Annotated in this window: 99 protein-coding genes, 1 tRNA gene, 1 pseudogene and 1 riboswitch (2 of these 102 running past the window's edge); of the genes and pseudogenes, 45 read left to right on the forward strand and 56 right to left on the reverse strand. The window is 71.3% G+C overall.

The window, feature by feature from the left end; genetic code table 11:
- The 5 genes from AC4BGB_RS06355 to dapA form a co-directional block, all read right to left on the reverse strand.
- Positions 1-974, reverse strand: partial view of a helix-turn-helix domain-containing protein gene (locus tag AC4BGB_RS06355; protein ID WP_490545782.1) — the 5' portion only. It extends 805 nt beyond the left edge of the window; only the first 974 of its 1,779 coding nucleotides appear in the window; it begins with the start codon at positions 972-974; the stop codon falls past the left edge of the window.
- Positions 974-3,583 (reverse strand): FtsK/SpoIIIE family DNA translocase, encoded by a 2,610-nt coding sequence (locus AC4BGB_RS06360; protein WP_490545784.1) that lies wholly within the window; start codon positions 3,581-3,583, stop codon positions 974-976. The genes AC4BGB_RS06355 and AC4BGB_RS06360 overlap by 1 nt, the downstream gene beginning before the upstream one ends.
- Before the next feature lie 107 nt (positions 3,584-3,690).
- Entirely contained in the window at positions 3,691-5,442 is a 1,752-nt protein-coding gene (locus AC4BGB_RS06365; protein ID WP_490545786.1) for an ATP-binding protein, read from the reverse strand.
- A 239-nt stretch (positions 5,443-5,681) separates the two neighbouring features.
- Positions 5,682-7,373, reverse strand: a complete 1,692-nt coding sequence (locus tag AC4BGB_RS06370; protein ID WP_490545788.1) for a ribonuclease J — start codon at positions 7,371-7,373, stop codon at positions 5,682-5,684.
- Positions 7,370-8,263, reverse strand: coding sequence for a 4-hydroxy-tetrahydrodipicolinate synthase (gene dapA, locus AC4BGB_RS06375; RefSeq protein WP_490545789.1), 894 nt, complete (start codon positions 8,261-8,263; stop codon positions 7,370-7,372). The genes AC4BGB_RS06370 and dapA overlap by 4 nt, the downstream gene beginning before the upstream one ends.
- Positions 8,264-8,340: 77 nt before the next feature.
- Between dapA and AC4BGB_RS06380 the strand changes: the two genes are divergently transcribed.
- Positions 8,341-8,913 (forward strand): NINE protein, encoded by a 573-nt coding sequence (locus tag AC4BGB_RS06380; RefSeq protein WP_490545790.1) that lies wholly within the window; start codon positions 8,341-8,343, stop codon positions 8,911-8,913.
- Positions 8,914-8,969: 56 nt separating this feature from the next.
- Here the strand turns inward: AC4BGB_RS06380 and AC4BGB_RS06385 are convergent, their stop codons facing one another.
- From AC4BGB_RS06385 to AC4BGB_RS06395, 3 genes are read right to left on the reverse strand one after another with little or no spacing between them, the layout of a single operon-like run.
- A complete protein-coding gene (locus tag AC4BGB_RS06385; RefSeq protein WP_490545792.1) occupies positions 8,970-9,896 on the reverse strand; it encodes an LLM class F420-dependent oxidoreductase in 927 nt (308 codons plus the stop codon).
- A 23-nt stretch (positions 9,897-9,919) separates the two neighbouring features.
- The gene (locus AC4BGB_RS06390) at positions 9,920-10,447 is read right to left on the reverse strand and encodes a dihydrofolate reductase (RefSeq protein WP_490545793.1); all 528 of its coding nucleotides are present in this window, start codon (positions 10,445-10,447) and stop codon (positions 9,920-9,922) included.
- On the reverse strand, positions 10,444-11,250 hold the full coding sequence (locus tag AC4BGB_RS06395) for a thymidylate synthase (RefSeq protein ID WP_490545795.1): 807 nt from the start codon (positions 11,248-11,250) through the stop codon (positions 10,444-10,446). The genes AC4BGB_RS06390 and AC4BGB_RS06395 overlap by 4 nt, the downstream gene beginning before the upstream one ends.
- Here AC4BGB_RS06395 and AC4BGB_RS06400 point away from each other — a divergent pair.
- Genes AC4BGB_RS06400 through AC4BGB_RS06415 form a run of 4 tightly spaced genes read left to right on the forward strand, consistent with a single transcriptional unit; the run spans position 11,249 to position 13,764 of the window.
- Complete coding sequence (locus AC4BGB_RS06400; protein ID WP_490545797.1) at positions 11,249-12,124, forward strand: hypothetical protein; 876 nt, start codon at positions 11,249-11,251, stop codon at positions 12,122-12,124. The genes AC4BGB_RS06395 and AC4BGB_RS06400 overlap by 2 nt on opposite strands.
- 23 nt (positions 12,125-12,147) lie before the next feature.
- Positions 12,148-12,708: a GNAT family N-acetyltransferase gene (locus AC4BGB_RS06405; RefSeq protein WP_490545798.1), complete on the forward strand. Its 561-nt coding sequence runs from the start codon at positions 12,148-12,150 to the stop codon at positions 12,706-12,708.
- Positions 12,709-12,730: 22 nt separating this feature from the next.
- A complete protein-coding gene (locus tag AC4BGB_RS06410) occupies positions 12,731-13,459 on the forward strand; it encodes an AzlC family ABC transporter permease (protein WP_490545800.1) in 729 nt (242 codons plus the stop codon).
- Positions 13,456-13,764: an AzlD domain-containing protein gene (locus tag AC4BGB_RS06415; protein WP_490545802.1), complete on the forward strand. Its 309-nt coding sequence runs from the start codon at positions 13,456-13,458 to the stop codon at positions 13,762-13,764. The genes AC4BGB_RS06410 and AC4BGB_RS06415 overlap by 4 nt, the downstream gene beginning before the upstream one ends.
- A 5-nt stretch (positions 13,765-13,769) precedes the next feature.
- On the opposite strand, the gene AC4BGB_RS06420 is transcribed toward AC4BGB_RS06415, so the two are convergent.
- Positions 13,770-15,056, reverse strand: a complete 1,287-nt coding sequence (locus tag AC4BGB_RS06420) for a thymidine phosphorylase (protein ID WP_490545803.1) — start codon at positions 15,054-15,056, stop codon at positions 13,770-13,772.
- 98 nt (positions 15,057-15,154) lie between these two features.
- On the opposite strand from AC4BGB_RS06420, the gene AC4BGB_RS06425 reads away from it, so the two are divergent.
- Positions 15,155-16,510 carry an MFS transporter gene (locus AC4BGB_RS06425; RefSeq protein WP_490545805.1) on the forward strand — a complete coding sequence of 452 codons (1,356 nt, stop codon included), beginning with the start codon at positions 15,155-15,157 and terminating at the stop codon, positions 16,508-16,510.
- Here AC4BGB_RS06425 and AC4BGB_RS06430 read toward each other — a convergent pair.
- The 12 genes from AC4BGB_RS06430 to AC4BGB_RS06485 all read right to left on the reverse strand — a co-directional run bounded on the left by AC4BGB_RS06430 (position 16,491) and on the right by AC4BGB_RS06485 (position 31,276).
- Positions 16,491-17,654, reverse strand: a complete 1,164-nt coding sequence (locus AC4BGB_RS06430; RefSeq protein ID WP_490545807.1) for a cytochrome P450 — start codon at positions 17,652-17,654, stop codon at positions 16,491-16,493. The genes AC4BGB_RS06425 and AC4BGB_RS06430 overlap by 20 nt on opposite strands.
- Positions 17,626-18,039, reverse strand: coding sequence for a cytidine deaminase (locus AC4BGB_RS06435; protein WP_490545808.1), 414 nt, complete (start codon positions 18,037-18,039; stop codon positions 17,626-17,628). Before AC4BGB_RS06435 ends, AC4BGB_RS06430 begins: the two co-directional genes overlap by 29 nt.
- Entirely contained in the window at positions 18,036-19,295 is a 1,260-nt protein-coding gene (locus tag AC4BGB_RS06440) for an ABC transporter permease (RefSeq protein ID WP_490545809.1), read from the reverse strand. The genes AC4BGB_RS06435 and AC4BGB_RS06440 overlap by 4 nt, the downstream gene beginning before the upstream one ends.
- Positions 19,292-20,395, reverse strand: coding sequence for an ABC transporter permease (locus tag AC4BGB_RS06445; RefSeq protein ID WP_490545810.1), 1,104 nt, complete (start codon positions 20,393-20,395; stop codon positions 19,292-19,294). The genes AC4BGB_RS06440 and AC4BGB_RS06445 overlap by 4 nt, the downstream gene beginning before the upstream one ends.
- The gene (locus tag AC4BGB_RS06450; protein ID WP_490545811.1) at positions 20,392-21,921 is read right to left on the reverse strand and encodes an ABC transporter ATP-binding protein; all 1,530 of its coding nucleotides are present in this window, start codon (positions 21,919-21,921) and stop codon (positions 20,392-20,394) included. Before AC4BGB_RS06450 ends, AC4BGB_RS06445 begins: the two co-directional genes overlap by 4 nt.
- Before the next feature lie 96 nt (positions 21,922-22,017).
- Positions 22,018-23,121, reverse strand: coding sequence for a BMP family lipoprotein (locus AC4BGB_RS06455; RefSeq protein ID WP_490545812.1), 1,104 nt, complete (start codon positions 23,119-23,121; stop codon positions 22,018-22,020).
- Between the two features lie 103 nt (positions 23,122-23,224).
- Positions 23,225-24,430, reverse strand: coding sequence for an amidohydrolase (locus AC4BGB_RS06460; RefSeq protein WP_490545813.1), 1,206 nt, complete (start codon positions 24,428-24,430; stop codon positions 23,225-23,227).
- A gap of 35 nt (positions 24,431-24,465) precedes the next feature.
- On the reverse strand, positions 24,466-25,545 hold the full coding sequence (locus AC4BGB_RS06465) for a hypothetical protein (RefSeq protein ID WP_490545815.1): 1,080 nt from the start codon (positions 25,543-25,545) through the stop codon (positions 24,466-24,468).
- A gap of 8 nt (positions 25,546-25,553) precedes the next feature.
- On the reverse strand, positions 25,554-26,165 hold the full coding sequence (locus tag AC4BGB_RS06470; protein WP_490545817.1) for a hypothetical protein: 612 nt from the start codon (positions 26,163-26,165) through the stop codon (positions 25,554-25,556).
- Positions 26,166-26,224: 59 nt separating this feature from the next.
- Entirely contained in the window at positions 26,225-27,241 is a 1,017-nt protein-coding gene (gene meaB, locus AC4BGB_RS06475; RefSeq protein WP_490545818.1) for a methylmalonyl Co-A mutase-associated GTPase MeaB, read from the reverse strand.
- A gap of 10 nt (positions 27,242-27,251) precedes the next feature.
- Positions 27,252-29,477, reverse strand: a complete 2,226-nt coding sequence (gene scpA, locus AC4BGB_RS06480; protein WP_490545820.1) for a methylmalonyl-CoA mutase — start codon at positions 29,475-29,477, stop codon at positions 27,252-27,254.
- Positions 29,474-31,276, reverse strand: coding sequence for a methylmalonyl-CoA mutase family protein (locus AC4BGB_RS06485; RefSeq protein WP_490545822.1), 1,803 nt, complete (start codon positions 31,274-31,276; stop codon positions 29,474-29,476). Before AC4BGB_RS06485 ends, scpA begins: the two co-directional genes overlap by 4 nt.
- A 117-nt stretch (positions 31,277-31,393) precedes the next feature.
- Between AC4BGB_RS06485 and AC4BGB_RS06490 the strand changes: the two genes are divergently transcribed.
- The 6 genes from AC4BGB_RS06490 to AC4BGB_RS06515 all read left to right on the forward strand — a co-directional run bounded on the left by AC4BGB_RS06490 (position 31,394) and on the right by AC4BGB_RS06515 (position 38,173).
- Positions 31,394-31,969: a GNAT family N-acetyltransferase gene (locus tag AC4BGB_RS06490; RefSeq protein ID WP_490545824.1), complete on the forward strand. Its 576-nt coding sequence runs from the start codon at positions 31,394-31,396 to the stop codon at positions 31,967-31,969.
- A gap of 203 nt (positions 31,970-32,172) precedes the next feature.
- On the forward strand, positions 32,173-33,330 hold the full coding sequence (locus tag AC4BGB_RS06495; protein ID WP_490546793.1) for a SpoIIE family protein phosphatase: 1,158 nt from the start codon (positions 32,173-32,175) through the stop codon (positions 33,328-33,330).
- 110 nt (positions 33,331-33,440) lie between these two features.
- Entirely contained in the window at positions 33,441-34,142 is a 702-nt protein-coding gene (locus AC4BGB_RS06500; RefSeq protein WP_490545825.1) for a succinate dehydrogenase cytochrome b subunit, read from the forward strand.
- 12 nt (positions 34,143-34,154) lie between these two features.
- The gene (locus AC4BGB_RS06505) at positions 34,155-36,215 is read left to right on the forward strand and encodes a fumarate reductase/succinate dehydrogenase flavoprotein subunit (RefSeq protein ID WP_490545827.1); all 2,061 of its coding nucleotides are present in this window, start codon (positions 34,155-34,157) and stop codon (positions 36,213-36,215) included.
- Positions 36,212-36,955, forward strand: coding sequence for a succinate dehydrogenase/fumarate reductase iron-sulfur subunit (locus AC4BGB_RS06510; RefSeq protein WP_490545829.1), 744 nt, complete (start codon positions 36,212-36,214; stop codon positions 36,953-36,955). Before AC4BGB_RS06505 ends, AC4BGB_RS06510 begins: the two co-directional genes overlap by 4 nt.
- A 69-nt stretch (positions 36,956-37,024) precedes the next feature.
- A complete protein-coding gene (locus tag AC4BGB_RS06515) occupies positions 37,025-38,173 on the forward strand; it encodes a CAP domain-containing protein (RefSeq protein ID WP_490545831.1) in 1,149 nt (382 codons plus the stop codon).
- Between the two features lie 54 nt (positions 38,174-38,227).
- Here AC4BGB_RS06515 and AC4BGB_RS06520 read toward each other — a convergent pair whose 3' ends face one another.
- Positions 38,228-38,740, reverse strand: coding sequence for a 2'-5' RNA ligase family protein (locus AC4BGB_RS06520; protein ID WP_490545833.1), 513 nt, complete (start codon positions 38,738-38,740; stop codon positions 38,228-38,230).
- Between the two features lie 9 nt (positions 38,741-38,749).
- Positions 38,750-39,787 (reverse strand): tryptophan--tRNA ligase, encoded by a 1,038-nt coding sequence (trpS, locus tag AC4BGB_RS06525; RefSeq protein ID WP_490545835.1) that lies wholly within the window; start codon positions 39,785-39,787, stop codon positions 38,750-38,752.
- 18 nt (positions 39,788-39,805) lie between these two features.
- Here trpS and AC4BGB_RS06530 point away from each other — a divergent pair, with 18 nt between their 5' ends.
- Complete coding sequence (locus AC4BGB_RS06530) at positions 39,806-40,951, forward strand: GNAT family N-acetyltransferase (RefSeq protein WP_490545837.1); 1,146 nt, start codon at positions 39,806-39,808, stop codon at positions 40,949-40,951.
- Here AC4BGB_RS06530 and AC4BGB_RS06535 read toward each other — a convergent pair.
- Both AC4BGB_RS06535 and AC4BGB_RS06540 read right to left on the reverse strand, forming a co-directional pair.
- Positions 40,948-42,207 carry an MFS transporter gene (locus tag AC4BGB_RS06535; protein WP_490545839.1) on the reverse strand — a complete coding sequence of 420 codons (1,260 nt, stop codon included), beginning with the start codon at positions 42,205-42,207 and terminating at the stop codon, positions 40,948-40,950. The genes AC4BGB_RS06530 and AC4BGB_RS06535 overlap by 4 nt on opposite strands.
- A 66-nt stretch (positions 42,208-42,273) precedes the next feature.
- Positions 42,274-44,508 carry an NADP-dependent isocitrate dehydrogenase gene (locus AC4BGB_RS06540; RefSeq protein WP_490545840.1) on the reverse strand — a complete coding sequence of 745 codons (2,235 nt, stop codon included), beginning with the start codon at positions 44,506-44,508 and terminating at the stop codon, positions 42,274-42,276.
- Between the two features lie 165 nt (positions 44,509-44,673).
- Between AC4BGB_RS06540 and AC4BGB_RS06545 the strand changes: the two genes are divergently transcribed.
- From AC4BGB_RS06545 to AC4BGB_RS06570, 6 genes are all read left to right on the forward strand, one after another.
- Complete coding sequence (locus tag AC4BGB_RS06545; protein ID WP_490545842.1) at positions 44,674-45,192, forward strand: PadR family transcriptional regulator; 519 nt, start codon at positions 44,674-44,676, stop codon at positions 45,190-45,192.
- 8 nt (positions 45,193-45,200) lie between these two features.
- The gene (locus AC4BGB_RS06550; protein WP_490545844.1) at positions 45,201-45,887 is read left to right on the forward strand and encodes an ABC transporter ATP-binding protein; all 687 of its coding nucleotides are present in this window, start codon (positions 45,201-45,203) and stop codon (positions 45,885-45,887) included.
- Positions 45,884-47,755 (forward strand): hypothetical protein, encoded by a 1,872-nt coding sequence (locus AC4BGB_RS06555; protein WP_490545846.1) that lies wholly within the window; start codon positions 45,884-45,886, stop codon positions 47,753-47,755. The genes AC4BGB_RS06550 and AC4BGB_RS06555 overlap by 4 nt, the downstream gene beginning before the upstream one ends.
- A gap of 99 nt (positions 47,756-47,854) precedes the next feature.
- On the forward strand, positions 47,855-48,847 hold the full coding sequence (locus AC4BGB_RS06560) for a malate dehydrogenase (RefSeq protein ID WP_490545848.1): 993 nt from the start codon (positions 47,855-47,857) through the stop codon (positions 48,845-48,847).
- Between the two features lie 26 nt (positions 48,848-48,873).
- Positions 48,874-49,848: a nucleoside hydrolase gene (locus tag AC4BGB_RS06565; protein WP_490545850.1), complete on the forward strand. Its 975-nt coding sequence runs from the start codon at positions 48,874-48,876 to the stop codon at positions 49,846-49,848.
- A 22-nt stretch (positions 49,849-49,870) separates the two neighbouring features.
- Entirely contained in the window at positions 49,871-50,704 is an 834-nt protein-coding gene (locus AC4BGB_RS06570) for a ribokinase (RefSeq protein WP_490545851.1), read from the forward strand.
- Between the two features lie 44 nt (positions 50,705-50,748).
- Here AC4BGB_RS06570 and AC4BGB_RS06575 read toward each other — a convergent pair whose 3' ends face one another.
- The 5 genes from AC4BGB_RS06575 to AC4BGB_RS06595 form a co-directional block, all read right to left on the reverse strand.
- A complete protein-coding gene (locus AC4BGB_RS06575) occupies positions 50,749-51,048 on the reverse strand; it encodes a DUF3017 domain-containing protein (RefSeq protein WP_490545852.1) in 300 nt (99 codons plus the stop codon).
- Entirely contained in the window at positions 51,045-51,938 is an 894-nt protein-coding gene (locus AC4BGB_RS06580) for a bifunctional methylenetetrahydrofolate dehydrogenase/methenyltetrahydrofolate cyclohydrolase (RefSeq protein WP_490545853.1), read from the reverse strand. Before AC4BGB_RS06580 ends, AC4BGB_RS06575 begins: the two co-directional genes overlap by 4 nt.
- A 195-nt stretch (positions 51,939-52,133) precedes the next feature.
- Positions 52,134-53,732, reverse strand: a complete 1,599-nt coding sequence (gene purH, locus AC4BGB_RS06585; RefSeq protein WP_490545855.1) for a bifunctional phosphoribosylaminoimidazolecarboxamide formyltransferase/IMP cyclohydrolase — start codon at positions 53,730-53,732, stop codon at positions 52,134-52,136.
- Positions 53,729-54,340 carry a phosphoribosylglycinamide formyltransferase gene (purN, locus tag AC4BGB_RS06590; RefSeq protein WP_490545856.1) on the reverse strand — a complete coding sequence of 204 codons (612 nt, stop codon included), beginning with the start codon at positions 54,338-54,340 and terminating at the stop codon, positions 53,729-53,731. Before purN ends, purH begins: the two co-directional genes overlap by 4 nt.
- Positions 54,341-54,362: 22 nt before the next feature.
- Positions 54,363-55,646: a cell division protein PerM gene (locus AC4BGB_RS06595; protein WP_490545858.1), complete on the reverse strand. Its 1,284-nt coding sequence runs from the start codon at positions 55,644-55,646 to the stop codon at positions 54,363-54,365.
- A 65-nt stretch (positions 55,647-55,711) separates the two neighbouring features.
- Between AC4BGB_RS06595 and AC4BGB_RS06600 the strand changes: the two genes are divergently transcribed.
- Together AC4BGB_RS06600 and kynU are read left to right on the forward strand one after the other, a co-directional pair.
- Positions 55,712-57,523 carry a hypothetical protein gene (locus AC4BGB_RS06600; RefSeq protein WP_490545860.1) on the forward strand — a complete coding sequence of 604 codons (1,812 nt, stop codon included), beginning with the start codon at positions 55,712-55,714 and terminating at the stop codon, positions 57,521-57,523.
- Positions 57,520-58,689 (forward strand): kynureninase, encoded by a 1,170-nt coding sequence (gene kynU / locus AC4BGB_RS06605; protein ID WP_490545862.1) that lies wholly within the window; start codon positions 57,520-57,522, stop codon positions 58,687-58,689. The genes AC4BGB_RS06600 and kynU overlap by 4 nt, the downstream gene beginning before the upstream one ends.
- A 165-nt stretch (positions 58,690-58,854) precedes the next feature.
- Here kynU and sucD read toward each other — a convergent pair whose 3' ends face one another.
- Both sucD and sucC read right to left on the reverse strand, forming a co-directional pair.
- Entirely contained in the window at positions 58,855-59,766 is a 912-nt protein-coding gene (gene sucD, locus AC4BGB_RS06610; RefSeq protein WP_490545864.1) for a succinate--CoA ligase subunit alpha, read from the reverse strand.
- 4 nt (positions 59,767-59,770) lie between these two features.
- The gene (sucC, locus tag AC4BGB_RS06615; protein WP_490545865.1) at positions 59,771-60,958 is read right to left on the reverse strand and encodes an ADP-forming succinate--CoA ligase subunit beta; all 1,188 of its coding nucleotides are present in this window, start codon (positions 60,956-60,958) and stop codon (positions 59,771-59,773) included.
- A 238-nt stretch (positions 60,959-61,196) separates the two neighbouring features.
- Here sucC and AC4BGB_RS06620 point away from each other — a divergent pair, with 238 nt between their 5' ends.
- On the forward strand, positions 61,197-63,353 hold the full coding sequence (locus AC4BGB_RS06620) for an alpha/beta fold hydrolase (RefSeq protein WP_490545867.1): 2,157 nt from the start codon (positions 61,197-61,199) through the stop codon (positions 63,351-63,353).
- Between the two features lie 22 nt (positions 63,354-63,375).
- On the opposite strand, the gene AC4BGB_RS06625 is transcribed toward AC4BGB_RS06620, so the two are convergent.
- Positions 63,376-63,762: a cobalamin B12-binding domain-containing protein gene (locus tag AC4BGB_RS06625; protein ID WP_490545869.1), complete on the reverse strand. Its 387-nt coding sequence runs from the start codon at positions 63,760-63,762 to the stop codon at positions 63,376-63,378.
- Between the two features lie 233 nt (positions 63,763-63,995).
- Here AC4BGB_RS06625 and AC4BGB_RS06630 point away from each other — a divergent pair, with 233 nt between their 5' ends.
- Positions 63,996-64,796 (forward strand): M23 family metallopeptidase, encoded by an 801-nt coding sequence (locus AC4BGB_RS06630; RefSeq protein WP_490545871.1) that lies wholly within the window; start codon positions 63,996-63,998, stop codon positions 64,794-64,796.
- Positions 64,797-64,845: 49 nt separating this feature from the next.
- Here the strand turns inward: AC4BGB_RS06630 and pcrA are convergent, their stop codons facing one another.
- From pcrA to selA, 3 genes are all read right to left on the reverse strand, one after another.
- Entirely contained in the window at positions 64,846-67,368 is a 2,523-nt protein-coding gene (gene pcrA, locus AC4BGB_RS06635; RefSeq protein WP_490545873.1) for a DNA helicase PcrA, read from the reverse strand.
- 81 nt (positions 67,369-67,449) lie between these two features.
- The gene (locus AC4BGB_RS06640; RefSeq protein ID WP_490545875.1) at positions 67,450-69,258 is read right to left on the reverse strand and encodes a SelB domain-containing protein; all 1,809 of its coding nucleotides are present in this window, start codon (positions 69,256-69,258) and stop codon (positions 67,450-67,452) included.
- Positions 69,258-70,577 carry an L-seryl-tRNA(Sec) selenium transferase gene (gene selA, locus AC4BGB_RS06645; RefSeq protein WP_490545877.1) on the reverse strand — a complete coding sequence of 440 codons (1,320 nt, stop codon included), beginning with the start codon at positions 70,575-70,577 and terminating at the stop codon, positions 69,258-69,260. Before selA ends, AC4BGB_RS06640 begins: the two co-directional genes overlap by 1 nt.
- Before the next feature lie 111 nt (positions 70,578-70,688).
- On the opposite strand from selA, the gene AC4BGB_RS06650 reads away from it, so the two are divergent.
- Positions 70,689-71,279, forward strand: coding sequence for a hypothetical protein (locus AC4BGB_RS06650; protein ID WP_490545879.1), 591 nt, complete (start codon positions 70,689-70,691; stop codon positions 71,277-71,279).
- 4 nt (positions 71,280-71,283) lie between these two features.
- On the opposite strand, the gene AC4BGB_RS06655 is transcribed toward AC4BGB_RS06650, so the two are convergent.
- A tRNA-Sec gene (locus AC4BGB_RS06655) sits at positions 71,284-71,378 on the reverse strand.
- A gap of 64 nt (positions 71,379-71,442) precedes the next feature.
- Here AC4BGB_RS06655 and selD point away from each other — a divergent pair.
- The 5 genes and pseudogenes from selD (at position 71,443) to nrfD (ending at position 78,076) form a co-directional block, all read left to right on the forward strand.
- Positions 71,443-72,468 carry a selenide, water dikinase SelD gene (selD, locus tag AC4BGB_RS06660; RefSeq protein ID WP_490545880.1) on the forward strand — a complete coding sequence of 342 codons (1,026 nt, stop codon included), beginning with the start codon at positions 71,443-71,445 and terminating at the stop codon, positions 72,466-72,468.
- A gap of 60 nt (positions 72,469-72,528) precedes the next feature.
- Positions 72,529-73,188, forward strand: coding sequence for a hypothetical protein (locus AC4BGB_RS06665; RefSeq protein WP_490545881.1), 660 nt, complete (start codon positions 72,529-72,531; stop codon positions 73,186-73,188).
- 12 nt (positions 73,189-73,200) lie between these two features.
- Positions 73,201-75,957 (forward strand): annotated as a pseudogene (gene fdh / locus AC4BGB_RS06670) (formate dehydrogenase); the annotation flags it as partial.
- Complete coding sequence (locus AC4BGB_RS06675) at positions 75,957-76,967, forward strand: 4Fe-4S dicluster domain-containing protein (protein ID WP_490545883.1); 1,011 nt, start codon at positions 75,957-75,959, stop codon at positions 76,965-76,967. The pseudogene fdh and the gene AC4BGB_RS06675, both read left to right, overlap by 1 nt.
- Positions 76,964-78,076, forward strand: coding sequence for an NrfD/PsrC family molybdoenzyme membrane anchor subunit (gene nrfD, locus AC4BGB_RS06680; RefSeq protein WP_490545885.1), 1,113 nt, complete (start codon positions 76,964-76,966; stop codon positions 78,074-78,076). The genes AC4BGB_RS06675 and nrfD overlap by 4 nt, the downstream gene beginning before the upstream one ends.
- A gap of 16 nt (positions 78,077-78,092) precedes the next feature.
- Here nrfD and AC4BGB_RS06685 read toward each other — a convergent pair whose 3' ends face one another.
- From AC4BGB_RS06685 to rocD, 9 genes are all read right to left on the reverse strand, one after another.
- A complete protein-coding gene (locus AC4BGB_RS06685; protein ID WP_490545887.1) occupies positions 78,093-79,199 on the reverse strand; it encodes an MBL fold metallo-hydrolase in 1,107 nt (368 codons plus the stop codon).
- A 321-nt stretch (positions 79,200-79,520) separates the two neighbouring features.
- Positions 79,521-80,861 carry a threonine/serine exporter family protein gene (locus AC4BGB_RS06690; RefSeq protein WP_490545888.1) on the reverse strand — a complete coding sequence of 447 codons (1,341 nt, stop codon included), beginning with the start codon at positions 80,859-80,861 and terminating at the stop codon, positions 79,521-79,523.
- Positions 80,862-80,947: 86 nt separating this feature from the next.
- Positions 80,948-81,553 (reverse strand): response regulator, encoded by a 606-nt coding sequence (locus AC4BGB_RS06695; protein WP_490545890.1) that lies wholly within the window; start codon positions 81,551-81,553, stop codon positions 80,948-80,950.
- Positions 81,550-82,710 (reverse strand): sensor histidine kinase, encoded by a 1,161-nt coding sequence (locus AC4BGB_RS06700; RefSeq protein ID WP_490545891.1) that lies wholly within the window; start codon positions 82,708-82,710, stop codon positions 81,550-81,552. Before AC4BGB_RS06700 ends, AC4BGB_RS06695 begins: the two co-directional genes overlap by 4 nt.
- A 104-nt stretch (positions 82,711-82,814) precedes the next feature.
- Positions 82,815-83,594: an ABC transporter permease gene (locus AC4BGB_RS06705; protein ID WP_490545892.1), complete on the reverse strand. Its 780-nt coding sequence runs from the start codon at positions 83,592-83,594 to the stop codon at positions 82,815-82,817.
- Positions 83,591-84,625, reverse strand: a complete 1,035-nt coding sequence (locus AC4BGB_RS06710; protein WP_490545893.1) for an ABC transporter ATP-binding protein — start codon at positions 84,623-84,625, stop codon at positions 83,591-83,593. The genes AC4BGB_RS06705 and AC4BGB_RS06710 overlap by 4 nt, the downstream gene beginning before the upstream one ends.
- 45 nt (positions 84,626-84,670) lie before the next feature.
- The gene (locus AC4BGB_RS06715) at positions 84,671-85,273 is read right to left on the reverse strand and encodes a nuclease-related domain-containing protein (protein ID WP_490545895.1); all 603 of its coding nucleotides are present in this window, start codon (positions 85,271-85,273) and stop codon (positions 84,671-84,673) included.
- 73 nt (positions 85,274-85,346) lie between these two features.
- The gene (malQ, locus tag AC4BGB_RS06720; RefSeq protein WP_490545897.1) at positions 85,347-86,852 is read right to left on the reverse strand and encodes a 4-alpha-glucanotransferase; all 1,506 of its coding nucleotides are present in this window, start codon (positions 86,850-86,852) and stop codon (positions 85,347-85,349) included.
- The gene (gene rocD / locus AC4BGB_RS06725; RefSeq protein WP_490545899.1) at positions 86,845-88,089 is read right to left on the reverse strand and encodes an ornithine--oxo-acid transaminase; all 1,245 of its coding nucleotides are present in this window, start codon (positions 88,087-88,089) and stop codon (positions 86,845-86,847) included. The genes malQ and rocD overlap by 8 nt, the downstream gene beginning before the upstream one ends.
- Positions 88,090-88,301: 212 nt before the next feature.
- A riboswitch (cyclic di-AMP (ydaO/yuaA leader) is annotated at positions 88,302-88,449 on the forward strand.
- Positions 88,450-88,453: 4 nt separating this feature from the next.
- Here rocD and AC4BGB_RS06730 point away from each other — a divergent pair.
- From AC4BGB_RS06730 to AC4BGB_RS06765, 8 genes are all read left to right on the forward strand, one after another.
- Positions 88,454-88,795: a transglycosylase family protein gene (locus AC4BGB_RS06730; RefSeq protein WP_490545900.1), complete on the forward strand. Its 342-nt coding sequence runs from the start codon at positions 88,454-88,456 to the stop codon at positions 88,793-88,795.
- 89 nt (positions 88,796-88,884) lie between these two features.
- The gene (locus AC4BGB_RS06735) at positions 88,885-89,208 is read left to right on the forward strand and encodes a PadR family transcriptional regulator (RefSeq protein WP_490545902.1); all 324 of its coding nucleotides are present in this window, start codon (positions 88,885-88,887) and stop codon (positions 89,206-89,208) included.
- A 5-nt stretch (positions 89,209-89,213) separates the two neighbouring features.
- Positions 89,214-90,206 carry a permease prefix domain 1-containing protein gene (locus AC4BGB_RS06740; RefSeq protein ID WP_490545904.1) on the forward strand — a complete coding sequence of 331 codons (993 nt, stop codon included), beginning with the start codon at positions 89,214-89,216 and terminating at the stop codon, positions 90,204-90,206.
- A gap of 83 nt (positions 90,207-90,289) precedes the next feature.
- Positions 90,290-90,862, forward strand: a complete 573-nt coding sequence (locus AC4BGB_RS06745) for a dihydrofolate reductase family protein (RefSeq protein WP_490545905.1) — start codon at positions 90,290-90,292, stop codon at positions 90,860-90,862.
- 128 nt (positions 90,863-90,990) lie between these two features.
- Positions 90,991-92,415 (forward strand): (Fe-S)-binding protein, encoded by a 1,425-nt coding sequence (locus tag AC4BGB_RS06750; protein ID WP_490545907.1) that lies wholly within the window; start codon positions 90,991-90,993, stop codon positions 92,413-92,415.
- Positions 92,412-93,923, forward strand: coding sequence for an FAD-binding oxidoreductase (locus AC4BGB_RS06755; RefSeq protein ID WP_490545909.1), 1,512 nt, complete (start codon positions 92,412-92,414; stop codon positions 93,921-93,923). Before AC4BGB_RS06750 ends, AC4BGB_RS06755 begins: the two co-directional genes overlap by 4 nt.
- Positions 93,920-94,237, forward strand: a complete 318-nt coding sequence (locus tag AC4BGB_RS06760; RefSeq protein WP_490545910.1) for a hypothetical protein — start codon at positions 93,920-93,922, stop codon at positions 94,235-94,237. The genes AC4BGB_RS06755 and AC4BGB_RS06760 overlap by 4 nt, the downstream gene beginning before the upstream one ends.
- 81 nt (positions 94,238-94,318) lie before the next feature.
- The gene (locus AC4BGB_RS06765) at positions 94,319-95,368 is read left to right on the forward strand and encodes an LLM class flavin-dependent oxidoreductase (RefSeq protein ID WP_490545911.1); all 1,050 of its coding nucleotides are present in this window, start codon (positions 94,319-94,321) and stop codon (positions 95,366-95,368) included.
- A gap of 18 nt (positions 95,369-95,386) precedes the next feature.
- On the opposite strand, the gene AC4BGB_RS06770 is transcribed toward AC4BGB_RS06765, so the two are convergent.
- The gene (locus tag AC4BGB_RS06770; RefSeq protein ID WP_490545912.1) at positions 95,387-97,147 is read right to left on the reverse strand and encodes an N-acyl-D-amino-acid deacylase family protein; all 1,761 of its coding nucleotides are present in this window, start codon (positions 97,145-97,147) and stop codon (positions 95,387-95,389) included.
- A gap of 88 nt (positions 97,148-97,235) precedes the next feature.
- On the opposite strand from AC4BGB_RS06770, the gene AC4BGB_RS06775 reads away from it, so the two are divergent.
- From AC4BGB_RS06775 to AC4BGB_RS06785, 3 genes are all read left to right on the forward strand, one after another.
- Positions 97,236-97,925, forward strand: coding sequence for a hypothetical protein (locus AC4BGB_RS06775; RefSeq protein ID WP_490545914.1), 690 nt, complete (start codon positions 97,236-97,238; stop codon positions 97,923-97,925).
- Between the two features lie 94 nt (positions 97,926-98,019).
- Positions 98,020-98,622: a DUF2975 domain-containing protein gene (locus AC4BGB_RS06780; protein ID WP_490545916.1), complete on the forward strand. Its 603-nt coding sequence runs from the start codon at positions 98,020-98,022 to the stop codon at positions 98,620-98,622.
- Positions 98,622-98,846, forward strand: a complete 225-nt coding sequence (locus AC4BGB_RS06785; protein WP_490545918.1) for a helix-turn-helix domain-containing protein — start codon at positions 98,622-98,624, stop codon at positions 98,844-98,846. The genes AC4BGB_RS06780 and AC4BGB_RS06785 overlap by 1 nt, the downstream gene beginning before the upstream one ends.
- Before the next feature lie 6 nt (positions 98,847-98,852).
- On the opposite strand, the gene AC4BGB_RS06790 is transcribed toward AC4BGB_RS06785, so the two are convergent.
- The 3 genes from AC4BGB_RS06790 to AC4BGB_RS06800 are packed head-to-tail and all read right to left on the reverse strand — an operon-like array spanning position 98,853 to position 101,944.
- Positions 98,853-100,334, reverse strand: coding sequence for a tripartite tricarboxylate transporter permease (locus AC4BGB_RS06790; protein WP_490545920.1), 1,482 nt, complete (start codon positions 100,332-100,334; stop codon positions 98,853-98,855).
- A 3-nt stretch (positions 100,335-100,337) separates the two neighbouring features.
- On the reverse strand, positions 100,338-100,913 hold the full coding sequence (locus tag AC4BGB_RS06795; RefSeq protein ID WP_490545922.1) for a tripartite tricarboxylate transporter TctB family protein: 576 nt from the start codon (positions 100,911-100,913) through the stop codon (positions 100,338-100,340).
- Complete coding sequence (locus AC4BGB_RS06800; protein WP_490545924.1) at positions 100,913-101,944, reverse strand: Bug family tripartite tricarboxylate transporter substrate binding protein; 1,032 nt, start codon at positions 101,942-101,944, stop codon at positions 100,913-100,915. Before AC4BGB_RS06800 ends, AC4BGB_RS06795 begins: the two co-directional genes overlap by 1 nt.
- Positions 101,945-102,117: 173 nt before the next feature.
- Between AC4BGB_RS06800 and AC4BGB_RS06805 the strand changes: the two genes are divergently transcribed.
- Entirely contained in the window at positions 102,118-104,256 is a 2,139-nt protein-coding gene (locus tag AC4BGB_RS06805; protein ID WP_490545926.1) for a M14 family metallopeptidase, read from the forward strand.
- 37 nt (positions 104,257-104,293) lie between these two features.
- Here the strand turns inward: AC4BGB_RS06805 and AC4BGB_RS06810 are convergent, their stop codons facing one another.
- The gene (locus AC4BGB_RS06810; RefSeq protein ID WP_490545927.1) at positions 104,294-104,680 is read right to left on the reverse strand and encodes a DUF2695 domain-containing protein; all 387 of its coding nucleotides are present in this window, start codon (positions 104,678-104,680) and stop codon (positions 104,294-104,296) included.
- Positions 104,681-104,759: 79 nt separating this feature from the next.
- On the opposite strand from AC4BGB_RS06810, the gene AC4BGB_RS06815 reads away from it, so the two are divergent.
- On the forward strand, positions 104,760-105,758 hold the full coding sequence (locus tag AC4BGB_RS06815; RefSeq protein ID WP_490545929.1) for a GmrSD restriction endonuclease domain-containing protein: 999 nt from the start codon (positions 104,760-104,762) through the stop codon (positions 105,756-105,758).
- A gap of 26 nt (positions 105,759-105,784) precedes the next feature.
- On the opposite strand, the gene AC4BGB_RS06820 is transcribed toward AC4BGB_RS06815, so the two are convergent.
- The 3 genes from AC4BGB_RS06820 to AC4BGB_RS06830 form a co-directional block, all read right to left on the reverse strand.
- Positions 105,785-107,032: a hypothetical protein gene (locus AC4BGB_RS06820; protein WP_490545931.1), complete on the reverse strand. Its 1,248-nt coding sequence runs from the start codon at positions 107,030-107,032 to the stop codon at positions 105,785-105,787.
- A gap of 139 nt (positions 107,033-107,171) precedes the next feature.
- Positions 107,172-108,434 (reverse strand): DUF222 domain-containing protein, encoded by a 1,263-nt coding sequence (locus AC4BGB_RS06825; RefSeq protein WP_490545933.1) that lies wholly within the window; start codon positions 108,432-108,434, stop codon positions 107,172-107,174.
- 205 nt (positions 108,435-108,639) lie between these two features.
- A complete protein-coding gene (locus AC4BGB_RS06830) occupies positions 108,640-109,233 on the reverse strand; it encodes a cyclodeaminase/cyclohydrolase family protein (RefSeq protein ID WP_490545934.1) in 594 nt (197 codons plus the stop codon).
- 133 nt (positions 109,234-109,366) lie between these two features.
- Here AC4BGB_RS06830 and AC4BGB_RS06835 point away from each other — a divergent pair, with 133 nt between their 5' ends.
- Positions 109,367-109,939 (forward strand): hypothetical protein, encoded by a 573-nt coding sequence (locus AC4BGB_RS06835; protein WP_490545936.1) that lies wholly within the window; start codon positions 109,367-109,369, stop codon positions 109,937-109,939.
- Positions 109,936-110,967, forward strand: a complete 1,032-nt coding sequence (locus AC4BGB_RS06840) for a methylenetetrahydrofolate reductase C-terminal domain-containing protein (protein WP_490545937.1) — start codon at positions 109,936-109,938, stop codon at positions 110,965-110,967. The genes AC4BGB_RS06835 and AC4BGB_RS06840 overlap by 4 nt, the downstream gene beginning before the upstream one ends.
- A gap of 38 nt (positions 110,968-111,005) precedes the next feature.
- Here AC4BGB_RS06840 and AC4BGB_RS06845 read toward each other — a convergent pair whose 3' ends face one another.
- Entirely contained in the window at positions 111,006-112,346 is a 1,341-nt protein-coding gene (locus AC4BGB_RS06845; protein WP_490545939.1) for an FAD-binding oxidoreductase, read from the reverse strand.
- A 132-nt stretch (positions 112,347-112,478) separates the two neighbouring features.
- Between AC4BGB_RS06845 and AC4BGB_RS06850 the strand changes: the two genes are divergently transcribed.
- Positions 112,479-113,096 (forward strand): helix-turn-helix domain-containing protein, encoded by a 618-nt coding sequence (locus AC4BGB_RS06850; protein WP_490545941.1) that lies wholly within the window; start codon positions 112,479-112,481, stop codon positions 113,094-113,096.
- Here AC4BGB_RS06850 and AC4BGB_RS06855 read toward each other — a convergent pair.
- On the reverse strand, positions 113,041-113,375 hold the final stretch of the coding sequence (locus AC4BGB_RS06855; protein ID WP_490545943.1) for an amidohydrolase family protein. 1,024 nt of this gene lie beyond the right edge of the window; 335 of the gene's 1,359 nt are visible here — the last part of the coding sequence; the start codon falls outside the window, past its right edge; it ends in the stop codon at positions 113,041-113,043. The genes AC4BGB_RS06850 and AC4BGB_RS06855 overlap by 56 nt on opposite strands.

A 113,375-nucleotide genomic window follows, 5' to 3' on the forward strand; every position in this document is an offset into this window, starting at 1 on the left:
GCCGGCGGGTCCGGCAGCATCCGCACCGAGTCGAGGACCACCTCGACCCGGGCTGCGGGCCGGGGCTCGCGGGCGGGCGCGACCGGGGTGAACTCCTCCTGCTCCCGGTCGTCCTCCTCGTCCTGGTGCTCATCGGCTGCCGTGTGCGGAGCCTCGGCAGCGGGGTCGGCAACCTCGGCCGCAGCCGGCTCCGGCGTCGTGGTCTCGGGGTCGGCGGTCTGCGCGTCGGTCGGGTCGGCGTCCGCGGTCTCGGCATCCACGGTCTCGGCGTCCACGGACCTGCTGGTTGCGTTCCTGCTCGCCGCGGCACTCTGGACCCGGGCGCGCAGGGTCGCGAAGCGGGCGCGTGCGGAACCGGCCCGCTCGGGGACGCTCTCTGCGTCGGCGACCTCCTCCTCGGCGGGCGCCTCCGGCTCGATCCGGGTGAGCACCAGGACCGGCACGCGGCCGCTGGCCAGGGAGTCGAGGTCAGCGGCGAGGTCGCCGCTGAGCCCGTCGAAGTCCACCTTGGTGGTGCGCGCCAGCGGGAGCACGTAGGCCTGTGCCAGGTCGTTGCGCGGGGTGGCGGTCGCCTCGGTGCCGTCGACGTCGGCCGCAGGCTCCTCGGTCAGGGACTGCCGCAGCAGGGACTCCTCCGCGGTGAGGGTGCGCGGGTGCACCACGACCCGGCCGTCACGCAGCCAGGACTTGGGGGCCTGCACGTCCACGTGCTCGATGTCCTGCCAGCGCAGCCCGCTCCAGGTCTCCCCGCGGCGTACGCGGACGCCCAGCTCGTCGGCGACCATCAGCGGCGCGCGCCCGTCGCGGACGACGAAGAGCTGCAGCAGCGCCACTGCCGCCACCAGCAGGCACCACAGCCAGTCGGTCCAGGCGCTGGTCTGCAACGCACGCGAGAACCACGCGACGGTCATCACCGCGGCGGCCAGTGCCACCAGGGCGGCCAGCCTCGAGTTGTGCCGAACCGAAACGCCCATCACTGCTCTCCCTGGAGGTTCGAGATCACGTCATCGAGGTCGTCGGGCTTGATCATCACGTCGCGTGCCTTGGATCCCTCGCTCGGACCGACGATCCCCCGGCTCTCCAGGATGTCCATCAGCCGGCCGGCCTTCGCGAACCCGACCCGCAGCTTGCGCTGCAGCATCGAGGTCGAGCCGAACTGGGTGGAGACCACCAGCTCGATCGCCTGCACCACCAGCTCCATGTCGTCGCCGATGTCGTCGTCGAGGTCGCGCTTGGCCGCGGCCGGCGCCGTCACGTCGTCGCGGTAGCTCGGCTGGAGCTGGTCCTTGCACTGCTTGACCACGAGCGCGATCTCGGCCTCGGTGACCCAGGACCCCTGGACGCGCACCGCCTTGGAGGTGCCCATCGGCAGGAACAGGCCGTCACCCTGCCCGACCAGCTTCTCCGCACCCGGCTGGTCGAGGATCACGCGGCTGTCGGCCAGCGAGCTGGTCGCGAACGCCAGGCGGGAGGGCACGTTGGCCTTGATCAGGCCGGTGACCACGTCCACGCTGGGGCGCTGGGTCGCGAGGATCAGGTGGATGCCGGCCGCTCGCGCGAGCTGGGTGATCCGGACGATCGAGTCCTCGACGTCACGCGGCGAGACCATCATCAGGTCGGCGAGCTCGTCGACGATCACGCACAGGTAGGGGTACGGCGCGAGCACCCGCTCGCTCCCGGCGGGGACCTCGACCTTCCCGGCGCGGACCGCCTTGTTGAAGTCGTCGACGTGACGGAAGCCGAAGTTCGCCAGGTCGTCGTAGCGCATGTCCATCTCGCGCACGACCCACTGCAGCGCCTCGGCCGCCTTCTTGGGGTTGGTGATGATCGGCGTGATCAGGTGCGGGATGCCCTCGTAGGCGTTCAGCTCGACCCGCTTGGGGTCGACCATGATCATCCGCACCTCGTCGGGCGTGGAGCGCATCAGCAGCGAGGTGATCATCGAGTTGATGAAGCTGGACTTTCCGGAGCCGGTGGCACCGGCGACCAGGAGGTGCGGCATCTTGGCCAGGTTGGCGACCACGAAGCCGCCCTCCACGTCCTTGCCGAGGCCGACCACCATCGGGTGGTGGTCGTTGCGCGCGACGTTGGAGCGGAGCACGTCGCCGAGGGAGACGACCTCCTTGTCGAGGTTCGGGATCTCGATGCCGACCGCGGACTTGCCCGGGATCGGGCTGAGGATCCGCACGTCGGCCGAGGCCACCGCGTAGGAGATGTTCTTCGCGATGCCGGTGATCTTCTCGACCTTCACCGCGGGACCGAGCTCGACGATGTAGCGGGTGACGGTCGGGCCCCGGGTGTAGCCGGTGACCTGGGCGTCGATGTCGAACTCCTCGAGCACCTGGGTCAGGCGCGAGACCACGGCGTCGGACGCCTTCGACCGGGCCTTGTGCACCGAGCCCGGCTTGAGCACCTCGCTGTCGGGCAGCGAGTAGGCGATGTCGCCGGAGAGCGAGAGCTGCTCGACCCGGGCAGGCAGGGGGCTGTGCGGCGGCGGCTCGAGGGCCTCCTTCGCGGCAGGGCCGGCGACCTCCTCCACCGGGCCGGTGAGGTCGAGGTCGATGTCATCGTCCCTGCTCTGGTCGCTGACCGGCTCCTGCTTCTTGCGGCTGCGGCGGCCGAGCTCACGCTTCTCGATGCTCTGCGGGTCGAGCACGGGCGAGTCGTACGCCGGGTCGCCCATCTCGGGGTCGATCTCGTCGTCGACCCGCTTGCGGCGGCCCGCCTTGGACTCCGGCGCCGGGTCGGCCTCCTCCTGGGAGGGGTGGTGGCCCATGATCCGCTCGCTGAGCTCACGGAGCCGGGCGGGGACCTGGTAGACGGGGGTGGCCGTGACCACCAGCAGCCCGAACACAGCCAGCAGCACGAGCAGCGGGACCACCACGTAGGCGGTCTGCAGCAGGTCCATCAGCAGCTTCGAGACGACGAACCCGATGGCTCCGCCCGCCTGCTGCAGCGGCGCGGTGTCGCCGAGCTTGGGGGTCGGCGAACCGTTGGAGATGTGCACGATGCCCAGCAGGCCGAACAGCAGCGCGGTCCAGCCGATCGCCTGGCGGCCGGCGGGTCCGTTGGTCTCGGGGTCGCGCAGGTTGCGCCAGGCGACGAAGCACAGCAGCAGCGGCACGAACCACGCCAGCAGGCCGACCGAGCCGGCCACGACGGTCCGGGTGAACTCCCCGATCCCTCCGGGCAGCTGCCACCAGACCGAGGCTGCGACCACGAGTGCCACCCCGAGGAGGAACAGGCCGGCCCCGTCGCGGCGGTGCTCGGGCTCGAGCTCGCCGGCGGTGTGCCCGATCCGGCGTACGCCGCCTCCGACCGCGTGGGCGAGCGCCAGCCAGCCCGTCATCAGCACCCGCGCGATCGCCATGAAGATCCGGGCGATCGGTCCCGGCCCGTTGCGGACCGCACGCGGCGCGGGCCGCGCCCCCTTCTTGGAGGACGCGGTGGAGCGTGCTGCGGGCTTTCGCCCTGACTTGCTTCCCGTGGACCGGGTTCGCGAGGTCGAGCTCCCCTGCGCCGACTTGCGGGCTGGAGAGCTCTTGCTACGCGACGCCGGCGGGGAAGACGTACGGGTCGCCATGGTGCGAATCTACCCCGAACACCTCATCCGTCCCTTGCGTCACACGCCGCACAGCGACCGGTGTCACTCGAGCCGTCCCGCCCTCCACGGGCGCCGACGGCGGTGTCTCAGCTCGCGGGGCTCTCGCCGAGCAGGGGCAGCCGGAGCCGGAAGGTGCTCCCGACACCGAGCTCGGAGGAGACCTGGATCTCACCGCCGTGCATGTGCGCGACCCGGCGCGAGATCGCCAGCCCCAGGCCCGTGCCGGGGATGGACAACGCCTCGGGGTTGCTGGAGCGGTGGAAGGCCGAGAACAGGTGCACCTGGTCGGCCGCGGAGATGCCCAGCCCGGTGTCGGCGCAGCGAAGCCACGCGTGCCGGTCGTCGCGGCCCACGGCGAGGTCGACGCAGCCACCGGGGCGGCTGTACTTCACCGCGTTGCTGACCAGGTTGTCCACGACCTTGCCCAGGTCGTCGGGGTCGGCGGTGACCATCACCGGCTCGTCGGGGAGCTCGAGGCTCAGCGTGACGCGGCCGCGCTCGGCCTGGAGCGCCATCAGCTCGGCGCTCTCCTCCGCCAGGGTGCGCAGGTCCACCGGCACTCGGACGGTCTCGCGCTTGTCCTGGATCTGGGAGTAGTTCAGGAGGTTCTGCACCAGCCGGTCGAGCCGGTCGGCGTTGCGCGAGATGGCCTCCACGGACCCGATCCCGGTGTCCAGGTCGTCGAGGAGCTCGATGTGGCCCATGATCGAGGTCAGCGGGGTCTTCAGCTCGTGGGAGATCGTGGCGATCAGCTCGCCCTTGTAGCGGTCGAGCTCCTGCAGCTCCCCCACCAGGTGCCGCTCCCGGTCGTAGAGGCGCGCGTTGAGGACCACCCGGCCCAGGGCTCGGCCGACCTCCATCACCGCCTCCTGCTGCTCCTGGGTCCAGGTGCTCAGCATCAGGTCCCGGGTCAGCAGCACGTAGCCCAGCAGCTCGCGGCCCACGGCCACGGGCGCGAACATCAGGCTGTAGCCCTCGTTCTCCTCCACCAGGGCCCGGACCAGGCGACGCTGGTCGTCCTGCAGGCTCTCGTCGAGCTGGCAGGTGTCGCTGGACTCGATCACCACGGGCCGGCCCAGCTCCCAGGCGCGCTTGGCCAGGAGGCTCTTGACCGCCACGAGCTCGCGGCTGGACTCGTGGTCGTCGGGCGGGTACGCCGCGGACTGCTCGACCTGGCCGAGGTCGCCGGAGGGGAAGCACCGGATCCACAGGCGCTCGGTCTGCAGGTGCTTGGCGATCGCCTGGGCGGCCTCGCGCAGGGAGAGGTCGAGCTCCGCGAGCTGGCCGGCCGAGGAGACCGCACGCAGCATGTCGCCCATCCGGACCTGGTCGCCGAGGCGCTCGCGCTGCTGGGCGTTGTACATCGCCAGCCCCGCCTGGACCACGAACATCTCGAGGAGCTCGCGCTCCTCGCGATTGGGGACCCTGTTGCCGGGAGGCAGGTCGACCGACATGTTGCCGAGCAGCTGCCCGGTCGCGGAGTAGAGCGGGGCGTAGAGGGCGTCGAGGGGGTGCCAGGCGTCGGCGCTGGCCCCGGGCTCGAAGTCGGGCACCCACGCGGACTCCTCGAGCGCGTCGGGCATCCGGTCGTGCGGGACGAAGCGGAGCACCCCCCACTCGTCGGCCTGGGCGAACTCGTTGAAGATCGAGGCCACCGGCGTACGCCGCCCGATGATCTGCTCGCGGACCTCCTCCGGACCGGCCACCGTGGTCATCACGAAGGTGTCGCCCTCGAGCCGGGCGATCGCCGCGATGCCGTAGCCGAGCACCTCCACGACCCCGCGCGCGATCTCGTCCAGCACTTCTGACAGGTCCGTCGAAGAGTTGACGCGCAGCATCAGCTCATAGAGTCGGCGGATCCCCTCTGCGCGAGGAGACTCTGTCAATTGCATCGGGCGGGCCCCCGTGGACACAGTTCAGGTGGGACCAGTTGTTTGGTCTCACGCGATTCTAGGGCGATTCGCCCGTTTCCGTCGGTGCTTTATCCCACATGGCGGGTCGGCCGCCCCCTGTCCGGACCCCGGATCGGCTTCTCCGTCCGAAAACCTGTCCCGGAAGGGGGCGTCGGGATCGCCGGCTACGCCTCCAGGACGACAGGGATGATCATCGGCCGGCGACGGAGCCTGCCGCCCACCCAGCGCCCCACGACCCGCCTGACGGTCTGCTGGAGCTGGTAGGCGTCGTTGACCCCCTCGGCCACCGCCTTGTCGAGCGCGGCGATGATCGGGTCCTTGATCTCGTCGAAGGTGGTGTCGTTCTCGGCGAAGCCGCGGGCGTGGATCTCGGGCCCGCTGATCACCTTGCCGGTCTGGGAGTCGATCACCACGATCACCGAGACGAAACCCTCCTCACCGAGGATCCGGCGGTCCTTCAGGGAGCTCTCGGTCAGGTTCCCCACCGAGCTGCCGTCGACGAACACGTAGCCGCAGTCGACCTTGCCGGTGATCTTGGCCTTCCCCTTGACGAGGTCGACCACGACCCCGTCCTCGGCGATGACCACGCGCTCGGGGGCGATGCCGGTGGCCCGGGCGAGCTCGGCGTTGGCCAGCATGTGCCGGATCTCGCCGTGGACCGGCATCACGTTGCGCGGCTTGACGATGTTGTAGCAGTAGAGGAGCTCACCGGCGCTGGCGTGACCACTCACGTGGACCAGCGCGTTGCCCTTGTGCACGACGTTCGCGCCGCCGCGGGCCAGGCCGTTGATCACCCGGTAGACCGCGTTCTCGTTGCCGGGGATCAGCGAGGAGGCCAGCACCACGGTGTCGCCCTTCTCGAGGTTCACGAAGTGGTGGTTGCGCTGGGCGATCCGGGCCAGCGCCGAGAGTGGTTCCCCCTGCGAGCCCGTGGAGAGCAGCACCACCTTCTCCGGCGGCATGTCAGCCGTCGCCTTCGCGTCGATCAGCAGCCCGGGCGGCACCTCGAGGTAGCCCAGGTCACGGGCGATGCCCATGTTGCGCACCATCGAGCGCCCGACGTAGGCGACCTTGCGGCCGTGCTCGGCAGCGGCGTCCATCACCTGCTGGACGCGGTGCACGTGCGAGGCGAAGCAGGCCACGATGATCCGCTTCTCGCTCGTGTGGAAGACCCGGTCCAACACCGGTGCGATGTCCTTCTCCGAGGTGGTGAAGCCCGGCACCTCGGCGTTGGTCGAGTCGGTCAGGAACAGGTCCACGCCCTCCTCGCCCAGGCGCGCGAACGCACGGAGGTCGGTGATCCGGCCGTCGAGCGGCAGCTGGTCCATCTTGAAGTCGCCGGTGTGCAGCACCATGCCGGCAGGCGTGCGGATCGCCACGGCGAGCGCGTCGGGGATCGAGTGGTTGACCGCGACGAACTCGAGGTCGAACGGCCCGAAGCTGATCCGGTCCCCCTCGGAGACGATCGACTGCTGGACGTCCTTGATGCGGTGCTCGCGCAGCTTCGGCCCCAGCAGGGCCAGCGTCAGCTGGGAGCCCACCAGCGGGATGTCGTTGCGCTCACGCAACAGGTAGGGGACGGCACCGATGTGGTCCTCGTGGCCGTGGGTCAGCACGAGCGCGTCCACTGCGTCGAGGCGGCTGCGGATCGCGTCGAAGTCGGGCAGGATCAGGTCGACGCCCGGGTGGTTCTCCTCGGGGAAGAGCACCCCGCAGTCGACGATCAGCAGGCGCCCGTCGTACTCGAAGACGGTCATGTTGCGGCCGACCTCGCCCAGGCCGCCGAGGGCGATGACCCTCAGCCCGCCCTTCGCCAGTGCCGGGGGTGCGGACAGTTCGGGGTGGGGATGGCTCACAGCAGGTTTGCTCCTAGGAGCGCGGCACGCAGGGCCGCGACCTCGTTGTCGTCGAGTGGGACCAGGGGGCCCCGCACGTTGCGGTTCTCGATCACGCCGAGCAGCTGGAGAGCTGCCTTGGCGGTGGTGGCGCCGTAGTTGGGCACGCCCATGACGGCGGCGAAGACCGGCAGCAGCCGGGTGAACGTGTCCAGGGAGGACTCGTGGTCGCCCGCGTCGTACTGCTCGATCACCTGGCGCAGCAGGTCCCCCGCGACGTGGCCGGCCACCGAGACCAGCCCGCAGCCGCCGTGCGCGAGGTAGCCCAGCAGCAGGCCGTCGTCGCCGGCGTAGACGTCGAGACCGAGCTGGCGCAGGACGATCGTGTCAACCGGGTTGCCGGTCGCGTGCTTGACGCTGGTGACGGTCTCCAGCTTCGCGGCGGCCTCGTAGGTCTCCATCGCGATCGCCTGGCCGGTGCGTCCGGGCACGTCGTAGAGCATCACCGGCAGGCTGGTCGCGCGGGCGACCTCGGTGAAGTGGTGCAGGATCCCGGCCGGGCCCGGCTTGTTGTAGTACGGCGCCACCAGCAGCACCGCGTCCACCCCGACCTTCTCGGCCTGGACGGCGAGCTCGACCGAGTGGGAGGTGGAGTTGGTCCCGACCCCGGCGATCACCCGGCCGCGGTCGCCCACGGCGTCCTTGACGGCTCGCAGGATGTCGCCGTCCTCGGGCACCGTGGTCGTGGGCGACTCCCCGGTCGTTCCGCTGACGACCACTCCGTCGTTGCCGTGCCGGATGAGGTGGTCCGCGATCGCACCGGTCCCGTCCAGGTCGACCGCACCGTCGTCGGTGAACGCCGTCGCCATGGCAGTGAGCAGGCGCCCGTAGGGCGCAGCAGGCAGACTCATGTCCACAGGTTATCCGGCGCGGTGAGCCCGCGTGGTGGCGGCGCTCGCTGGCCGCGGTCCGACATATATTCCTCGCCATGAGTGACGACCAGCAGCGGCCCGACCCTGCCCCGCAGTACGGCCAGCCCGACCAGGGCCAGCCCTACGGCCAGCCCGACCAGACCCAGCAGTACGCGCAGCCCGACCAGACCCAGCAGTACGGCCAGCAGTACGGGCAGGGCTCCGGCTACGACCAGGGCTACGGCCAGCAGTACGGCCAGCAGCAGTACGGCCAGGCCCCCGCGGTCAGCGGCGCGTTCATGCTCGCCCACCTCGGCCAGGAGTACGGCCCCTACGGCTTCGAGCAGCTGCGCCAGATGGCGCTGACCGGTCAGCTCAAGAGCGACGCGCAGGTCCGCGAGCAGTCCGCGGGCGGCTGGTTCCCCGCCAGGCAGCTCCCCGGGCTGTTCTCCCACCGCGAGTGGCTGGTCACCGTGCTGCTCTCGTGGTTCCTCGGCATGTTCGGCGTCGACCGGTTCTTCCTCGGCTACACCGGCCTCGGGGTCCTCAAGCTGCTCACGTTCGGCGGCTGCGGCGTGTGGCAGCTGATCGACTTCGTCCTGATCCTGCTCCGCAAGATCCCCGACTCCGAGGGCCGCCCGCTCGCCTAGCCCGGTCTGACCCTCCTAGCCCTCGCCCGGAGTCCTGTCCCAGGTGCTCACGCTGATCACAGCTGGGGCAGGACCTCCGCGGCCACGAGCTCGAGGTGGTCGAGGTCGTCGAGGTCGAGGGTCTGGAGATACATCCGCTGGGCGCCCAGCTCGGCGAACACACCGATCCGGTCGACCACCTCGGCCGGCGTGCCGGCCAGCCCGGTCTCGCGCAGCTCGTCGACGTCGCGGCCGATCGCCTCGGCACGCCGGCGTACGTCGGCATCCGTCGCGCCGCAGCACAGCACCAGGGCGTTGGAGTACACCAGCTCCTCGGGAGCGCGCCCGATCTCCTCGCAGGCGGCCCGCACCCGGGCGAACTGGGCCCGGGTCACCTCCTCCGAGGCGAACGGCAGGTTGAACTCCGCCGCGAACCGGGCCGCGAGGGCCGGCGTACGCCGCTTCCCGGTCCCGCCGATCAGCACCGGCGGGCCGGGCCGCTGCACCGGCTTGGGCAGCGCGGGCGAGTCGGTCAGCGTGTAGTGCTCCCCCGAATGGGAGAACCGGTCGCCCTCCGGAGTGGCCCAGAGACCGGTGATCAGCGCGAGCTGCTCCTCGAACCGGTCGAAGCGCTCGCGCGTGTCGGGGAACGGGATGCCGTAGGCCGCGTGCTCCTCGGCGAACCAGCCGGCGCCGAGGCCGAGCTCCACCCGGCCGCCGCTCATCTGGTCGACCTGGGCGACCTGGATCGCGAGCGGGCCCGGGAACCGGAAGGTCGCCGAGGACATCAGCGTGCCGAGCCGGATCGTGCTGGTCTCTCGAGCGAGGCCGGCCAGCGTCGTCCACGCGTCCGTCGGGCCGGGACCACCGTCCCCGCCCATCGCCAGGTAGTGGTCGGAGCGGAAGAACGCCCCGAAACCGAGGTCCTCGGCTGCTCGTGCGACCCGGAGGAGCTGGTCGTAGGTGGCGCCCTGCTGGGGCTCGGTGAACACACGCAGTTCCATGCGCCCACCGTAGGGGGCGGGTTCTAGAGGGCTCGCTCCAGCCAGCGGATCTCGTAGGGCGGGTCGTTGTCGTGGTGGCGCTCGCGCCGGGTCTCGTGCCACTCCAGCTCGTTGAAGTCCGGGTAGCGGGTGTCGCCGTCCGGCTCGAGGTCGACCTCGGTGAGGACCTGATCGGTGGCCAGGGGCAGCGCGTCGCGGTAGACGCCCGCTCCCCCACCGATGTTCACCACGTCGTCGAGGTCCGCGCCGATCGCGATCGCCTCCTCGACCGATCGCGCGACCAGCACCCCGTCGTACGACCAGTCGGGGTTGCGGGTGACCACGATGCTCTGCCGGTCGGGCAGCGGCTTGCCGATGCCCTCGAAGGTGGTGCGTCCCAGCACCAGGGGGTGACCGACGGTGACGCGCTTGAAGTGGGCGAAGTCCGCCGGGATCCTCCACGGGATGCCGCCGTCGCGGCCGATGACGCCGTTCCTCGCCCGGGCGGCGACCAGCACCACGCGGACCTCGCCGGGCTGCACGGGCTGCCCTGGCTCTGCGGGGCGCGTCATACGGAGATCGGGGCCTTGATGCCCGGGTGGGGGTCGTAGCCCTCGACGGTGATGTGCTCGAGGTCGAAGCCGTCGAGAGCGGTGACCGACGGGTCGAGGTGCAGCGTGGGCAGCGGACGGGGCTCCCGGGTGAGCTGCAGCTCGGCCTGCTCGAGGTGGTTGAGGTAGAGGTGGGCGTCGCCGAAGGTGTGCACGAAGTCGCCGACCTCGAGGCCGGTGACCTGGGCGACCATGTGCGTGAGCAGGGCGTACGACGCGATGTTGAACGGCACGCCGAGGAACACGTCGGCCGATCGCTGGTAGAGCTGGCAGCTGAGCTTCCCGCCGCCCTCCGAGGGCGCGACGTAGAACTGGAACATGGTGTGGCACGGGGCCAGCGCCATCTCCGGGATGTCAGCGACGTTCCACGCCGAGACGATGTGGCGCCGCGAGTCGGGGTTGCTGCGGATCTGCTCCACCACCTGGGCGAGCTGGTCGATGTGCCGACCGTCGGGCGCCGGCCACGAGCGCCACTGGTAGCCGTATATCGGGCCCAGGTCGCCGTTGGCGTCGGCCCACTCGTCCCAGATGCTGATGCCGCGGTCCTGGAGCCACTTCACGTTGGTGTCGCCGCGCATGAACCACAGCAGCTCGCCGAAGACCGAGCGGGTGTGCACCTTCTTGGTGGTCAGCAGCGGGAAGCCCTCGGAGAGGTCGAAGCGCATCTGGTGGCCGAAGACGCTTCGGGTCCCGGTGCCGGTGCGGTCGGACTTCTCGACGCCCTCGTCGAGGATCCGGCGGAGGAGGTCGAGGTAGGCCTGCATGCGGACAACCTACCGCCGCGGGGCACGTGCGAGGCTGGCCGACATGGTGGTCGGACTGGTCGCGGCGTTGCTCGCCGCGCTGCTGTTCGGCGTGGGCGCGGTGATGCAGGCGGTCGCGGCTCGATCCGGCCCGCTGATCTCGGTCCGGACGGGCGTTGTCGCGCTGATCTACGTCGCGGGCTGGCTGCTGCACGCGGTCTCCATCGCGACGGTACCGCTGTACCTCGCCCAGGTGGGCATCTCGACCTCGCTCGCGGTCACCGCCGTGGTCTCGACCCGCGCCCTCGGGGAGCCGTTGGCCACGCGGCACCGGGTCGCGATCGGCGTGCTCGTGGGCGGGTTGGCGCTGCTCGCGGTGGCCTCCGGTCCCGTGGGCAACCACCGGTTCGGTCCGGGCGACATCGGGGTGCTCTACGCCGTGCTGGCCCTGACCCTGCTGCTCTCGGTCGTGGCGCTGCGGCTGCACGGTCCGCGCGCCGGCTATTGGCTGGGGTGCCTGGGCGGGGTCGCCTACGCCGGTTCCCCCGTCGGCACCCGCGCCCTCGTCGACCCCAGCTGGAGCTGGCTCACCCTCGCCCCGGTGCTGAGCATCGGCCTGTTCGGGCTGCTCGGGTTCTGGCTCTACTCGGTGGCGATGCGGCGCACCTCGGTGATCGCCGCCAGCGCCCCGCTCGTGCTGCTGCAGACCGTGCTGCCGGCGCTGGCCGGCGTGCTGGCGCTCGGCGACTCCTTCCGGCCGGGATGGGCGGTCGTCGCCGTGGGCGGGTTCCTGGCGAGCACCGCGGCAGCCCTGGTGCTCAGCGACGCCGAGGCCCGGCTCGACGAGGTCACCGGCCTGCGCGGCGTACGCCCGACCGACCGGCTGGCGGGCTGAGCACCGGTGGTTGGATGGTCACCATGACCAGCGCCGACGTCTCCGCCCGAATCGCCTGGGCCGAGGACGCCCCCGCCATCGCGGCCGTGCAGGTACGCGCCTGGCGTGAGTCGTACGCCGACCTGCTGCCGGCAGAGGTCCTCGCCTCGCTCGACCCCGAGGAGCTCGCCGAGGGCTGGCGCGGCGCACTGGGCCGGCCCGCCGACGCACGCAACCGGGTGCTGGTCTCCCTGGAGCGCAACCTGGTCACCGGCTTCGTGGTCACCAGCCCGGCCGCCGACCCCGACTGCGACCCGATCAGCGTGGGCGAGCTGAGCGACCTCACGGTCGACCCGCACAAGCGGCGCGCCGGCCACGGGTCACGGCTGCTCCAGGCCGGGATCGACACCCTGGTCGCGGACCGGTTCCAGCTCGCGGTGACCTGGCTCCAGGCGGTCGACGACACCACCCGCACCTTCCTGACCAGCGCCGGCTGGGGACCCGACGGCGCCCACCGGACGCTCGACCTGATGGGCGACGGGAGCACCACCGTCAAGCAGGTGCGCCTGCACACCGCCCTGGTCGACCCAGTGGACCCAGTCTGAGCACCCGGCTGGCCAGCAGCCGATGGCACTCGACGTCGCGACGCGCACGATCGTGCGTGACGGCGTCGCGGTCGGTGTCGCGACCGGGGCCTACGGCATCTCGTTCGGCGCCATCTCCGTGGCGAGCGGCCTCGATGTGTGGCAGTCGTGCGCGCTGTCCCTGCTGGTGTTCACCGGCGCCTCCCAGTTCGCCCTCGTCGGCGTCGTGGGATCCGGCGGGAACCCGTTCCTCGGCGCGCTCTCGGGGCTGCTCCTCGGCACCCGGAACACCCTCTACGGGCTGAAGGTCTCGCCGCTGCTGGGCTGGCGCGGCTGGCGGCGGGCGGCCGCGGCGCACGTGCTGATCGACGAGTCCACCGCGATGACCGTGACCCGCACCAGCCGCGAGCACGCCCGGGCCGGGTTCCTCTCGGCCGGTCTGTCGGTGTTCGTGCTGTGGAACCTGGCCACCCTGGTGGGCGCGCTGGCCGGCGACGAGCTCGGCGACCCGCGCCGGTTCGGCCTCGACGCCGCCGTGGGCGGGGCGTTCCTCGGGTTGTTGTGGCCGCGGCTGGCCACCACCCGCAACCGGGTCGCCGCCGCGCTCGGCGCCGCCCTCGCACTGTCCCTAGTCCCGGTGGCCCCGGCCGGGGTGCCGGTGCTGGCGGCGGGGGTGGTCGCCCTCGGCCTGGGCCTGATCGGCCGCGACACCGGTGGGAGCGAGCCCGAGCCCGGTCCCGACCCCGGTCCCGACGCCGGGGGGCGGCCGTGATCTGGGCGGCGGTGTTGGTCTGCGCGGGGGGCTGCTACCTGCTCAAGCTGGCCGGGATGTCGGTGCCCGAGCGCGTGCTGGAGCACCCGGTGCTGCGGCGTACGGCCGACCTGCTCCCGGTCGTGCTGCTGGCGGCGCTGGTCGCCGTACAGGTGTTCGCCACCCCGGCCCCCGAGGGACAGGTCCTCGCGGTCGACGCCCGCCTCGCCGGCCTCGGCGCGGCCCTCGTCGCCCTGCTCCTGCGCGCGCCGTTCATCGTGGTGGTCTTCGTCGCCGCCCTCACCGCGGCACTGCTCCGCTTGTAGCGCGCTCAGCCGATCCGGTCGAGCACGATCGGCCCGGGTTCGTACGCCGACCCGGCGGGCGCGACCTCGTAGCCGCCCTCCAGCGAGGCCAGGGCCCGGTCGAAGCGCTCCGGCTCGTCGGTGTGCAAGGTGAGCAGCGGCTGGCCCTCGGTGACCTGGTCCCCCGGCCTCGCGTGCCACTCCACCCCGGCGCCCGCCTGGACGGAGGCGCCCTGCCTGGCCCGGCCCGCGCCGAGGCGCCAGGCGGCCATGCCGACCGCCATCGCGTCGAGGCGGGTGAGCACCCCGCTCGCGGGGACCGGCACCACGTGGGTCTCCCGGGCCGCGGGCAGCGGCGCGGAGGGGTCGCCGCCCTGCGCGGAGATCATCTGGTTCCAGGTGTCCAGCGCCCTGCCGGAGGCGAGCACCTCGGCCGGGTCCACGTCGTCCACGCCGGCACCGGCGAGCATCTCCCGCGCCAGCGCGACGGTGAGCTCGACGACGTCGGCCGGGCCACCGCCCTGGAGCACGTCGACCGACTCGCGCACCTCGAGGGCATTGCCCGCGGTGAGCCCGAGCGGGGTGGACATGTCGGTGAGCAGCGCGACGGTGTGCACGCCGGCGTCCTGGCCGAGCTCGACCATCGTCGAGGCCAGCTCGCGGGCGCGCTCGAGGTCCTTCATGAACGCACCGGTGCCGACCTTGACGTCCAGCACCAGCGCACCGGTGCCCTCGGCGATCTTCTTGCTCATGATCGAGGAGGCGATCAGCGGGATCGCCTCGACGGTGCCGGTCACGTCGCGCAGCGCGTAGAGCTTCTTGTCGGCCGGCGCCAGCCCGGAGCCGGCGGCGCAGATGACGGCGCCCACCTCCTCGAGCTGGCGCAGCATCGCCTCGTTGGACAGCGCCGCCTCCCAGCCCGGGATCGACTCGAGCTTGTCCAGGGTGCCGCCGGTGTGGCCCAGCCCGCGGCCCGAGAGCTGGGGCACGGCCACGCCGCACGCCGCCACCAGCGGCGCGAGGGGCAGCGTGATCTTGTCGCCGACGCCTCCGGTGGAGTGCTTGTCGGCGGTGGGTCGCGAGAGCGAGGAGAAGTCCATCCGCTCGCCGCTGGCGATCATCGCGTGCGTCCACCGCGAGATCTCCCGACGGCTCATCCCGTTGAGCAGGATCGCCATCGCCAGCGCCGACATCTGCTCGTCGGCCACGTCCCCGCGGGTGTAGGCGTCGACCACCCAGTCGATCTGGCTCTCGCTGAGCTCGCGCCGGTCCCGCTTGGCCGTGATCACCTCGATCGCGTCGTGCGTTGCCACTGCTGCCTCCTAGGCGTCCACCGGCGTACGCCGAGCCCCGAACCTATCGCGGGGAGGTCGGTGCCCGACCCGCCCCGGCCACCCGGCAGGCTGCTCCCATGACGGTCGAGCCGGGGAGCGTGCGCGACGACCTGTTCGGCCCCGGCCAGCGCGCCGTCACGATCGGGATCGTGCTGCTGATCAGCATGGTCGCGTTCGAGAACATGGGCGTCGGCACCGCGATGCCCGCACTCGTGGCGGACCTCGGCTCGGTCTCGTCGTACGCCTGGCCGTTCGTCGCGTTCATCGCGACCAACGTGGTCGGGACCGTCCTCGGTGGCCGGTGGTGCGACGCCCGCGGACCCGCCGCCATGCTGATCGGCGCGCCGGCCGTGTTCGGTCTCGGCCTGCTGGTGGCCGGCACCGCGAGCACGATGGCCCAGCTCCTCGCGGGCCGGGTGCTCCAGGGACTCGGCGCCGGAGCACTCGGAGTCGCGGTCTACGTGCTGATCGCGCTGGTCTACCGCCCGCACGCCCGTCCGGCGGTCTTCGGGCTGACCTCCTCCGCGTGGGTGGTGCCCTCCCTGGTCGGCCCTCCCGTCTCCGCGGTGGTCACCGAGCGGCTCTCCTGGCACTGGGTGTTCCTGGGCCTGCTCCCCCTCGTCGTGCTCGCGGTGGCGCTCGTGGTCCCGGCGTCCCGGGGGCTCGGGGCACCCGCCGAGCCGCCACCCGTGCGGCCCGGCCTGGTCCCCGCCGCGGTCCTCGCAGCGGTGGCCGTGGCCGCGCTGAGCTGGTCGGGCCAGCACACGACGGTCCCCGGCCTGATCGTGGCCCTGGCTGCGATCGCGGCCCTGGTCCCCTCCCTGCGTCGGCTGCTCCCGCCGGGCTCGTTCGCCGCCCGCCCGGGGATCGCCGCCGTGGTGGCCGGCCGCGCCCTGATCGCGGGGGCCTTCTTCACCGCCACCGCCTACCTGCCGCTGATCCTCACCTCCACCCACGGGTGGTCCCTCACCGCCGCCGGCACCCCGCTCATCGTCGGCTCGCTGGGCTGGTCGGCTGCCTCCGCGTGGCAGGCACGGCACCCGCAGCTGTCCCGTCCACGACTGCTGCAGGTGGGGTTCGTCGCCCTCGCGGTCGGGCTCGGCGGGCTGCTGCTCGTGGCTCCGGCGTGGGGGCTGACCTGGCTGGCGCTGCCCACCGTGGGACTGGCGGGCATCGGGATGGGCCTCGGGTTCTCGGCGCTGTCCTTCCTGGTGCTCCAGGAGTCCGGCCCCGGGGAGGTCGGGTTCAACTCCTCCTCGGCCCAGCTCTCCGACCAGCTCTCCCAGGCGGTCTTCGTCGGCCTCGGCGGAGCCCTGCTGGTCGCCTTCGTCACCCCGGCGAGCGCGCTCACGCTGCTGCTCGTCGTGCTGGTGGCGCTGGCGGCGACCGGGGCCGTGGTGGCCCCCCGGACGGTCAGCCCGGGGAACCGCTGACCGTCACCTCGTGGAAGCCGCGCAGCACGAAGGTCCCACGGCTGCGGGGCTCACCGGCCAGGCCCAGGTCGGGGAACCTGGTGAACAGCGCCTCCAGCGACTCCACGAGCTCCATCCGCGCCAGCGGTGCGCCGAGGCAGAAGTGCAGGCCGGCACCGAAGGCGAGGTGCGGGTTCGGGTCGCGCGCCGGGTCGAAGGTGTCGGCGTCCTCGAAGACGGCCGGGTCCCGGTTGGCCGCTCCCAGGAGAGCGGCGATCTGCTGGCCCTCCTCGACCACCACGCCGCCGAGCTCCACCCTCTCGGTGGCCGTGCGCACGAACAGCTGCAGGGCGGAGTCGAAGCGCAGCATCTCCTCGACCGTCAGCGCGGTGTCGGCCGCCGGGCGCAGCCCGCGGGAGAGCAGCGCGACCAGCCCGTTGCCGAAGACGTTGACCGAGGCCTCGTGCCCGGCGTTGAGCAGCAGCACGACCGCGGCGACCAGCTCGTCGTCGCTCAGCCCCGCCGCGAGCAAGTCGGTGGTCAGGTCGTTGCCCGGCTCGGCGCGCCGGCGGGCAAGGTGCTCGCGCACGTGGTCGGCGAACTCGCCTGCCGCGAGCACGGCTGCGTCCACCACGGCGGCCGCCGGGTCGGGCTCGTACATCCGCACGATCGCCTGCGACCACGCCCTGAGCGCGGGCACGTCGGTGACCGAGAGTCCGATCAGCTCGGCGATGACCAGCACGGGCAGCGGCTCGGCGTACTCCCCGATCACGTCGAAGCCGGCCGGGTCCACGTCGTCGAGCAGCGACGCCGCCAGCGACTGCACGCGCGGCCGCAGCCGTTCCACGTGCCCGCGGTTGAACGCGCCGGCCACGGCACGCCGCAAGCGGGTGTGCTCGGGCGGCTCGTTCTCCATCATCTGGTTGCGGTGGAGCAGGTTGAACGGCTCCAGGTAGGCGGCCGGCTCGCGGTCGCGCCAGATCCGTCCCAGCCGGCGGTTGCGCAGCACGGCTCCGGCGGTGGCGTGGGAGAACGTCAGCCAGGCGTTGCTCGGTTCATGCCAGGCCACCTCGTGCAGCTCGCGCTCGGTGGCGAAGTACGGGTACGGGTCCGCGACGAGGTCGGCGGAGCCGAGGTCAAGCGAGGTCGTGGGGACCGAAAGCATCGGGAAGTACCTCATCCATTCGTCGTACACCGGAGACGGTGAGCAGCAGCAGGTCCGGGCCGCCGCTCTCCATCAGCAGCTGCCGGCACCGCCCGCAGGGCATGATCACCTCGTCGAGCCCGTTGACGCACACCGCGTGGGTGAGCCGCCCGCCGCCGGTGACGTGCAGCTGGGAGACCATCCCGCACTCCGCGCACAGGGCGACGCCGTAGGCCGCGTTCTCCACGTTGCAGCCGACCACCACGCGGCCGTCGTCGACGAGCGCTGCGGCGCCGACGCGGTAGCGGGAGTACGGCGCGTAGGCGTGCGTCGCCGCCTCCACCGCGCGGGCCTTGAGGGAGTCCCAGTCGAACTCCTCGCCGAGCTCCTGGCCGACCGCGCTCATCCCGCCGACCCCTTCCGGTAGACGACTCCGTCCGCCGCGGGCATGCGTAGTCGCTGGGAGAAGAACGCCAGCACGAGCAGCGTGGTCAGGTAGGGCGCCATCGTGGTGAACTCGCTGGGCACCACGTCGGTGAGGAGGTACCACGCCAGGAAGACGGCACCGAAGACCAGCGTGGTGACCGCGGAGCGGCGCGAGCCGCGCACCAGCTGGTAGATCGCGAACGCCACGAGCAGCAGCGCCAGCACCAGCAGCAGCGCGTGCACCGACACCGTCCCCTGGCGGAACGGGAGCGCCTGGGTGTAGCCGAACAGCGTCGAGCCCATGAACAGGCCGGTCGGGCGCCAGTTGCCGAAGATCATCGCCGCGAGGCCGATGTAGCCGCGCCCACCGGTCTGTCCGACCTGGAAGCCCGAGGACGACACCAGCGCGAGGTAGGCCCCGCCGAGCCCGGCGAGCCCGCCGGAGATGAGCACCGCGATGAACTTGTAGCGGTAGACGTTGACGCCCAGCGACTCCGCGGCGGCCGGGGCCTCTCCGCAGGAGCGCAGCCGAAGACCGAAGCGGGTGTGCCAGAGCACGTAGATGCTCCCGAAGATCAGCACCAGCCCGAGCAGCGTGAGCACCGAGAGGTTCTTGGTCAGCATCTCCACGACGCTGGCCAGGTCACTGACCAGGAACCAGTGCTTCTCCTCGATGGTGTTCATCGGGTCGGAGATGAAGGAGATGTTGATCCTCGGAGGGGTCGCCAGCGACGGTGACTGGGTCGGGCCTCCTCCGGGGAGCGCGGCGAAGAAGGTCTCGGCCATGAACCCGGTCAGGCCCGCCGCGATGATGTTGATGGCGACGCCGGAGACGATGTGGTCGACGCCGAACACGACCGTGGCCAGGGCGTGCAGCGCCCCGCCGAGGACGCCGAACAGCACCGCGCCCAGCACGCCGGCCACGATGCCGTAGTGGTAGGTGAAGTAGCCGGCTCCGATGGTGCCGACGATCATCATCCCCTCGAGGCCGATGTTGACCACGCCCGCGCGCTCGGCCCACAACCCACCGAGGCCCGCCAGGGCGATCGGCATCGCCGCGGTCAGGGTCACGGTCAGCGTCCCGGACGAGGTCAGCTCGTCGGCGCCGCTGATCACGCGCACCAAGGAGAGCAGGGCGAAGCCGGCGAGGACGTAGAGATAGATCCAGCGTCGGCGCTGCTTCTTCGCCTCCGGGGTCCGGACCGGGGGCAGCGGGGCAGCCGTGGCGGCGCTCATGACACGGGCTCCTTGGGCTTGGCGGTGGTGTCACCGGAGGCCAGCTGCGCGGCGACCGAGGCCTGCTCGTGCCGGACCCGGTAGCGGCGTACGACCTCGTAGGCGATCACCACCGCGATCACGATCACGCCCTGGGTGACGGCCACGATGTCCGGCGACACGCCGACCAGGATGTTGAGCAGGTTGGCCTGCTCGCTGAGGAAGGCGAAGATCAGCGCCCCGAAGGCGATCCCGACAGGGTGGTTGCGACCGAGCAGGGCCACCGCGATGCCGGAGAACCCGATGCCTGCCTGGAACGAGGACCCGTAGTTGTGCGCGTCGCTGAACAGGGTCGGCATCCCGATCAGGCCCGCCACGGCTCCGGAGATCAGCATCGAGATCACGATCATCTTCTTGACGTTCACCCCACTGGCGACGGCCGCGCTCTCCGAGGCGCCGGCGGCCCGCAGGTTGAACCCGAACCGGGTGCGGTTGAGCAGCACCCAGAAGAGCACCCCGACCACCACGGCCAGCAGGGAGAGCCCGAAGAGCTTGGTGGGGCTGTCGCCGAAGATCGTGATGCCGCCGACCCAGCTCTCCTGCTCGATCGTCTTGGTGGAGCGGGAGTTGCCCGTCGTCGACCCGACCTTGCTCAGGCCGTAGGCCACCACCGAGAGCGCGATGGCGTTGAGCATGATCGTGGCGATCACCTCGCTGACGCCGCGCGTCGCGCGCAGCAGGCCGGCGATCCCGGCCCAGAGGGCGCCCGCGAGCATCGCGACCAGGACCGCCACGACGGTGTTCAGCTTGCCGGGCAGCCAGCTCGCGCCGGCGAAGGCCGCCGCGGCGAACGCCGCGACGCGGTACTGGCCCTCCACGCCGATGTTGAACAGGTTCATCCGGAAGCCGATGGCCGCGGCGACGCCGGAGATGTAGAGGATCGCGGAGGCGTTGAGGATGTTCACGATGTTGCGGCCCGCGGGCCAGGTGAGCAGCGTGCTCCAGAAGCCGGGCACGTCGTCCCCGCTGACCAGCAGGACCAGGCTGGAGATCAGGGCCGCGACGACCAGGGCCAGCACGGGGGCGGCCAGCCCCAGTGCCGCTCGCTTGAACAGGCTCATCGGTCCGCCTCTGCTCCGGTCATCGCCGAGCCGAGCTCCTGCGGGGTGACGTCCTGGGGGTCGAAGGTGCCCACGAGCCGGCCGCGCAGTAGCACCTGGATGGTGTCGGAGAGGCCGATCAGCTCGTCGAGGTCCGCGGAGATCAGGAGGACGGCGAGGCCTTCGCGACGTGCGTCCTTGATGTGGCCCCAGATCTGGGCCTGCGCGCCGACGTCGACGCCCCGGGTGGGGTGCGAGGCGATCAGCAGCACCGGGTCGCCACTCATCTCGCGCCCGACGATGAACTTCTGCTGGTTGCCGCCGGAGAGCGCCCGGGCCGTGGTCTCGATGCTGGGGGTGCGGACGTCGTACTGCTCCACGATGCGGGCGGCGTCGGTGCGGGCACCCCGGGGGTTCAGCCACGGCCCCTTCACCGAAGGCTCACGGGTCTGGTGGCCCAGGATGCGGTTCTCCCACAGCGGCGAGTCGAGCAGCAGGCCGTGACGCTGGCGGTCCTCGGGGATGTAGCCGATGCCGGCGGCGCGACGCTCTCCGGTGGACCAGCCGCTGATGTCCTCCTCGCCGAGGCGGACCGTGCCGCTCAGCGGGTGCCGCATGCCGATCAGGGTCTCGACGAGCTCGGTCTGCCCGTTGCCCTCGACTCCGGCGATGCCCAGGACCTCCCCGGCGTGGATGTCGAAGCCGATGTCGGCGAGCTCGGTGCGGCCGTTGGCGTCGCGCAGCTCGATGTCGCGGACCGAGAGCAGGACCCGGTCGGTGACCGTGGACTCCTCGGTGCTGGGTGAGGGGAGCTCGCTGCCGACCATCAGCTCGGCCAGCTTGCGCGAGGACACGTCGGCGGGCTTGACCGACGCCACGGTGGTGCCGCGGCGGATCACCGTGATCTCGTCGGCGACCGCGAGGACCTCGTCGAGCTTGTGCGAGATGAAGATCAGCGTGTGCCCCTGCTCCTTGAGCTGGCGCAGGTTGGCGAACAGCGCGTCGACCTCCTGCGGCACGAGGACGGCGGTGGGCTCGTCGAGGATGATTATCCGCGCGCCCCGGTACAGCACCTTGAGGATCTCCACCCGCTGCCGTTCACCGACACCCAGCGACTCCACCAGCTCGTCGGGGTCGAGGCCGAAGCCGTAGCGCTGCGAGATGGCGAGGATCTCCGCCCGCGCGGCCTCACCGATGCCGTGGAGCTTCTCGGCCCCCAGCGTGACGTTCTCGAGCACGGTCAGGTTGTCGGCCAGCATGAAGTGCTGGAAGACCATCCCGATCCCCTCGGCGATGGCGTCGGCCGGGGTGGAGAAGGTGACCTGCTTACCGTTGACGCTGATGGTGCCGTCGTCGGGCTTCTGCACGCCGTACAGGATCTTCATCAGCGTGGACTTGCCCGCGCCGTTCTCCCCGACCAGGGCGTGGATCGTGCCCGTCTTGATGGTGATGTCGACGTCGTGGTTGGCGATGACGCCGGGGAAGCGCTTGCCGATCCCCCGCAGCTCGATCGCCTCTGCCGTGAGGCTCGAAGCGCTGCTCGACACGGTTCCCTCCCTAGGTGCTGCGCCTGACGCACAGGTGCCCGGGCGACAACCTAGCCTGTCGCCCGGGCCCTGCTTCAACGGTGGTTGCCGGTCAGGTCACTTGACCTTGGCGGGGTCGGTCGGGACGACGATCTCGCCGCTCTTGATCTTCTCCGCGGCGGCGTCGATCTGCTCCGAGACGTCGTCGACGAAGCCACCGGACTTGGAGTAGCCGACACCGTCGATCTTCAGGTCGTAGTTCTTGAAGCCGGGCTGCACGTCCTCGTCAGCGTTCGCCTTGACGTAGTCGAAGACCGCCGTGTCGATGCGCTTGAGCATCGAGGTGAGCATGTGCTTCTTCTGCGACTCGTCGACGGTGAGGTACTGGTCGGAGTCGACGCCGATGGCCCAGTTGCCCTCGCCCGCGGCCTCGACCGCGTCGAAGACACCGAGGCCGGACTTGCCGGCAGCGTGGTAGACGATGTCCGCGCCGGACTCGTACATGGCGGTCGCCGCGTCCTTGCCGCCGGTCGGGTTCTCGTAGCCGGTCTCGCCGTCGTTCGGGTCCTCGGTGAGGTACTGGACGTCGATCTTGATGGCCGGGTCCACGGACTTCACACCCGCGGCGTAGCCGGCCTCGAACTTCTTGATCAGGTCGCCGTGCGTGCCGCCGACGAAGCCGACGTGCTTGGCCTTCGACTTCAGCGCCGCGGCCACACCGACCAGGTAGGAACCCTGCTCCTCGGCGAAGACCAGGTCGGTCAGGTTCGCCAGGGGCTTCTTCGGCAGCGTGGTGCTGTAGCCGTCGATCACCGAGAACTTGGTGTCGGGGTACTCCGCGGCCACGGTGGCGGCAGCAGGCGAGTAGATGAACCCGACCGCGACGATGGGGTTGTAGCCGCCCTCGGCCAGGGTCCGGAGACGCTCGGCGCGAATGGTGTCGTTCTCCTTGGGCGCAGCCTTGGCCTCGGTGCAGGTGGCGCCGAGGTCGTCGACGGCCTTCTCCACGCCCTTGTAGGCGGAGTCGTTGAACGACTGGTCGCCGCGACCGCCGACGTCGTAGGCCAGCCCGATCTTGGGTCCGTCGCCCTTGGCCGCCTTGCAGACGTCGGCAGCGGCCTTGGAACCGCTGTTCCCGGACTCGTTGCCACTGCTGCCACAACCGGCGAGGGTCAGTGCGCTCACCATTGCTACTGCCGCGATCTTGCTGAACCTACGCAAGATGCCTCCTTGATCTTGGTGTGCCTCGGCGGCACGGGATGGCGGCACCATATGCGAGCAGGCCGGGTCGCTCCTACTTGGCGCACACCGAACGGGGGAACCGTTATGCGTCGGTGACCATGGAGTTGAGGGCGGCGGCCGCGAGCACGCCGGCACCGACCGAAATGGCCCGTTCGTCCACGCGCAGGTCTCCCTGGTGCAGGTCGTAGGTGGGTCCACCCGGTGTCCGGGTGCCCAGCCGGGCCATCGCGCCGGGCACGCTCTCGAGGTACCACGCGAAGTCCTCGCCGCCGAGGCTCTGCGAGGTGGCGACGTGTGCACTGGAGCCGAGGACGACGTCGATCGCGCGACCGAGCAGCAGGGTCGAGCGGTGCTCGTTGACCACCGGGGGCACGCCCCGCACGTAGGTGACCACCGCGTCCACGCCGTACGGCTCCACGATCTGGTCGATCGTGTCGCGGATCAGCTTCTCCGCGTCGGCCCAGGCGACCGCGTCGAGCATCCGGACGGTGCCGCCCGCGCGGCCGGTCGCCGGGATCACGTTGACCGCCGAGCCCGACCGCACGATCCCCCACACGACGCTGACGCCGGCACGTGGGTCCAGGCGCCGGGACAGTACGGCGGGCAGCTCGGTGACCAGCTTGCCGAGGGCGAAGGTCAGGTCCTCGGTCAGGTGCGGACGCGAGGTGTGACCGCCCTTCCCGGAGAGGAGCACGTCGAGCGAGTCGGCGGCGCCGGTGAGCGGACCCTCACGCAGGCCCACGGTGCCGACGTCGAGGCCGGGATCGGCATGGAGGCCGAAGATGCGGTCCACCCCGTCGAGGGCACCCGCCTCGATCGACATCAGGGCTCCGCCCGGCATGATCTCCTCGGCCGGCTGGAAGACCAGTCGCACCCTGCCCGGCAGCTCGTCGCGCACAGCGGCCATGGCCAGCCCGGCCCCGAGGAGCGCGGCTGCGTGCACGTCGTGCCCGCAGGCGTGGGCGACCCCGGAGACGGTGCTCCGCCACGGGTCGGAGGTCAGGTCCTCGACCGGCAGGGCATCCAGGTCGGCGCGCAGGGCGACGACGGGACCGGTCCCCGAGCCGATGTCGACGACGAGCCCGTTGCGGGGCAGCGGCCGGGGCACGAGCCCGGCCTCGTCGAGCCGCTTGGCGATCACGGCCGTCGTACGTTCCTCGGCCCACGACAGCTCCGGGTGGGCGTGCAGGTCGCGACGGAACTCGATCAGGGACTCGGACTGGGCCTCGACCCCGTCGAGCACCGTGCGCAGCAGCCTGGACACGTCAGCGTTGGGAGCGGAGGTCACGACGGTCAAGCCTATCGGCCCCCGACGGGCAGCGCTCAGGAGACTCCGCTGACGCGAGACTGGACCTCGATCACCGGGATCTCGGTGACCGCGGACATCGTCTTGGCCTCCAGCTCCCCACCGGGACCGGCGTTGCTGGTCCACGTGGCGCCCCAGCCCGTGGTGGCCTGCACCGGGAACCCGCCCGGGTAGGCGAAGGAGCTGGACGGGAAGACGAGCACGCAAGCCGACGCCGGGTCGACGCCGGGGGCGTAGGCCGTGCGCGCCTGGGCGGCGGTGCAGCCACCGGTCACGACGGGGCTGCTCACGGTCATCCCGCCGGGCCGCGCGGTGACCGTGACGCTGACTCCCGCCGCCTCCGCGGTGACCTCGCGCACCTCGACCGCCGCCGGGTCCCGGGTCCACAGCCAGGTGGGCAGGTTGACCAGCGTCGCGTCGTCGGCCGCGGCGAGGTGGGGGTTCCACTCCAGCGCCGGCTGCTTGAGGTCCATCACCTCGTAGGCGTAGGCGGCCAGGTCCTCGTCGGAGACCGCGGGCGGTGGCTGCTGGCCGGTGGGGAACGCCCGCCAGCTCATCAGCACGGGTCCGAACGGGCCCTCGGCGACCGGGGTTCCGCAGGCCTGGGCGACCTTGCCGGTGTCGGCGGCGTAGTTGTCGTCGCCCGGCTTGCCGCCCACGGCGCCGTCGCGCACCTGGAGGCTGTAGAACGTGAGTTCCTCGCCGTCAGCGGCGCGGCGGATGATGTCCTTGAAGTACGCCTCGGAGGGCATCGCGAGCGTGCCGGTGGCCGCGTGCCCGGTGAGCCAGGGCCGGACCTTCTCGGTGTAGTACTTCTGCACTGCCTCCGGGTCGCTGGTGTCGACCGAGCCCGGGTCGAGCAGGGTGGTGGACAGGTCCTCCCACCAGCACATCGGGGGCGGGCCGGGCACCGAGCCCACGAGCGACTGGCTCACGTCGCCGGACAGGCTGACCTGCACCTTGGCGCCGTAGCCGCCCTCGGTCGCGGTGCCGCCGTTGCCGGCGTACGCGGGCGCGGAGCCCAGCGCCGCCGCGACCAGAGCCGCGACGCCGGCAGCGGCGCCGGCCAGGAACCTGGTGGGACGTCTCGTCGTCATCGCACTCCTCATGCCTGGCACCCGTTCTCCCCCACGACCTCCGCCGACACCACCCGCCAGCTGCCCCCGGCCTTGGCCAGGATGCCGGCGAAGTTGTAGAACGGCGTGGGCTGCTCGGCCGGACGCCCCTCGGCGTCACGGTCGATCGACTTGTTCTCCCCGCAGCTGTTCAGGGTCGCACTGTTGCCCTCGATCTTGATGTCGCTGACGCCGAACTTGGTGTCCCCGACGGTGCGCAGCTTCTTGGCCTTGAGGTGGGCGACGTAGCGCACCACGTCGGTGGCGGCCTTGCCCGCTGCCACCGACCCGAGCGCCGGGTCCACCTCGGCCTGGTGGTAGCTGCTCGAGCGTGCGTCCCAGTAGGCGAACCAGGCCTGCGCGACGGCCTCCTCCTCGGGGGTGGTGGCCTTGACGCTCCCCCGGATGGCCTCGTTGCCCTCGTCGTCGAAGGGGCGGGTGTCCTCACCGCCGGGCTCGTCGGCCGGGGGCTTCTGCGACGTGCTCGGGCCCTCGTCGCTCACCGGCCCCAGGGAGCTCTTGTCCTCCGAGTCCCCGCATCCAGCCAGGGTCAGGGAGAGGCCGAGCACCACGGACAGGGCCGCCAACGGCGTACGGCGCATAGGTCCTCCCCGGTCTGCTAAGCGGTGGAAGCGCATAATAGCGACAAAGCAGGACCGGCTCAGCCACGGTCCGCGTCGTAGGCGGCCACCAGCCGGTCCGCGGCCAGCGGAGCGGTCAGCTCCCCGGCCAGCAACGCGCGGCGTACGTCGTCGCGGATCGCCCGCACCCCCGGCGAGCGGCGCAGCCGCTGCGCGAGCTCGTCGCGCACCAGGGCCCAGGTGAACTCCAGCTGCTGCTCGGCCCGCTTGTCGGCGATCCCCTGCTCCCCCAGCGCCTCACGGTGCGCCAGCACCCGCGACCACACCGTGTCCACGTCGGTGCCGTGCAGGCCGGAGCAGGTGAGCACCGGCGGCACCCAGCCGTCTCCCGAGGAGTGCACCAGCCGCAGCGCGCCGGCCAGCTCCTTGGCCGCGGAGCGCGCCTCTACGGCCCGGTCGCCCTCCTCCCCCGGGTTGGTGCCGGGGTCGGCCTTGTTCACGGCGATCACGTCGGCGATCTCGAGGATCCCCTTCTTGATGCCCTGGAGCTGGTCGCCGGTGCGCGCGATGGTCAGGAACAAGAAGGTGTCCACCATCCCCGCGACCGTCACCTCCGACTGCCCGACGCCCACGGTCTCCACGAGGACGACGTCGTACCCGGCGGCCTCGAGCACCACCATGGCCTGGGTGGTGGCGCGGGCGACGCCACCGAGGGTCCCGGCCGTGGGCGAGGGCCGGATGTAGGCGGCAGGGTTGGCCGCGAGCTCGGGCATCCGGGTCTTGTCGCCGAGCACGGAGCCGCCGGTGCGGGTCGAGGACGGGTCCACCGCCAGCACCCCGACCGTGAGGCCGAGGTCGGCGATCAGGTGCTTGCCGAGGGTCTCGATGAAGGTGGACTTGCCGACACCGGGGACCCCGGAGATCCCCACCCGGATCGCCGGCGACCGCTCGGCACCGACCGGGTCGGTCAGCTCGGTGAGCAGCTCCCTGGCGGCCTGCTGGTGGTCCTGGCGCGCGGACTCCACCAGCGTGATCGCCCGGGAGACCGCCGCTCGCTTCCCCGCCCTGACCCCCTGCACCAGGGCGGCGACGTCCACGGCAGCAGCCTCAGCTGCTCTCGACACCCTCGGTCACCGGCTGGTGGCCCAGCTGGGCGGCGAGCCGCTCCAGCAGGTCGAGGGCGGCCTCGCTGATCACGGTGCCCGGACCGAACACCGCCGCGGCGCCCATCTCCTGGAGCGTCGGGACGTCGTCAGGCGGGATCACGCCACCCACGACGACCATCACGTCCTCGCCACCGAGGTCCGCGAGGGCCTCCTTGAGCGCAGGCACCAGCGTGAGGTGGCCCGCGGCCAGCGAGTTGACGCCGACGATGTGGACGTCGGCGTCGACCGCCTGCTGGGCGACCTCCTCGGGGGTGGAGAACAGCGGGCCCACGTCGACGTCGAAGCCCATGTCGGCGAACGCGGTGACGATGACCTTCTGGCCGCGGTCGTGGCCGTCCTGGCCCATCTTGGCGACCAGGATCCGGGGCCGCCGGCCCTCGTCCTCGGCGAACTTCTCGGTCGCGGCGAGGACCTTCTGCATCGACTCGTTGGTGCCGGACTCGCGCTTGTACACACCCGAGATGGTACGGATCACGGCGCGGTGGCGGCCGTACACCTTCTCGAGCGCCTCGGAGATCTCACCGACCGTGGCCTTGGCGTGCGCGGCCTCCACGGCGAGCGCGAGCAGGTTGCCGTCGAGCGAGCCGTGGACGTGGCCGTCCTCGGCGGAGCGGGTGAGCGCGTTCAGGGTGCGCTCGACCGCCTCGGGGTCGCGCTCCTCGCGCAGCCGCTCGAGCTTGGCGAGCTGCTGGCGGTAGACACTGGCGTTGTCGACCTTCAGCACATCGAGCTTGTCCTCGTCGGCGAGCCGGTAGGTGTTCACCCCGACCAGCTTCTGCGCGCCGGAGTCCAGTCGCGCCTGGGTACGGGCGGCGGCCTCCTCGATACGCATCTTCGGCAGGCCCTCCTCGATGGCCTTGGCCATCCCGCCGGCCTTCTCGACCTCGCTGATGTGCGCCCAGGCGCGCTCGGCGAGGTCGTGGGTGAGCCGCTCCACGTAGTAGGAGCCGGCCCAGGGGTCGATGATCCCGGTGGTCCCGGACTCCTGCTGCAGCAGCAGCTGGGTGTTGCGCGCGATCCGGGCCGAGAAGTCCGTCGGCAGGGCGATCGCCTCGTCGAGGGCGTTGGTGTGCAGCGACTGGGTGTGCCCCTGGGTCGCGGCCATCGCCTCGATGCAGGTCCGCTGCACGTTGTTGAACACGTCCTGGGCGGTGAGCGACCAGCCCGAGGTCTGGCTGTGCGTGCGCAGCGAGAGCGACTTGGCGTTCTGCGGCTCGAACTGGCTCACCAGCCGGGCCCACAGGGCCCGGGCGGCGCGCATCTTGGCGACCTCCATGAAGAAGTTCATCCCGATGGCCCAGAAGAAGCTCAGCCGTGGGGCGAACTGGTCGATCGTGAGCCCCGCCTCCAGCCCCGCGCGGATGTACTCCACGCCGTCGGCGAGGGTGTAGGCGAGCTCGAGGTCGGCCGTCGCCCCGGCCTCCTGGATGTGGTAGCCGGAGATCGAGATCGAGTTGTAGCGCGGCATCTTCTGCGAGGTGTAGCCGAAGATGTCGCTGATGATCCGCATGCTCGGCTGCGGCGGGTAGATGTAGGTGTTGCGGACCATGAACTCCTTGAGGATGTCGTTCTGGATCGTCCCCGTGAGCTGCTCCGGCTTCACCCCCTGCTCCTCGGCCGCGGCGATGTAGAGCGCCAGCACCGGCAGCACCGCACCGTTCATCGTCATGCTGACGCTCATCTCGTCGAGGGGAATGCCCTCGAAGAGCGTGCGGGCGTCGTAGATCGAGTCGATCGCCACGCCGGCCATGCCCACGTCGCCGCGCACCCGCGGGTGGTCGGAGTCGTAGCCGCGGTGGGTCGCGAGGTCGAAGGCGACCGAGAGGCCCTTCTGGCCGGCCGCGAGGTTGCGGCGGTAGAAGGCGTTGGACTCCTCGGCGGTGGAGAACCCGGCGTACTGGCGCACGGTCCACGGCTGGGTGGTGTACATCGTGGGATAGGGACCGCGCAGGAACGGCGCGAGACCGGGGTAGGTGTCCAGCGCGTCGAGGCCCTCGAGGTGCTCGGGACCGTAGACCGGCAGGATGCCGATCCCCTCGGGCGACTCCCAGGCGTCGCCCTGGGTCCGGGCTGAGTCCTGAGCCGGGGCGTCCTGGGCCGGGGCGGTGTCCTGCGCGGCCACCTCGCCGGCGAGCGGCAGGCCGGCGAAGCTCTCGGGGATGCTCATCGCGTCAGCTTCTCTCTGGTGCGGGTCAAGAAGTCGAGCGCGTCGACCCCTGTCGCACACGTGTCGTCGGTGTCCACACCCTCGACGGGCTTGCCCGCCAGGATGACCCAGTCGGCCCCGGCCTCGCGCAGCGCGCTCGCGAGCTCGGCGCCCCACTCGGCGTACGCCTTGTCGTGGCCCACCAGGCAGACCACGGACTGGCCCCCCTCGGGGCCGGTGAAGTCCTCGATCACGGCGGCCACGTCGTCGTGGCGACCGGCGTTGACCACGTCGATGCCACCGGCGGCGAACAGGTTGGTGGCGAAGCTCGCCCGGGCGGTGTGGGCGGCGATGGTGCCCATCGTCGCCAGGAACACCTTGTCGGGGGCGGGCTCGTCACGCAGCGCCTCGAAGGCCGCACCGTAGGCGCGGACCGGCAGCGCCTCCTCGGCGTACGGCGCCCGCTGCGGCAGCGTCTCGTGCAGGTTGGGGAACTCGCTGAGACCGGTGATCGGTCGCTTGCGCTGCGCGATCTGCTGGTCGCGCACGGTGACCACCTCGTCGATGCGCGCCTTCAGGGAGCCGTCCTCGAGGGCGGCGAGCACGCCACCGGCCGACTCGATCCGGCCGAGCTCCTCCCAGCCCGCGACCGCGAGGTCGTCGGTGAGCTTCTCCACCGCGAACGAGCCACCGGCCGGGTCCGCCACCTTGGCCACGTGCGACTCCTCGACCAGCAGGGTCGAGGTGTTCCGGGCGATCCGGCGCGCGAAGGCGTCCGGCAGGCCGAGCCGCGCGTCGAAGGGCAGCACGGTGACCGCGTCGGCCCCGCCCACCCCGGCAGCGAAGGCGGCCACGCAGGTGCGCAGCATGTTCACCCAGGGGTCGTACTTGGTCATCATCGGCCGGGACGTGACCGCGTGCAGCGTCATGTTCCTGCTGGTCGGCGAGGCGCCGCTGAGCTCGAGCATCCGGGCCCAGAGCCGGCGTACGGCACGCAGCTTGGCGATGGTCTCGAACTGCTCGTCGGTCGCGGCGAGCCGGAACTCCACCAGCTGCGCGGCGTCGTCGACCTCGATCCCGGCGGTGGTCAGGACCCGCAGGTAGTGGGCGCCCACGGCCAGCACGTAGCCGAGCTCCTGCACGTCGGACCCGCCCAGGTCGTGCACGGCGGTGCCGTCGACGACGAGCGCCCTGCACCCCAGCCGTCGGGCCAGCGTCGCTGCCTCGGTGACCTGGGAGGCATCGGCACCGGGTACGCCGCGCACGGCCGCACCGACGGGGTCGACGCCGAGGTTCGTCCCGGGGGCCAGGGTGGTGCCCTCGGCCAGGGCGGCGAAGGCCTCTGCCGCGGCGAGGGGGTCGGAGGGTGCGTCGAGGACCACCGGGGCCGCGTCGAGCAGGACTCCCGAGAGCACGGCGGGGAGGTCGGAGACGTCGATGCCGGTGGCGCCGAGCTGGAGCCACAGCGACGTCGCGCCGTTCTCCAGGTCGGTCAGCCCGGCCGCGTGGGCCGCTCCGGCGTCCGGGTCAGCGAGCAGGGCACGGACGTCCCAGCCGTCACCGCGCTCCGGGGGGCGGACGGGCTCGGGGAGGTCGGCGACCAGCGCCGGGGTGCCCAGCGGGGTGACCGCGATCCCGTCGAGCGTGGAGCGGATGAGCGCGGCCCACACGGCGTCGTCGGGGTCGTCGTCACTGAGCCGGCGGGCCTTGCGCAGCACTGCCGCGGCCGCCTGCTCCCACTCGCTGACGTCGTGCTCCTGGCCCTGGGCCAGGGCGAGATGGGAACCGTCGGCCTCGGCCGGCCCGGAAGAGCTGCTCATGGGCGAAGGATACGAACTGCCCTCCCGAACCCACCACCCACTGTGACAATGGCCTCTCCCGACCCGCGCCAACCCGGTCCTCGCGGGCATGACCCGGCCCAGCCTCGCGAGGTGCAGATGACCAGTCGCATGATCAGCGGGGACGGCATCGGACTGCGGCCACCGGTCGCCGCCGACCGCCAGCGCTGGCTCGAGCTGTTGGAGGACCCGGAGCAGACGAGGTTCGCGACGCCCTGCTTCATCAGGCCGCCGAGCTCGGTCCAGGACCTCGATGCGCGGATCGCCCAGGCGACCCGGCAGTTCGCTGCCGGTGAGCCGTCCACCCTCACCGTCGTGGAGGGCGACGACCCGGCGCTGGTGGGGATCGTCGACTGGCGACGGCACGCCCCGGCGCCCCTGCGGGTCTGCGAGATCGGGTACTCCATCCATCCCGATGCCCGTGGGCGCGGTCTGGGCCGCCGGGCGGTGGCGGCCTTCGCCCGGTGGCTGACCCTGGACCGGGACGGTCCCCGCCAGGCGCGGGTCCAGCTCGACCACAGTGTCGAGAACCTCGCCTCGTGCCGGGTCGCGACGGCCGCGGGCCTCGCCGAGGAGGGGATACGCCGGGGCTACCTCCCGCTGCCGGACCCGGCTGCCCCGGGCGGCGTACGGCGCCACGACGTCTGCCTGCACGGCCGCCCGGCCGCCGAGTGAGCCACGGAGTGAGACACCGCCGGCCTCGCGGCTAGACCACTTGTCCTGCTCGGGCGCCGTGCGGCGGTGGGCCGACTACGGTTCTGGCACCGGTCGGAGGAAGGGTCGAGCATGCGCAGGTGGCGAGGCGTCGCAGTGCTGCTGCAACCCGGGGCGAGTCGTGCGCGCCCCCGTCCCCACCAGCCCCCTACCCTCATCCGGTGATGGACGGGCTCCGGCGTTATCTTGTCGACCCCGTGGCCACCTGGCGCACGGGCAGCTCGCAGAGCCAGGCGATGACCTTGGTCGCTCTGCTCGCCGGCGTGGTGCTGTGCTTCGGCGTCTCGATCGTCGAGTACTCGGTGATGCCGTTGACGACGTACTTCATCTGGCTGCTGCTCGGCATGATGCTGCTGCGCTTCGTCCCGCTGATCTTCCTGACCCTGGTCACCGTCAGCGCGGCAGTGGGCGCCGTGCTGCTCCACCCGCCGATGAGCTTGCCGCGGATCACCGGACTGATCACGCTGCTCGTGTGCGTGCTCCTGATCCTGTTCGCCTCCGGCCGTCGCCGGACCGGCCTGCCGGGTCCGGTCAGCGACGCGATGCTCAACGACCTGCGCGACCGGTTGCAGTCCCAGGGCAAGATCCCGGACCTCCCCGAGGGCTGGCGCTCGCACTCGGCGATGATCGCGGCCGACGACGTGGGTTACGGCGGCGACTTCCTGGTGGCGCACTGCAGCGACGAGGCCAGGCAGCTGGAGCTGATCCTGGTCGACGTCACCGGCAAGGGCGTCAAGGCGGCCTCTCGCGCGCTGCAGTTCGGCGGCGCCCTCGGCGGGCTGATCGGAGCGCTCCCGCCCCAGGGGCTCTTCGCCGCCGCCAACGACTTCCTGCTCCGGCAGAACTCCGACGACACGTTCGCCACGGCGGTGCACGTGCTGCTCGACCTCGAGACCGGCAGCTACCAGCTCAGCAGCGCGGGCCACCCGCCGGCGCTGGTGTGGTCCGGCGAGGAGCGCGCCTGGCGGATCGACCCGGCGCGCGGTACCGCCCTGGGGATCGTGCCGCGACCCGAGATGGTGATGAGCAGCGGGAAGCTGCTCCCCGGGGACGCCTTGATGTTCTACACCGACGGGGTGGTGGAGTCGCGGTCCGAGCACCTCGACGTAGGAGTGGCGTGGCTCCAGGACGTCGCCGAGAAGGCGGTGGCCCGCGGGTTCGACGGCGCCGCCGACCGGATCATCGCCAAGGTCTCGCAGGGCAACGACGACCGCGCGCTGCTGATCATCGAGCACCTGCCGGCGACCGGCATGAGCGACGCCGACGCGCCCGCGAGGCGGGTCGCAGCCGGGTCCCAGCCGGGCCGCAACAGCACGGTGTGATGAACACCACCCCCGTTTCGCCCGCCTGAGAGGTCCCTGAAGGCCTCCAGGGGGCGGGTCGGGTCACCCAGTCGCAGCATGCGCGGCTCCGGGGATATACGGTGAACTTCGTGGCAACTGCGACTCTCGTCAAGAACCCCAGGTCGACACGATCGACCATCGCGCTGAAGATCACCATGGCTGCCAGCGGGATCATCTTCCTGCTCTTCGTGCTCGCGCACATGTACGGCAACCTGATGGCGTTCGGTGGGCACGACACCTTCAACGACTACGCCCACCACCTGCGCGAGATCGGTGAGCCGATGCTCCCGCACTCGGGGTTCCTGTGGATCCTGCGCATCGTGCTGATCGTCTCGCTGCTGGTGCACGTCGCTGCCGCCGCCGCGCTGTGGCGCCGCGCCCGCGAGGCCCGGTCCGCGAAGTACGCCGTGAAGAAGAACCGGCACTCGACGCTCAGCTCGCGCACCATGCGCTGGGGCGGGCTCACCTTGCTGGTGTTCATCATCTGGCACCTGCTGAACTTCACGATCGTCAAGATCAACGTCACCGGCGGACCGACCAACGACCCCTACAACCTCTTGGTCGAGTCCTTCGAGACCTGGTGGCTGACCCTGATCTACCTCGTCGCGATGTTCCTCCTCGGCATGCACATCCACCACGGTGTCTGGAGCGCGATGCAGACCCTGGGACTCACCAACCACGCCACCTCCCGCGTCCGGGCCAAGCGGCTCGGCGTGGTGATCGCGGTGATCGTCGCCGGCGGCTTCTCGCTGGTGCCGATCTTCGTCCTGGCCGGCGTCATCACCAAGTAGAGGGACTCCCCCATGAGCGACAACCCCGAGAACGAACTCAGCGCGAACGCGACCGTCGAGGCGAGCGCAGGCTCCCGAGAAGGCAACCAGTCCAGCGACGACGCGGCCGGGTACTACGTCCCCGGTGAGCCGATCGCCGACACCAAGGCACCCAAGGGCCCGATCGAGGAGCGGTGGGACACCCGCCAGTTCGACGCCCGTATCGTCAACCCGGCCAACCGCCGCAAGGTCTCGGTCATCGTCGTGGGCACCGGCCTCGCCGGTGGCGCCGCGGCGGCGACGCTCGGCGAGGCGGGCTACCAGGTCAAGTCCTTCTGCTACCAGGACTCCCCCCGCCGGGCCCACTCGATCGCCGCCCAGGGCGGCATCAACGCCGCGAAGAACTACAAGGGCGACGGCGACTCGGTCTTCCGGCTCTTCTACGACACCATCAAGGGCGGTGACTACCGCTCGCGGGAGTCGAACGTCTACCGGCTCGCCCAGGTGAGCCGCAACATCATCGACCAGTGCGTCGCCCAGGGCGTCCCCTTCGCCCGCGAGTACGGCGGCCTGCTCGACAACCGCTCCTTCGGCGGCGTCCAGGTCTCCCGCACCTTCTACGCCCGCGGCCAGACCGGCCAGCAGCTGCTGCTCGGCGCCTACCAGGCCCTCGAGCGCCAGGTCGCCGCCGGCACCGTGACCACCTACACCCGCCACGAGATGCTCGAGCTGATCGTCGTCGACGGCCGCGCCCGCGGCATCATCGTGCGCGACCTGGTCACCGGCGACGTACAGACCCACCTCGCCGACGTGGTCGTGCTGGCCAACGGCGGCTACGGCAACGTCTTCTTCCTCTCCACCAACGCGATGGGCTCCAACGTCACCGCGAGCTGGCGGGCCCACCGCAAGGGCGCCTACATGGCCAACCCCTGCTACACCCAGATCCACCCGACCTGCATCCCGGTCTCCGGCACCCACCAGTCCAAGCTGACCCTGATGAGCGAGTCGCTGCGCAACGACGGCCGCATCTGGGTGCCCAAGGACGCCAAGGACGCCGACAAGGACCCCCGGGACATCCCCGAGGAGGACCGCGACTACTACCTGGAGCGGATCTACCCCTCCTTCGGCAACCTGGTCCCCCGCGACATCGCCTCGCGACAGGCCAAGAACATGTGCGACGAGGGCCGCGGCGTGGGCCCCGAGGTCGACGGCGTACGACGTGGTGTCTACCTCGACTTCGCCGAGGCCATCGGGCGTCTCGGCCGCAAGGCGATCGAGGACAAGTACGGCAACCTGTTCGACATGTACGCCCAGATCACCGGCGAGGACCCCTACGACTCCCCGATGCGGATCTACCCGGCGGTGCACTACGTGATGGGCGGCCTGTGGGTCGACTACGACCTGCAGTCCACGATCCCCGGCCTGTTCGTCACCGGTGAGGCCAACTTCTCCGACCACGGCGCCAACCGGCTCGGCGCCTCGGCGCTGATGCAGGGCCTGGCCGACGGGTACTTCGTGCTGCCGAACACGGTGCGCGACTACCTCGCCGACAGCCCGTTCGAGAAGATCCCCGAGGACCACCCGGCGGTCGTCGAGGCGCAGGAGGCCGTGCAGGCCCGCGTGAACCACTTCCTGAGCAACAACGGCACCCGCAGCGTCGACTCCTACCACCGCGAGCTCGGCAACATCATGTGGGAGTACTGCGGCATGGAGCGCAGCGAGGACGGCCTGAAGAAGGCCATCGACCTGATCCGCTCGCTGCGCGACGACTTCTGGCGCAACGTGAAGGTGCTCGGCACCGCGGAGGGGCTCAACCAGTCCCTCGAGCGTGCCGGCCGCGTGGCCGACTTCTTCGAGCTCGGTGAGCTGATGTGCATCGACGCCCTGAACCGGCGCGAGTCGTGCGGCGGTCACTTCCGGGCCGAGTCCCAGACCGAGGACGGCGAGGCGCTGCGCCACGACGACGAGTTCGCCTACGTGGCGGCCTGGGAGTGGGGCGGGGCGGCAGCCGACCACGAGATGGGCAAGCCGGTCCTGCACAAGGAGAACCTGACCTATGAGTTCGTCGAGATGAAGCAGCGGAGCTACAAGTGAAACTCACCCTCAAGATCTGGCGTCAGCCCAACGCTGCGGCGCAGGGCGCGATGCACACCTACGAGGTCGACGAGATCTCCGGCGACATGTCGTTCCTCGAGATGCTCGACGTGCTCAACGAGCAGCTCAACGCCGCGGGCGAGGAGCCGGTCGCGTTCGACTCCGACTGCCGCGAGGGCATCTGCGGAATGTGCGGGCTGATGATCAACGGCGAGGCCCACGGCCCCGTCGTCACCACCACCTGCCAGCTGCACATGCGCTCGTTCACCGACGGCGAGACGATCACCATCGAGCCCTGGCGTGCCGACCCCTTCCCGGTGATCCGCGACCTGTGCGTGGACCGCGGGGCCCTGGACCGGATGATCGCCGAGGGCGGCTACATCTCGGTGAACACCGGTGCCGCTCCCGACGCCCACGCCACGCCGGTGCCCAAGGAGAACGCCGACCGGGCGTTCGACATGGCCACCTGCATCGGCTGCGGCGCGTGCGTGGCCGCCTGCCCCAACGGCTCCGCCTCGCTGTTCCTCGGCGCGAAGATCACCCACCTCGGTGAGCTCCCCCAGGGCCAGGCCGAGCGGGACACCCGGGTGGTCAACATGATCGGCCAGCACGACCACGAGGGCTTCGGTGGCTGCACCAACATCGGCGAGTGCACCGCGGCCTGCCCCAAGGGAATTCCCCTCGACGTGATCTCGCAGCTGAACAAGGACCTGCGCACCGCCATTCGACACGGTCACTAATACCCAGGTTCTGCATTATTTGCCCATTTCGGTGCGAAACGGACATTTGGTTATATATGCTCCTTAGTTATGGAGCCCAAGACCCCCGTTCGGGCGCTCGTCACCACCGGCGCCGCGCTGATGATCATGTTCGGAGGGGGCGCTGCCCCCGTCCTTGGCACCGCCTCGGCCGATCTGTCCTCCGGGTCCACCAAGGCGCGGCAGGAGCCGACCCGGCAGGTCAGTGACCAGCCGGCCGTCCAGAAGCAGGCCGTCGAGAAGCAGGGCGTCGAGAAGCAGGGCGACCTGGTCCAGGGCACCGAGGTGCTCGGCCGCAAGAAGAAGAAAAAGAAGCGGTCCGTCCGGATGGCGAGCGTCCAGGTCACGGGGCGCTACTCCCGCGCGGTCAACATCCACAGTGCGGCCGCGGTCAACGCCGCCTACAAGGCACAGTTCGCCTCCGGGCTCAGCGTCCCCACCGACTACACCGGCGACGCGAGCCGGTGCATCCCCGGGACCAGCTCCGCTGCCTCCCGGGCCGCCACCCAGCGGGCACTGAACTTCGTCCGGTCCCTGGCCGGGCTGGCGCCCGTCGCCTTCTCCGCGGACCTGAACAACCGGTCCCAGCTCACCGCGATGATGATGGCCGCCAACGGCCGGCTCAGCCACTCCCCCTCGCGGAACTGGCGGTGCTACACCGGCGCCGGAGCCGCCAACGCCGGACGCGCGAACCTGGTGCTCTCCTACCCCCACCTCACCGCAGCCGGCCTGGTCCGGCTCTACACCACCGACCCCGGCGCCACCAACGGTGCCGTGGGGCACCGTCGCTGGCTGCTGAACCCGTTCGCTACCGCGATGGGCTCGGGCTCCACCAAGGAGGCCAACGCGATCACCGTGATCGGACCGCAGTCGCGGTACCGGCCGAACCCGACCTGGGTGGCCTGGCCGAGCCCCGGCTACTTCCCCAACACCCTGGAGCCCAACGGCCGCTGGTCGCTGTCCTCGGGCAACCGGGCGGCGAACTTCCGCAAGGCCCGGGTGCAGGTCTTCCGCAACGGCCGCCCGGTCCGCACGGTCAAGCTGCGCGTGGAGAACGGGTACGCCCAGCCGACCCTGGTCTGGCACATCCCCGCCAGCCAGGCCAAGTCGGGCAACTTCCGGGTGGTCGTCAAGGGCGTCAAGGTCGGCCGCAAGCGGTTCTCCACGTCGTACGCCGTGAACATGTTCGCCCCGCGCTAGCCCCCACCGGCACCACGACAGAGCAGCACCACGACCAGACCGGCCGGCCCCCGATCAGCCCCCGAGCGGGAACGCCCGGGTGGGGTGCCAGCCGGTCTCGTCGTCGTGGAAGTACATCCACATCTCGTCGACGTCGAAGCTGGCGTCGAACCCGTCGAGGTCGGTGAACGCCTGCTCGAGCCGCTCCGGGGCCAGGTCGTGGGCGACCGTCACGTGCGGGTGGTAGGGGAAGGCCGAGTCGAAGGCCAGCGGCCCCTGACGGACCTGCAGCGCGAGCTGCTCGAACTGGCTGATCCCCTCGACCACCCCGATGAACACCACCGGTGAGATCGGCTCGAAGGTGCCGGTGCCGCGCAGGTGCACCCGGAACGGCAGGCTCGCTGCCGCCACCAGCCCGAGGTGCGTGACCACGTCGTCGAGGTCGTCCGCGGCCACCTCGTGCGGGGGCAGCAACGTGATGTGGGTCGGGATGTGCCGGGCCGCGTCGTCACCGGCGTCGATCCGGTACTGCTGCAGCTCGAGGCCCCACGGTTCGGGCACGGCGACGGAGACTCCGATGGTGGGCACCCGCAGACCCTACCGACGCGGCCAGGGAGCGAAACCGACGCGCTCGTGCACGTCGGCCAGCGTGCGCGAGGCCACCGCTCCCGCGGTCTCCGCGCCGTTGTCGAGCACCCGCTGGAGCTCGGCCCGGTCGTCGAGCAGCTCCAGGGTCCGGTTCCGGAACGGGGTCACGAACTCCACGACCACCTCGGCCAGGTCGCCCTTGAGCGCGCCGTAGCCCTGGCCGTCGTAGGAGGCGACGAGGTCGTCCACGGTGCGGCCGGTCAGCGCCGAGTAGATCGTGAGCAGGTTGGAGACACCGGCCTTCTCCTCGGGGTCGAAACGGATCTCGGACCCAGAGTCGGTCACCGCCGAGCGGATCTTCTTCGCCGAGGACCTGGGCTCGTCGAGCAGGTCGATGATCCCGGCCGCGCTGGAGGCGGACTTCGACATCTTCGCCTCGGGGTGCTGCAGGTCGGTGATCTTCGCGGTGTCCTTAAGGATGTAGGGCTCGGGGACGCGGAAGGTCTTCTTGTAGCGGTGGTTGAACCGCTGCGCGAGGTCGCGGGTCAGCTCGAGGTGCTGGCGCTGGTCCTCCCCCACCGGGACGAACGTCGGCCGGTAGAGCAGGATGTCGGCCGCCTGCAGGATCGGGTAGGTGAACAGGCCCACGGATGCGGTGCCCTCGCCGCCCTTGGCGGACTTGTCCTTGAACTGCGTCATCCGGCGGGCCTCGCCGAAGCCGGTCAGGCACTGCAGCACCCAGCTCAGCTGCGCGTGCTCGGGGACCTGCGACTGCACGAAGATGGCCGAGCGGGCCGGGTCGATGCCCATCGCGATCAGCTGGGCGGCGGCGACGAAGCAGCGCTCACGCAGCTTCTTGGGGTCGTGCTCGAGGGTGATCGCGTGCATGTCGGCGATGAAGAAGAACGCCTCGTGCCCGTCCTGGAGGTCGACCCACTGCCGCAGCGCACCGAGGTAGTTCCCGAAGTGGAACGAGTCGCTGGTGGGCTGGATTCCGGACAGGACGCGTGGGAGCGCCGGCACGTCAGGCGGGGTCTGCTGGGACATGTCTGACATTGTTCCAGCATGGCCGCGGCACACCGCATGGTCCCCACGCTCACCGATGCAGTGGTGACGCTGCGTGCACCGACCGAGGACGACGTCCTCGGGGTCTACGAGCAGTGCCAGGACCCGCAGATGCAGCAGTGGACCTCGATCCCGGTCCCCTACTCACGCGACGATGCCAAGGCGTTCCTGCGCCACGTCATCCCGGGTGGCTGGGAGACCGACCAGGAGTGGGCGTTCGTGGTCGAGGCGGCCGACGACTCGGGCAACGCGCGCTTCTGCGGCACGGTCTCGTTGCGCAACAAGGGCCTCGGACGCGCCGAGATCGCCTACGGCTCCCACCCCTGGGTGCGGGGCCGGGGGGTGATGGAGCGGGCGCTGCGGCTGCTGCTCGAGTGGGGCTTCGCCGAACGCGACCTGCGGACCGTGCTCTGGTTGGCGAACCGGGGCAACTGGGCCTCGCGGCGCCTGGCCTGGCGGGTGGGGTTCAGCTTCGACGGGATGCTGCGGTCCTGGCTGGACGACCGTGACGAGCTCGTCGACACCTGGGCCGGCACCCTGCGCCGCGACGAGCCGATGACCCCCCGCTCGGTCTGGCTGCGCCCTCCCCGGATCACGGGCGGCTCCGTCGTCCTGCGCGCGCCGCAGGACAGCGACCTGGCCCGGACCGTGGAGGCCCTCAACGACCCCGGGCTGCAGCGCTACAGCCAGCGCATGCGCGACCACGCCCCGCATGACGAATCCACTGCCCGGGAGCGCGAGCTGGTCCACGGCGAGGAGGCTGCTGCAGGGTCGCTGCTCGACTGGACGGTCGCGGACCCCGAGTCCGACGCCTTCCTGGGCTCGGTGCTGGTCTACGGGATCGGTCCCGGTGGCGAGGCGGAGATCGGCTACTGGACCCACCCCGACGCCCGGGGGCGTGGCGTGGCAACCGAGGCCTGCCGACTCGCCGTACGCCACGCCTTCGTGGACCAGGAGGACGGCGGGCTCGGCCTGCGCCGGCTGGTGGCCTACGCGTCCGTGGACAACCACGCCTCGCTGCGCGTCCTGGAGCGGAGCGGATTCACCCGGGTCGGCACGGAACGGCGCAGCACCTCGCTGCCGGACGGGAGCCACGTGGACACCGCGGTCTTCGACCAGCTCGCCGGGGAGCTGCGGCCCCTCTAGGCCGTACGGCGGTGCAGGCCGGCCGAGGCGAGCAGGACCGCCAGGCCGGCGACCGAGAGCGCGGCCCCGACCCAGCTGGTCGAGGTGTAGCCGAACCCGGCCGCCACCACGACTCCGCCGAGCCAGGCACCGAGAGCGTTGGCGACGTTGAGCGAGGCGTGGTTCATCGCGGCGCCGATGGTCTGGGCGTCGCCGGCGACCTGCATCAGCCGCATCTGCAGGTTGGTGACCAGCACCGACCCGAAGACCGTGAGCGCGAACGCCGTGAGCAGGCCCGGGATGAACCACTGGGCGGTGACGGTGAACGCCACCAGGGTGCCGGTCATCGCCACGGAGGCGACGAGCAGCGACCGAAAGATCGACCAGTCCGCGAGCCGGCCGCCGAGCGGCGTACCGACGACCATGCCGAGCCCGAGCGCCAGCAGGTAGAGGGGCACGCGGCCCTCGCCGAGGCCGGCCACGTCGGTGACGGTGGGCGCGATGTAGGTGTAGACGGCGAACATGCCACCGAACCCGACGGCGCCGGCCAGCAGGGTGAGCAGCACCTGGGGGTTCTTGAACGCGCGCATCTCGGTGCGCCCGGACGCCTCCCGGTTGGCGGCGACGTGGGGCACCAGCCACAGCACCAGCACCGCGGTCACGACGGCCATGCCCGCCACCATCCAGTACGCCGAGCGCCAGCCCGCCGCCTGGCCCAGCCAGGTCGCCGCGGGAACGCCGGCGAGGTTGGCGAACGCGAGCCCGAGCATCACGCGGCTCACCGCGCGGCCCCGGCGCTCGGGGCTGACCAGGTCCGCGGCGACGAGCGAGGCCACCCCGAAGTAGGCGCCGTGCGGCAGTCCGGCGAAGAACCGGGCCAGCGTGAGCGAGGTGTAGCCGGTGGCGAGAGCGCTCATCGCGTTGCCGACCAGGAAGACCACCATCAGGCCGAGCAACAGCTCGCGGCGCGGCAGCCTGGCCCCGAAGACCGCGATCACGGGGGCACCCACCACCACCCCGATGGCGTACGCCGAGATCACGTGCCCGGCCGTCGGGATCGAGACCCCGACTCCTGCGGCGAGCTGGGGCAGCAGCCCCATCGAGACGAACTCGGCAGTGCCGATGGCGAACCCGCCCATCGCGAGCGCGAGCAGCGCCAGGCCCACCTGGACCGGCGACCCCTGCCGCGCCGCGGCGTGCCGTCGTGCCCGCCGGGAGATGGCGGCGTCCGAGGACAGGTCGGGGCCTTGGCCGAGGGTCTCCGTGGTCGGGGTCACCCCTGCCTCAACGCACACACGCCACCCGGATTCCCGGGTGGCGTGTGTGCGTATGTGGAATGGGTCTCAGTTCAGCGAGGCGAGCAGGTCGTTGAACGTCTTGGAGGGACGCATCACCTGCGAGGCCTTCTCCTCGTCGGGGCGGTAGTAGCCGCCGACGTCGGCCGGCGAGCCCTGGACGGCGATCAGCTCCTCGGCGATCTTCTCCTGCGCCTCGGAGAGCTGCTCCGCGAGCGGGGCGAACGCCTCGGCGAGGGTGGGGTCGTCGGTCTGCTTCGCGATCTCCTGGGCCCAGTAGAGCGCGAGGTAGAAGTGGCTGCCCCGGTTGTCGATCGTGCCCAGCTTGCGGCCCGGCGACCTGTTCTCGTCCAGGAAGGTCCCGGTCGCCCGGTCCAGCGTCTGCCCGAGCACCTTCGCGTGCGCGTTGTCGGTGACCTCGCCGTACTTCACGAAGCTCTCCGCCAGCGCGAGGAACTCACCAAGGCTGTCCCAGCGCAGGTAGTTCTCCTTGAGCAGCTGCTGCACGTGCTTGGGCGCCGAGCCGCCGGCGCCGGTCTCGAACAGGCCGCCGCCGTTGATCAGCGGCACCACCGAGAGCATCTTCGCGCTGGTGCCGAGCTCGAGGATCGGGAACAGGTCGGTGAGGTAGTCGCGCAGCACGTTGCCGGTGACCGAGATGGTGTCCTCGCCCTTGCGGATCCGGTCGATCGAGACCTTGATGGCCTCCTCGGGCTTCTTGATCGAGATGTCGAGGCCCTCGGCGTCACCGACGAGGTCGGCCTGCGGGAGGTACTCGTTGACCTTCGCGATCAGGTTGGCGTCGTGCGCCCGGGTCTCGTCGAGCCAGAAGATCGTCGGGGCGCCGGTGGCGCGGGCGCGGGTGACGGCCAGCTTGACCCAGTCGCGGATCGGGACGTCCTTGGTCTGGCAGGCACGCCAGATGTCGCCGGGCGAGACCTGGTGCTCCATCAGCACGTTGTCGTCCTGGTCGACCACGCGGACGGTGCCGGCCTTGGCGATCTCGAAGGTCTTGTCGTGGCTGCCGTACTCCTCGGCGGCGCGGGCCATCAGGCCGACGTTGGCCACCGAGCCCATCGTGGCGGGGTCGTAGGCGCCGTTCGCGCGGCAGTCGTCGATCACGACCTGGTAGATGCCGGCGTAGCTGCTGTCGGGGATGACGGCCAGGGTGTCGGCCTCCTCGCCCTTCGGGTCCCACATGTGGCCGGAGGTGCGGATCATCGCGGGCATGCTCGCGTCCACGATCACGTCGCTGGGCACGTGCAGGTTGGTGATGCCCTTGCGGTCGTCGACCATCGCCAGCTCGGGGCCCTCGGCGAGGCCCTTCTTGATGGAGTCGAGGATCGCCTGGCCCTTCTCGCCGCCGAGCTTCTCGGCGCCGGAGATGATGCTCGCGAGGCCGTTGCTGGGGTCCAGGCCGGCCTCGAGGAGCACGTCGCCGTGCTCGGCGAACAGCTCGGGCAGGAACGCCTGTACGGCGTGGCCGAAGATGATCGGGTCGGAGACCTTCATCATCGTGGCCTTGAGGTGGATCGAGAACAGCACCTCGTCGGCCTTGGCCTTCGCGATCTGCTCCTTGAGGAACGACTGGAGCGCTGCGGTGTTCATGAACGTGGCGTCGACGACCTCACCGGCCTCGACCGGGATCGACTCCTTGAGCACCTCGGTGCCGTCATCGGTCACGAGCTCGACGCGGAGGGTCCCTTCCTTGTCGATCACCACGGACTTCTCGTTGGAGCGGAAGTCGTCGGAGGTCATGTGCGCGACGTTCGTCTTGGAGTCCGAGCTCCACTCGCCCATCGAGTGCGGGTGCTTGCGGGCGTAGTTCTTCACCGACTCCGGCGCGCGCCGGTCGGAGTTGCCCTCGCGGAGCACCGGGTTCACGGCGCTGCCCTTGACCTTGTCGTAGCGGGCGCGGGCGTCCTTGTCCTCGTCGGACTGCGGGTTGTCGGGGTAGTCGGGGAGCGCGAAGCCCTGCTCCTGGAGCTCGGCGATGGCCGCCTTGAGCTGCGGGATGGAGGCGCTGATGTTGGGCAGCTTGACGATGTTCGCCTCGGGCGTCTTCGCGAGGTCGCCGAGCTCGGCGAGGTCGTCGGAGACCTTCTGGTCCTCGGGAAGCAGGTCGGCGAAGCTCGCCAGGATCCGGGCCGCGAGGGAGATGTCGCGGGTCTGGACCGAGACATCGGCCTTCTCGGCGTACGCCTCGATGATCGGGAGGAACGAGTACGTCGCCAGGAGAGGCGCCTCGTCGGTGTGGGTGTAGATGATGCTCGACTCGGTCACGTGTGACTCCTGATGCGTCTGCTCGGGGATTTATCTTCACGTCAAGATACCGCACGGCCTCGGCGGTCACTGCGTCAGCCAGCCTCTCAGCGCTCGCGCGCAGGCACAACCGCACTTCCGATTTAACTATTCACAATGTGAATACACCGTGTGTATAGTCCGCTCATGAGCACCGCCCCCGCCCTTCTCGCCCTCCTCGAGCCCCGCCCCGCCCACGGGTACACGCTCAAGCAGCTCTACGACCAGCACCTCGCGCCGGCAAAGCCGCTGGCCTTCGGGCAGGTGTACGCGAGCCTGGCCCGGTTCGAACGGCACGGCTGGGCCGACGTCGCGGGTACGGAGTCGGGCGAGGGCCCCGAGCGCAAGCTCTACCGGATCACCGAGGAAGGGGTCGGGATCGTGGACGAGTTCGTCTACAACGCGCAGCCACCACAGGACACGGCGTCCCGCACGCTGCTGAACCGCCTCACGCTCGCGCTGCTCTCCGGGCGCGACGTGAGCCGGGTCATCGACGCGCAGCGTGCGGCCCACGTCGCCCGGATGCGCGAGCTGACCGAGGCACGGCGTACGGCGGACCCCGAGTCGCTGCTCGCGATCACCTACGAGCTCGCCCACCTCGACGCCGACGTGCGCTGGATCGACGAGGCCGCCCAGCGGATGGCAACGCAGGGAAGCGATCGATGAGCCCCCAGATGGACGACCCACACCTGCTCTCCGCCCGCGACCTCGTCGTCCGCTACGGCGAGACCACCGCCCTGGACGGGGCGAGCCTGGCACTGGCGGCGGGCGAGCGGGTCGCACTGATGGGGCCGTCGGGCTCCGGCAAGTCGACCCTGCTGCACTGCCTGGCCGGGGTGGTGCGCCCCGACGAGGGCGCGGTCCACTTCGAGGGCAGCAGGCTCGACACCGTCTCGGAATCCGCACGCTCGGCCAAGCGGCTGCGACGGATGGGGGTGGTCTTCCAGTTCGGGGGCCTCGTCCCTGAGCTCACCCTGGTCGAGAACGTGATGCTGCCCCTCCAGCTGACCGGGACCAGGCGGGCCGACGCGCGCGCCGCCTCCGCCGAGCTGCTCGACCAGCTCGGGATCGGTGACCTCGCGGACCATCGCGCGGGAGCGGTCTCCGGTGGCCAGGCCCAGCGGGCCGCGGTGGCGCGGTCCTTGGTGCACCGGCCAGCCGTCGTGCTCGCCGACGAGCCCACGGGTGCCCTGGACTCCCTCACCTCGGAGACGGTGCTGGACGCGATGGTCTCGCTGACCAGTGCGATCGGGGCGGCCCTGCTCGTGGTCACCCACGACCACGTGGTCGCCTCGCACCTCGACCGGCTGGTGCTGGTGCGCGACGGGCGCGTCCAGGAGCCCGCCGGCGTCGCGCCATGAGGTCGGCGCTCGGCCTGGGCCTGCGGCTGGCCTGGCACGGCAACCGGGCCTCCCGGCTGCGCTCGGTGCTGGTGGCGTTCGCGGCGCTGGTCGGAGCGACGGTGCTGCTCAGCGCGGCCGGGCTCACCGCCGCGGACGTGGCCGCCAACCCGTACCGCTACTCCGACCGCGGGATGATCTGGCTGGCCGCGGCCCTGGTGATGGGGGTCGGGGTGCCGGTGCTGGTGCTGGCCGCCACCGTCGGGCGGCTGTCCGCCGGGTTGCGCGGCCGACGCCTGGCCAACCTCCGCCTGCTCGGTCTCTCCCCCGCGCAGACTCGCGCGGTCGCCACGGCCGAGACCGGGGTCGCGGCCCTCGCAGGATCCTTGGCCGCCTTGGTCGTCTCCGTCGCGCTGAGACCACTGCTGACGCTGGTGCCGGTGTGGGGTGCGTCCTACCCAGCAGGGGCGATCGCTCCCCCGGCGGCCGTCACCGCCACGATCGTGCTCGGCGTCCCCCTCGTGGTGGTGGCGGTCGCCGCGCTGCCCGAGCGGCTGGGACGCGCACAGCTGTTGGCCGGCGTACGCCGGGCCGAAGCGCGGCGACCTTCATTGTGGCGGCTGCTGCCACTGACAGCCGGGATCGCCTGGTGCGCCGGGTTCTCGTGGCTGCTCCGGTTGACGGGCATCGAGAGCGACGCCTGGCTGTCGGTGAACCTGATCGGCTCGATCACGACGCTGGGCCTCGGGGTGCTGCTCGTGGTGCCGGTCGCCGTCCGCCTGGTCGGCGACGTCCTGCATCTGTTCGGTCGGTCCCCGGCGGTGTTGCTGGCGGCGCGCCGCATCCAGGCACAGCCGGCGACGATGACCCGGGTCGTCTCCGGGTTGTTGATCGGACTGTTCGTCGTGACCGGGGCGAGATGTGTGGTGGTGGCCTTCGAGTCCACCCCGCAGTACCTGGCGGCCGAGAAGAACATCCAGTTCCAGCAGGTCGCCAGCCTCCCGGTCGACGGAGCCGACCGCGCAGCGGTGCGGCAGCGGATCGAAGACCTGCCGGGCGTGCGCGCGGCCATCGCGACGTACGTCGCCGAAGCCGGCGACTGCCAGACCGGTCCCACCTGCTTCCAAGGGCAGGTGCTGTCGTGCGGCGACCTCGCCCGGCTCGCACCGTCCGCGCAGGGCTGCCGCGACGACGAGCCGATGTGGCTGGGCAGGCCCCTCGAGGCACCGGACGAGCTGGCCTGGAACGCAGCGGACCGTGGCACCCTGCGGCTGCCGGCGCCCACGCGCCAGGTCGCCGGGCTCACCGACGCCGACTACGGCAGCCTCAGTGGCGAGATCCTGCTGCCTCCGGGCCTTCCCGGGGTGGAGCGGCTCACCGACGAGACCGTCACGATGATCGTGCTCGCCGATCCCGGGCGCGACCTCATCGAGGTCCTGCTGAGGTCCGGCCTCGCCGAGGACGGAGTGAGTGGCTTCGGCGTGGAGGACTACGACTACGTCGCGACGCTGCGGGCCCTGGTGTGGTCGATGGGGGCGCTGGTGATCTCCCTGGGTCTGCTGTCCTTCGGCATCGCGGCGATCGACCGTGCGGTGGAACGACGGCGCGAGCTCACCGCGCTGCAGCTCGTGGGCGTCCCGGCCCGGGTGCTGCGCCGGGCGCAGTGGATCGAGGTCGCCGCTCCCCTGGTGATCGGCTCACTGCTCGCGATCGGAGCCGGGCTCGCGGCGGGGGCGACGTACCTGACCCTCGACGAGTCCCGCGCGCTTCCGTGGAACGCGGTGCTGCTGCTGGCGGCCATGGGGTGCGCCGGGGGCGTGCTGCTCGCCGGCATCACCGTGATCGCCTCCGCGCCGCGCATCCGCCCCGAGCTGATCCGGGCGGAGTAAGCGTCCGGGTAGCGGTCCGCAGAACCGGGCCGCGCTTACCAGGGAGCTGGGGCGCTGCTAGTTTCGAGGCGTCCGTCACGTCGCAACTCAGGAGATCTCGTGAGCACCCAGCCCCCTCTGAAGGTCGCCGTCACCGGCGCCGCCGGCCAGATCGGCTACAGCCTGCTGTTCCGCCTCGCGAGCGGAGGCCTGTTCGGGCCCAACCAGCCGATCGAGCTGCGGCTCCTCGAGATCGAGCCCGCGCTCAAGACGCTCGAGGGCGTCGTGATGGAGCTCGACGACTGCGCGTTCCCGACGCTCGCCGGCGTCCAGATCGGCGCTGACGCCACCAAGGTCTTCGACGGCGTCAACCTCGCCCTGCTCGTCGGCGCCCGCCCCCGCGGCCCCGGCATGGAGCGCGGCGACCTCCTCGAGGCCAACGGCGCGATCTTCACCGCCCAGGGCAAGGCGCTCAACGACGTGGCGGCCGACGACGTACGCATCGGCGTGACCGGCAACCCCGCGAACACCAACGCGCTGATCGCGATGACCAACGCGCCCGACATCCCCCAGGAGCGGTTCTCCGCGCTCACCCGCCTCGACCACAACCGGGCGATCTCCCAGCTCGCGGCGAAGACCGGCGCCTCGGTGACCGACATCAAGAAGATGACGATCTGGGGCAACCACTCCGCCACCCAGTACCCCGACATCTTCCACGCCGAGATCGCCGGCAAGAACGCCGCCGAGACCGTCGACGACCAGGGCTGGCTGGAGAACGACTTCATCCCGACCGTGGCCAAGCGCGGTGCCGCGATCATCGAGGCCCGCGGGTCCTCCTCGGCCGCCTCCGCGGCCTCGGCGACGATCGACGCCGCCCACGACTGGCTCGCCGGCTCCGCCGAGGGCGACTGGGTCTCCATGGCCGTGCGCTCCGACGGCTCCTACGGCGTCCCGGAGGGCCTGATCTCCTCCTTCCCCGTCACCACCAAGAACGGTGACTGGGAGATCGTCCAGGGCCTGGAGATCAACGACTTCTCGCGCGGCCGCATCGACGCCTCCACCAAGGAGCTCGCCGAGGAGCGCGACGCCGTCAAGGAGCTCGGGCTGATCTGACCCGGCTCGGCAACAGGCACCCAGCGATGCCGCCCACGCCGATCGTCCTCGACGTCGACACCGGGGTGGACGACGCCTGCGCGCTCCTGCTCGCAGCGCTGCACCCGGAGCTCGACCTCAAGGCCGTCACCTGCGTGGGCGGCAACGCTCCCCTGCCCGATGTGGTCCGCAACACCCTGACCGTGCTGGACACGTGCGGCCGCGCCGACGTGCCGGTCGGCGCGGGGGCGGCCCGGCCCCTGCTCGAGGAGCCGTCCGATGCTCGCCACGTGCACGGCGACGACGGGATGGGCGACCTCGACTGGCCGGTGTCGGTGCGTACGCCGGACCCGCGGCACGCCGTGGAGCTGCTCCGCGACGTGCTCCTGCAGGCGGCCGAGGACGGCGCACCCGTGACGCTGGTGCCGCTCGCACCGATGACCAACATCGCGCTGCTCCTGCGCACCTACCCCGAGGTGGCGCCCGGGATCGAGCGGATCCTGTTCATGGGCGGTGCCGCCAACGTCGGAAACGCCACCGCCTCCGCGGAGTTCAATGTCTTCCACGACCCGGAGGCGGCCGCAATCACCCTGGACGCGTGCGCCGACGTGGACATCGAGCTGGTGATGTACGGCCTCGACGTGTTCTACGGTCCCCGCGTCCACCTCGAGGACGCCGAGGCGCTCGTCGCCGCCCACGACACCGGGCCGGCGGGACTGGGCGGCCGGCTGATCTCCTTCCAGTGCGGCCGCTTCGGGACGAGGTCCGCCACCATCGGCGACGCCGGCGCGGTGTGCGCCGTGATCGACCCCGGCGGCCTGGAGACCCAGCGGCTGCCCGTACGCGTCGAGCTGGCCGGCACCTGGTCGCGGGGACGCACGATCGTGGACCGCCGCGACTGGGACGGCGACCTCGCGCACGACCCGCACGGCCAGGCGCCCACGACGATCGAGGTCGCCCTCGAGGTCGACGGCGAGCGCTACGCGCGGCTGTGGCTGGACACGGTCCGCGCGTCCCGATGACGGACCTGCGCGGGGACGCCTGATGGGACGGGTGCTGGTGCTCGGCTCGCTCAACGTCGACCTCGTCACCCACGTGGAGCGACACCCCGCGCCCGGCGAGACCGTGCTCGGCCGGGGACTCGACCGGCTGGCCGGGGGCAAGGGCGCCAACCAGGCCGTGGCCGCCGCTGCCGCGGGCGCCGAGGTGGTGATGGTCGGCGCCGTGGGCGACGACGAGGCGGGCCGCTCCTACCTCGCCCGGTTGCGGGACCGTGGCGTGGACGTCACCGGGGTCGGCGTACTCCCGGACTCGCCGACGGGCACCGCCCTGATCGTGGTCGACGAGGCGGGCGAGAACACGATCGTGGTGGCCCCTGGCGCCAACGCCCACGTCGGGTCGGATGCCCTGGCCCTGATCGACACGATCGCCCCCGGTGACGTGCTGCTCACCCAGCTCGAGGTGCCGGTCGACACCGTCGCCGCCGCGTGCTCGCTGGCCCGGGAGCGGGGGGCTCGGGTGGTGCTCAACATCGCGCCGTACGCCGACCTCCCGGCCGGCCTGGTCGCGCTCTGCGACCCGGTGATCGCCAACGAGCACGAGGCCGCCCTGCTGGCAGCGACCGGAGCGACCCCCGGCTCGCTGCTCGTCACCCTGGGCGCCCAGGGCGCCGACTGGGACGGGCGACGGCTGCCGGCCGTCGAGGTCCCCGACGCCGAGGTGCTCGACACCACCGGTGCCGGGGACGCGTTCTGCGGAGCGCTGGCCGCCGCCCTCGCGCGCGGCGAGGACCGCGAGCAGGCGCTCGCCTCGGCACTACAGGCAGGCGCGAGAGCCGTCCGCCACCACGGCGCCCAACCCGACCCCGCCCTGGACTGAGGGGTCAGGCCGGCTGGTTCGGGATCACGCTGGCTGGTTCGGGATCACGCTGGCTGGTTCGGGATCACGCTGGCCAGCACGATCAGCGTCGTACCCACCCCACCGAGCATGATCACGTCGACCCACCGGTTGCGGCGCACGCGCAGCATCCCGGCGTCACGGTCGGAGAGCACCGCCCGCATCACCGCCCCGAGCAGCAGGGCCGCACCGATCAGCAGCACGCCGCGCCGCCACGGGCCCAGCGCCACCACCAGCACGCCCAACGCGCTGACCGCGACCACGATCAGGTAGACGAGGCCACCCGGCGTGGACGGGATCTGGCGCGGTTCCTGCGAGGGGGTCACGAGCCGACGCGCTGCCCGTCACTGGTCTGGCCGTCATCGAGCTTCAGGCCGGCCTCGGCACGCTCGACCACGTTGGAGAGCAGCATCGCGCGGGTCATCGGGCCGACGCCGCCGGGGTTCGGGGACACCCAGTCCGCGACGTCCCACACCGAGGCGTCCACGTCGCCGGCGAGCTTGCCGTCGACCCGGGAGACACCGACGTCGAGCACGGCCGCACCGGGCTTGACCATGTCGCCGGTGATGATGCCGGGCACCCCGGCAGCGGCGACCACGATGTCGGCCTGGCGCACGTGCGCGGCCAGGTCACGGGTGCCGGTGTGGCACAGGGTCACAGTGGCGTTCTCCGAACGCCGGGTGAGCAGCAGCCCGAGGGGCCGCCCCACGGTGACGCCACGTCCCACGACCACGACCTCGGCGCCGCCCAGCTCCACCCCGTGACGACGCAGCAACGTCACGATGCCGAACGGCGTGCACGGCAGCGGCGCCGGCTTGCCCAGCACCAGCCAGCCGAGGTTGGTCGGGTGCAGCCCGTCGGCGTCCTTGGCCGGGTCGATCTCACCCAGGACGGCGTTCTCGTCGATCCCCTTCGGCAACGGCAGCTGCACGATGTAGCCGGTGCAGGCAGGGTTCTCGTTGAGGCGTCGTACGGCGGCCAGGATCTCGTCCTGGGTCGCGGTGGCGGGCAGGTCCTCGCGGATGGACTCGATGCCGACCTCGGCGCAGTCCTTGTGCTTGCCGTTGACATACCAGGTCGAGCCCGGGTCCTCCCCCACCAGCACGGTGCCCAGCCCGGGGGTGACACCGCGCTCGCGCAGCTTGGCCACGCGCTCGGTCAGCTCTGCCTTGATCGCCTTGGCGGTAGCGGTCCCGTCGAGCCTCTGTGCAGTCATGTGGTCATCCTGTCATCGGGAGGTTGTGCGCGTCGTGCGTGTTCGTTGTCGCCTCTGCTTGTCCGTCGCCGTGCCGGCTGTGGCGCCCACTGCCTTGCGCCTCACCGGTGTCTCGACACGCTCCCTACGGCTTCGCAAGCTCAGCCGTGGTCGCTTGCTCGACCACCCTCATCAGGTCCGCTGGCGCGTCCCTGATCAGTGCGCGAAATGGCGCGTGGCGGTGAAGTACATCGTCACGCCGGCCTTCTTGGCTGCCTCGATGGTGAGCTCGTCGCGCACCGAGCCGCCCGGCTGCACGATCGCGGAGACACCGGCGTCGATGAGGATCTGCGGGCCGTCCTCGAACGGGAAGAACGCGTCCGAGGCGGCCACGGAGCCGGCGGCCCGTTCGCCGGCGCGGGTGACCGCGAGCCGGCAGGAGTCCACCCGGTTGACCTGGCCCATGCCGATGCCGACCGAGGCGCCACCGGAGGCCAGCAGGATCGCGTTGGACTTCACGTAGCGGCACGCCTTCCACGCGAACGCGAGGTCGGCGAGCACCTCCGGGGAGGCGGCCTCGCCGGTGGCCAGCGTCCAGTTCGCCGGGTCGTCGCCCTCGGCGTCGACGTGGTCGACACGCTGGAGGAGCACCCCGCCGCTGATCGCGCGGAACTCCACCGGGTCCGGGTTCTGGTCCACCGGGCAGCGCAGGATCCGGATGTTCTTCTTGCCCTGGAGCACCTCCACGGCGCCGTCCTCGTAGTCGGGGGCCACGATCACCTCGGTGAACACCTCGGCCACCTGGCGCGCCATCTCCACCGAGACCGGACGGTTCACCGCGATCACGCCGCCGAACGCGGAGACCGGGTCGCACTCGTGGGCGCGGCGGTGCGCCTCGGCGACGTCGGCACCGACCGCGATCCCGCACGGGTTGGCGTGCTTGATGATCGCGACCGCCGGGGCCTCGAAGTCACCGGCGGCCCGGCGGGCCGCGTCGGTGTCGACGTAGTTGTTGTAGGACATCTCCTTGCCGTGCAGCTGCTCGGCCGAGGCGAGGCCGCCGCGCCAGTGCCGGTAGAGCGCGGCCGGCTGGTGCGGGTTCTCCCCGTAGCGCAGCACGGCCGCCTTCTCCCAGGTCGCGCCGGTGAACTCCGGGAACCCGGTGCCGTCGCTGGTGTCGGTGAGCACACTGCCCATCCAGCTCGCCACGGCCACGTCGTAGGCGGCCGTGTGGGCGAACGCCTCGGCGGCCAGCCGCTTGCGCTGCTCGAGGGTGAAACCGCCCTCGGCGAGAGCGGCGAGCACGTCGGCGTACCGCTGCGGCGAGGTGACGATGGCGACCGAGGGGTGGTTCTTGGCGGCGGCGCGCACCATCGACGGGCCCCCGATGTCGATCTGCTCGACGCACTCGTCCGGGCCCGCGCCCGAGGCCACCGTGTCGGTGAACGGGTAGAGGTTGGAGACCACCAGGTCGAACGGCTCCACGCCGAGCTCGGTGAGCTGGGCGACGTGGTCCGGCAGCCGCCGGTCCGCGAGGATCCCGGCGTGCACCCGCGGGTGCAGCGTCTTGACCCGCCCGTCGAGGCACTCGGGGAACCCGGTCAGGTCCTCCACCTTGGTGACCGGCAGCCCGAGGTCGGCGATCAGCTTCGCCGAGCCCCCGGTGGAGACCAGCTCCACGCCGGCGTCGTGCAGCCCGCGGACGAGCTCCTCGAGCCCGGACTTGTCGTAGACCGAGACCAGGGCACGCCTGATCCCGACCCGGTCGGGGGTGTTCTGGGGGCTGTGAGTGTCGGGCTTTGTGGGGTGGCTCATGAGCCGATCCGCACCTTCCTGTCGGTGATGGTGATGCCTTCACGGGCGATGCGCCCCACGCTGTCGACGAGCATGGTGCGCTCGGCGACCTTGATCCGGTCGTGCAGGGACTCGACGTCGTCGCCGTCCTCCACGGGCACGGTCGTCTGGGCGATGATCGGCCCGGTGTCCACGCCCTCGTCGACGACGAACAAGGTGGCGCCGGTGACCTTGACTCCGTAGGCGAGCGCGTCGGCCGGCCCCGTCGTACCGGGGAAGGAGGGGCACAGCGCCGGGTGCGTGTTGACCACCCGCCCGGCGAACCGGCGCAGGAACTGCGGCCCGACCAGCTTCATGAACCCCGCCAGGACCACCAGGTCCGGCTCGTAGGCGGCCACGGTCTCGCTCAGGGCGGTGTCCCACTGCTCTCGGGACCCGAAGTCACCCACCTTCGCCACGAAGGTGGGTACGCCGGCACGGTCGGCGCGCTCCAGGCCCTCGATGCCGCCGCGGTCGGCGCCGACGGCGACCACGCTGGCGCCGTACGCCGGGTCCTGCGTCGCGTCCAGCAGCGCCTGGAGGTTGGTGCCGGCGCCGGAGACGAGAACGACTAGGCGGGTGGCAGGCACCGGCACAGGCTACCGAGGCCGGTCACGAGTCCGCTCCCCGGCGCTGCCACCAGGCCGTCGCCGACCCGGCGAGGAGCCCACCGAGGCCCATCGCCATCAACGCGGCGACCAGTACCTCCGCCGCCGGGGCCCCGATGTCGGCCATCCGGCCGGTGCCCATCGGCCCTCCGGCCAGGGTGATCGCCACGGTCGTCAGCAGGGCTGCCCCGGTGCCGACGCCGAAGCCGCGCAGGGCGGCGGAGTCGTACGCCGCGACGCCGTAGGCGCGCTGGGCACGGAAGGCGCCGACCACCGCGGCCAGCACCGGCACCGCCAGCACCGCCATCATCCAGGGCGGCGTCGGACCGCTCTCGGGCAGCGCGGCCAGGAGCGGGAAGGCCGGCACCGGCCCCAGCGCCACCACCGACGGCGAGACCACGGTGCCGGTGCCCACGGCGAACCCGGGCCCGAGCAGGTAGGCCGCACCGAGCAGGACGGCGTTCGGCGCGACCGCGAGCATCACCACGGCGTACATCACGTAGTCGCCCGGGCTCAGCTGCAGGCCGGACATCACCGTGGCGGCCTCGCTGAGGCCCAGCGCGAGCGCGACCAGGACCAGCAGCGCCGCGGCCGCGCACAGCACCAGGAAGGAGGTGAGGGCCCCGTGGAGGGCCGACCGGACCCAGCCCGGGACCAGGTCCACCCAGACCCGCAGCCGGCCGGTGCCGGCAGCCATCCCCAGGGTGCCCACGAGACCGGAGAGCAGCAGCGAGCCGACGATCGTGCGGCCCAGACCCGGGCTGGCGGCCTCGCTGGCCACCAGCACGCAGGTGATCACCGCGACCACGACGTAGAGGCCGGTGAAGATCGTCGCCGCGACGGCCAGCGTGCGGTCGTCCTCGACCGGCTGCGAGGTCGCGGCCGCCCACCGGCCGCAACGCAGGACGACCATCGCGATCAGCGCCGTGACGGCCAGCGGCACGATCCCCAGGGGGGTGCCGCCCACCGTGAGCTGGGAGCCGTGCCCGACCAGCCACACGTCGGCGCCGACGCGCAGCGCGTCGGTGGTCTCCCCGTGGGCGCCCGCGTCGGCCAGGAACCAGCCGATCACCGCGAGGCCCATGCAGGTCGCCATCGTCGTCGCCGCGGCGCCCAGTGCGGCCAGTCCGGCCGACACCGTCAGCGGCCGGCCCTCGGGCGCTCCGCTGCCCTCGGCGGGGCGACCGGTGAGCGCCCGGTACAGGCGCCCCGCAGGTCCCCCGAGGGAACGCCCCCCGGTACGTCGGGAGGAGCTCGCGGCCGATGGTCGGTTCAGCAGGTCAGTCATCGCACTCCATCCTGACCCAGGACTCCAGGGAGCCGCGTGAGGCACGCGGGTAACCTCGGCCTGTCATGCCTACGCCCACCCCGCCCGGATCGCCGGCCCGCGACTTCGAGGAGTTCTACCTCGAGAGCCGTCGCCGACTGGTCCTCGAGGCCTACGCGCTGACCGGTGACATCTCCGCGGCGAGCAACGCCGTGCGCGACGCCTTCGTGGCCGCGAGCCAGCACTGGGAGAAGGTGAGCGCCTTCGCCGACCCCGAGGAGTGGGTGCGTCCCCGCGCCTGGGCGATGGCCCAGCGGCGGCACGTGGGCCGCCTGTGGCGTCGCGACCGGGGCCTGACCCCCGAGCAGACGAGCGTGCTCGACGCCCTGCACGGGCTCACGGTCCAGCAGCGCAAGGTGCTGCTGCTGACCCACCTCGCACAGCTCCCCGCCGACCGGATCGGTCGCGAGCTCGGCGAGTCGCCCGACGCGGTGCGGGACCTGATCGAAAGCGCCACCGAGGCCCTGGACCGGGACGTGCCCGCAGCCCTGGAGTCCCTGGTCCCGGTCGCCGAGGCCAGGACGCTCCCGCCGCCACCGGCCATCGAGAGCGGGGGACGGCAACGCCGCCGGCTCCAGCTCGTCACCGCGGTCGTCATCCTGCTGGCGCTGACGCTGGCCACCGGCACCTTCGTCACCGGAGGCAGCCAGGAGAGGGCCTCCGCGAGCGCCGGACAGGCGCCCGTGGACCCGGTCACCGAGGACATGCTGATCACCCCCGCGCAGGTGCAGGCCCTGGCGCCGCCGCAGCGCTGGCAGCTCGTGGAGACCTCGGACAACACCTCCGGGTCCGGCATCAACACGGTCTGCCAGGAGACCCGGTTCGCCGACCCCAAGGGCCGCGGGACGTTCGTGCGCACCTTCGCCACCCAGAGCTCCCCGGCGAAACCGTCGAACGGCAAGTACCTCCAGACCGTGGAGATCTCCCGGTCCCCCGCGGCGGCGGCCGCCGCCTACCGGACCACCCTGGGCTGGTTCGCGGGGTGTGGCCGGGTCCGGATGCAGCTGCTGAACACCTACCAGGTGCGCGGCCTCGGCGAGGAGGCGCAGATGCTGAAGTTGCGCAGCCCGGGCCCCACCGGCCGGACCTACGTCGTCGGCCTGGCCCGCACCGGGTCGCTGACCGTCTCCACGGTGCTGGAGAGCCTCGGTGGCCAGCAGGTGCGCCTGAAGCCGGCGATGGGCGTGCTCACCACGGCGCTGCGCAACCTGTGCTCGGCCGACCCGTCCGGGCCGTGCCCGGTCACGGTGACCGCGGCACCGGTGCTGCCCCCGCCCTCCGGGGAGACCCCCGGCACGCTCGCCGCGGGCGACCTCCCCGTGGTGGGCAGCATCGACCGCCCCTGGGTGGGGACCCGGCCGGTACCGGCCCGGCCCAACCTCGCCGCCACCACCTGCGACCGGACCAACTTCGTCAGGAACGGGTCACCCACCGCGATGACCCGCACGTTCCTGATCCCGAAGGCAGGCCTGCCCCGGCGGTTCGGGATCACCGAGACCTACGGCGGCTTCCCGACCCCCCAGCGCGCGGCCGCCCTGGTCCGGAAGGTCAGCGAGGCCATGCGCACGTGTGAGGACCGCGACCTCGGCGCCGAGGTGAGCAGCGAGGTCGCCCTCACCAAGGGCTACCGCGGGTCGGAGTACGCGCTGTGGCGCCTCGACAGCGAGATCGACAAGGGCAGCACGGTGGGCTTCTGGATGGGGGTGGCCCGGGTCGGCAGCTATGTTGCCCAGGTGACCTTCACCCCCACCGGCAAGAACGACGTCGACGAGCTCGCGTTCCAGACGCTGATGACCCGGGCACGCGACCGGCTCTTCGAGCTCCCGGCCAGCCGGTGAGCGCCTTCTCGCTGCCCCCCGGGCTGGTCTACCTCGACGGGAACTCGCTCGGCGCCCTTCCCGTCGGCGTGGCCGAGCGGGTCGAGGACGTCGTACGCCGCGAATGGGGACAGGGCCTGATCCGCTCCTGGAACGACGCGCACTGGATGGAGCTGCGGCGCCGGGTCGCCGGCCGGATCGCCCCGCTGATCGGGGTCGGGCCCGACGACGTGCACCTCGGCGAGAGCACCAGCGTGAGCCTGTTCAAGACCACGGTCGCCGCCGCGCGCCTGCGTCCCGACCGCCGCGTGCTGGTCGTGGAGCCCTCGACCTTCCCCACCGACGGCTACATCACCGCCGGGGTGGCCGACCTGATGGGCCTCGAGCTGCGCTGGTGCGACCCGGCGGACCCGCTCGCCTCGGTGGACGAGGACGTCGCACTGCTCAGCCTGACCCACGTCGACTTCCGCACCGGCGCGATGTTCGACATGGCCGAGATCACCGCGCAGGCCCAGGCCCGTGGCGCCCTGGTCCAGTGGGACCTGTGCCACTCCGCGGGCGCCGTGCCGGTCGACCTCACCGGCGCCGGCGCCGACCTCGCCGTGGGGTGCACCTACAAGTACCTCAACGGCGGACCCGGGGCCCCCGCGTTCCTGTGGGTGGCCCCAGAGCACCAGGCCGCCGCCCGGCAGCCGATCACCGGTTGGATGGGGCACGCCAGCCCGTTCGCGATGGCGCGCGACTACGAGCCGGCCGCGGGCATCGGCAGCTTCGCCTCCGGCACCCCGCCGGTGCTGGCGCTCTCCGCGCTGGACGCCGCGCTGGAGGCCTTCGACGGCGTCGACCTCGGCGACCTGCGGGCCCGGTCGCTGGAGCTGACCGACCTGTTCATCGCGCTCGTCGAGGAGCGCCTGCCCGGGGTCTTCGAGATCGCCACCCCGCGCGAGCACGAGCGCCGTGGCAGCCAGGTCTCGCTGCGCCACCCGCACGCCTACGGCGTGGTGCAGGCGCTGATCGCCCGCGATGTGATCGGCGACTTCCGCGACCCCGACATCGCCCGGTTCGGGTTCGCCCCGCTCTACAACACCCTCGAGGACGTGCGGACCGCCGTGGAGCGCCTCGAGCTGGTGGTGCAGCGAGAGGAGTACGCCGACCCGGAGTACTCCTCTCGCAACGCCGTGACCTGAGCAGCCGGATTCCGGATAGTCCGAGACGTTCCCGTCGTCAAAACCCCCGATCGGGGACGGAATCGTCTCGGACTATCCGGCGGTAGGGCTGAGCCGGGCGCAAAAGACAGCGGGAGGAGTACGCCGGTCCGGCGTACTCCTCCCGCTGTGCTGTGTCTGGCTGGCCTAGAGACCCTTCAGGATCTCCCGCATCAGGTCCGCGGTCTCCGACGGCGTCTTGCCGACCTTGACCCCGGCGGCCTCGAGGGCCTCCTTCTTGCCCTGCGCGGTGCCCGCGCCGTCGGAGACGATGGCGCCGGCGTGGCCCATCGTCTTGCCCTCGGGTGCGGTGAAACCGGCGACGTAGCCCACGACCGGCTTGGTCACGTGCTCCTTGATGTACGCCGCGGCCTTCTCCTCCGCGTCGCCACCGATCTCGCCGATCATCACGATCGCCTTGGTGTCGGGGTCGTTCTCGAACGCCTCGAGGGCGTCGATGTGGGTGGTCCCGATGATCGGGTCACCGCCGATGCCGATCGCGGTCGAGAAGCCGTAGTCCTTGAGCTCGAACATCATCTGGTAGGTCAGCGTGCCCGACTTGGAGACCAGGCCGACCGGGCCGGAGCCGGAGATCGTGGCCGGCGTGATGCCGGCGAGCGCCTCGCCCGGGGTGATGATGCCGGGGCAGTTCGGCCCGATGATCCGCGTGGTCGAGCCCTCGGCGGCCTTCTTCTGCGCGTAGGCCCAGAACTCCGCGGAGTCCTGCACCGGCACGCCCTCGGTGATGATCACCAGCAGGCCGATGCCGGCGTCGATCGCCTCGATCACGGCGTCCTTGGTGAACGCCGGGGGCACGAAGGCCACCGACACGTCGGCGCCGGTCTCCTTCATCGCCTCGGCGACCGAGCCGAACACGGGCAGCTCGATGTCGTTGCCGTCAGGGTCCTGGTGGGTCACCGTGGTGCCGGCCTTGCGGGCGTTGACCCCGCCGACCACGTTGGTGCCCGCCTTGACCATCAGGCGGGTGTGCTTGGTGCCCTCGCCGCCGGTGATGCCCTGGACGATGACCTTGGAATCTTTGTTCAGGAAGATCGACATGTGTTCAGGCCCCTGCCGCGTCGTTGGTGGCTGCGTGTGCGAGCTCAGCCGCCTTGGCGGCCGCGCCGTCCATGGTCTCCTCGATGACGACCAGCGGGTGGTCGGCCTCGGCGAGGATCCGCCGGCCCTCCTCCACGTTGTTGCCGTCGAGGCGTACGACGAGGGGCTTGTTCGCCTCGTCGCCGAGGATCTCCAGCGCGCTCACGATGCCGTTGGCGACCGCGTCGCACGAGGTGATCCCGCCGAAGACGTTCACGAAGACGGACTTGACCTGCTCGTCGCCCAGGATCACGTCGAGACCGTTGGCCATCACCTCCGCGGAGGCACCGCCGCCGATGTCGAGGAAGTTGGCCGGCTTCACGTTGCCGTGCTTCTCGCCGGCGTACGCGACGACGTCCAGGGTCGACATGACCAGGCCGGCGCCGTTGCCGATGATGCCCACCGCGCCGTCGAGCTTGACGTAGTTGAGCCCCTTCGCCTTGGCCTTGGCCTCGAGCGGGTCGGCGGCGTCCTTGTCCTCGAAGGCCGCGTGGTCCTCGTGGCGGAAGTCGGCGTTCTCGTCGAGCGAGACCTTGCCGTCGAGCGCCTCGAGCACGTCGCCCTCGAGCCGCGCGAGCGGGTTGACCTCGACCAGGGTGGCGTCCTCCTCGACGAAGACGGTCCACAGCTGCTGCACCATGGTGATCGCCTGGTCACGCAGCTCGGCGGGGAAGCCGACCTCCTCGACGATCGCGGTGGCCTTGGCCTCGTCGACACCGGTGCCGGGGTCGATCGGGATCTTCTTCACCGCGTCGGGGTTGGTCTTGGCGACCTCCTCGATCTCCACACCACCCTCGACCGAGGCGATGCACAGGTAGGACCTGTTGGAGCGGTCCAGCAGGAAGGAGAAGTAGTACTCCTCCACCGGCGGGGTCGCCGGGGTGACCAGCACCCGGTTGACCGGGAGGTCCTTGATGGTCAGTGCGAGGATCGCCTCGGCGTGCTGCTGCGCCTCTTCGGGGGTCTTGGCGATCTTGACGCCGCCGGCCTTCCCGCGGCCACCGGCCTTGACCTGCGCCTTGATCACGGTGACTCCACCGATCTCCTCGGCGGCCGCCTTGGCCTCCTCGGCGGTCTGCACGACCGTGCCGAGTGTCGCCTTCACACCATGCTTGGCGAAGAGTTCCTTCGCTTGGTACTCCATCAGGTCCACGGGTCAACCGCTCCTTTGTGGCATCGTTGGCATCGAGCATTGGGTCTTGCTGAGACTCGATGGGCGCCCGGGATCGACCCGGCGTCCGCTCCGCCCGACCTTAGACCCCGAGAAGGCCACACGGCCACGTCGGGGCGCGGGCGTGGAACCCATAGAGACGCAGGTCACGTCGATGACGCGGCTGCGACCCCGGCGGCCGGGGCTCGTGACCGGGGGCCTTTCCGCTCGTTGACCGGGCATGCCTCGCCCCACCGCGCTCGCCACGCTCCTGACCTGCAGCCTCCTGCTGGTCGCGGGCGTCCCCGGGCCCGCAACTGCCGCAGCCGCCGCGCTCCCGACCGGGACGGACCTCGCCTTCACCACCGAGGCGATCGAGATCTCGACGCTGGTCGGTCCCGGCTCGGACGTCCCGTGCACCGTGGAGGCCGACCTCTACCGCCCCGAGGGGGTGGACGCGGCCCACCCGGCGCCGGCGATCCTGACCACCCACGGCTTCGGCGGCACCAAGGACGACGACGGCCAGGTGGGCGCCGCGAGCGCGTTCGCGAAGCGTGGCTACGTGGTGATCTCCTACTCCGGGCTCGGCTTCGGCGGGTCCCAGTGCAAGATCACCCTCGACGACCGCGACCACGACGGCCAGGCGGGCAAGCAGGTCGTCGACGTGCTCGCCGGGAAGAAGACCTACACCCTGGACGGCGGCAGCGAGCCGCGCACGATCGACTACGTGGAGACCGAGGCGCAGGGCGACCCGAAGGTCGGGATGGTCGGCGGCTCCTACGGCGGCCAGATCCAGTTCGCCGTGGCCGCGCTCGACCCCAGGATCGACGCGCTGATCCCCACGATCACCTGGAACGACCTCTCCTACTCCCTGGCCCCGAACAACACCGACCAGGCCGGCGGCGTCAGCTACGCCACCCCGGGCGTGGCCAAGAAGCAGTGGATCGGCCTGTTCTTCGCCCTCGGGATCGTGGCCGGGCTGGAGTACGGCGGCGCCGACCCGGCCCGCAACGTGGGCTGCCCCAACTTCACCGACCAGGCCTGCCTGGCCGCCGCACAGCTGCAGACCCTGGGCTACCCCGACCAGCCGACCCTGGACCTGGCCCGGGGCGCGTCGGTGTCCGACTACCTGGCCGACATCAAGGTCCCGACCCTGCTCGTCCAGGGGCAGCGCGACACCCTGTTCAACCTCCAGGAGGCCGTGGCCACCTACCGCGCCCTGAAGAAGCAGGGCACCCCGGTGGCGATGTCGTGGTTCTCCGGCGGCCACTCCGGCGACGGGGTGCCCGACGACCTGGACCTCTCCGGCGGGGTCGAGGGCAGCCACCAGGGACGCCGCTGGATCCAGTGGATGGACCGCTACGTCCGTGGCGACGACTCCGCCGACCCGGGCCCGGAGTTCGAGTACTTCCGGGACTGGGTCGACCGCACCCAGAAGGGCGTCGACGCGGCCTACGCCGAGGCAGAGACGTTCACCGGCGCACCGACCTCGACCCTCTACCTCGACGGCACGAACTCCTTGACCTCCTCACCGGCCGCGGTGAGGACCGGCACCGCCAGGTTCGCGGTCTCGCCGGTGGGCAGCTCCTACTCCGAGCTCTCCGGGATCGGCGGGATGCTCCCCAGCGAGCCGCCCCCCTCGGACACGCCGGGCACCTTCGCGGCGTACACCACCGCGCCGCTCCAGCGCGACGCTGTGCTCGTCGGCTCCCCCCGGCTCACGGTGCGCATCGACGCGCCCGTCGCCGCCACGGCCCAGGGAAGCGGAGCCGCCGGCAAGCTCGTCGTGTTCGCCAAGCTCTACGACCTCGCCCCGGACGGCACCCGGACCCTGCAGCACCGGCTCGTGTCCCCCGCTCGGGTCCGCGACGTCACCCGACCGGTGCAGATCGAGCTCCCCGCGGTGGCCCAGCGGTTCCCGGCAGGCCACCGGATCCAGCTCGTGGTCGCCGGCGGCGACAGCGCCTACGCCAACAACCTCACCGCCGGGCCGGTGACGATCAGCACGAGCCGGCAGAGCCCCGGGGTCCTGGAGCTCCCGCTGGTGGGAGCAGGTCCCGGCGCGGTGCCCGGCAATCCCGGACCGGAGACTCCGGGACCAGAGACTCCGGGGCCGGGAACGGGCGAACCGGGGACGGGCGAACCTGCCGGCCCCAGCAGTGGCCACGGGCAGGCTGCCCCGGAGGAACCGGGCGGGCAGCAGGGCCAGCACGGACAAGCCGCCCAGGGCGCTGCGGTCGCAGCCGCCGGCGCGCTCCCCAGCACCGGTGGCTCCGGGGCCTCGGCGCTCGCAGAGACCGGCGCCGCCCGGGGCCTCACCGGTGTGGCGGCCCTGGGTCTGATGCTGCTGCTGTCGGGCCTGGTGCTGGTACGGCGCCGGACGCACCCGGACGTCTGAGACGGCCGGTCTGGGGCTCAGGTCAGTCGGGGAACCGCTGACTCACCCAGCCGGTGATCTCGCCGGTGGTGGCGCCGGGGGTGAAGATCTTGGCCACGCCGAGCGCCTCCAGCGCGGGGAAGTCCTCCTCGGGCACGATCCCGCCGCCGAAGACCGCGATGTCGCCGGCGTCGCGCTCCTTGAGCAGCTCGATGATCCTGCGGAACAGCGTCATGTGCGCCCCGGAGAGCACCGAGAGCCCGACGAGGTCGGCGTCCTCCTGGATCGCGGTCTCCACGATCTGCTCGGGGGTCTGGTGCAGCCCCGTGTAGATGACCTCGTGACCGGCGTCGCGCAGGGCGCGAGCGACGACCTTGGCTCCCCGGTCGTGGCCGTCGAGCCCGGGCTTGGCCACCACAATGCGCAACATGGCTGCAGGTTAGCGGGTCACCACCGGCGCGTGAGCGGGGCCACAGGCGAACCAGCGTCGCCTCTGGGCGCCTTCATCGTTGAGCGTGCGTGAAAAGCAACCGCATTTCACATGTCGTGACATGACCGTTATCGTGTTCGTCGCCTCCCACAAGGCCTAATGACGGGTATCACATGGCTAATCACCGCGCAGACCGCAGCCACCGGCCGCGACCTGCAGCCGGGCGACCCCAAGTGGCATCCGCGGGAGCAGGCGGGCGCCGTCGCGCCGACAAGCCGAAGCTCCTCTCGACGATCGTCCCGCTCCCCCTGCAGCTGCCGTCCGTGCCTGCGGTGGTGGGACTGATCAGCCTGGTCGCAGCCGGCGCCGGCGCGGTGCTCGTCGACGAGCAGGCCGCTGCGCCCCGCACCTTCCAGCTCTCCTCGGCCGGCCACCAGCACTCCGGCACCGACGCCGTCTCGGTGAACCTCGGTTCCCGCGAGCGGGCGATCAGCCGCGACTCCGAGCGCCAGGCGATGCAGGACGCCGCCCAGGCCGACCTCGCGGCCGCCGCCGAGCAGGACGCCGCCGAGCGCAACGCCGCCCTGAAGTCCCTCGGCAAGGCTGCCGAGGCCCGTGCGGGCGAGATCGCGAAGAACCAGTGGCAGCTGCCCACCACCGGCTACCGGTTGACCGGCCGGTTCGGCAGCTCCGGGAGCCTGTGGTCCAGCAACCACACCGGCCTCGACTTCGCCACTGCCTCCGGGACCCCCATCGTGGCCGTCGCCAACGGCGTGATCACCGAGACCGGGTCGGCGGGCGCCTACGGCAACCGCACCATCCAGACCCTCGCCGACGGCACCGAGATCTGGTACTGCCACCAGACCACCATCGGGGTCAGCGTGGGTCAGCAGGTCGTCGGCGGTACCCAGATCGGCACCGTCGGCTCCACCGGCAACAGCACCGGCCCCCACCTGCACCTCGAGGTCCGCCCCGGCGGCGGCGACCCGGTCGACCCGGCCCAGGCGCTGGCCTTCCACGGCGTCACCCCGTAGTCAGAAGGCCCGTAGTCAGAAGGCCCGTGATTCGCAGCCGGGCCAGCCGCTAGAGCTTCTCCACCGGGGCGTAGCGCAGCAGCAGCCGCTTGACGCCGTCGGTGCCGAAGTCGATCGAGGCGACCGCGTTGTCGCCCACGCCCTCCAGCGCCACCACCGTGCCCAGCCCGAAGCTGTCGTGCTGCACCCGGTCGCCGGGGTCCAGGGACGGGATCGGACGGCCGGCCTTGGCCTTCTTCGAGGCGTCCGAGCGGGCGGCCGCCGTACCGAACCGGCGCTGGATGCCGGAGCCGAACCCCGAGCCGACCGCTGCCCCGGACTGGCCGAAGGAGGGCCGGTTCCAGGAGGTCATCGCGTCCGCCGTACGCCGCCAGTCGACGAGGTCGACCGGGAGCTCGTCGAGGAACCGCGACGCCGGGTTGTGCTGGGGCGCGCCCCAGGCCGAGCGCACCACGGCACGGGAGACGTAGAGCCGCTCGCGGGCGCGGGTCAGGCCGACGTAGGCGAGGCGGCGCTCCTCCTCGAGCTCGGGCTTGTCACCCAGCGAGCGCATGTGCGGGAAGATCCCGTCCTCGAGCCCGGTGAGGAACACCACCGGGAACTCCAGGCCCTTCGCGGTGTGCAGCGTCATCAGGGTGACCACGCCCGGAGCAGCGGCTCCGTCCTCCTCCTCGGGGGCGTCCGGGATCTGGTCGGAGTCGGCGACCAGCGCCACCCGTTCCAGGAAGTCGACCAGCCCGGGCGGATCGGCCGGGGCCTCGACCGGGTCGCCCTCCTCGTCGTAGACCGCGGCAGGGTCGGCGGACGGCCCGGCCTGCGGGTCCTCGGCGAACTCGCGGGCCACCGCCACCAGCTCGGCGAGGTTCTCCACCCGGGTCTCGTCCTGGGGGTCGTTGAGCTCGGCGATCCGGTCCTCGAGCTCCTTGAGGTAGCCGCTGCGGGTCAGCGCCTGCTCCAGCACGACGTCGACCCGCTCACCGGCGGCGACCATCGACTGCAGCTGCTCGATCAGCTCGACGAACCCGCGGATCGCGTTCAGCGAGCGGGTGGCCAGGCCGGGAGCGTCCTCGGCGCGCTGCAGCGCCTCCCAGAACGTGATGCCGTCGCGCTGCGCCAGCCCGCCGATGCAGGCCTCGGCCCGCTCGCCGATGCCGCGCTTGGGGGTGTTCAGCACCCGGCGCAGGGACACCGAGTCGGCCGGGTTGGCGAGCACCCGCAGGTAGGCCAGGGCGTCGCGCACCTCGCGGCGCTCGTAGAACCGGACGCCGCCGACCACGCGGTAGGGAAGGCCTACCCGGATGAAGACCTCCTCGAAGACGCGCGACTGGGCGTTGGTCCGGTAGAACACCGCGACGTCGCCCGCACGCGCGTCTCCCGCGTCGGTGAGCTTGTCGACCTCCTCGGCCACGAACCGGGCCTCGTCGCGCTCGTCGTCACCGACGTAGCCGACGATCCGCTCCCCCGAGCCGGCGTCGGACCAGAGGTTCTTCGGCTTGCGGCTCTCGTTGCGGCTGATCACGGCGTTGGCCGCGGTCAGGATGGTCTGGGTGGAGCGGTAGTTCTGCTCCAGCAGCACCGTGCGCGCGTTCGGGAAGTCCTGCTCGAAGTCCATGATGTTGCGGATGTTCGCGCCGCGGAACGCGTAGATCGACTGGTCTGCGTCACCGACGACCATCAGCTCGGCGGGAGCCACGGCCTCGCCGGTTGAGCCGCCCCCGTCGGTCGAGCCTGTCGAGACCATCGACGCCGACGTGTCCTCCAGCCTGTCCGCGCACAGCTCGTGGATCAGGGCGTACTGCGCGTGGTTGGTGTCCTGGTACTCGTCGACGAGCACGTGGCGGAACCGGCGCCGCCAGTTCTCCCGCACCGCCGGGAACGCCCGGAACAGGTGCACGGTGAGCATCAGCAGGTCGTCGAAGTCGAGGGCGTTGGCCTGGCGGAGACGGCGCTGGTACTCGCCGTACGCCGAGGCGAACACCTCCTCCTGGCCGTTCGCGGCGTTGCGGGCCGCGTCCTCGTGGTCCTGCAGCTCGTTCTTGGCGTTGCTGACCCAGTTGAGGATCGACCGGGGCGGGTAGCGCTTCACGTCGAGGTCGAGGTCACGACAGACCTGGGTCATCAGTCGCTTGGAGTCCGCGGCGTCATAGATCGAGAAGCTGGACTTGAAGCCGAATTTGTCGATCTCCTTGCGCAGGATCCGCACGCACGCGGAGTGGAACGTGCTCACCCACATGATCCGGGCACGGCCCCCGACCAGCTCCTCGACGCGCTCGCGCATCTCCGCCGCGGCCTTGTTGGTGAACGTGATCGCCAGGATCGAGCCGGGGTGGGCGCCACGCTCGGAGGTCAGCCAGGCGATCCTCCGGGTGAGCACCCGCGTCTTGCCGGAGCCGGCGCCGGCGACGACCAGCAACGGCGTGCCCTCGTGGACCACGGCCTCGCGCTGCGGCTCGTTGAGGCCCTCGAGCAGCTGCTCCCGGGTGGGGCGTCCGGGGCGCGCCGGGCGCCGCCCTTCGCCCTCCGGAGTCGGGTCGGCGGCAGGAAGACCGGGGAGGGGAAACTGCGTCGTCATTTGTCCCCAACCCTACGTGCGGGCGGGGACATCCCCCACCTCGGCGGGAGCAGTGGTGGACCCGCCCGCTGGAGGAACCACTCAGCTGTTGGCGACCTGGCGGCGGTCGTCAGGCAGCCGCTGGGTGCGGCCGGTGCGGTCGAGGTGCTCCAGCAGCGGGAGGACGACGCGCCGGCTGGTGCCCAGACGCGACCTGGCCTCGCTGGCGGTGAACGGCTGGGCCAGCTCCTGGAGCCGGTCCACCGCCGCTCGGTCGGCCCCTGCGAGGAGCACGACGCCGGGGGCGAGGCGCAGCAGCCGGCCCGCCCTGGCGGCCGCCGCGACCTGTGCCTGGTCGAGCCCGAGCTCGCGGAGCCGGTCGGCCGTCGGTGCCGCGAACGGGTTCTCGGCCAGGTCCTCCGCCAGCGCGGCGAGGGCCTGCTCCAGCGGAGCCGGCAGCGCCGTCGCCGCCTCGGCCGAGGGATGCACCCGACCGTCGACGACTCGAAGCGGCGCAGGCACGACTGCGGCCACGAGAGCGGGGCTGGGCAACCCGGTCCGTTCTGCCAGCGTGGTCAGCGGCAGGCCGCGGTCCAGGGGCCGGGACCGCTCGTGCTCCGCGACCTCCGCCGCGACCCGGCGTGCCGCCTCGTGCGCCCGTCCGGCGCTCATCAACCAGGGCCCGGCGGAGACGATCCCCGGCGGGACCGGTGAGGTGGCGACGCCGATCCGGCGCAGCGTCGCGGTGTCGACGACCCCCCGCCGCTCGACCTCGACGGCCAGGTCGGGCTCACCGCTGGAGCCGGCCAGCGCCGCGGCGCGGGCCAGCGCCGCCCCGCGCCGCCGCAGCGGCGGAGGGAGAGGGTCGAGCACCCGGATCCCCCAGAGCTGCCTGCTCCCGGGGTCGCGCAGCAGCGCGCGGTCCCCCACCCGCAGCGGCAGCGGCCGCTCCAGGGTCAGCCGCACGAGGTCGTCGCCCAGCGGACGGCACCGGACGGTCAGGGACAGCGCCCCCACGTGCAGCATCGGCAGGGTGGGCAGCGCGCCCGCCTCGAACCCGCCTGTCTCTGGTCCGTCCGGGCCGAGCACCCGCACGTCGACGACCTCGGTCGACTCGTAGGCGTCCGGGGTGGTCAGGGTGCCGAGGTCGGTGTCCTCGAGGTCGCCGGTGAGGTTCAGCGCGACCCGGGCGACCCCGGAGGCGGACGCGACCGGCTCCCCCAGCGACTGCACGCCGCGCACCCGGACCAGGCCCGCCCCGGTGCTCAACGTGTCGCCGCGCGCGATGGTCCCGGCCGGCAGGGTGCCGGTGACGACCGTCCCCGCACCCCGGATCGTGAACCGCCGGTCCACCCACAGCCGCACGTCGGCAGCCGGGTCGGGGCTCGGCAGCGCCCGCACCATCTCGACCAGCCGGGCACGCAGCTCCTCGAGTCCCGCGCCGGTCACGCTGCTCACCGCCACAACCGGGGCGCCGGCCATCGCGGTGCGGCCCACCTCCGCGTGCGCTCGGGCCGCAGCGGGAGCCGGGTCGGCGAGGTCGCTCCTGGTCACGGCCACCACCGCGTGCCGCACCCCGAGCGCGTCGAGAGCCGCGAGGTGCTCGGCCGCCTGCGGCATCCACGGGTCGTCGGCGGCGACGACGAGCAGGACGGCCGGCACCGGGCCGACGCCGGCCAGCATCGTGGAGACGAACCGCTCGTGACCGGGTACGTCGACGAAGGCCACCTCGCCGGTGCCGTCCAGCCCGGAGCCTTCCAGCCCGGGCAGGGTGGTCCAGGCGTAGCCGAGCCGGATCGAGAGCCCGCGGCGATGCTCCTCCTCGAGCCGGTCCGGGTCGGTGCCGGTGAGCGCCTTGACGAGCGCGGACTTCCCGTGGTCGACGTGGCCCGCGGTGGCGATGACGTGCACTAGCGGCCCGTGAGCGTGTTCAGGGACCGTCGTACCGCCTCGACGAGGAGGTGGTCGTCCTCGGGGGACACCGCGACCAGGTCGAGCAGCAGCTGACCGCGCTCAACCCGGCCGACGACCGGGAGCGCGTCGTCGAGCCGCAGCGGCTCGGCGAGCTCGGCCGGGAGTGCCACCGCCGCGCTCTCCAGGGGCACCTCGGGTGCGCCGCCGCCACCCACCGCTGCCGCCGAGCGGACCGCGGTGGCCGTGAGCGCCCCGTCGGTGCGGACGCCGATCTCCTCCGCGACGCGGCCGGCCCGCTCCAGCAACTCCCCCGGGGTGGCCGCAAGCGCCGCCGCCACCGGGGGCGTCGGGCCGGTGAGCGTGGCCTCCAGCGCGGCCAGGGTCAGCTTGTCCACCCGCAGCGCGCGGGCGAACGGGTGCCGGCGCAACGACTCCACCAGGTCGGCGCGGCCGAGCATCAGTCCGCACTGCGGCCCGCCGAGGAGCTTGTCCCCCGAGGCCGTGACCAGGTCGGCGCCCGCCCGCAGCGCGGCCGAGGCGCTCGGCTCGTCGGGCAGCCGCGGGTGCGGGGCCAGCAGCCCCGAGCCGATGTCGACCACGACGGTCGCGTCCAGGGTGGCCAGCTGCTCGACCGGGACCGAGGCGGTGAACCCACGGACCACGAAGTTCGAGGGATGCACCTTGAGCACGAAGCCGGTCCGCTCGTCGATCGCGTCGGCGTAGTCGGCCAGGCGCACCTTGTTCGTCGTACCCACCTCGCGCAGGCGCGCCCCGACGGACTCGAGCAGCTCGTGGATCCGGAAGCCGTCACCGATCTCCACCATCTCGCCGCGCGCGACCACGACGTCGCGGCCCGACGCCAGCGCGCAGGTGACCAGGGCGAGTGCCGCTGCCCCGTTGTTCACCACGTGCACCCCTCCGGCGTCGGGGACTGCTGCGGCGAGCGCGGCCAGCGCGGTGCGGCCGCGGTGTCCACGGCGCCCGGTGGCGAGGTCGAGCTCCACGTCGGTGGCCCCGGCAGCCACCTGCAGCGCCTCCACGGCCGCCGCCGACAGCGGGGCCCGGCCGAGGTTGGTGTGCACCACGACGCCGGTGGCGTTCAGCACCCGGCGCAGCGACGACGCCGATGCCGGCAGCGCGGCCACCGCGGCGTCGGCCACCTCCTCGGGTGCGACCGCACCGCCGCGGCACCGCTCCAGGGCACTCGCCACCGCCTGCTTGACCAGGCCGGCACCGAGCCGCTCGCTCGCCGCGACCAGCCGCGGGTCGGCCAGCACGGCGTCGGTACGCGGCGTGGCCCTTCTCGGGTCCGGCACTCCGACCTCCCGGCAGGAAACGACAGTGGCAAGCCATCGTATGCAGGCCGGAGCGGTCCCGGGTGCCCGATGATGACCACACGACGCCACTTGGACCGAGGAGCGATCAGCATGAGCAACCCCGACAACGGGCCGACCGGGGCTTACCGGGAGCTGGTCGCAGCCGTCCGGGCGCGCACCGAGGGCACGCCGTACGTCCTCACCGAGACCGCTGGCGGCTTCGACGTGCGCATCGACCTCGAGGACGCCTCCTGGTACGCCGCGCTCTACAAGGAGCACCTGTCGACGGCGTGGACCTACGAGGTGAAGGTGGACGCCGCGACCAGGACGCTCTCGATCACCGACGTCGGGAAGGCCGTGACGTGGCGTGCGGGCGCCGAGGCCCGAGGCGGCATCCCGACCCCCGTGCTCAGCGGCGCCGGGTCGGTGTTCAGGGGACGCGCCTCGGGCAGGACCTTCCGGAGGGTCTACGCCATCAATGAGCAGGGCAAGTACGCCAAGGTCGTGGACATCTCGTTCAACCCTTCGGAGGGCCGCGATCTCATCCGCGGACCCGCCCGTGAGCTGGGCTGGACGGAGAAACGCGGTGTGTCCGAGCGCATCGGCCTCTACTTCGCGGTGTTCACGCTCGTGGGACTCGTGCTGGGCGGCATCGCGACCGCGATCCTGCTCGCGGTGATGGCCCTGAACGGCGACCTGTGAGCTGTGGCGGAGGCGGACGGGAATCGAACCCGCCTGACCGAGATGCTCGGCCACTACGGTTTTGAGGACCGCGCCCGTCACCAGACGAGGAACGCCTCCGCGGACACTCTAGGGGAGACCGAGAGACGAGACACCGGTTACGCGAGCCTCTAGCCTCGGGACCATGACCACCCAGCCCACCCAGGTCCGTCTCACCCAGTACGCCGCCGGCGGCGGATGCGCCTGCAAGGTCCCGCCGGGCGAGCTGGAACGGGTCCTCGCGGACCTCCCCGGCGGACGCGCCGGCACCAGCACCCCAGGCGGCTACGGCGAGCTGCTCGTCGGTCTCGAGCACGGCGACGACGGGGCCGCCGTACGCATCGAGGAGGGGCCGGACGGACGAGCGGTCATCGTCACCGCCGACTTCTTCACCCCCGTGGTCGACGACGCCTACGACTGGGGCCGGATCGCCGCGGCCAACGCGCTCTCCGACGTCTACGCGATGGGCGGCGAGCCCCTGCTGGCGATCAACCTGCTCGGGTGGCCGCGGGACCGGATCCCGTTCGAGCTCGCCGCCGAGGTGCTCCGCGGCGGGGCGGACGTGTGCCTGGAGGCCGGGACCCACCTCGCCGGCGGGCACAGCATCGACGACCCGGAGCCGAAGTACGGCCTGTCCGTCACCGGCTTCGCCCGCGCCGACCGCCTGCTCCGCAACGACGCCGCGAGCCCCGGCTCCGCGCTGACGCTGACCAAGCCGATCGGGGTGGGGGTGCTGAACAACCGGCACAAGGCCACCGGGGAGCGCTTCGAGCAGGCGATCAGCGCGATGACCACGCTGAACCGCGAGGCCTCACGCGCGGCCGTCGCGGCCGGGATCCGGGCGGCCACCGACGTGACCGGGTTCGGCCTGCTGGGCCACCTCTACAAGATGGCCCGGGCCAGCGGCGTGACCGCGGTCGTGGACTCCGCCGCGGTCCCCTACCTCGAGGGCGCCCGCGAGTCCTACGCCGAGGGGTTCGTCCCCGGCGGCAGCCGCCGCAACCTCGACTGGGTGCGGCCCCACCTCGACGCCGGGGTCGGCGAGGACGAGCTGGTGCTGCTCGCCGACGCGCAGACCTCCGGCGGCCTGCTCGTGGCCGGCGAGCTCCCGGGGCACCCGGTCATCGGTGAGATCATCCCGGCGGGCGAGTTCCCTCTCGTCGTACGCTGAGGTCCTGAGAGCATGGCCCCCCGGTTGCGGGGTACACGTGCCCAGACGGAAGGAGACGGGGTGACGGACGAGCACAGCGAGAACAGCCAGGCATCTGGCCAGGACTCCGGTCCGGCATCTGGTCCGGCATCTGGTCTGGCATCCGGTCTGGGCGCCCGTCTCGGCAAGACCTTCCTGTCCTGGCCCGTCGTCCGCCAGCTCAGCGGCTCGGACTTCCTGGGCCGTGGTGTCGCCGCCCGGTCGCAGCACACCGAGGAGATCACCGCCCGCACCGAGACCGCGGACCGGGTCGCCAAGAGCGTGTGCCCCTACTGTGCGGTCGGCTGTGGCCAGAACGTGTTCGTCAAGGACGAGAAGGTCATCCAGATCGAGGGCGACCCCGACAGCCCGGTCTCGCGTGGGCGCCTGTGCCCCAAGGGATCGGCCAGCAAGAACCTCGTCACCAGCCCGATGCGCCAGACCAAGGTCCGCTACCGCCGTCCCTACGGCACCGAGTGGGAGGACCTCGAGCTCGACGTCGCGATGGAGATGATCGCCGACCGGGTGGTCAAAGCCCGGGACGACTCCTGGCAGGACCTCGACGACGACAAGACCGTCCGCCGCACGTTGGGCATCGCCAGCCTCGGAGGGGCCACCCTCGACAACGAGGAGAACTACCTCATCAAGAAGCTGTTCACCGCGATGGGTGCCATCCAGATCGAGAACCAGGCGCGTATTTGACACTCCGCCACGGTCCCCGGTCTGGGGACCTCGTTCGGGCGCGGCGGCGCCACCGGGTTCCTCCAGGACCTGGCCAACGCTGACTGCATCGTGATCCAGGGCTCCAACATGGCCGAGGCCCACCCCGTGGGCTTCCAGTGGGTGATGGAGGCCAAGGCGCGCGGCGCCAAGGTCATCCACGTGGACCCCCGGTTCACCCGCACCAGCGCGCTCGCGGACACCTTCGTGCCGCTGCGCGTCGGCACCGACATCGCCTTCCTCGGTGGCGTCATCAACTACGTGCTGGAGAACGAGCTCGACTTCCGCGAGTACGTCGTGGCCTACACCAACGCCGCGGTGATCGTGGGCGAGGACTTCCAGGACACCGACGACCTCGACGGCCTGTTCTCCGGGTTCGACGCCGACACCCGCACCTACGACCCCACCAGCTGGCAGTACGCCGGGGAGGGTGCCTCGGGCGACGACAGCCAGGAGCAGGACCCGGTCACCCAGCGCGAGACCGCCAGCGGCCTCCAGCACGAGACCCACGGTGCCGGGATGCAGAGCGACCCGCAGCGCGACGAGACGCTGCAGGACCCGCGGTGCGTCTACCAGATCCTCAAGCGGCACTTCGCGCGCTACACCCCCGAGGTGGTCTCCCAGACCTGCGGCGTCTCGACCGAGGCGTTCCTCGAGGTCGCCCGGGCGTTCGCCGAGAACTCCGGCCGCGAGCGCACCACCGCGCTGGTCTACAGCGTCGGCTGGACCCAGCACAGCGTGGGCGTGCAGTACATCCGCACCGGCGCCATCCTCCAGCTCCTGCTGGGCAACATGGGCCGCCCCGGCGGCGGCATCATGGCCCTGCGCGGGCACGCCAGCATCCAGGGGTCCACCGACATCCCCACCCTGTTCAACCTGCTCCCCGGCTACCTCCCGATGCCGACCGCGGGCAAGGACGACTCCCTCGACGACTGGCTCGAGGGCGTGAGCCATCCCGGCTCCAAGGGGTTCTGGGCCAACGCGCGTGCCTACGGCGTGAACCTGCTCAAGGCCTACTGGGGCGAGGCCGCCACCGCCGAGAACGACTTCTGCTTCGACTACCTGCCCAAGATCACCGGGGACCACGGCACCTACCGCACCGTGCTCGACATGATCGACGGCAAGGTGAAGGGCTACTTCCTGCTCGGCCAGAACCCCGCAGTCGGGTCCGCGCACGGCAAGGCGCAGCGACTCGGGATGGCCAACCTGGACTTCCTGGTGGTGCGTGACCTCTTCGAGATCGAGAGCGCGACGTTCTGGAAGAACTCCCCCGAGATTGAGACCGGGGAGATCGTCACGGAAGAGTGCCGGACCGAGGTCTTCTTGATGCCGGCCGCCTCGCACGTGGAGAAGGAAGGCACCTTCACCCAGACCCACCGGATGCTGCAGTGGCGCGAGAAGGCCGTCGAGCCACCGGGCGACTGCCGCTCCGAGCTGTGGTTCTTCTACCACCTGGGCCGGATGATCCGATCGCGCCTCGAGTCGTCCACCGCGGAGAAGGACCGTCCGCTGCTCGACCTCGCGTGGGACTACCCGATGATCGGGGAGACCGACGACCCCGACGCCGAGGCCATCTTGAAGGAGATCAACGGCTTCGAGGTCGCGACCGGGCGGCCCCTCTCGACGTTCACCGAGATGAAGGAGGACGGCTCCACGCTGGGCGGCTGCTGGATCTACACCGGTGTCTACAAGGACGGGGTGAACCAGGCGGCGCGACGCAAGCCCGGCAAGGACCAGGACTACGTGGCTCCCGAGTGGGGCTGGGCCTGGCCGGCCAATCGCCGCACGCTCTACAACCGCGCCTCCGCCGACCCCGAGGGAAAGCCGTGGAGCGAGCGCAAGGCCTACGTGTGGTGGGATCCCGAGGCGGGCGAGGCCGGTGAGTGGACCGGGCACGACGTGCCGGACTTCGAGGTCACCAAGCCGCCGTCGTACCGCGCGCCGGAGGGAGCCGACGGCGTCGCGGGCATCGAGGGCATCGACCCGTTCATCATGCAGGGCGACGGGAAGGGCTCGCTCTACGTGCCGAAGGGGCTCATCGACGGGCCGATGCCGACCCACTACGAGCCGGTGGAGTCGCCGTTCCGCAACCAGATCTACGCCCAGCAGGCCAACCCCACGCGCAAGGAGTACAGCCGCGCGGAGAACCGGATCAACCCGAGCCCGCCCGAGGAACACAGCGAGGTCTTCCCGTTCGTGTTCACCACCAGCCGGCTCACCGAGCACCACACCGCCGGCGGCATGAGTCGCTACGTCGCGAGGCTCGCGGAGCTGCAGCCGGAGATGTTCATCGAGGTCTCCCCCGAGCTGGCAGCGCTGCGCGGCCTGGAGAACGGCGAGTGGTGCCACGTGGTCACCGCCCGCTCCGCGGTCGAAGGCCGGGTGCTGGTGACCGAACGGCTCTCGCCGCTCCGGGTGGAGGGACGCACGATCCACCAGGTGTGGTTGCCCTACCACTGGGGCACTGGTGGGATGGTGACCGGCGACTCGGCCAACGACCTGTTCGGGATCGCCCTCGATCCCAACGTCCTCATCCAGGAGAGCAAGGTGGGCACCTGTGACGTCCAGCCCGGACGCCGCCCCTCCGGCCGCGAGCTCCTCATCTTCGTCGAGGGCTACCAGCGCCGCGCGGGCGTGCTGCACGACCAGAGCAGACCGATCGTGACCGCAGGTCCCGGCGCGCAGGTGGACGACGCCGGCGACGAGACACCCGAGCCCACTGAGACACCCGAGCCCACCGAAGGATCCTGATGGCCGGCCCGCACAGCCTGTTCGGTCCCGTTGACCCCGCCTCCGACGCGGGCTACGAGGACAACCCCAAACGCAAGGGGTTCTTCACCGACACCAGCATCTGCATCGGCTGCAAGGCCTGCGAGGTGGCCTGCAAGGAGTGGAACGACGTCCCCGCAGACCACTTCGACATGCTCGGCTCCTCCTATGACAACAGCTTCTCGCTGAACGCCAACCAGTGGCGTCACGTCGCCTTCATCGAGCAGCCCAAGAAGTTCGGCCAGCAGGAGTCGGGGCTGCGTCGCCAGATCAAGGAGGACGCGCACCAGCAGGCGGTGAACCTCGGCATGCCCGCGATGTCTCCGCCCCGAGGCGAGAACGGGGTGGTGCTGCCCGACTCGGGCACCGACGTGCAGGCCGGCGAGGCCGACGCGGTGGACCGCCCGGACTTCCGCTGGCTGATGTCCTCCGACGTGTGCAAGCACTGCACCCACGCCGCGTGCCTCGACGTGTGCCCCACCGGCTCGCTGTTCCGCTCCGAGTTCGGGACCGTGGTCGTCCAGGACGACATCTGCAACGGGTGCGGGTACTGCGTCGCCGCCTGCCCCTACGGCGTGATCGAGCGTCGCAAGGGTCCCGAGGGCGCCAAGAACGTGGGCATCGCCCAGAAGTGCACGCTGTGCTACGACCGCCTCGACGCAGGCAAGCAGCCGGCGTGCTCGCAGGCCTGCCCCACCCAGTCGATCCAGTTCGGCGACGTCGAGGAGCTGCGCGAGCGGGCCAACGCCCGCGTGGAGAAGCTGCACGAGGCCGGGATCATGGACGCCCGGCTCTACGGCAACGACCCCGACGACGGCGTCGGAGGGACCGGCGCGTTCTTCCTGCTGATGGACGAGCCCGAGGTCTACGGGTTTCCGCCCGACCCGGTGGTCACCACCAAGGACCTGCCGGACATGTTCCGCAAGGCCGGGATGGCGGCCGTCGCCCTGTTGGCGGGCGCCGCGGTCTCGTTCGTGGGAGCTCGCAGGTGAACCCGCAAGCGGATCCGGATTCCGGCCCGGACCGGAGCAGGTCCCCGCAGGAGCTGGTCGAGCCGGTCGGCCACGAGGCCACCCCGGGATCCCGGGGGCGTAGGCGCCGTCGGCGCAAGGGGGGCGGGGCGGAGCAGTCGATGGTCCCGGACCCGACGTTCACCTCCTACTACGGTCGGCCGATCGTCAAGGCCTCGCCGTGGGAGGCCGACATCCCGGCGTACCTCTTCGCGGGCGGGCTCGCCGCCGGCTCCTCGCTGATCGCTGCCGGCGCCGACCTCACCGGCCGCCCGACGCTGCGCAGGTCGGCCCGGCTCGGCGCCATCAGCGCCCTGGGTTTCTCGATGGTGGCCCTGGTGCACGACCTGGGCAAGCCGTCGCGATTCCTGAACATGCTGCGGGTCGTGAAGCTCACCTCCCCGATGTCGGTCGGCACCTGGATCCTGTCGGTCTACGGCCCGTTCGCGGGTGCGGTGGCCGCTACCGAGGTCGTCGGGATGCTCCCGGAGCGCTACCGCGTCGGGCCGCTGCGGCTCGCGGCGTACGCCGACCGGCCCGCCGGCCTGCTCGCCGCCCTGTTCGCGCCGCCGGTGGCGTCCTACACCGCCGTGCTGCTGGCCGACACCGCGACGCCGTCGTGGCACTCGGCCTACAAGGAGCTGCCGTTCGTCTTCGTGGGTTCCGCGGCGGCCGCCTCGGCAGGCCTCGGGATGATCACCTCGCCCCTTTCGGAGACCGCTCCCGTGCGTCGGCTGGCGCTCGGCGGCGCCGTGCTCGAGCTGGTGATGGAACGCCGGATGGAACACACGATGGGGATCACGGCCGAGCCGCTGCACCAGGGCAAGGCCGGGCGGCTGATGACGGCTGCCAGGAACCTGACCCTCGCCGGCGCCGCGGGGTCCCTGCTCGCGGGGCGCAGCCGCACCGTCGCGGTGCTCTCCGGCGCAGCCCTGATGGCCGGCTCGGCGTGCACCCGGTTCGGGATCTTCGAGGCCGGCCAGGCCTCGGCGAAGGACCCCAAGTACACCGTGGTCCCCCAGCGCGAGCGCGTGCAGCGCGGCGAACCGGTCCGCTTCGAGCACCCCACGTCCACCAGCCCCGAGAGCTAGACCAGAGCCCCGAGAACTAGACCGACGCGCGCCACCACGGCTCGGTGGGCAGGGCGCCGTCGAGCTCGAACCGCCCGCCCGGCGCGGGCAGCGCCAGGGCGACCCCAGCGCCCGCGGCCTCCTCGAGCAACCGCTCGACCGGCTCCGACCACTCGTGGAAGGCGAGGTCGAAGGTGGCCCAGTGGATCGGGAGCAGCGCCGCCCCGCCGACCTCGCGGTGGGCCCGGACCGCCTCCGCGGGATTCATGTGCACGTCGGGCCAGCGGGGGTCGTAGGCACCGATCGGCATGATCGTGAGGGCGAACGGGCCGTGCCGCTCGCCGATCTCGGCGAACGCGGGCGTGTAGCCGGTGTCGCCGCCGAAGAAGACCCGCTGCCGCTGCCCGGCCAGCACCCAGCTGGCCCAGAGCGTGGTGTTGCTGCCCAGGCTGCGTCCGGAGAAGTGCCGGGCCTCGGTGCAGGTGAAGGTGAGCCCACGCACCTCGTGGGACTGCTCCCAGTCGAGCTCCACGATGCGGTCCTCGGGGACCCCCCAGCCGCGCAGGTGCTCACCGATCCCGAGCGGCACCACGAAGGGGAAGCGGTTCCCCGCCGCCGCGCTGCTCGCGACCAGGGTGTCGATCGTGGCGGTGTCCAGGTGGTCGTAGTGGTCGTGGGAGATCAGCACCGCGTCCAGCCGGGGCAGGTCCGCCAAGGCCATCGGCACCGGGTGGTTGCGCCGGGGGCCGACCTTGCGCGAGGGCGAGACCCGGTCGCTCCACACCGGGTCGGTGAGCACCCAGTGGCCCTCGATCTCCAGCAGCACCCCGGCGTGCCCCAGCCAGGTCGCCGCGAGATCGGCGGCCTCGGTGGGGAGGTCGGGGGTCGCGAGCCGGACCGGCCGTCGTGGCTTGCCGCGCGAGCCCTTGGTGGCGAACTCAGCAGCGAGCCCGGCCGTGCCCCCCTCGGGCGCCTCGGTCGCGGGCAGCCGGTTGTGGAACAGCCCGTCCCGGAACTGGGGCGAGTCGGCGTAGTCGAGGCGGCGGTTGCCGGCGCCGAGCGAGCGGCGTACGCCCCGGGCCGCCGTGAGCAGCGTGGGAGCCGACACCAGGGCGGCCAGGAGCGGGAGACGGGAACGGATCACCGGGACAGTCTTCCGGGTGACCCCAACACGAGTGCGACCAGGTCTCGTGACTCACCTCTCGTGACATCCGTGACAGATCCGGGGCATGACCAGGCACCCGCTAGCGTTGGAACTTATGATTGGAACGATCCAATCAGCATCAGAAACCGGCGCGACCCCTCGCGCACAACCCCCCGAGGAGGAACCTTGAGCATCCTGAAACGCACGCTTCGCACCCTCAACCGCCATACGCTGTGGTCGTTCAACACCCAGGCTCCGCTGTTCCGGCGCCACTGAGGCTCCGCTGTTCCGGCGCCACTGAGGCCGGTGGCCGGGCGGGGATCAGCCGGTCTTGCTCCGGCTACGCCGGGACAGGTGGCCGTGCATGACCCCCACCAGGCGCGGACCCGCGAGACGCCCCTCGATGCGCCTGGCGTTGCGCTTGAGCGGCTGGGCGATGTACTCCCCCAGGATCACGCCGGCCGCGAGCGCGATCGTCGTCGCCGCCGCGGCGGAGATCTGCAGGATCCCCTGCGAGCTGCCCTCGGACATCGAGCTCAACCCGCGGTAGATCAGCAGCCCGGGCAGCATCGGCACCAGGGCCGGGACGATCACCACCAGCGGGGGTGCCCCGACCCGGCCTGCGACCGTGTAGCTGACCACGCCGATCACGACGGCGGCACAGGCCGGCGCCCACGGCATCGCCACCGCCGGGTCGCGCACGGCCAGGAACGCGAGGTGCCCCAGCAGCGTGGTCATCGCCACGGCCGGTAGCGCCCGCACGGGCGCATAGCTGGTCAGCGCGAACGCACAGGCCGCGACGATGGCGCCGACGAGCACCAGCGGCGTCTCGGCCAGGCCCGACTCCCCCGGGCGTACGTCGGTCAGGCTGAGCCCGAGCGTCTGGGCGAGTGCCAGCCCGGCCGAGACACCGGCGATCAGCCCGGCCGTGGCGAGCAGCGCCTCGATGATCCGGGCTCCTGCGGTGATGTAGAACCCGGACAGGGCATCCTGGATCGCGCCCATGAACCCGATCCCGGACAGCAGCAGCACGATGCTGGCGGTGATCACCAGCGAGGGGTCCACGTCCAACCCGAGCCAGTCCCTGCCGAGGGCGCCGGTGCCGACTGCCAGCAGCGTGGCCAGCAGTCCGCCGGCGATCTGCTGGTAGAACATCGGCCACCGCTGCCGGTTCATCGTCCGGGTGAGCATGGTGATCAGCGCCGCGGCGATCGCCGCGACGACGGTGATCACCACACCGCTGCCCAGGACGAGCGCGATCCCGGCGCCCACCGCAGCGGAGCCGAGCACCACCGCCCACCGCGGCAGCCAGTGACCCGTGGAGTTCACCCGGGCCACCTTGGCGCGCGCCTCGATCAGGGTGACCCGGTCCAGCAGCACGTCGCTCACCAGGTGGTGGGTACGGGTCAGGTCGTCGTAGTCGATCTCGCGCTGGCTGATGGTCCGCGTCAGCAGCACCGGCACTTCGTCCGGGTCGTTCTGGTAGCCCATCCGCAGCATCGTGAACGTGACGTCCACGTCGGCGTTGCGCAGACCGTAGTGACGGGTGATGGCAAGCATCGTCGCGGTCACGTCGGCGGCACCGGCGCCGGACGAGAGCAGGATCTCGCCGACCCGGAGCGCGAGGTCCAGGACCTTGTAGGTCTCGCGGGAGTCGGTCATCACACGGGAATGTTGAGGCTTGTCGCAGGGCGCGTCGTACCGCTCACGCTGCCGGGGTGAGGGGACTCACACGAGGCCGGCGACACTCAGATCCAGCCCATCCGGCGAGCGGTCGCCGCGGCCTCGTGACGGTTGCCGGCACCCAGCTTTGCTGCCGCGCTGGAGAGGTAGTTGCGCACGGTCCCCGGGGACAGGTGCACCCGCCGGGCGATGTCGTCGACCGGCGCCCCGCCCGCCGCCGCCTCCAGCACGTCGGCCTCCCGCGGGGTCAGCGGCGAGTCCCCCGCCGCGATCGCCTCGGCAGCGAGCTCCGCGTCGACGTGGCGTCCTCCGGCGTGCACGATCCGCACCACCTGGGCCAACGTCGCCGCCGAGGTCGTCTTCGGCAGGAACCCCTTCACCCCACTGGCGAGTGCCCGCTTCAGGTAGCCGGGGCGACCGTGGCTGGTGACGATCAGGCACCCACACGACGGCAGCACCCGCCCGAGCTCCTCGGCGACCGTGATCCCGTCCTGGTCGGGCATCTGCAGGTCGAGGACGGCCACGTCGGGCGCGGTGGCTCGTGCTGCCGCCAGCGCCTCGGCGCCGGTGGCGGCCTCCGCGACGACCTCGAGGTCGTCCTCGAGGGAGAGCATCTGGGCCAGCGCGCTCCGGATGAGGTTCTCGTCGTCGGCGAGCAGCACCCGGATCACGGGACCACCCCGGCACGGGAGCCGGTCGCGGGCAGCTCCACCCGTACGACGAACTCCTCACCTTCGCGCCCGGCGCGGAGCGCGGCGCCGGACGGAGCCAGCTGCTCGGTGAGACCGGCCAGTCCGCTTCCTGCGGTGCTTCCCGGATGCTCGCTGCCGGATGGGTTCTCGAGCCCGTCGTTGCGGATCACGACCGTCCCGCCGACGTAGGACATCTCCACCCGGGTCGCGCCGGAGTGGCGCAGCACGTTGGTGACCGCCTCCCGGACCACCCTGGCCACGGGCTCGTGCCAGGCCGAGGGAAGGCCGTCGAGATCGGCGGTGGCGGCGATCCCGGCTGCCTTGAGCAGCGAGACCGCGCCGTCGAGCTCGGCACTCAGGTCCAGCGGCCGGTAGCCACGAGCCAGCTCGCGCGCCTCGCGCAGCGCCTCGTGCGCGGTCTCCCGCACCTGCAGGATGCGGTCGGCGGCGCGGGCGTCACCGCGCCCCGCGAGCGTCGCGGCGAGCTCGGCCTGGACCGCGATCGTGGAGAGCTGTCGCCCCATCACGTCGTGGACGTCCCGGGAGAACCGGAGCCGTTCCTCGGCCACGGCCAGGGCCGCCTGATTGGTGCGGGCCCGTTCCAGCTCGATCACCACCCCCATCAGCCACAGCGAGCTCTGCACCGTGAACGTGAAGAACAGGCCGACCACCGCGCCGCCGATGGCGAGGCCGAGGTGACCGGTGGGCACCAGGACCAACGCCGGGTAGGCCAGGAACAGGCCCCACTGGAAGGCTCGGTCCCGCAAGCCACCCATCCCCCAGGACAGTGCCATCACCACGATCAACGCGCCCGCGAACTGCGACTTCTCCGGCAGCAGCAGGACGAGCCCCTCGGCCAGGAGCGCCGCGGCGACGAGCGGAACCAGCCGGGACCAGGGCACGGGAGAGGTGGCCGGGTGGAGACTGATCACCGCTCGCATCGCCAGCGTGCTGGTGACGCCGAGGACGATGGTGCCCAGGACCAGCCCGAGCACCTCAGCACGCGCCATGGGGTATGCCAGGGCACTCACGGCGCCGCTGAGCAGCACGAACCACAAGATCACGTAGAGCGAGCCGAGGGTGTAGAGCCGGACGCGCTGCACCTCGCTGCGGCGGGCCCACCCCCACGGGTCCATCGCCCGACCAAGAGACCGGCCCAATGACCGGCCCGATGATCGGCCCGTCATCGCGACACCCGTTCGTCCGCTCGTCCGCCCACGGGCCGATCCTGTCAGGCCGCTCAGGACCGTGGCTCCCACGTCATCGAGCGCCGCGCCAGCACTCCGGCGATGACGGTCCACGCGACGAGCACCCCGACGGCCGGAGCCGCCTCGACCCAGGTCTGCGCGAAGCTCACGGTGGCCGGGTCGACCATGTCGGTGGTGCGCCCGAACCAGGCGATCCGGACGAGGTCGTTGACCGCTGCCCCGGGGGTGAGCGCGACCCAGGCGTGAGCGGCCTCGGGAAGCGCCGGCTTGAGCAGTCCCCCGGTCGCCAGGAGGATCACCGGCAGGCTGGTCAGCTGGGCGGCCTCCGCCGTACGAGTCCACGCCGCGGTCCAGAACGCCAGCGCCGCGAACGCGACGCACGCCAGGAGCACCCCGACGAGCACGAGCAGCGGGTTCGCCGGGAGGTCCAGGCCGGAGGCCATCGAGATCGGCACCGTCACCAGCGTCACCACCAGGGTGATCGCCAGGCCGGGCAGCGCCAGCGACGCCAGGATCTCCGGGTCGGTCGCCTCACCGGTGCGCAACCGCTTGAGCACCAGCTCGTCGCGCCGGGTCACCGTCATCGAGAGCAGGTTGTAGTAGACCGGGAACAGCAGCGCCATCAGCAGCACCGTGCTCACCCCGGCCATCCCGGCCATCATGTCGCCGCGGTCGCCGAGGAAAAGCAGCGCCAGCGGGAGCAGGGGCATCACGAACGCATAGGCGAGGGTCAGCCGGTTGCGGACGATCGTGATGACGTTGGTGCGCGCCAGCCCGGCGACGCGCTGGGCAGCAGGGGCGAGGGTGCTCATCGTGAGCTTCCTTCCGTGACGGTGCGGAGATGGTCGTCCGGTGCCGCGGCAGCCGACTCGTGCTGGTCGTCCCCGTGCTGGTCGTCCCCGTGCTGGTCGTCCCCGTGTTGGGCGATCGCCAGGAAGACCGACTCGAGGCTGGCGCTGCGGGCACTGATCCGCTCGAGGCGTACGCCGTCGCGCTCGGCCCAGAGCAGCACCGCGGTCAGCACCCGCTGCAGGTCGTGGGTCTCGATGGTGGTCAGGTCACCGTGGCGGGAGACCTGCACGTCGGTGAGGTCCGGGAGCGCCCGGTCAAGGGTCGCGAGGTCAAGGGTCGCGAGGTCGGGAGTCGCGAAGGAGATGGTCGCCGGGTGGTCGGCGACGATCGAGTCGGCCGTGCCCTCCTTGACGATCCGGCCGGCGCGCATGATCGAGATCCCGTCGGCCAGCGTCTCGGCCTCCTCGAGGTAGTGCGTGGTGAGCAGCACCGTCGCCCCCGACTCCTTGAGGTCCTGCACCAGCCGCCACACCTGCCGGCGGCTCTCGGGGTCCAGCCCGGTGGTCGGCTCGTCGAGCATCACCACGTCCGGGCGTCCCGACAGCGTGCAGGCCAGGTCGACCCGGCGCTGCTCACCTCCGGAGAGCGCGCGCATCGGGGTACCGGCCTTGTCCGCCAGGCCCAGCATCTCCAGCGACTCGGCGACCGGGCGGGCGTCGGTGACGGTGGCGGCCCACATCCGCACGGTCTCGGCGACGGTGAGGTCGGCGACGAAGCCGCTGCGCTGGAGCAGCACGCCGGTACGACGTCGTACGGCGGCCCGGTCCGCGATCGGGTCCAGGCCCAGCACCCGCACCTCCCCCGCGGTGGGCGAGGCGAGCCCTTCGATCACCTCCAGGGTGGAGGTCTTGCCGGCGCCGTTGACGCCGAGCAGGGCATGGATCGTGCCGCGGCCGATGTTCAGGTCGATCCCGCGGACCGCCTCGAAGGCATCGTCGCCGGTGCCGTAGCGGCGCCGCAGGCCGCTGACCGTGATGGTGTGCTCGCTCATGCCTCCAGCATCAGCGATCCAGCGCACGGCCAGTAGTGCGTGATGTCACCGGTCCGGCGAGGATCCGCCCGCTGAGTACTGACAGATGTCATGGGCGCACTTGTCGTGCCCGCACCGGGAGGGTTGCAGGGCCACCAGCGGCAGCGGCATCGGCCCGAGCAGCGACGCGGTCCGGTGCACCACTTGCGCGGACAGGACCTCGGGGCCGGAGGTGATCTCCTCCACCAGGTGCCCGGGCGAGCAGACCAGCACCGTCCCGGCGCGGGCCGCGAACGCCAGCGAGCCGGTGACGCACACCACCGGCACGACCACGCTGTTCCTGCCGCTGCTCGGGCCCGCATCCAGCGAGGGCACCAGTGCGCGTACCGCCTTCGCCGACCGCACGGCGTTCGCGGTGGCCCGGGGGTGCCGGCGACCGTTCTTGAGCACCATCCCCCCGCGGACACCCACCTCGCCGAAGACCTCCAGGGTGTCCACCACGAAGACTCCCTGGGGACCGACCAGCACCCGGTCGATGTTCTCCTTGCCGCGTCCGGGCCGGGGGACGTCGGCGAAGACGTGCCACCGACGCGACAGCCGGGTCAGGGCCTCGGGAAGGGTCTCCTCGGGACCCGGGATATCGCGGGACACCGCAACGCGCACCGGCATCGGCGTCCCCCCCTGTCCTGATAGGGCATCAGGATATGGGTGAAACATCCGATTTGTTAGATATTCAGGCGGTTCATCCGGTGAGCTCCTGCTCGGCTTCGGCTGGCAACCGTCCCGACGCGACCACGAGCGCCCGCATCCGCTGGGCGATCGCATCGCTGAACGCACCCCTGGGGGCGCGCCAGGCCCAGTTGCCCTCGTCGGTCCCCGGGGTGTTCATCCGTGCCTCCGCGCCGAGCTCGAGCAGGTCCTGGGCCGGCACCACCGCGAGCCGGGCCGTGGAGGACAGCGCCAGCCGGATCAGCGCCCACGGCATCTCCCCATCCCCCGACAACTCCCCGTCCCCCGGGGTCTGCGCCGGCACCTGGGCCTGCACCGACTCCAGCACCCGCCTGCGGGTCGGCTCGTCGAGCGCGCTCCACCACCCGAGCGTCGTGTCGTTGTCGTGGGTGCCGGTGTAGACGACGCTCTCCTCACCGTGCAGGTGCGGCAGGTAGGGGTTGTCGCCCTCCCCGTCGAAGGCGAACTGGAGCACCTTCATCCCCGGCAGCCCGAACTCGAGCCGCAGCTCGGTTACCTCGTCGGTGATCACGCCGAGGTCCTCGGCGACCAGGGTCCCCGGTCCGGCGGCCTCCACCAGGGCGGCGAGCACCTCCCGGGCAGGACCCTTGACCCAGTGGCCGTCCTTGGCGGTCTCCGCCTCGGCCGGTACGTGCCAGGCGGCCTCGAAGCCGCGGAAGTGGTCGATCCGGACGAGGTCGAAGAGCTCCCGCTGGCGGGCGATCCGCTGCCGCCACCAGGCGAACCCGTCGGCGGCCATCGCCGCCCAGTCGTAGTGCGGGTTGTTCCACCGCTGCCCGTCCGCCGCGAAGTAGTCCGGCGGCACGCCGGTCACCGTCGTCGGGTTGCCCTCCTCGTCGAGCAGGAACAGCTCGCGATGGGCCCAGACGTCGGCGCTGTCGTGGGAGACGAAGATCGGCAGGTCACCGAACAGCAGCACCCCCTTGGAGGCTGCGTAGGCGTGCAGCTCGGCCCACTGGATCGCGAAGACCCACTGCTCGAAGCGCAGCCGCTCCACATCGGAGGCCCGCGACTCCAGCACCTGGGCCACCCGCACGGGGTCCCGGTCGCGCAGTCCCGGCTCCCACGTCGTCCACGGGATGCCACCGAGCGCCTGGCGCAGCACCGTGAACTGCACGAACGGCTCCAGCCAGGAGGCGTTCTGCTCGCACCAGCGCGCGCACGCCAGCCGCTGCTCGGCGGTCATCGAGCCCGGCGAGACCAGGCCGCGCTCCTCGCGCAGCTCGGGGCTGAGCAGGTCGGGGTTGCCGGCCATCGCCGAGATCGCGTTGTACGGCGAGCCGTCCCCCTGGTGCGTCGGCACGAGCGGGAGCACCTGCCAGACCGTGCAGCCTGCGGCGGCGAGGAAGTCCACGAACCGGTAGGCCTGCGGCCCGAGGTCACCCGAGGTCAGCGAGGTGATGTGGAGCAGCACCCCGGCCCGGCGTACCCCGAGCGGACCCCGAGCGAGACCCCCGTTGAGAGCAGGGTCGAGAGCAGGGTCGAGGAGGTCAGCCATGGGCCTCGGTCACCACGTCGCGCAGCTGGTCGATCATCCACTCGAGCTCTTCGGTCTCGATCGTCAGCGGCGGCGCCAGCCGGATCGTCGACCCGTGGGTGTCCTTGACGAGCACGCCCTTGGCCAGCATTCGCTCGGAGGTCTCCCGGCCGCTCATCAGCCCGGGCTCGATGTCGACCCCGGCCCACAGGCCCCGGGTGCGCACCGCGACGATCCCGTCGCCGACCAGCTTCTCCAGGCCTGTCTCGAGGACCACCTCCAGCTCGCGCACGCGCTCCTGGATCTCGCCGGTCTCGAGCAGCTTGACCACGGCGTGGCCGACGGCGGCTCCCAGCGGGTTGCCGCCGAAGGTGGACCCGTGGTTGCCGGGGTGGAGCACACCGAGGACCTCGTCGGAGGAGACGACCGCGGAGACGGGAATGATCCCGCCGCCGAGAGCCTTGCCGAGCACGTACATGTCCGGGACCACGCCCTCGACCTCGCAGGCGAAGGTGGTGCCGGTGCGGCCGAGACCGGACTGGATCTCATCGGCGATGAAGAGCACGTCGAGCTCGGTGCACATGTCCCGGACGGCCTGCAGGTAACCGGCCGGGGGGATGATCACGCCCGCCTCGCCCTGGATCGGCTCGATCAGCACGGCGACCGTCTCGGCGTCGATCGCGTCGCGCATCGCGGCGGCGTCGCCGTACGGGACGACCCGGAAGCCGGGGGTGAACGGGCCGAAGCCCTCCCGCGCCAGCGGGTCGGTGGAGAAGCTGACGATCGTGGTGGTGCGCCCGTGGAAGTTGTCGCCCGCCACGACGATGTTGGCCTGGTTCGCCGGCAGCCCCTTGAGGTCGTAGCCCCACTTGCGCGCGACCTTGATCGCGGTCTCCACGGCCTCGGCGCCGGTGTTCATCGGCAGCACCCGGTCCATTCCGGCCAGAGCGGCGAGGTCGCGGCAGAACGGCCCGAGCTGGTCGTTGTGGAAGGCCCGGCTGGTCAGGGTCACCCGGTCGAGCTGGTCACGCGCCGCCTGGATCAGGCCGGGGTGGCGGTGGCCGAAGTTCAGCGCGGAGTAACCGGCCAGGCAGTCGAGGTAGCGGCGCCCGTCGACATCGGTCACCCAGGAACCCTCCGCCTCGGCCAGCACGACCTGGAGGGGGTAGTAGTTGTGCGCGACGAAGCGGTCTGCGAGGTGCAGGTGCTCCTCGGTCTGCGGTGCTGGTGCGGTCTTCCCACGGCTGAGGTTCGTCATCGGGTCCCTTCGCGTCGCGCCGCACCCGGGCGGCGGCTGACTTTCTGGTCGCTTCGCACTGTGTTCTCGGTCGCTTCGAACTGTACGGGTGGCTCGGAGACTGCCGAAACGCCGATCGTCCCGTGGGCTTGCCCGCCTCAGGAGGCTGCGCCTAAGGTGACGCGTCCCGGAGGACCGGGACGCCCCCGTCGTCGCCGAGTCCTGTCCGCGCGGAGGGCCCTCTACCAATCAGCGGACAAGAGCGGGGAACCCACTTTCCCGGGTCGTGGAGACACGACCCTCTGGGGTGAAGCCATCACCTTTGGCCGGGCACCTTCAGCCCGAACCCGACAGCTAACCTCGCAGGCGCACGGAGGAACCACCCATGCGCATGCGCACGCTCTCAGCGACCCTCCTGGTCGCGTTCACCACCGCCATCCTCATCGGGGGAAGCCTGGTCGCGCCGGCCGAGGCCGCCACGATGAAGACCTGGACCCGGCTGGCCAAGTGCGAGTCCGGCGGCCGCTGGCACGTCAACACCGGCAACGGCTACTACGGCGGGCTCCAGATCAGCCCGCGCACCTGGCGCGGGCACGGCGGCAAGAAGTACGCCTCCAACGCCCACAAGGCCACCAAGCGCCAGCAGGTCCGCGTCGCCAAGCGGATCAAGAACAACCAGGGCTGGCGCGCCTGGCCGTCCTGCTCCAAGCGCATCGGGGTGCGCTGAGCCGGCGGGACCGGCTCGATCGATCGCCAGTACGTCGTCTGGTGTAGTGCCCTGGACAATGGTGTGTGAGACACACTAATGTTCAGCACATGCCAGACGACGTCCTCGCCGCACACCTGCAGGAGCTGCGCCGCGGCACCGTGGTGATGGCCGCACTCGCGACGCTGCGGCGTCCGACGTACGGCTATGCCCTGCTGGAGTCCCTCGCCGACGCGGGGTTCGGGGTGGACGGGAACACGCTGTATCCGCTGCTGCGACGCCTCGAGAAGCAGGGACTGCTCACCAGTGAGTGGAACACCGAGGAGTCGCGGCCGCGCAAGTTCTACCGGGTCAGCGCGGAGGGAGAGGCCCTGCTGCAGGACCTTCTCGACGAGTGGCAGGCCCTGCACACATCGATCGAGAAGCTGAGGTGACCTAGATGCAGACCCAGGACCAGTCCCCCGGGCGTTCCGACCTCACCGAGAGGTACGTCCACGCCGTCACCCGCACCCTGCCCGAGGACCAGCGGGCCGACGTTGCCGAGGAGCTGCGCGCGAGCATCACCGACCGGGTGGAGTCGCTGCAGCACTCCTCGGGACTGCCGGCGAGCCGGGCGGAGTACGCCGCACTCGAGGAGCTCGGCGACCCTGACCGGCTGGCGGCCGGCTACACCGGGAGGCGGCTGTACCTGATCGGGCCGGAGCTCTACCCGGCCTACGTACGGGTGCTCAAGCCGCTGCTCTCCTCGATCGTCCCCGTCGTGGCGGTCGTCATCGCGGTCATCGCGACCATCGACGGCAGCTCCATCGGCGGGGTCATCGGCGAAACCGTCTGGGTGTCCCTCACGGTCGCCCTGCACGTCTTCTTCTGGGTCACCCTGGCCTTCGTGCTCACCGAACGAGGCATCTCGACCGACGACCTGCGCGACACGATGAAGGTCGACTGGGAGCCCGAGCAGCTGCCCGAGCTCCCCCGCGGAGCGCACGGCTCGTTGGGTGAGCTGGTCTCCACCCTGGTGTGGATCGGGCTCCTTGGAGCCGCACTGGTCTGGCAGCACTTCGGGTCGCACATCGGCGACGACATCCCCGCGCTCGATCCCGACCTGTGGACCTTCTGGCTCCCGTTGATCTTCGTGCTCCTCGCTGCCGAGGCCGTCTTCGAGGTCCTGAAGTACCGCCTCTCCGGCTGGTCCCCGAGGCTCGCGACCGTCAACGTCGTGCTGGGCGCCGTCTTCGCGGCCCCGTTCGTCTACCTCGCGGCCACCGACCGGCTGCTGAACCCGGCGATGGTCGCCGAGGTCCAGAGCAGCTGGCCCGAGTTCGACCCCGGCCTGGTCAATGCCGGAGTCGTGGTCGGGGCCCTCGGGATCTGGGTGTGGGACAGCATCGACGGCTGGATCAAGACGCGAAGGGAGCTGAGCGTCGCCGCTTAGTTCCGTGACTTCTGCCGGTCTGACTGTCGACGACTCGCGCTTCGTCGTGTAGTCAGGCATCAGACACCGCTCAGGAGGAAATCGTGCGCCAGATCATCGTCACCGCCTTCATCTCCCTCGACGGCGTGATGGAGGCGCCCGGAGGTGAGGAGGGCTACCGCAACACCGGCTGGACCTTCCGCGACATCGAGCACGTGGACGAGGCCTACGAGATCAAGGGCCGCGAGCAGGAGGAGGCGGCCGCGATGATGATGGGCCGGGTCAGCTACGAGGCGTTCGCGCCGGTGTGGCCCTCGCTGGACTATTTCCCGCAGTACAACGCGATGCCGAAGTACGTCGTGTCCACCACCCTGCGCGAGGAGGACCTGGTCACCAACTGGGGCGAGACCACGATCCTGCGCTCGACCGACGACGTCGCGAAACTCAAGGAGACCGACGGCGGCCCGATCAGCATCCACGGCAGCGCGCAGCTCGGCGCCAGCCTGGCCGACGCCGGGCTGGTCGACCGCTACCACCTGCTGGTCTTCCCGGTCCTGCTCGGCGCCGGGAAGCGGCTGTTCAGCACCGCCGACAAGGACAAGCAGCTGCTGTCCCTGGCCGAGAGCGAGTCCTACCGCAACGGCATCCAGAAGCTGGTCTACGACGTCGTCAGGTGAACGTGACCCCCGGCTCAACGCCGACTGACTGCTGCCCCGCTCCCGCGTGCGCTCCCTTGTGCCGGGCTCTCTACGGTCTTATCTTGCCATGACTGTGACCCACATCACACAGTCCGCAGGAGGCTCGCATGACGCAGCTCGACCGGCACGGTCCGTCGGATCCTGTTCCTGACCCGCTCGCCGCGCCCTTCACCCCCGGAATGCGCGACAACCCCGCCGAGCTCGAGGTGATCCCGGAGGAGATCGCCCGCGAGCACCTCCTCCCTCTCGAGCCAACCCCCACCGAGGAGTTCACCGAGCAGTGGCGCAACGCGTCGTACAACTGCTTCTCCTCGGGCCACAAGTTCTGCCGCGAGGTCTGCCCGGTCACTCAGGTGACCCGCAACGAGTCGTGGACCCCCACCGCCTTCCACGCCAACGTCGTGGCGATGGACAAGGGCGAGATGACCATCGAGGAGGTCGCCTCCGACTACGTGAACTGCACCCAGTGCGGTGCCTGCGAGCTGCGCTGCCCCAACACCTTGTTCACTGGCGACTTCTACCGCTTCCGTACCCGCACGGTCGACGTGGTCAAGGCCGTGCGCGCGTTCGCCGTGGAGAGCGGCGTGCACCAGCCGGGGTGGAAGTCGTGGAACGCACGCACCGACGAGCTCACCCACGAACCCGTGCTGGGTGAGTCGAGTCCGGGCGAGACCCCGGTCAGCCAGGAGCACGTCCGGGACTGGTCCGAGGGCCTCGCCCTCCCGATCGGTGGCGAGACGGTGCTGTTCGTGGACTGCGAGGCGGCCTTCTACCGCACCTCGGTGCCACGCGCGGTCGCCCAGATCCTGCAGCAGGCGGGGTACGAGTTCGGGCTGATGGGCGAGCAGTGGTGCTGCGGCGGCCCCGCCGCCGAGATGGGGTACGTCGACCAGGCGAAGCGGTTCGCCCAGCACAACCTGGACAACTGGCACGCCACCGGCACCCGGCGGGTGCTCGTGCTCGACCCGCACGACTACATCTCCTTCACCGAGGACTACCCGAAGTACTTCGGGGCCGACTTCGACATCGAGGTCGTGCTTGTCGTGGAGCTGTTCGCGGAGCTGATCCGGGAGGGCAGGCTGACGCCGTCGGTGCCGATCGAGCGGGCGATCACCTACCACGACCCGTGTCGGCTCAACAAGCGCAAGGGCATCTGGAAGGAGCCGCGCGAAGTGCTCCGGTCGATCCCGGGCCTCGACTTCACCGACGTCGACCGGGTGACCCAGTGGTCCTACTGCTCGGGCGGAGGTGGCGGGCTCCCCGTGGAGAAGCCCGAGCTCACCGCGGCCATCTCGGCCGGCCGGGTCGAGAAGGCAGCGGCCCTCGAGGTGGACACCCTGGTCAGCGCCTGCCCCTGGTCAGAGCGGCCACTGACCGAGGCCGGGCAGGCAGCGAACATCGACGTCGTCGACATCCACGAGCTGCTCGCGGAGTCGCTGGGCATCACCGTCGGCGGCTCCACCGACGGCACGGTCCACGAGCCGGTCGACCGGACACTCGACGGGACACTCGACGGGGACGGGGCGTCATGACCATCGCGGTGGAGCGTCTCGACGAGCTGGTCACCGCGCTGCGCACCGTCCTGCGTGACGAGCAGATCCTCACCTCCAAGCCCGACCGCTACAACCGGGCGCGGGTGCCGGCGCCGTTCCCGGTGCACCGCTGGGCCGAGCGGTTGCCCGACCTCGCCGTGCTGCCCACGAGCACCGCGGAGGTCGCGGGCGTCGTACGCATCGCCAACGACCTGCGCGTGCCGGTGGTGCCCCGCGACGGCGGCACCGGCCTGACCGACGGCGCCGTCCCCCTGCACGGCGGGATCGTGGTCGACGTCAAGCGGATGAACGCGATCACCGAGCTCGATCTCGAGAACCGCACGGTGACCGTCGGCACCGGCATCAACATGCTCAAGCTCAACGAGGAGCTGGCGAGGCACGGCTTGTTCTACCCCGACGACCCGGCGTCGTACCCCTGCTCCCTGGTCGGTGGCCGGATCGGCACCAGCGGGTGGTCGTTGATCGGCTCGCGCTACGGGCACACCCGCGACCTGGTGCTCAGCTTCGACCACGTCCTGCCCACCGGGGAGGTGATGCACGTCGGGGACGGCATCGGCCACAAGGTGAGCAAGTCCTCCAGCGGCTACCAGCTCAAGCACCTGTTCATGGGGCACCAGGGCACGCTCGGGATCGCCACCGAAGCCACCCTCAAGCTGTTCCCCAAGCCGGAGGCGGAGCTCTCCCCGTTCTGGGCGTTCGACAACTACGACGACGCCTACCGGTGCGTCGGGGCGCTGGCCCGCGCCGGGGTGGCGACCTTCGCCGGCGCCGTGCTCTTCGACGAGTGGAAGGTCGCCTACCTGCGCCGCGACGACGAGGCCTACATCCCCCAGCCCGGCGACGTGCGCGCCCTGGTGTGCGCAGTGATGTACGGCTACGAGGACGAGGTGCGCCCCGCGGGCAAGCGGCTCTTCCGGATCGCGAAGGAGCACGGGGCGCGCTACCTCGGCGACGAGATCTCCGAGGGCGACTGGGCCGCGCGCCACGACCGCTACGCCACTCCCCTGCACGGCCGCACCAAGGCCGGCCAGGTGGTGCCGATGAGCTGGCACTGCGAGGACGCCGCGATCAACTACACGAACCTGCCGTCGGTCTCGAAGGCCTGGCACGAGATCGTCGCGGACCTGCGTCGTCGTACCGACGTCTTCGACGACTGGGGCATGTTCGCCTACACCTCGGGCAACACCGGCGTGGACTACCTGACCGAGATCGACGTCGGCATCTGGGAGCAACAGCTCGACGACCGAGCGTGGGAGATGTGGGTCAAGGCCAAGCGCGACATCGCCGCCGTTTCCCTGGCGCACAACGGCTCGATCAGCGCCTGCCACGGGTCCTGCCGGGCGGGCGAGGTCGACCTCGTCCCCGACGAGCTCGGCCGGGGGTACGACGTGATGCTCGACCTGAAACGGACGCTGGACCCGAACAACATCATGAACCCCGGGAAGTACCTCCTCGACCGGGCCTACGAGTCAGGAGACCCGCGATGAACGACTCGTCCCCCGCCGATGGGGGCCAGCCCTCGAACCGGCCGATCGGCTACCGCTACGCCGAGCAGTTCGCGCCTCCCGAGCCCACCCGGGTCTCCGACGTCGCGATCACCACCCACGAGCACGTCTACGAGGTCGACCCACGACTGATGGAGCGCTGGGTGCTCCAGCAGGAGTTCCCCAACTGGGACTCGCTGCGAATCATGAACAGCCGGGGCGACCACCTCACCTGGATGCACCGTCACTTCGCCGAGAAGGTGGTCACCGGCTCGGAGCTGCTCGCCGCGGTGGAGGCGCAGGAGGGGGCACCGTGACGGCAGACGCCATCCCCACCGACTCGGACCGACTTCCCCAGTAGTCAGGCCCCAGTAGTGCATGTCCACAAGGAGGATGAGATGAAGTTCAGCTATGTGATGCTTCCCGACTACCCGCTCACGGAGTCGTTGGCATCGATCAAGAAGGCCGACGAGCTCGGGTTCCACGCGGTGTACGCCGCGGACGAGACCTGGCACAAGGACCTGTGGCTGCTCTTCGCCGCCGCCGCGGCCCAGACCTCTCAGATCCGGATGGGACCCAGTGTGTCCGGGGTGGTGCTGCGCGAGCCGACGCTGATCGCCCAGGCCGCCGCCACCCTCGACGAGCTCACCGACGGCCGCGCCGAGGTGGTGCTCTCCAGCGGCAACTTCGGCCTGCTCGCGCAGTACGGCATCGACTGGACGCAGACCAAGCCGCTCTCCCGCGTGAAGGAGGGCGTCGAGGTGATCCGGAAGTTCCTCGACGACGGGGCGATCACCCGCGAAGGCGAGTTCTTCAACTACTCCGGCCTGTTCACCTTCGCGCGCCCGGTGCAGGAGCACCTGCCGGTGAAGATGGGCGCCATGAAGGGACCGAAGTCGTTCGAGGTGTCCGCGGAGTTCTCCGACGGGTGCCACCATGCGTTGAGCTACACCCGCGAGGCCTACGACTACATGATGGAGCACTGCGCCATCGGTGCCGAGCGTGCCGGCAAGGACGTGCAGGACCTCGACCTCGGTGCCTGGGTGGTGTTCTCGTGCGGCGAGGACTCCGCGAAGGCCAAGGACGCGGCCCGCAGCATGGTCGGCCTCTACGCCTCCTCGATGCCGCACGACCAGCTGCGCCGCAACGGCGTCGACCCGGAGGAGATGGCTCCGATCATCGAGGCCATCGGCGCCGGGGACATGGCCAAGGGCATCGAGCTCACCACCCCGGAGATCGCCGAGCGCCTCTCCATCGCCGGGACTCCCGAGGAGTGCGCCCAGAAGCTGAAGAGCGAGATCACCTCGGCCGGCATCAACCACCTGATCCTGGCGATCACCGACAAGGCCCTGGTCAAGGCGCTGATGGGCCGCGAGGTCGAGGGCGTGCCCGACGTCGACACCCAGCTGCAGCTGATCCACGACCGGGTGATGCCCGCGTTCGCCTGAGAGCCCTTCACCAGCCCCTCAGCGGGCGCGCAGGAACTGACCGGTCCGCTCCTGGCCCAGGCTCGCCGCGGCCTCCCCGTTGCCGAACACGTGGTGGCCGTTGACGAGCACCGCAGTGACGGCGGCGTCGTTGCGGTTCACCATGCGCGGCAGGTTGTCGTACGCCGGGACGGGCGCCTCGGCGTAGGCGTCCAGTGACTCGTCGAGGTGGGCGGGGTCGATCACGACGAGGTCGGCCCGGTCACCGACGCGCAGGTGCCCCGCGTCGATGGAGTACCACTCCCCCAGCTCGCCGGTGAGCCGGTGCACCGCGTGCTCCAGCGTCATGAACGGCCGGCCTGACTGCTCGGCGTCGCGGACGTGCCGCAGGAATCGCAGCCCGAAGTTGTAGAACGCCATGTTGCGCAGGTGGGCGCCCGCGTCGGAGAACCCGATCTGCACACCGGGGCTCCTGCCGAGCTTCTTCAGCAGCTTCGGCCGGTGGTTGGAGATCGTCGTACGCCACCGGACCTTGGTGCCGTGCTCCACGACGAGGTCGAGGAACGCGTCCACGGGGTGCAGCCCGCCGCGGTCGATGCCGACCTGGCCGAAGGTCTTGCCGATCACGGTGTCGTCGGGGCAGTCCACGATCTCGGCGTCGAAGAAGTCGCGGTGCCAGACCCGCATCCCGAACTTCGCGTCGTAGTCCTTGCGGAACTGGCGACGGTAGGCCTCGTCCTGGAGCAGCGCGTTGCGCTCCACCGCGTCGGCCAGGTGCAGCGCTGCGGCGCCGGAGCCGAACTCCTCGAAGATCACGAGGTCGATGCCGTCGGCGTACACCTCGAACGGCACCGGCAGGTGCTGCCACCTGAAGTCGCCGCCGAGCGAGTTCATGATCGCCGCGATCGGCCCCATGATCTGCACCAGCGCGGGGTTGGCCTTGATGTCAGCGGCCGAGAGCAGGCTGGTCTTGAGGTTCCGACGGCCCCGCTTCGACCCGCCCCGGCCCAGGGGCAGGGTGTTCAGCGTCATCGTGGCGATGCTCTTCACCGAGGTGATGTCCGGCCCGCCCTGGAGCACCCGGCCGCGCTCGCGCAGCAGCGCGTTCAGCCGCCGCCGCTCCCTCCCCCTGGTGTACGTCGAGGGCAGCGTGCGCGAGCGGCAGGTGTCACCGTCCAGCTTGTCGAACATCAGCTCCTGCGCCGACATCCCGACGAAGCCCTCGTCGAGCGCCTCCTTCAGGTGCGCCGCCATGTTGGTCAGCTCCGACTCGGTCGGTCGTACGTCGCTGCGGGTGGCCCGGTCCAGGCCCATCTCGGCGGCGCGCAGGTCGGAGTGCCCGATGAACGCGGCGAGGTTGGGACCGAGCGGCAGGGCCTCCAGGGCCGCGACGTACTCCCGAGCGTTGCTCCAGTTCTTGTGGGTCTCGAGCGTCTCGATCACGTGCCGGCGCGGGATCGCCTCCACCCGCCCGAACAGGTCCCCCGCGGTCGTGGGGTCGACGTGGATGGTCGACAGCGAGCAGGACCCGATCAGGATCGTGGTCACCCCGTGCCGCAGCGACTCCACGAGATCCGGATGCTCGAGCACCTCGATGTCGTAGTGCGTGTGGATGTCGACCATCCCCGGGAGCACCCACTGCCCCTGCGCCTGCACCACACGCTCGCAGCCGGTCTCGTCGAGCGGGGTCTCGGAGACCTCCGCGACGCGGCCGTCGATGATCCCGAGATGGCGTACGCCGGAGGGCCCGCCGGTCCCGTCGAACCAGCGGCCACCCTTGATGATCACGTCGAATGCCATGTGGATCATCAACGCACGGGCCACCCCATCTGACAAGAGGTTCCGCCAGATGGGTCCGCAGCGCCCGCGGTCGCCCTAGAGTGCGCGCATGAAGGTGGTGCTGGCGCTGTGGGACGCGGACCGGACGGCGCTGGCGAGCGCCGAGCTGCGGGAGCGGCTCCACGCCATGGGTGCCACGCGGCTACAGCTGAACCTCGACGACGACCACGTCCCGGAGACCGTGCTGCGGCTGCAGCACTTCGATGCCCCGCTGGAGTGCGTGGTCTCGGTGTGGACGTCGGCTGTGGCAGAGCCGGCGGGTGTCGTCTCCCTCCTGCGCCCGTACGCCGGCCGCCTGGCTGCGTGGGAGGTCGAGGAACGAGTGCCCCTGGACCCACCATCGGTCCCCGACGGCGTCCGCCTCGACGGCCTCGCCCAGGTGGCGTTCCTGCGCCGCCCCGCCGAGCTGCCGTACGCCGACTGGCTGGCGCACTGGCACGGCCCGCACACCCAGATCGCTATCGAGACCCAGGCGACGTTCGGCTACGTGCAGAACCGAGTGCTCACCAGGCTCACCGAGGACACCCCCGACATCGACGCCGTCGTCGAGGAGCTCTTCCCGACCGAGGCGATGCACGACATCCACGCCTTCTACGGCAGCGCCGGCGACCAGGCCGAGCTCGACCGGCGGTTGACCCGGTTGATGGGCAGCGTCGCCACGATGGGAGCCGACCGCGACCTCGACGTCGTGGCGACCAGTCGCTACACGTGGGACCTCAGGCCTCACCCGAGACCTTGACTTATCGTTAATCGTTGTTATCGTTTTTCGTTAAAGAACTCGCCGCAGCGAGTTCGGACTCGATGAACTGCCTCACGATGAACGGGAGCCCCCGATGCGCCTACCGACCTACGACCGGACGGACTTCTGGCTGACCAGGGCCCTGCTCCTCCTCATCGCCGCGGGGGTGGCGGTCTCCTCGGTCGGCGCCCCGCTCGTGCGCTGGGTGATGGGCCGGTCGCTGCGCTGGGAGCTGGACGGGCTCGGGCCCACGGACGTGCCGGACAGCCTGAGCCCCGCCGGCGGGGTCTCGCTGAGAGGCGGCGACGCGATCTCGGTCCGGATCCCCGACGCTGGCACGGGCACCTGGCTGGCCACCCTGCTGCCCGGCGTACTGCTCTCGATCGCGGTCTGCCTCGCCACCTGGCAGGTGCTGCGGGTCCTGCGCAACCTCCAGCGGGGCACGCCGTTCCTCGCCACGAGCGCTGCCTCACTGCGGGTCCTCGCCGTGGTGATCCTGCTGGGCAGCGTGGGCTTCGCCCTCGTCTCGGGGTTCGCCGACGACGTCGTGGCACAACGTGCCCTCGCGGCAGGGAGCACGGGCATGACCTTCGACATCTCCGGGCTCAGCTTCCTCGGCCTGATGCTGGCGGCTGCCCTGTCCGAGGCGTTCGCGCACGGATCGCGCCTGCAGCACGATGTCGAGGGTCTTGTCTGATGCCGGTGGAGGAACCACACCGCGTGGTGTGTCACCTCGACGAGCTGCTGGAGCAGCGCGGACTCACCCTGACAGCCCTGGCCGAGATCATCGGAGTCTCGATCGTGAACCTCAGCGTGCTGAAGAACCAGCGCGCCAAGGCCGTCCGGTTCTCCACACTGACGGCCCTGTGCGATGCCCTGGACTGCAGTCCAGGCGACCTGTTCACCGTCGCCGAGGCTTGACCGCAGCTACTCCCGACGACGCAGCGCCAGCACGATCGGCACCACCAGCGCGAGGGCGGCGACCGCCCACAGCACGATGCTCAGCGTGGTCGAGAACAGGCCCGTCACGCTGCCGCCGTCGAGCAGCACCGCGCGCAGCGCCTGCTCCTCGAACATCGGGCCGAGGATCAGTCCCACGATCGCGGGCGCGACCGGCACCTTGGCCAGGGCCATCAGCACGCCCAGCAGGCTGAGCACGTAGAGGAGCAGCAGGTCGGCGATGTTGCCGCCGGTCGCGAACGTGCCCAGCGTCGCGAACACCATGATCCCCGCGTAGATCCCGTAGGCCGGGATCTGCAGCAGCTTGGCCCACACGCGCGCCAGCGGCAGGTTGAGCACGAGCAGCATCACGTTGCCGACGTACAGGCTGGCCAGCAGCGCGTAGACGAGCGGCCCGGACTCGCTGAACAGCTGCGGACCCGGTTGCAAGCCGTAGGACTGGAACGCGGTCAGGATCACCGCTGCCGTGGCCGAGGTGGGCAGGCCGATCGTCAGCAACGGGACGAGCACGCCGGCGGCAGCGGCGTTGTTCGCGGCCTCCGGCCCTGCCACGCCCTCGATGGCGCCGTGCCCGAACTCCTCGGGGTGCTTGGAGAGCTTCCGCTCGGCCGCGTAGGACAGGAACGTCGGGATCTCCGCACCGCCAGCCGGCAGCGCGCCGATCGGGAACCCGAAGGCGGTGCCGCGGAGCCACGCGGGCCAGGACCGGCGCCAGTCCTCACGGGTCATCACCGCACGCCCCTCCAGCGGGGTCACCGTGCCGCCACCACCGCCCTTGAGCGCGTGCTGGAACACCTCCCCGATCGCGAACAGCGCGACCACGACGATCACGACGTCGATGCCGTCGAGCAGGGTCGGGATCCCGAAGGTGAGCCGAGACTGACCGCTCTGGGTCTCGATGCCGACCAGCCCGATCGTCAGCCCGATCAGCAGGCTGGCCGCGCCCTTGAGCGGCGAGGTGCCCAGCAGGGTCGCGACCGTGACGAAGGCGATCGCCATCAGCGCCGCGTAGTCGGCCGCGGTGAACTTCACCGCCACGTCGGCCAGGGGCTGGGCCAGGAAGGTCAGCAGGATCGTGGCGATGGTGCCGGCCACGAACGAGCCGATGGCGGCGGTGGCCAGGGCCGAGGCCGCGCGCCCCGACTTCGCCATCTTGTTGCCCTCCAGGGCCGCCACCATCGAGGCGCTCTCCCCCGGGGTGTTCAGCAGGATCGCCGTGGTCGACCCGCCGTACATCCCGCCGTAGTAGACGCCCGCGAACAGGATCAGCGCCCCGGTCGGCTCCAGGGTGAACGTGATCGGCAGCAGCAGCGCCACGGTCAGGGCGGGGCCGATGCCGGGAAGCACCCCGACCAGCGTGCCCAGCGTGACCCCGACCAGCGCCAGCAGCAGGTTGGTCGGGGTGAGCGCGTCACCGAACCCGTCCATCAGCAAGGAGAAGGAGTCCATCCCCTAGAACCCCCAGACCGCGGCCGGCAGCGAGATCCCGATGACCACGTCGAAGACGAGGTAGATGCCCGCGGCCACGATGAACCCGTAGGCGAACGCCTTGCCGCGGTGCGGGGCGCCGAGCACGATCGCCGTCACTCCGAAGAGCAGGGTCCCCGAGACGACGTACCCAAGGAACGAGTTCACCACCGCGAACACCACGAGCGCGGCCAGCAGGACCCCGAGGCGCTTCCAGTCCTGCACCTCGGTCTGGTGACCGGGCTCCTCGGGGGTGGCCGTCGCCAGCTCTCGCCACCCGCGCAGGCACATCAGGACCGAGACCACGAGCATCAGCGCGCCGATCACCCACGGTGCCGTGGCCGGGCCGACCGCGTTGCCGTTGTTGCTCAGCCGGGTCGCCTGGGTGATCGTCGCGATCGCGGCCAGCACCAGGACTCCGCCGAGGACGAGGGTCGCCAGCGCCGTGGCCCGCTCGTCCTCGATGTGCAGCTCCTCCGCACCCTCGTGACCGACGAGGTCGCCGCGGACGTTCAGCGGCGCTCGCTCTGTCCCATGTCCTCTGTGGTGTTCCTGGGCCATCACGACACCTTCCCGATCCCGAGCTCGTCGACCACGGCGTTGACCCGCGTCACCTCGTCGGTGAGGAACTCGTCGAAGTCCGGTCCGATCTTCACCACGGACTTCCAGCCCTCGCGCTCGAGCGTCTCCTTCCAGGAGGTCGTGGTGGTCATCTCCTCGACGATCTCCTGCAGGCCCTCACGCTGGGTGTCGGTGATTCCCGGCGGTGCGACCACTCCGCGCCAGTTGGTCACCTCCACGTCGATGCCGCTCTCCTTGAGCGTGGGGGTGTCCGCGAGCTGGTCGACGCGCTCCGCGCTCGCTACGGCGATCGGCCGGAGCTTGCCGGCCTCGATCTGCGGACGGAACTCCGAGACGCTGGAGACCCCCACCGTGTCCTTGCGCGCCAGCAGGGTCGCGATCGCCTCCCCGCCGCCGGCGTGGGCGATGTAGTTCACCTGCCCCGGTTCCTGGTCCAGCGCCTTGGCGATCAACCCCGCGAGGATCTGCTCCGCTCCCCCGGCCGAGCCACCGGCCCAGGCGACCTTGGTGACGTCGCGCCGCATCGCCGCCTCGAGGTCGCCGACGTCCTTGATCGGCGAGTCGGTGGGTACGACGACCAGCTGCTCCTCGTTGACCAGCTCGGCGATCGGGGTGACCTCGTCGAGCTGCACCTTGGGGTCGTTGGCCGCGATCGCGCCGACCATCACCAGCCCCATCACCATCAGCTGGTTGGACTGCCCGTCGAAGTTCACCAGCTGGCTCAGGCCGATCGTCCCGCCCGCACCGGTCACGTTGTAGACCTCGCTGCGCCCGACGATCCCCTCCAGCGCCGCCTGCATCGCCCGCGCGGTGGAGTCCCAGCCACCGCCGGGATCTGCAGGAGCCATGATCTTCAGCTGCTTGCCGCCGAGGGTGTCCTTCGCCGCGTCCGAGGGACCTCCGCGACTCACCGTCACCACGACCAGGATCACGGCCATCACCACCGCGAGCACGTAGGGCAACACGTCACCGAGACGGCGAGATCTCCCAGCCGCAGGTTCCGAGTCCATGGGCCCTCCTGGCTCTCCGTTATACGCCTCATTCGCCGTTCGTGGCGGAGTCGAGGAGTACCGGTCTCGCTGCCGAGACTCTTGCCAACCCCGCGGAAGCGGTCCTAGGTTGCCAAGGAGAGTTCTCGCAGGTACTGGGACCTTCGAGGCACTCGCCGCCTCGGGAGGCAGCCATGTCCAGTGACCACGTCCGCCCCACCCGCGCCGCACGTCCCCCTCGTCGGGGCCGTCTCGCGACCGTCGCCGGACTCGGCGCCCTGACCCTGGTGGCGACGGCGCTGTCGTCCACGCAGGCGAGCGCGGCGCCGGACGACCCACTGGTCGGCTCCAGCCGCAACCAGACCGGCAAGGTCCAGGTCGTCCACGTCGAGGCGCGAACCCCGGCGGCGCGGACCAAGGTCAGCAAGCTCGGGCTGGACATGACCGAGCACGGCGACGCCACCGGCGTCGAGGTCGTGCTGCACGGCCGCAAGGACGCGGCCCGTCTCCGCGGGGCCGGCTTCGACTGGACCGTGAAGATCCCCGACCTGCAGGCCCGGTTGAAGTCCAACCAGGCCAAGGACCGGCGCTACGACGCGGCAACCGCGCAGTCCCCGCTTCCGAGCGGACGCACCGCCTACCGCAACCTGGACGACTACAACCGCGAGATGACCCAGCTGGCCCGCCGCTACCGCAACCTGGTGAAGCCGTTGACCCTGCGCAACCGCTCGATCGAGGGCCGCGCCGTCCGTGGCATCGAGATCACTGCCAACGCCCGTCAGGTCAACGACGGCAAGCCGGTGTTCCTGATGCTCGGTGCGCACCACGCGCGGGAGTGGCCATCCGCGGAGCACGCGATGGAGTTCGCCTACGACCTGGTCGAGAACTACCGCACCGACGCACGCACCCGCCGCATCGTGCAGCGCTCGCGAACCATCGTGGTTCCGGTCGTCAACGTCGACGGCTTCGTCATCTCCCGTGCAGCCGCGCCCCTGGGCGACTTCAGCGAGTTCGACTACGAGATGAAGCGCAAGAACTGCTCGATCTCGGTCCAGACCCCGGCGGACCGGCGCGGTGGCACCTGCGCCGACAACCCGGCCGGGCGGCTGCGGGGCACCGACCTCAACCGCAACTACCCCGGCTTCTGGGGTGGCCCCGGTGCGAGCCCGCTGTGGTCCTCGGACACCTTCCGCGGGGACGGGCCCGGGTCGGAGCCGGAGACCGACAACGTCCGAAAGCTGGTCTCGGAGCGCCAGGTCACCAACCTGATCACCAACCACACCTACTCCAACCTGGTCCTGCGTCCGCCGTCGATCCGCTCGACCGGGTTCAGCCCCGACGAGCCGGTCTACCGCCAACTGGGTGCGGACATGACCGAGGCCAACGGCTACGCCAACTGGGCCTCGTTCCAGCTCTATGACACCTCCGGCTCCACCGAGGACTGGAGCTACTGGAACACCGGCGGGCTCGGGTTCACCTTCGAGATCGGACCCGACGAGTTCCACCCGCCGTACCAGGAGGGCGTGGTCAACGAGTACCTCGGCCTGGCACCGGCTGCGGGTGCGGGCTACGGCGGCAACCGCGAGGCGTACTACGTGATGGCCGAAGCCACGGTGAACGCCGCGCTGCACTCCACCATCGTCGGGAACACCCGTCCGAACCGGAGGCTGACCGTGAGCAAGTCGTTCATCACGGCCACCTCGCCGGTGATCCAGACCGACGGCTCGACCACCGCCCCGCGCTACTACCGGGACAACCTCACCTCGAGCTACGAGACCAAGGGTGGGCAGTTCCGCTGGGCGGTGAACCCGTCCACGCGGCCGTTGGTCGTGGGCCGCTACGGCCGTGACCCGCAGGGTCCCGCGCAGCCGACCCAGGCGATCGTGAACCCGGCGGGCACCCCGGCCGAGGGCACCTACGAGACCGCGACCTTCACCGTGGCGGGTCAGCCGTCCTACGACAACGGCACCGCCACAGTCGTGATCTCGTGGCCCGACGCCCAGGTCGACTGGGACGTCGAGATCTACGACTCCCGGGGCCGGCCGGCCGCGACTGCGGCCACCCTGGCCGACCCCGAGCAGGCAGTGCTGATCGACCCGGCGCCGGGCACCTACACCGTCCGGTTGATCAACTACGGCGGAGGAGCCACCTCCGACTGGACCGGTCGGGTCGACTACGCCTCCCCCACCCCGGGCACCTACTCCGGGCTCAAGGAGGCATGGAACCTCACCTGCAGCAACCGCAACGGTCGCGTGCTCGCCACTCGGGAGGTCGTGGTCGACCGCGGTCAGACCGCCCGGGTCGGGGATCCCTGCACCAGGAAGGGCAGGTAACCGGCAACACGCGTGGCTGGGTCGCGCACCGGGGTCCCTAGCCCCGCCCCCGGCGCACCCAGCTCGCGCAGGCCCGGGTGGAACCGCGGCGCACCCCGGCACAGGGCGGTGGCTCCGCTCCTGCCACCTCGTCACCGTAGGAGTCGTAGTCCCGCAGGTGGGGTGCACGTCGCATCCCGTTGAGGAAGATCTCGCAGTCGCAGAACCCACCCATCCCCGCGAGCCGATGCTCCAGCGCAGTTGCCCGCGGTGCACGCAGGTCGCGATAGCCGCGAGCGAACCGCAGGGTGGTGTCGCAGCCGAACTCGTTGAGCATCCGGAGCACGTAGCAGACCAGGCACTCACCGCCCCGTGGAGTGGTGAGTGCGCGGGCCAGGGAGCGCACGAACTGTTCGGCGTACTGGTCGATCGTGATCTCTTCCACGGCGATCCTCCTCAGACACACGACAGTCCTACGGCGGAGCACCGACAAGTCGGCCCACGACAGGCCCTAGAGTCCGCACGTGCCACGGAGATGCGCAGGACTCGGGACCGCTCTGGCAGCCGCTGTGCTGCTGGCCGGCTGCAGCAGCCCCGCCCTCGAGGAGGGCCCGACACACGACACCAGCGCGCCCGCTACCTCGTCCCCCGCCAAGCCGGCGCCGTCCCGGACCCCCGCCACATCGCCAGCCCCTACACCGACCGAGCCCGGCGACACCGAAAGCGGCGACACCGGCGACACCAACCGCGCGAGTGACGTCCTCGCCCGGCTGCCGGTCAAGGGCCGCGCCCCGATGACCGGCTACGACCGGGCCAGGTTCGGGCAGGCCTGGCTGGACGCCGACCGCAACGGCTGCGACACCCGCAACGACATGCTCGGCCTGCGCCTCACCGAGATCGTGCACCGGCCGGGGACGAAGGAATGCGTGGTGACGAGTGGGCTGCTGCTCGACACCTACACCGCGACCACCATCCGGTTCGTCCGCGGCGACGGCACCCTGGTCGACATCGACCACGTGGTCGCGCTGGCGGACGCGTGGGTCACCGGCGCCTTCGGCTGGGACATCAAGAAGCGTGCCGCCCTGGCGAACGACCCGCTCAACCTGGAGCCGGTCGACGCCTCGGCCAACCGCAGCAAGGGCGCGAGCAACGCCGCCTCCTGGCTACCGCCGAACAAGGGCTACCGGTGCACGTACGTCGCCCGCCAGGTGGCGGTCAAGGCGAAGTACGGCCTCTGGGTGACCGCACCGGAGAAGACCGCGATCGAGCGGGTGCTCACCAGCTGCCCGGACGAGCCCGTGCCCGCAGACTCCGGAGCTCCCACCACGGTCACCCAGACCATCACGGACCCGTACGCCGAGCCCGAGCCCGTCCCGGAGAAGGCCACACCTCCGCTCGGAGGCTCGGTGTACTACGAGAACTGCACCGCCGCCCGGGCCGCCGGCGCGGCACCCGTCCGCCGCGGCCAGCCCGGCTACGGCTCGCACCTCGACCGGGAGGGCGACGGCGTCGGCTGCGAGTGAGCAACACTCCCATCCGATTCAGCGGGTCAGGACCCGGCCTGTTCCTGCTCGCCTGCCAGGACCCGACAGACGGCGTCGGCGGGTGCCGCCAGCTGCTCGGCCAGCCGACGCAGCTTGGGTGCGTCCGAGTCGGTCACGCCCCCGGCAAGGGAAGGGATGACCGTCGAGTGCAGGAGCGTGGCGGCGACGATGGGCCATGGTTCCGCGACGAAGTCGACCCCCTCCACCTCCCCCTCGATCGCAGCCCGGACGAAGGCGGTCGACACCGCGGCGAGGTCCCCGGCGTCCATCCCGAGGTTCGACTCTCCGACGTGCTCCACGAAGGCCCCGATGGTGGCGTACTGGAGGTCGAGGGGGACGTCGGTCAGCATCCGGAAGCCGTGAGGGCTGGTCCGCACACGTTGCTCCGGCGGAGCCTGCCGTCGACACGCCTCCGCGACAGCCGCCACCCAGCCGTCCGGTTCGTCAGCCACCCTGTGGGCCACGTCGTCGGGCACGAACAGGGGTGCGGTCTCGAACATCGCTCCCCCCTCGATCGGCACCAGCCGACCGATCACGCACTCGTCGGGCAGGAGCAGCGCGGCACCTCCGAGGTTGGGCACGGTGACCTGCTCCCCCGCCCCCAGGTCGAGCCAGGTCAACGTTCGGGGAGACCTGTGCAGAAACCTGAACGCGCCCATGGTTGCGCTGGCCCAGTCGTGGATCTGGTCGGCTCCCGCGATCAGGTCCGGCGTCGCGACCCGGGCCAGGAAGTGCTGGAGAGCACCGAGCTCGTAGAGGAAGACCTGCCGATGCACCCAGTCGTGGTCGACCACCTTCGCGCGGGCGTCGAGCCGGTTGACGCCGACCAGGGTCCCCTCCCCACCCCTGGTCTCGACGGCGATCTCGATCGCCCTGCGTGCCTGGGGACGGGTCGCCTCGTGCAGCGATTGGGCCGCCTGGTCCAGGATCCAGCGCGAGGTCACCCATCGGGGCAGCAGCGGCCGCAGGGCGACGAGCTGGATCAGTCGCTGCACCCGTAGTGGACGCCAGAAATTGTCGTCGCGACCGGTGTCCAGGTCCCTCATGATCAGCTCGAGGGCCGTGAGGGCGTCTCCGCGCGCCTCGGCGAGATCGGTGGCGTGCAGCAGCTCACCGAGGCCACCGAGCGCGCCCGCCCGCAGCTCACCCATGCTCCGCGGATGACTCCCCGGGCGCGACCTGTTCTGCTGCGCCCGCTTCTGGTGCGGCTGCTTCTGGTGCGGCTTGCGCTTGCGACCTCGTGACTTCGGCATACCTGGAGCCAAGTCCGTGGCGCCGCCGCCTGCCAGCAGCATTCCTGGCCCTGTGGAAAACCCGGGGAGGTGCGGAGTCCCTGGTGTGCCTGTGGATGACGAGATGCGCACTGCGGCTTCGACGGCCAATCATCGGCGCTTAGACCCGTCTGCTAAATCGGACGTCGCCGTTGGGTAGCCGGCTGGTGTCGTAGCCGTCGTCGTGTGCGCGGTGGTGGTGCCAGGAGCAGAGCAGCACGCCGTCCTTGAGGTCGGTGCGGCCGCCCTTGGCCCAGGCTCTGCCCCAGTGATGGGCCTCGCACCAGGCGGCGGGGATGGTGCAGCCTTCGGCGCGGCACTCCTTGTCACGCACGACCATCGCCTTGCGCTGCGCAGGCTTGAAGAACCGCGAGGACCGACCCAGGTCGAGCACCTCGGACTTCCCGTTCAGCACGGCGGGGATGATCTTCGCGGTGCAGGCGAGGCGCCGGACCTCCCCGGCGGTGAGCCGGTCGGTCGGCCCCAGTTCGCCGCCGCCGAGGTCACGGCGCAGGTCCGCGAGCGGGATCGTGACGATCACGGTGGTGGCATCCCCACCGTGGACCGGCAGCCGCTTCGGGTCGACGGCCTCCAGCAGCGCGCAGAACGCCTGGCCCCGGCGTACGTCGGCCGGGACGCGCTCGGTCGTGCCGGCAGTGAAGCCCTCGACGCCGTTGTGGTGTCGAGGTGAGGTGAACGCCTCCAGGTAGGTGTGCAGCCGGGCGGCCACGCTGTCGGGGACGTGGATGGTGATCCGGGTGCTGCCGTCGCCCAGCCGGGTGGTCGCCAGCGAGGTGCGGCGCCAGGCGCGGGACTCCTCGCGCCGTAGCGCCTTGGCCTCCTGCTCCTCCGCGACCTCGGGGGCGACGTGGTCCAGGATCCGCCGGCCCAGGTGGCGCAGCTCGCGCGGCCCGAAGTACGCCGCCTGCGCCACCAGATGGGCCTCTGCCGCAGTCAGGACGTCCGCGCCGATCTCTGCGGCGGGCAGCTCGTCCAGCGCGTGCGCGATCACCCGCGCCTGCGCGACATTGACCTCACCGGCGCCGAGGGCCGAGCCCACCTGTTGCCAGCGCCGGTCCAGTGCCAGCCCCAACGCGAGATCACGCCGGTTCGCACCCGCATCACCGCGGGTGTGGTGGGTGACCAAAGCGGCAGCATCCCGGGCGCCCTCGGCGAGGGCGACGTCGTCGGCGGCGGTGAGTACCCGCATGCGCAGGGAAGCGAGCTGCGCCTCCACCCGACTCAGCTGCACCAGCGCGGCGCGCTTGTCCGCCGGCGCCATGAACTCCACGGGGACGTCCGCGGCCGACTTCACTGCCGCCTCCACCGTCTCGGCACACGCCAGCACCGGATGCAGCGCGGGCCGATCGAACGTCGAGCTCATCGCGCACCTCCTGCACCGACTCGTGACCATGACTGACTGGTCTCACACGTCGATGCAGCACGCCCGTGAGCAGGCGGACCCCCGACTTCACGGCGGTCCGATTCGATCCCTCAGCATCACTATTGGATCGAACCTGTGTTCGATAATACAGGCAGAAACCTCAGGAGGTCAAGAGGTCAAGAGGTCGAGTCCAACCCAGCCGATCTCAGTCCAGCTCGCGCCGCACCCGCGCACAGACGCCGTCCAGCCGGTCCGCGAGGGCGTCCGCCTCGGCCACCGTGATCCCGCCGACCAGGTCGGCTTCGCGTGCATCCGTCTCACCGGAGGACGCGGCGATGCGCAGGTTGCCGACGAGGTTCACGGTCGCGGTGCGCACGGCCGCGGCGTACGCCACCGCAGCGGCGGCGACGTCGGCGAGGGGTTGCCTGCTGCCGTCACTCAGCAGCAGCTCCAGCAGCGGCTCCGCCTCGGCGGCGACCTCGATGATGTCCGCGCTGCTCCGGGCAGCGGCCACGGCAGCGTCGTGCAGGTCGGGCCCGCCGGCGCGCCAGGCGGAGACCAGCCGGACCGACGCGGCGGCATCGGAGTCCACCAGGACGAGTGCCCTACGGCGCAACTCGAGGCACGCGGAGACGGCCGGGCTCAGGTCTGCGGAGGACTCCGGCCGGGGCGGGTAGGAGGCCACCATCTGGGTCAGCGCGGACCCCAGGGCGAGCATCACCGCCGCCGCCGCACCTCCACCCGGGTCAGGCCCCGGAGCAGCGAGCCGGTCCAGCCATCCAGCCCCGTCGTCGCGCACTGCGCCCCTCCCGACTCAGGATCGCCGACTCCACAGCCGGCGTCACGTCGGGGAAACATACCGTTCCTAGGATGCCGGGTGTTGACCACATCAACATGCAGCTCGGGACGGGACCGGCGGATCGGAGGGCGCGATGCAGGCGTGGCCGCTGACCGGGGACGCCCACCCCGAGGACCGGCTCCGTCCAGGTGTGCACGGGCCGCGCGCGGCCCATCTCGCCAGCTTCCTGGCGGCCGGCGGGTCACCGCTGCTGAAGACCGATCCCGCCACCGAAGGCTCCCTGGCCGACCGGTCCCGCACAGCCCGTTCACTGGCAGACCCCATCGACCCGACAGCCCGACCCGATGCCGTGCTCGTCTCGGACCTCGCCCCGGTCACCGCCGTGCTCCGGGCAGCGGCGTACCGCGATGCCGGGCTCGACGTCTGGTGCCGGGTCTCGCTCCACGACCGGAACCGCGTCGCCGTAGAGGGCGACCTCGCAGCTCTCGCCGACCTCGACGTGGCGGCGGTCGTCGTCGGCACCGAGCCCGTCCCTGGCCGGGTGGACGACCTCAGCCCGCTGGACTGCGTCCGGCTGGCGGCGTACGCCGGGCACCTCGTCGTCCTCGACCACGGCGACCAGGACGTCGAGCCGGTATGGCAGGAGGCGGGCGCGACGGCGGTGCTCCGCGGCCTTCGCACCGTCGCACTCGGTGGGCACCCATGACCGCGGCCGTGTCGGACTGTCCGAAGCAGATGACCTACGGGCCGTGCGGCGGAGTCGCCGCCGACGGCACCTGCGAGGTCGCTCCGACGCCGTGCTGCTTCGTCTCCTCGACGCTCCCCTCGGGCTGGCCCGCAGTCGACGAGACCCCGCCCGGACCCACCACCACCGCAGGCCGCGAGGTGGTGGAGCTGCTCGCCCGGCGGCCCCTCGTGGTCACAGGCTTCCCCGCCCTCCCGATGAGCAGCGACTCGGTACGCGCCTGTGCCGAGGTGCTCCGCGACGCGACCGACTGCGCGCTGGCCGGCGACTCGGGCCGGAGCCGCGTGCAGTACCCGCCCGCCTACCGTGCGCGGCTGATGGCCCGGGAAGGGCTCCGGGTCTGGTCGGGGGTCAACTGCCGTGACCGGGACCGCGACGTACTCGACCTCGAGCTGGCGACGCTGCGCGAGGTGGGAGTGGCCGGGGTGCACTGCGTGACCGGTGACCACACCGATTCCGGCGACCGGCCCGATGCCAGGCCGGTCTTCGACCTCGAGGCCGCGACCCTGCTCCCCCGCGCCCATGCGCTCGGCCTGCTCACCTCCTTCGCGGAGAGCCCGAACGCGCCACCGGTGGAGGTGCGTCCGGCGCGGGTGTCGGCGAAGGCGCGCGCCGGTGGCTCGATGTGCTGGCTGCAGTACTGCGGCGAGGTCGAGGACGTGCACGCCTTCGCCGAGGCGACCGCGGCGGCCCACGGCGCCCAGGTCCCGATCGTGCCCGGGGTGCCGCTGGTCGTGGACCGGGCGGGAGCACTGCTGCTGGCCGACTTCGCGGCCGCGGTCCTGCCGCGGGGATACGTGGAACGGGTGCTGGAGGCCCGCGACCCCGAGGCCGAGGGGATCCGGGCCGCGGTGGACCTGGGCACCCGCCTGCTGGAGGTGCCCGGTGTCGTCGGCGTGGTGGTCGCCGGGGGCGCGGCGCCTGACAGAGAGGTCGCCTTCGCCGGGGCGCTGGCCACCGTGGCGCGCGAGCTCGGCGGGGGTTCCTGACCCGATCTGACCTGACCCGACCTGACCGGGCCGGGCGCTCAGCAGCGACCGGGGTAGTCCGCGAACCGCCGCTGCGGGTCGAGCCGCGCCCGGACCGCGTCGATCCGGTCCAGCACCCCTTCGGCGAAGCAGCACTCGAGCCGCTCGGGACTGCGCCTCAGGTCGAGCTCGCCGACGTAGTGCCCGGTCCACGCAGGGCGCAGCTCCTCGATCGCGTCACCCGCCCACCGGCGGTTCTCCTCGTCGCGGTCACCCGGGACCCAGTTGGAGTACGCCGCCACGGTGATCGTCCCGAGCGGCCGGTAGGCCTGGTCTCTCGCGGGTGCCGCGAGCCGCCGGTAGGACGACGAGCTGACCAAGATGCTGCTCCACCGGGACGGGCACCGCTCCATCGGCTCGACCAGGGCCGGCAGCACCTCGGCATAGCCGGTGGTCGTCCACGCCTGCTGGGCGACCATCCCCAGTCCTGGCGGGGCGGTCTCGGTCTCGGTCATCGTGGCGATGTCGCTCGGCCCGGCGTACGCCATCCGCGCGCCGCGGGGCACGCTCTCGTCGACGGGCGCGAGCAGCGCCTCAGCCGTCTCGGCGTCGTCGGCGTACGCGGTGGCAGCCACGGTCACGGCCGGCTCGTGGAGGTCGGGGTGCAGCGGTGAGCCCGTGGGAGCGAGGAACACCGTGAGCTCGACGCCCGGCGCGATCGCCGCCGCGAGGTGGTCGGCCCAGGCACCGATCTCCGCGACCCGCGTGGCCGGGAAGGACAGGATCCGTCGCTGTACCTGCTGCTCTGGCCACAGCCGCAGGTGGAAAGCGGTGACGATGCCCGGGAACCCGGGGCCGGCTCCGCGCAGCGCCGCGAACGCCTCGGCATCGGTGCCGGCGTCCACCCGGACCACGGCCCCGTCGGCGAGCACCACGTCCGCGGCGACGACGCTCTCGCCCGCGCTCCCCCACACACCGTGGTTCCAGCCGTTGCCGCCGGCGAGGAGGTAGCCGCCGAGCGCCACCGTCGCCCGGTGGCCCACCGGGAAGGCCCACCCGCTGCCGTGCAACGCCCGGGCAGCCTCGAGGGAGGTGGTGCCGGGGCCGACGACGGCCGTGCCGGCGTCCCGGTCGAGACGTACGCCGGACAGGGCACGCAGGTCGAGGGCGAGCGAGTCCTCGCGCAGCGCGGCGAACGACGAGCTGTGCCCACCGCTGCGCGAGGTCACCTGCAAGCCCTCCACAGCCGCGTGCGCCAGGGCGGCCCGGACCCCGTCGACGTCCCGCACCCTGGTCACCACGCGGGGGTAGAGATCGGGCACCACCGCCGAGGCGGAGAGGGCGCGGCGGGCCTCGTCGTACCCGGCGTCGTCACGCCGGAATGTTGACCACATCGACATGTGCGCCATCGTGGCCGAGGTCCGTGACGCCGTGATGACGAACGCCGACCCGCCGTGTTACGGCCACCGGTGCAACGCAAACGCAACAGGGACGCCGCGGACGACGTCGTTGGCGAGACTAGATTGGCGGCCATGTCGTCCCAGACCTCGCCAGCCGCCGAGCGAGCCCTCGACCGCTCCGTGCACCGCCTCGGGGCCCGGATCCGGGACCTGCGCAAGGCCCGCGGGATGACGATCGTGCAGCTCGCCGCCGCCGCTGACCTCTCCCACCCGTTCATCAGCCAGATCGAGCGCGGGCTGGCGCGGCCGAGCATGTCCTCGCTGTTCCGGATCGCACGCACCCTCGGCACCGACCAGCAGACGCTGCTCGCCGAGAGCTCTGCACCGGAGACCGGCTCGGTGCGCCGGCGCTCCGACGAGGCGGCGGCCGACGTGGCCGGCGGATCGGTGCACGCGCTGGTGCACGGGGCCGACCGGCCCTTCATCCCGATGGAGTACCTCGGCGAGTCCGAGGTCCTCACCGACTACTGGGTCCACGAGGAGGACGAGTTCATCTACGTGGTCTCGGGTCGCGTCCGGGTCGACCTCGAGGGGACGCAGGACGTGCTGGAGCCGGCTGACTCGATGTACGTCGAGGGCGGGGTCCGCCACCGGTGGGCCAGCGCCGACGGATCGTCGTACCGGCTGCTCGTCGTCAAGGAGAGGCGACGACCGAGCCCCGGTCAAGCCGGCGACCCAACCGGCAACTGAGACCCTCGACCAGCTCCCGCTCGTCGGCGGCCACCAGCCTCCCGTCGCGGACCACGACGCGACCGCCGACCACCACGTGGCGCGGCCGCCTGCCGGGAGCGGCCCAGAGCAGCCCGGCCACCGGGTCGGCGACCCCCGCGTCGGCGACCCCGGAGACGTCCCACACGCAGAGGTCACCGGCACTGCCGGGGCGCAGCGTCCCGAGCTCGGGGCGGCCGAGTCCGGCAGCGGAGCCCGCGGTGGCCATCTCCAGCACCTCGCGCGCCGCGAGCGACGGGC

The organism is Nocardioides sp. Z30_9 (assembly GCF_058215735.1).

What these genes read in the sequence shown, in the direction of transcription:
- AC4BGB_RS06785 (WP_490545918.1), top strand. Translation starts at nt 98,622, where the DNA reads ATGCCGGTGGAGGAACCACACCGCGTGGTGTGTCACCTCGACGAGCTG.
- AC4BGB_RS06515 (WP_490545831.1), top strand. Translation starts at nt 37,025, where the DNA reads ATGGAGCCCAAGACCCCCGTTCGGGCGCTCGTCACCACCGGCGCCGCG.
- trpS (WP_490545835.1), bottom strand. Translation starts at nt 39,787, where the DNA reads ATGTCCCAGCAGACCCCGCCTGACGTGCCGGCGCTCCCACGCGTCCTG.
- AC4BGB_RS06495 (WP_490546793.1), top strand. Translation starts at nt 32,173, where the DNA reads ATGGACGGGCTCCGGCGTTATCTTGTCGACCCCGTGGCCACCTGGCGC.
- AC4BGB_RS06850 (WP_490545941.1), top strand. Translation starts at nt 112,479, where the DNA reads ATGTCGTCCCAGACCTCGCCAGCCGCCGAGCGAGCCCTCGACCGCTCC.
- AC4BGB_RS06440 (WP_490545809.1), bottom strand. Translation starts at nt 19,295, where the DNA reads ATGAGCGCCGCCACGGCTGCCCCGCTGCCCCCGGTCCGGACCCCGGAG.
- AC4BGB_RS06380 (WP_490545790.1), top strand. Translation starts at nt 8,341, where the DNA reads ATGAGTGACGACCAGCAGCGGCCCGACCCTGCCCCGCAGTACGGCCAG.
- AC4BGB_RS06835 (WP_490545936.1), top strand. Translation starts at nt 109,367, where the DNA reads ATGCAGGCGTGGCCGCTGACCGGGGACGCCCACCCCGAGGACCGGCTC.
- AC4BGB_RS06555 (WP_490545846.1), top strand. Translation starts at nt 45,884, where the DNA reads ATGAGGTCGGCGCTCGGCCTGGGCCTGCGGCTGGCCTGGCACGGCAAC.
- AC4BGB_RS06545 (WP_490545842.1), top strand. Translation starts at nt 44,674, where the DNA reads ATGAGCACCGCCCCCGCCCTTCTCGCCCTCCTCGAGCCCCGCCCCGCC.
- AC4BGB_RS06780 (WP_490545916.1), top strand. Translation starts at nt 98,020, where the DNA reads ATGCGCCTACCGACCTACGACCGGACGGACTTCTGGCTGACCAGGGCC.
- AC4BGB_RS06410 (WP_490545800.1), top strand. Translation starts at nt 12,731, where the DNA reads ATGGCACTCGACGTCGCGACGCGCACGATCGTGCGTGACGGCGTCGCG.
- AC4BGB_RS06570 (WP_490545851.1), top strand. Translation starts at nt 49,871, where the DNA reads ATGGGACGGGTGCTGGTGCTCGGCTCGCTCAACGTCGACCTCGTCACC.
- AC4BGB_RS06710 (WP_490545893.1), bottom strand. Translation starts at nt 84,625, where the DNA reads ATGAGCGAGCACACCATCACGGTCAGCGGCCTGCGGCGCCGCTACGGC.
- AC4BGB_RS06845 (WP_490545939.1), bottom strand. Translation starts at nt 112,346, where the DNA reads ATGTCGATGTGGTCAACATTCCGGCGTGACGACGCCGGGTACGACGAG.
- AC4BGB_RS06755 (WP_490545909.1), top strand. Translation starts at nt 92,412, where the DNA reads ATGACCATCGCGGTGGAGCGTCTCGACGAGCTGGTCACCGCGCTGCGC.
- AC4BGB_RS06750 (WP_490545907.1), top strand. Translation starts at nt 90,991, where the DNA reads ATGACGCAGCTCGACCGGCACGGTCCGTCGGATCCTGTTCCTGACCCG.
- AC4BGB_RS06405 (WP_490545798.1), top strand. Translation starts at nt 12,148, where the DNA reads ATGACCAGCGCCGACGTCTCCGCCCGAATCGCCTGGGCCGAGGACGCC.
- AC4BGB_RS06740 (WP_490545904.1), top strand. Translation starts at nt 89,214, where the DNA reads ATGCAGACCCAGGACCAGTCCCCCGGGCGTTCCGACCTCACCGAGAGG.
- AC4BGB_RS06840 (WP_490545937.1), top strand. Translation starts at nt 109,936, where the DNA reads ATGACCGCGGCCGTGTCGGACTGTCCGAAGCAGATGACCTACGGGCCG.
- selD (WP_490545880.1), top strand. Translation starts at nt 71,443, where the DNA reads ATGACCACCCAGCCCACCCAGGTCCGTCTCACCCAGTACGCCGCCGGC.
- AC4BGB_RS06675 (WP_490545883.1), top strand. Translation starts at nt 75,957, where the DNA reads ATGGCCGGCCCGCACAGCCTGTTCGGTCCCGTTGACCCCGCCTCCGAC.
- AC4BGB_RS06825 (WP_490545933.1), bottom strand. Translation starts at nt 108,434, where the DNA reads ATGAGCTCGACGTTCGATCGGCCCGCGCTGCATCCGGTGCTGGCGTGT.
- AC4BGB_RS06490 (WP_490545824.1), top strand. Translation starts at nt 31,394, where the DNA reads ATGACCAGTCGCATGATCAGCGGGGACGGCATCGGACTGCGGCCACCG.
- AC4BGB_RS06770 (WP_490545912.1), bottom strand. Translation starts at nt 97,147, where the DNA reads ATGGCATTCGACGTGATCATCAAGGGTGGCCGCTGGTTCGACGGGACC.
- AC4BGB_RS06360 (WP_490545784.1), bottom strand. Translation starts at nt 3,583, where the DNA reads ATGGCGACCCGTACGTCTTCCCCGCCGGCGTCGCGTAGCAAGAGCTCT.
- AC4BGB_RS06790 (WP_490545920.1), bottom strand. Translation starts at nt 100,334, where the DNA reads ATGGACTCCTTCTCCTTGCTGATGGACGGGTTCGGTGACGCGCTCACC.
- AC4BGB_RS06765 (WP_490545911.1), top strand. Translation starts at nt 94,319, where the DNA reads ATGAAGTTCAGCTATGTGATGCTTCCCGACTACCCGCTCACGGAGTCG.
- AC4BGB_RS06365 (WP_490545786.1), bottom strand. Translation starts at nt 5,442, where the DNA reads ATGCTGCGCGTCAACTCTTCGACGGACCTGTCAGAAGTGCTGGACGAG.
- AC4BGB_RS06530 (WP_490545837.1), top strand. Translation starts at nt 39,806, where the DNA reads ATGGCCGCGGCACACCGCATGGTCCCCACGCTCACCGATGCAGTGGTG.
- pcrA (WP_490545873.1), bottom strand. Translation starts at nt 67,368, where the DNA reads ATGACGACGCAGTTTCCCCTCCCCGGTCTTCCTGCCGCCGACCCGACT.
- AC4BGB_RS06620 (WP_490545867.1), top strand. Translation starts at nt 61,197, where the DNA reads ATGCCTCGCCCCACCGCGCTCGCCACGCTCCTGACCTGCAGCCTCCTG.
- AC4BGB_RS06505 (WP_490545827.1), top strand. Translation starts at nt 34,155, where the DNA reads ATGAGCGACAACCCCGAGAACGAACTCAGCGCGAACGCGACCGTCGAG.
- AC4BGB_RS06550 (WP_490545844.1), top strand. Translation starts at nt 45,201, where the DNA reads ATGGACGACCCACACCTGCTCTCCGCCCGCGACCTCGTCGTCCGCTAC.
- AC4BGB_RS06430 (WP_490545807.1), bottom strand. Translation starts at nt 17,654, where the DNA reads ATGCTTTCGGTCCCCACGACCTCGCTTGACCTCGGCTCCGCCGACCTC.
- AC4BGB_RS06395 (WP_490545795.1), bottom strand. Translation starts at nt 11,250, where the DNA reads ATGCAGGCCTACCTCGACCTCCTCCGCCGGATCCTCGACGAGGGCGTC.
- AC4BGB_RS06600 (WP_490545860.1), top strand. Translation starts at nt 55,712, where the DNA reads ATGCCTACGCCCACCCCGCCCGGATCGCCGGCCCGCGACTTCGAGGAG.
- AC4BGB_RS06805 (WP_490545926.1), top strand. Translation starts at nt 102,118, where the DNA reads ATGTCCAGTGACCACGTCCGCCCCACCCGCGCCGCACGTCCCCCTCGT.
- AC4BGB_RS06470 (WP_490545817.1), bottom strand. Translation starts at nt 26,165, where the DNA reads ATGCGCCGTACGCCGTTGGCGGCCCTGTCCGTGGTGCTCGGCCTCTCC.
- AC4BGB_RS06580 (WP_490545853.1), bottom strand. Translation starts at nt 51,938, where the DNA reads ATGACTGCACAGAGGCTCGACGGGACCGCTACCGCCAAGGCGATCAAG.
- AC4BGB_RS06700 (WP_490545891.1), bottom strand. Translation starts at nt 82,710, where the DNA reads ATGGACCCGTGGGGGTGGGCCCGCCGCAGCGAGGTGCAGCGCGTCCGG.
- AC4BGB_RS06690 (WP_490545888.1), bottom strand. Translation starts at nt 80,861, where the DNA reads ATGACCGACTCCCGCGAGACCTACAAGGTCCTGGACCTCGCGCTCCGG.
- AC4BGB_RS06820 (WP_490545931.1), bottom strand. Translation starts at nt 107,032, where the DNA reads ATGCCGAAGTCACGAGGTCGCAAGCGCAAGCCGCACCAGAAGCAGCCG.
- AC4BGB_RS06775 (WP_490545914.1), top strand. Translation starts at nt 97,236, where the DNA reads ATGAAGGTGGTGCTGGCGCTGTGGGACGCGGACCGGACGGCGCTGGCG.
- AC4BGB_RS06485 (WP_490545822.1), bottom strand. Translation starts at nt 31,276, where the DNA reads ATGAGCAGCTCTTCCGGGCCGGCCGAGGCCGACGGTTCCCATCTCGCC.
- AC4BGB_RS06760 (WP_490545910.1), top strand. Translation starts at nt 93,920, where the DNA reads ATGAACGACTCGTCCCCCGCCGATGGGGGCCAGCCCTCGAACCGGCCG.
- AC4BGB_RS06435 (WP_490545808.1), bottom strand. Translation starts at nt 18,039, where the DNA reads ATGAGCGCGGTCGGCCAGGAGCTCGGCGAGGAGTTCGACTGGGACTCC.
- AC4BGB_RS06705 (WP_490545892.1), bottom strand. Translation starts at nt 83,594, where the DNA reads ATGAGCACCCTCGCCCCTGCTGCCCAGCGCGTCGCCGGGCTGGCGCGC.
- AC4BGB_RS06715 (WP_490545895.1), bottom strand. Translation starts at nt 85,273, where the DNA reads ATGCCGGTGCGCGTTGCGGTGTCCCGCGATATCCCGGGTCCCGAGGAG.
- AC4BGB_RS06465 (WP_490545815.1), bottom strand. Translation starts at nt 25,545, where the DNA reads ATGACGACGAGACGTCCCACCAGGTTCCTGGCCGGCGCCGCTGCCGGC.
- AC4BGB_RS06735 (WP_490545902.1), top strand. Translation starts at nt 88,885, where the DNA reads ATGCCAGACGACGTCCTCGCCGCACACCTGCAGGAGCTGCGCCGCGGC.
- malQ (WP_490545897.1), bottom strand. Translation starts at nt 86,852, where the DNA reads ATGGCTGACCTCCTCGACCCTGCTCTCGACCCTGCTCTCAACGGGGGT.
- AC4BGB_RS06625 (WP_490545869.1), bottom strand. Translation starts at nt 63,762, where the DNA reads ATGTTGCGCATTGTGGTGGCCAAGCCCGGGCTCGACGGCCACGACCGG.
- rocD (WP_490545899.1), bottom strand. Translation starts at nt 88,089, where the DNA reads ATGACGAACCTCAGCCGTGGGAAGACCGCACCAGCACCGCAGACCGAG.
- AC4BGB_RS06385 (WP_490545792.1), bottom strand. Translation starts at nt 9,896, where the DNA reads ATGGAACTGCGTGTGTTCACCGAGCCCCAGCAGGGCGCCACCTACGAC.
- AC4BGB_RS06390 (WP_490545793.1), bottom strand. Translation starts at nt 10,447, where the DNA reads ATGACGCGCCCCGCAGAGCCAGGGCAGCCCGTGCAGCCCGGCGAGGTC.
- dapA (WP_490545789.1), bottom strand. Translation starts at nt 8,263, where the DNA reads ATGAGTCTGCCTGCTGCGCCCTACGGGCGCCTGCTCACTGCCATGGCG.
- AC4BGB_RS06565 (WP_490545850.1), top strand. Translation starts at nt 48,874, where the DNA reads ATGCCGCCCACGCCGATCGTCCTCGACGTCGACACCGGGGTGGACGAC.
- AC4BGB_RS06730 (WP_490545900.1), top strand. Translation starts at nt 88,454, where the DNA reads ATGCGCATGCGCACGCTCTCAGCGACCCTCCTGGTCGCGTTCACCACC.
- purH (WP_490545855.1), bottom strand. Translation starts at nt 53,732, where the DNA reads ATGAGCCACCCCACAAAGCCCGACACTCACAGCCCCCAGAACACCCCC.
- AC4BGB_RS06595 (WP_490545858.1), bottom strand. Translation starts at nt 55,646, where the DNA reads ATGACTGACCTGCTGAACCGACCATCGGCCGCGAGCTCCTCCCGACGT.
- AC4BGB_RS06425 (WP_490545805.1), top strand. Translation starts at nt 15,155, where the DNA reads ATGACGGTCGAGCCGGGGAGCGTGCGCGACGACCTGTTCGGCCCCGGC.
- AC4BGB_RS06400 (WP_490545797.1), top strand. Translation starts at nt 11,249, where the DNA reads ATGCGGACAACCTACCGCCGCGGGGCACGTGCGAGGCTGGCCGACATG.
- AC4BGB_RS06650 (WP_490545879.1), top strand. Translation starts at nt 70,689, where the DNA reads ATGAGCAACCCCGACAACGGGCCGACCGGGGCTTACCGGGAGCTGGTC.
- AC4BGB_RS06795 (WP_490545922.1), bottom strand. Translation starts at nt 100,913, where the DNA reads ATGGCCCAGGAACACCACAGAGGACATGGGACAGAGCGAGCGCCGCTG.
- AC4BGB_RS06445 (WP_490545810.1), bottom strand. Translation starts at nt 20,395, where the DNA reads ATGAGCCTGTTCAAGCGAGCGGCACTGGGGCTGGCCGCCCCCGTGCTG.
- scpA (WP_490545820.1), bottom strand. Translation starts at nt 29,477, where the DNA reads ATGAGCATCCCCGAGAGCTTCGCCGGCCTGCCGCTCGCCGGCGAGGTG.
- sucD (WP_490545864.1), bottom strand. Translation starts at nt 59,766, where the DNA reads ATGTCGATCTTCCTGAACAAAGATTCCAAGGTCATCGTCCAGGGCATC.
- AC4BGB_RS06800 (WP_490545924.1), bottom strand. Translation starts at nt 101,944, where the DNA reads ATGGACTCGGAACCTGCGGCTGGGAGATCTCGCCGTCTCGGTGACGTG.